Annotated in this window: 103 protein-coding genes, 4 tRNA genes and 2 pseudogenes (2 of these 109 cut by a window edge); 69 read left to right on the top strand and 40 right to left on the bottom strand. The window is 58.2% G+C overall.

From position 1 onward, the window contains the following. Window positions 1–1,273, top strand: the 3' portion of a protein-coding gene (locus tag OKW98_RS23545; protein WP_265386886.1) for a potassium transporter Kup. 626 nt of this gene lie to the left of the window's left edge; 1,273 of the gene's 1,899 nt are visible here — the last part of the coding sequence; the start codon falls outside the window, past its left edge; its stop codon occupies window positions 1,271–1,273. 374 nt (window positions 1,274–1,647) lie between these two features. Here OKW98_RS23545 and OKW98_RS23540 read toward each other — a convergent pair whose 3' ends face one another. The 4 genes from OKW98_RS23540 to OKW98_RS23525 form a co-directional block, all read right to left on the bottom strand. After that, entirely contained in the window at window positions 1,648–2,937 is a 1,290-nt protein-coding gene (locus OKW98_RS23540; protein WP_265386885.1) for a virulence factor family protein, read from the bottom strand. After that, complete coding sequence (gene mprF / locus OKW98_RS23535; protein ID WP_265386884.1) at window positions 2,937–5,579, bottom strand: bifunctional lysylphosphatidylglycerol flippase/synthetase MprF; 2,643 nt, start codon at window positions 5,577–5,579, stop codon at window positions 2,937–2,939. The genes OKW98_RS23540 and mprF overlap by 1 nt, the downstream gene beginning before the upstream one ends. Window positions 5,580–5,909: 330 nt before the next feature. Beyond that, window positions 5,910–5,986, bottom strand: a tRNA-Met gene (locus OKW98_RS23530). A 268-nt stretch (window positions 5,987–6,254) separates the two neighbouring features. Beyond that, window positions 6,255–6,331 (bottom strand) — tRNA-Met (locus tag OKW98_RS23525). 237 nt (window positions 6,332–6,568) lie between these two features. Here OKW98_RS23525 and dinB point away from each other — a divergent pair. Continuing rightward, a complete protein-coding gene (gene dinB / locus OKW98_RS23520; protein WP_265386883.1) occupies window positions 6,569–7,627 on the top strand; it encodes a DNA polymerase IV in 1,059 nt (352 codons plus the stop codon). 17 nt (window positions 7,628–7,644) lie between these two features. Here dinB and OKW98_RS23515 read toward each other — a convergent pair whose 3' ends face one another. The 3 genes from OKW98_RS23515 to OKW98_RS23505 all read right to left on the bottom strand — a co-directional run bounded on the left by OKW98_RS23515 (window position 7,645) and on the right by OKW98_RS23505 (window position 11,920). After that, the gene (locus OKW98_RS23515) at window positions 7,645–8,601 is read right to left on the bottom strand and encodes a hypothetical protein (protein WP_074893290.1); all 957 of its coding nucleotides are present in this window, start codon (window positions 8,599–8,601) and stop codon (window positions 7,645–7,647) included. A gap of 83 nt (window positions 8,602–8,684) precedes the next feature. Further along, window positions 8,685–10,400 carry a proline--tRNA ligase gene (locus tag OKW98_RS23510; protein WP_265386882.1) on the bottom strand — a complete coding sequence of 572 codons (1,716 nt, stop codon included), beginning with the start codon at window positions 10,398–10,400 and terminating at the stop codon, window positions 8,685–8,687. Between the two features lie 173 nt (window positions 10,401–10,573). Beyond that, window positions 10,574–11,920, bottom strand: a complete 1,347-nt coding sequence (locus OKW98_RS23505; RefSeq protein ID WP_265386881.1) for an OprD family porin — start codon at window positions 11,918–11,920, stop codon at window positions 10,574–10,576. Window positions 11,921–12,906: 986 nt separating this feature from the next. Between OKW98_RS23505 and OKW98_RS23500 the strand changes: the two genes are divergently transcribed. Beyond that, window positions 12,907–13,332 (top strand): HIT domain-containing protein, encoded by a 426-nt coding sequence (locus OKW98_RS23500; RefSeq protein WP_265386880.1) that lies wholly within the window; start codon window positions 12,907–12,909, stop codon window positions 13,330–13,332. 2 nt (window positions 13,333–13,334) lie between these two features. Beyond that, the gene (locus tag OKW98_RS23495) at window positions 13,335–13,541 is read left to right on the top strand and encodes a SlyX family protein (RefSeq protein WP_065989748.1); all 207 of its coding nucleotides are present in this window, start codon (window positions 13,335–13,337) and stop codon (window positions 13,539–13,541) included. A gap of 76 nt (window positions 13,542–13,617) precedes the next feature. Here OKW98_RS23495 and OKW98_RS27710 read toward each other — a convergent pair whose 3' ends face one another. Together OKW98_RS27710 and OKW98_RS27705 are read right to left on the bottom strand one after the other, a co-directional pair. Then, complete coding sequence (locus OKW98_RS27710) at window positions 13,618–13,839, bottom strand: cold shock domain-containing protein (protein ID WP_004667445.1); 222 nt, start codon at window positions 13,837–13,839, stop codon at window positions 13,618–13,620. Between the two features lie 108 nt (window positions 13,840–13,947). Continuing rightward, window positions 13,948–14,223 (bottom strand): annotated as a pseudogene (locus OKW98_RS27705) (cold shock domain-containing protein membrane protein); the annotation flags it as partial. Window positions 14,224–14,646: 423 nt separating this feature from the next. Here OKW98_RS27705 and OKW98_RS23485 point away from each other — a divergent pair. The 17 genes from OKW98_RS23485 to OKW98_RS23405 all read left to right on the top strand — a co-directional run bounded on the left by OKW98_RS23485 (window position 14,647) and on the right by OKW98_RS23405 (window position 28,387). Further along, window positions 14,647–15,120 (top strand): Dps family protein, encoded by a 474-nt coding sequence (locus OKW98_RS23485; RefSeq protein WP_074893279.1) that lies wholly within the window; start codon window positions 14,647–14,649, stop codon window positions 15,118–15,120. A 424-nt stretch (window positions 15,121–15,544) separates the two neighbouring features. Beyond that, window positions 15,545–15,892, top strand: coding sequence for a ribbon-helix-helix domain-containing protein (locus tag OKW98_RS23480; RefSeq protein ID WP_265386879.1), 348 nt, complete (start codon window positions 15,545–15,547; stop codon window positions 15,890–15,892). Between the two features lie 261 nt (window positions 15,893–16,153). After that, entirely contained in the window at window positions 16,154–17,929 is a 1,776-nt protein-coding gene (aspS, locus tag OKW98_RS23475; RefSeq protein ID WP_265386878.1) for an aspartate--tRNA ligase, read from the top strand. Window positions 17,930–18,067: 138 nt separating this feature from the next. After that, a complete protein-coding gene (locus OKW98_RS23470) occupies window positions 18,068–18,814 on the top strand; it encodes a YebC/PmpR family DNA-binding transcriptional regulator (protein ID WP_265386877.1) in 747 nt (248 codons plus the stop codon). Window positions 18,815–18,938: 124 nt separating this feature from the next. Beyond that, on the top strand, window positions 18,939–19,463 hold the full coding sequence (gene ruvC / locus OKW98_RS23465) for a crossover junction endodeoxyribonuclease RuvC (protein WP_065989739.1): 525 nt from the start codon (window positions 18,939–18,941) through the stop codon (window positions 19,461–19,463). 61 nt (window positions 19,464–19,524) lie between these two features. Continuing rightward, complete coding sequence (ruvA, locus tag OKW98_RS23460) at window positions 19,525–20,133, top strand: Holliday junction branch migration protein RuvA (RefSeq protein ID WP_265386876.1); 609 nt, start codon at window positions 19,525–19,527, stop codon at window positions 20,131–20,133. Next, entirely contained in the window at window positions 20,134–21,189 is a 1,056-nt protein-coding gene (ruvB, locus tag OKW98_RS23455) for a Holliday junction branch migration DNA helicase RuvB (protein ID WP_265386875.1), read from the top strand. It begins immediately after the preceding gene. Window positions 21,190–21,325: 136 nt separating this feature from the next. Continuing rightward, window positions 21,326–21,796: a tol-pal system-associated acyl-CoA thioesterase gene (gene ybgC / locus OKW98_RS23450; RefSeq protein WP_074893268.1), complete on the top strand. Its 471-nt coding sequence runs from the start codon at window positions 21,326–21,328 to the stop codon at window positions 21,794–21,796. Further along, window positions 21,786–22,481 carry a protein TolQ gene (tolQ, locus tag OKW98_RS23445; protein ID WP_265386874.1) on the top strand — a complete coding sequence of 232 codons (696 nt, stop codon included), beginning with the start codon at window positions 21,786–21,788 and terminating at the stop codon, window positions 22,479–22,481. The genes ybgC and tolQ overlap by 11 nt, the downstream gene beginning before the upstream one ends. Before the next feature lie 14 nt (window positions 22,482–22,495). Then, window positions 22,496–22,960: a protein TolR gene (gene tolR / locus OKW98_RS23440; RefSeq protein WP_404616695.1), complete on the top strand. Its 465-nt coding sequence runs from the start codon at window positions 22,496–22,498 to the stop codon at window positions 22,958–22,960. Further along, window positions 22,960–24,051 carry a cell envelope integrity protein TolA gene (gene tolA / locus OKW98_RS23435; RefSeq protein WP_265386873.1) on the top strand — a complete coding sequence of 364 codons (1,092 nt, stop codon included), beginning with the start codon at window positions 22,960–22,962 and terminating at the stop codon, window positions 24,049–24,051. Before tolR ends, tolA begins: the two co-directional genes overlap by 1 nt. 17 nt (window positions 24,052–24,068) lie before the next feature. Then, on the top strand, window positions 24,069–25,349 hold the full coding sequence (tolB, locus tag OKW98_RS23430; RefSeq protein WP_265389820.1) for a Tol-Pal system beta propeller repeat protein TolB: 1,281 nt from the start codon (window positions 24,069–24,071) through the stop codon (window positions 25,347–25,349). A gap of 53 nt (window positions 25,350–25,402) precedes the next feature. Beyond that, on the top strand, window positions 25,403–25,906 hold the full coding sequence (pal, locus tag OKW98_RS23425; RefSeq protein ID WP_065989719.1) for a peptidoglycan-associated lipoprotein Pal: 504 nt from the start codon (window positions 25,403–25,405) through the stop codon (window positions 25,904–25,906). A 6-nt stretch (window positions 25,907–25,912) separates the two neighbouring features. Beyond that, entirely contained in the window at window positions 25,913–26,731 is an 819-nt protein-coding gene (ybgF, locus tag OKW98_RS23420) for a tol-pal system protein YbgF (protein WP_265386872.1), read from the top strand. Between the two features lie 179 nt (window positions 26,732–26,910). Then, window positions 26,911–27,558, top strand: coding sequence for a 7-carboxy-7-deazaguanine synthase QueE (queE, locus tag OKW98_RS23415; RefSeq protein ID WP_265386871.1), 648 nt, complete (start codon window positions 26,911–26,913; stop codon window positions 27,556–27,558). A 15-nt stretch (window positions 27,559–27,573) separates the two neighbouring features. Next, window positions 27,574–28,248 carry a 7-cyano-7-deazaguanine synthase QueC gene (gene queC / locus OKW98_RS23410; protein WP_265386870.1) on the top strand — a complete coding sequence of 225 codons (675 nt, stop codon included), beginning with the start codon at window positions 27,574–27,576 and terminating at the stop codon, window positions 28,246–28,248. A 63-nt stretch (window positions 28,249–28,311) separates the two neighbouring features. Beyond that, a tRNA-Lys gene (locus OKW98_RS23405) sits at window positions 28,312–28,387 on the top strand. A gap of 192 nt (window positions 28,388–28,579) precedes the next feature. Here the strand turns inward: OKW98_RS23405 and OKW98_RS23400 are convergent. Next, window positions 28,580–29,227: a BON domain-containing protein gene (locus OKW98_RS23400; RefSeq protein WP_265386869.1), complete on the bottom strand. Its 648-nt coding sequence runs from the start codon at window positions 29,225–29,227 to the stop codon at window positions 28,580–28,582. A gap of 115 nt (window positions 29,228–29,342) precedes the next feature. After that, window positions 29,343–29,831 carry a potassium channel family protein gene (locus OKW98_RS23395; RefSeq protein ID WP_265386868.1) on the bottom strand — a complete coding sequence of 163 codons (489 nt, stop codon included), beginning with the start codon at window positions 29,829–29,831 and terminating at the stop codon, window positions 29,343–29,345. Window positions 29,832–30,052: 221 nt separating this feature from the next. On the opposite strand from OKW98_RS23395, the gene OKW98_RS23390 reads away from it, so the two are divergent. Further along, window positions 30,053–30,970: a universal stress protein gene (locus OKW98_RS23390; RefSeq protein ID WP_265386867.1), complete on the top strand. Its 918-nt coding sequence runs from the start codon at window positions 30,053–30,055 to the stop codon at window positions 30,968–30,970. Between the two features lie 13 nt (window positions 30,971–30,983). Here OKW98_RS23390 and OKW98_RS23385 read toward each other — a convergent pair whose 3' ends face one another. After that, window positions 30,984–31,736: a helix-turn-helix domain-containing protein gene (locus OKW98_RS23385; protein WP_265389819.1), complete on the bottom strand. Its 753-nt coding sequence runs from the start codon at window positions 31,734–31,736 to the stop codon at window positions 30,984–30,986. Window positions 31,737–32,034: 298 nt separating this feature from the next. On the opposite strand from OKW98_RS23385, the gene OKW98_RS23380 reads away from it, so the two are divergent. The 6 genes from OKW98_RS23380 to OKW98_RS23355 all read left to right on the top strand — a co-directional run bounded on the left by OKW98_RS23380 (window position 32,035) and on the right by OKW98_RS23355 (window position 41,561). Beyond that, window positions 32,035–32,973, top strand: coding sequence for a universal stress protein (locus OKW98_RS23380; protein ID WP_265389818.1), 939 nt, complete (start codon window positions 32,035–32,037; stop codon window positions 32,971–32,973). Window positions 32,974–33,078: 105 nt separating this feature from the next. Next, complete coding sequence (locus tag OKW98_RS23375; protein ID WP_265386866.1) at window positions 33,079–35,583, top strand: phosphoketolase; 2,505 nt, start codon at window positions 33,079–33,081, stop codon at window positions 35,581–35,583. A 55-nt stretch (window positions 35,584–35,638) separates the two neighbouring features. Then, window positions 35,639–36,673, top strand: coding sequence for an alcohol dehydrogenase AdhP (gene adhP, locus OKW98_RS23370; RefSeq protein WP_265386865.1), 1,035 nt, complete (start codon window positions 35,639–35,641; stop codon window positions 36,671–36,673). A 10-nt stretch (window positions 36,674–36,683) separates the two neighbouring features. Further along, window positions 36,684–37,712: a class I fructose-bisphosphate aldolase gene (locus OKW98_RS23365; protein ID WP_265386864.1), complete on the top strand. Its 1,029-nt coding sequence runs from the start codon at window positions 36,684–36,686 to the stop codon at window positions 37,710–37,712. Window positions 37,713–38,066: 354 nt separating this feature from the next. Further along, a complete protein-coding gene (locus OKW98_RS23360) occupies window positions 38,067–39,272 on the top strand; it encodes an acetate/propionate family kinase (RefSeq protein WP_265386863.1) in 1,206 nt (401 codons plus the stop codon). A 105-nt stretch (window positions 39,273–39,377) separates the two neighbouring features. Continuing rightward, window positions 39,378–41,561: an ornithine decarboxylase gene (locus OKW98_RS23355; protein ID WP_265386862.1), complete on the top strand. Its 2,184-nt coding sequence runs from the start codon at window positions 39,378–39,380 to the stop codon at window positions 41,559–41,561. Between the two features lie 49 nt (window positions 41,562–41,610). On the opposite strand, the gene OKW98_RS23350 is transcribed toward OKW98_RS23355, so the two are convergent. The 6 genes and pseudogenes from OKW98_RS23350 to OKW98_RS23325 form a co-directional block, all read right to left on the bottom strand. Beyond that, window positions 41,611–42,708 (bottom strand): hypothetical protein, encoded by a 1,098-nt coding sequence (locus OKW98_RS23350; protein WP_265386861.1) that lies wholly within the window; start codon window positions 42,706–42,708, stop codon window positions 41,611–41,613. Between the two features lie 379 nt (window positions 42,709–43,087). Next, on the bottom strand, window positions 43,088–43,516 hold the full coding sequence (locus OKW98_RS23345) for a hypothetical protein (RefSeq protein ID WP_265386860.1): 429 nt from the start codon (window positions 43,514–43,516) through the stop codon (window positions 43,088–43,090). A 279-nt stretch (window positions 43,517–43,795) separates the two neighbouring features. Next, window positions 43,796–44,896 (bottom strand): annotated as a pseudogene (locus tag OKW98_RS27700) (methyl-accepting chemotaxis protein); the annotation flags it as partial. Window positions 44,897–46,173: 1,277 nt separating this feature from the next. Further along, complete coding sequence (locus OKW98_RS23335; protein ID WP_265386858.1) at window positions 46,174–47,190, bottom strand: SMP-30/gluconolactonase/LRE family protein; 1,017 nt, start codon at window positions 47,188–47,190, stop codon at window positions 46,174–46,176. 19 nt (window positions 47,191–47,209) lie between these two features. Beyond that, complete coding sequence (locus OKW98_RS23330) at window positions 47,210–47,782, bottom strand: hypothetical protein (protein ID WP_265386857.1); 573 nt, start codon at window positions 47,780–47,782, stop codon at window positions 47,210–47,212. A gap of 58 nt (window positions 47,783–47,840) precedes the next feature. Beyond that, the gene (locus OKW98_RS23325; protein ID WP_265386856.1) at window positions 47,841–48,329 is read right to left on the bottom strand and encodes a YagU family protein; all 489 of its coding nucleotides are present in this window, start codon (window positions 48,327–48,329) and stop codon (window positions 47,841–47,843) included. Window positions 48,330–48,456: 127 nt separating this feature from the next. Between OKW98_RS23325 and OKW98_RS23320 the strand changes: the two genes are divergently transcribed. Together OKW98_RS23320 and OKW98_RS23315 are read left to right on the top strand one after the other, a co-directional pair. Further along, the gene (locus tag OKW98_RS23320; protein ID WP_265386855.1) at window positions 48,457–49,362 is read left to right on the top strand and encodes a LysR family transcriptional regulator; all 906 of its coding nucleotides are present in this window, start codon (window positions 48,457–48,459) and stop codon (window positions 49,360–49,362) included. A gap of 219 nt (window positions 49,363–49,581) precedes the next feature. Next, on the top strand, window positions 49,582–51,609 hold the full coding sequence (locus tag OKW98_RS23315; RefSeq protein ID WP_265386854.1) for an FIST N-terminal domain-containing protein: 2,028 nt from the start codon (window positions 49,582–49,584) through the stop codon (window positions 51,607–51,609). Between the two features lie 56 nt (window positions 51,610–51,665). Here the strand turns inward: OKW98_RS23315 and OKW98_RS23310 are convergent, their stop codons facing one another. After that, window positions 51,666–52,124 (bottom strand): hypothetical protein, encoded by a 459-nt coding sequence (locus OKW98_RS23310; protein ID WP_265386853.1) that lies wholly within the window; start codon window positions 52,122–52,124, stop codon window positions 51,666–51,668. Between the two features lie 531 nt (window positions 52,125–52,655). Between OKW98_RS23310 and OKW98_RS23305 the strand changes: the two genes are divergently transcribed. Further along, window positions 52,656–53,630 carry an AraC family transcriptional regulator gene (locus tag OKW98_RS23305; protein WP_265386852.1) on the top strand — a complete coding sequence of 325 codons (975 nt, stop codon included), beginning with the start codon at window positions 52,656–52,658 and terminating at the stop codon, window positions 53,628–53,630. 275 nt (window positions 53,631–53,905) lie between these two features. On the opposite strand, the gene OKW98_RS23300 is transcribed toward OKW98_RS23305, so the two are convergent. Both OKW98_RS23300 and OKW98_RS23295 read right to left on the bottom strand, forming a co-directional pair. After that, window positions 53,906–55,093: an alginate lyase family protein gene (locus tag OKW98_RS23300; RefSeq protein ID WP_265386851.1), complete on the bottom strand. Its 1,188-nt coding sequence runs from the start codon at window positions 55,091–55,093 to the stop codon at window positions 53,906–53,908. 189 nt (window positions 55,094–55,282) lie between these two features. After that, on the bottom strand, window positions 55,283–55,696 hold the full coding sequence (locus OKW98_RS23295) for a hypothetical protein (RefSeq protein WP_265386850.1): 414 nt from the start codon (window positions 55,694–55,696) through the stop codon (window positions 55,283–55,285). Between the two features lie 670 nt (window positions 55,697–56,366). Here OKW98_RS23295 and OKW98_RS23290 point away from each other — a divergent pair. Then, window positions 56,367–57,176, top strand: coding sequence for a helix-turn-helix transcriptional regulator (locus OKW98_RS23290; RefSeq protein WP_265386849.1), 810 nt, complete (start codon window positions 56,367–56,369; stop codon window positions 57,174–57,176). Between the two features lie 105 nt (window positions 57,177–57,281). Continuing rightward, window positions 57,282–58,679, top strand: a complete 1,398-nt coding sequence (locus tag OKW98_RS23285; protein ID WP_265389817.1) for an NAD-dependent succinate-semialdehyde dehydrogenase — start codon at window positions 57,282–57,284, stop codon at window positions 58,677–58,679. Between the two features lie 116 nt (window positions 58,680–58,795). Here OKW98_RS23285 and OKW98_RS23280 read toward each other — a convergent pair whose 3' ends face one another. The 4 genes from OKW98_RS23280 to OKW98_RS23265 all read right to left on the bottom strand — a co-directional run bounded on the left by OKW98_RS23280 (window position 58,796) and on the right by OKW98_RS23265 (window position 64,110). Beyond that, entirely contained in the window at window positions 58,796–60,295 is a 1,500-nt protein-coding gene (locus OKW98_RS23280) for a M10 family metallopeptidase C-terminal domain-containing protein (RefSeq protein WP_265386848.1), read from the bottom strand. A gap of 281 nt (window positions 60,296–60,576) precedes the next feature. Continuing rightward, window positions 60,577–61,266 (bottom strand): type 1 glutamine amidotransferase domain-containing protein, encoded by a 690-nt coding sequence (locus OKW98_RS23275; RefSeq protein WP_265386847.1) that lies wholly within the window; start codon window positions 61,264–61,266, stop codon window positions 60,577–60,579. A gap of 235 nt (window positions 61,267–61,501) precedes the next feature. After that, window positions 61,502–62,104: a TetR/AcrR family transcriptional regulator gene (locus OKW98_RS23270; RefSeq protein WP_265386846.1), complete on the bottom strand. Its 603-nt coding sequence runs from the start codon at window positions 62,102–62,104 to the stop codon at window positions 61,502–61,504. 146 nt (window positions 62,105–62,250) lie between these two features. Then, the gene (locus tag OKW98_RS23265) at window positions 62,251–64,110 is read right to left on the bottom strand and encodes an ABC transporter ATP-binding protein (RefSeq protein WP_265386845.1); all 1,860 of its coding nucleotides are present in this window, start codon (window positions 64,108–64,110) and stop codon (window positions 62,251–62,253) included. A 254-nt stretch (window positions 64,111–64,364) separates the two neighbouring features. Between OKW98_RS23265 and nadA the strand changes: the two genes are divergently transcribed. Then, the gene (nadA, locus tag OKW98_RS23260; protein WP_265386844.1) at window positions 64,365–65,423 is read left to right on the top strand and encodes a quinolinate synthase NadA; all 1,059 of its coding nucleotides are present in this window, start codon (window positions 64,365–64,367) and stop codon (window positions 65,421–65,423) included. Between the two features lie 105 nt (window positions 65,424–65,528). Here nadA and OKW98_RS23255 read toward each other — a convergent pair whose 3' ends face one another. Then, window positions 65,529–66,965, bottom strand: coding sequence for a M48 family metalloprotease (locus OKW98_RS23255; protein ID WP_265386843.1), 1,437 nt, complete (start codon window positions 66,963–66,965; stop codon window positions 65,529–65,531). A 146-nt stretch (window positions 66,966–67,111) separates the two neighbouring features. Here OKW98_RS23255 and OKW98_RS23250 point away from each other — a divergent pair, with 146 nt between their 5' ends. Both OKW98_RS23250 and OKW98_RS23245 read left to right on the top strand, forming a co-directional pair. Next, window positions 67,112–67,363, top strand: coding sequence for a sulfurtransferase TusA family protein (locus OKW98_RS23250; protein WP_265386842.1), 252 nt, complete (start codon window positions 67,112–67,114; stop codon window positions 67,361–67,363). Window positions 67,364–67,400: 37 nt separating this feature from the next. Continuing rightward, window positions 67,401–68,471 (top strand): AI-2E family transporter, encoded by a 1,071-nt coding sequence (locus tag OKW98_RS23245; protein WP_265386841.1) that lies wholly within the window; start codon window positions 67,401–67,403, stop codon window positions 68,469–68,471. Between the two features lie 108 nt (window positions 68,472–68,579). On the opposite strand, the gene OKW98_RS23240 is transcribed toward OKW98_RS23245, so the two are convergent. Together OKW98_RS23240 and OKW98_RS23235 are read right to left on the bottom strand one after the other, a co-directional pair. After that, on the bottom strand, window positions 68,580–69,053 hold the full coding sequence (locus OKW98_RS23240; protein ID WP_265386840.1) for a peroxiredoxin: 474 nt from the start codon (window positions 69,051–69,053) through the stop codon (window positions 68,580–68,582). Between the two features lie 10 nt (window positions 69,054–69,063). Further along, window positions 69,064–69,627, bottom strand: a complete 564-nt coding sequence (locus tag OKW98_RS23235) for a glycine cleavage system protein R (protein ID WP_037014004.1) — start codon at window positions 69,625–69,627, stop codon at window positions 69,064–69,066. A 312-nt stretch (window positions 69,628–69,939) separates the two neighbouring features. Here OKW98_RS23235 and dapA point away from each other — a divergent pair, with 312 nt between their 5' ends. From dapA to OKW98_RS23210, 5 genes are all read left to right on the top strand, one after another. Next, window positions 69,940–70,818 carry a 4-hydroxy-tetrahydrodipicolinate synthase gene (dapA, locus tag OKW98_RS23230; protein WP_265386839.1) on the top strand — a complete coding sequence of 293 codons (879 nt, stop codon included), beginning with the start codon at window positions 69,940–69,942 and terminating at the stop codon, window positions 70,816–70,818. Between the two features lie 17 nt (window positions 70,819–70,835). Next, window positions 70,836–71,951, top strand: a complete 1,116-nt coding sequence (gene bamC / locus OKW98_RS23225; RefSeq protein ID WP_265386838.1) for an outer membrane protein assembly factor BamC — start codon at window positions 70,836–70,838, stop codon at window positions 71,949–71,951. Continuing rightward, window positions 71,952–72,710, top strand: coding sequence for an MBL fold metallo-hydrolase (locus tag OKW98_RS23220; RefSeq protein WP_265386837.1), 759 nt, complete (start codon window positions 71,952–71,954; stop codon window positions 72,708–72,710). 59 nt (window positions 72,711–72,769) lie between these two features. Then, window positions 72,770–73,483: a phosphoribosylaminoimidazolesuccinocarboxamide synthase gene (gene purC, locus OKW98_RS23215; RefSeq protein ID WP_265386836.1), complete on the top strand. Its 714-nt coding sequence runs from the start codon at window positions 72,770–72,772 to the stop codon at window positions 73,481–73,483. A gap of 104 nt (window positions 73,484–73,587) precedes the next feature. Beyond that, window positions 73,588–73,677, top strand: a tRNA-Ser gene (locus OKW98_RS23210). A gap of 396 nt (window positions 73,678–74,073) precedes the next feature. Here the strand turns inward: OKW98_RS23210 and OKW98_RS23205 are convergent. Further along, entirely contained in the window at window positions 74,074–75,516 is a 1,443-nt protein-coding gene (locus OKW98_RS23205; RefSeq protein WP_265386835.1) for a mannose-1-phosphate guanylyltransferase/mannose-6-phosphate isomerase, read from the bottom strand. A gap of 603 nt (window positions 75,517–76,119) precedes the next feature. Here OKW98_RS23205 and OKW98_RS23200 point away from each other — a divergent pair. From OKW98_RS23200 to OKW98_RS23160, 9 genes are all read left to right on the top strand, one after another. Next, on the top strand, window positions 76,120–78,354 hold the full coding sequence (locus OKW98_RS23200) for a GumC family protein (RefSeq protein WP_265386834.1): 2,235 nt from the start codon (window positions 76,120–76,122) through the stop codon (window positions 78,352–78,354). Window positions 78,355–78,440: 86 nt separating this feature from the next. Then, window positions 78,441–79,676: a hypothetical protein gene (locus tag OKW98_RS23195; RefSeq protein ID WP_265386833.1), complete on the top strand. Its 1,236-nt coding sequence runs from the start codon at window positions 78,441–78,443 to the stop codon at window positions 79,674–79,676. After that, on the top strand, window positions 79,673–80,797 hold the full coding sequence (locus OKW98_RS23190; protein ID WP_265386832.1) for a glycosyltransferase family 4 protein: 1,125 nt from the start codon (window positions 79,673–79,675) through the stop codon (window positions 80,795–80,797). Before OKW98_RS23195 ends, OKW98_RS23190 begins: the two co-directional genes overlap by 4 nt. Further along, window positions 80,794–81,897, top strand: coding sequence for an acyltransferase family protein (locus tag OKW98_RS23185; RefSeq protein ID WP_265386831.1), 1,104 nt, complete (start codon window positions 80,794–80,796; stop codon window positions 81,895–81,897). Before OKW98_RS23190 ends, OKW98_RS23185 begins: the two co-directional genes overlap by 4 nt. Then, window positions 81,894–83,126, top strand: coding sequence for a lipopolysaccharide biosynthesis protein (locus OKW98_RS23180; protein WP_265386830.1), 1,233 nt, complete (start codon window positions 81,894–81,896; stop codon window positions 83,124–83,126). The genes OKW98_RS23185 and OKW98_RS23180 overlap by 4 nt, the downstream gene beginning before the upstream one ends. A 70-nt stretch (window positions 83,127–83,196) precedes the next feature. Further along, window positions 83,197–84,351 (top strand): outer membrane beta-barrel protein, encoded by a 1,155-nt coding sequence (locus OKW98_RS23175; RefSeq protein ID WP_108122107.1) that lies wholly within the window; start codon window positions 83,197–83,199, stop codon window positions 84,349–84,351. A 32-nt stretch (window positions 84,352–84,383) separates the two neighbouring features. After that, window positions 84,384–84,908 carry a polysaccharide biosynthesis/export family protein gene (locus tag OKW98_RS23170; protein ID WP_108122105.1) on the top strand — a complete coding sequence of 175 codons (525 nt, stop codon included), beginning with the start codon at window positions 84,384–84,386 and terminating at the stop codon, window positions 84,906–84,908. Window positions 84,909–85,089: 181 nt separating this feature from the next. Further along, complete coding sequence (locus tag OKW98_RS23165) at window positions 85,090–86,475, top strand: undecaprenyl-phosphate glucose phosphotransferase (protein WP_108122103.1); 1,386 nt, start codon at window positions 85,090–85,092, stop codon at window positions 86,473–86,475. A 19-nt stretch (window positions 86,476–86,494) separates the two neighbouring features. Continuing rightward, window positions 86,495–87,625, top strand: a complete 1,131-nt coding sequence (locus OKW98_RS23160; RefSeq protein ID WP_265386829.1) for an acyltransferase family protein — start codon at window positions 86,495–86,497, stop codon at window positions 87,623–87,625. A 32-nt stretch (window positions 87,626–87,657) separates the two neighbouring features. Here OKW98_RS23160 and OKW98_RS23155 read toward each other — a convergent pair whose 3' ends face one another. Then, window positions 87,658–88,638 (bottom strand): glycoside hydrolase family 5 protein, encoded by a 981-nt coding sequence (locus OKW98_RS23155; RefSeq protein ID WP_265386828.1) that lies wholly within the window; start codon window positions 88,636–88,638, stop codon window positions 87,658–87,660. Between OKW98_RS23155 and OKW98_RS23150 the strand changes: the two genes are divergently transcribed. Beyond that, a complete protein-coding gene (locus tag OKW98_RS23150) occupies window positions 88,625–89,431 on the top strand; it encodes a WecB/TagA/CpsF family glycosyltransferase (RefSeq protein WP_265386827.1) in 807 nt (268 codons plus the stop codon). The genes OKW98_RS23155 and OKW98_RS23150 overlap by 14 nt on opposite strands. A gap of 129 nt (window positions 89,432–89,560) precedes the next feature. On the opposite strand, the gene OKW98_RS23145 is transcribed toward OKW98_RS23150, so the two are convergent. Continuing rightward, on the bottom strand, window positions 89,561–90,538 hold the full coding sequence (locus OKW98_RS23145) for an IS5 family transposase (RefSeq protein ID WP_265385849.1): 978 nt from the start codon (window positions 90,536–90,538) through the stop codon (window positions 89,561–89,563). Window positions 90,539–90,996: 458 nt separating this feature from the next. On the opposite strand from OKW98_RS23145, the gene OKW98_RS23140 reads away from it, so the two are divergent. Both OKW98_RS23140 and OKW98_RS23135 read left to right on the top strand, forming a co-directional pair. Next, a complete protein-coding gene (locus OKW98_RS23140; RefSeq protein ID WP_265386826.1) occupies window positions 90,997–91,827 on the top strand; it encodes an undecaprenyl-diphosphate phosphatase in 831 nt (276 codons plus the stop codon). Window positions 91,828–92,149: 322 nt separating this feature from the next. Next, window positions 92,150–92,827, top strand: a complete 678-nt coding sequence (locus tag OKW98_RS23135) for a class I SAM-dependent methyltransferase (RefSeq protein ID WP_265386825.1) — start codon at window positions 92,150–92,152, stop codon at window positions 92,825–92,827. Window positions 92,828–92,872: 45 nt separating this feature from the next. On the opposite strand, the gene OKW98_RS23130 is transcribed toward OKW98_RS23135, so the two are convergent. Further along, window positions 92,873–93,103, bottom strand: a complete 231-nt coding sequence (locus OKW98_RS23130; RefSeq protein WP_265386824.1) for a DUF6555 family protein — start codon at window positions 93,101–93,103, stop codon at window positions 92,873–92,875. A gap of 395 nt (window positions 93,104–93,498) precedes the next feature. On the opposite strand from OKW98_RS23130, the gene OKW98_RS23125 reads away from it, so the two are divergent. The 7 genes from OKW98_RS23125 (at window position 93,499) to OKW98_RS23095 (ending at window position 102,063) form a co-directional block, all read left to right on the top strand. Next, window positions 93,499–95,187, top strand: a complete 1,689-nt coding sequence (locus OKW98_RS23125; protein WP_265386823.1) for an NAD-dependent malic enzyme — start codon at window positions 93,499–93,501, stop codon at window positions 95,185–95,187. Window positions 95,188–95,317: 130 nt separating this feature from the next. Further along, window positions 95,318–96,943, top strand: a complete 1,626-nt coding sequence (locus tag OKW98_RS23120) for a GMC family oxidoreductase (protein WP_265386822.1) — start codon at window positions 95,318–95,320, stop codon at window positions 96,941–96,943. A gap of 198 nt (window positions 96,944–97,141) precedes the next feature. Further along, complete coding sequence (locus tag OKW98_RS23115; protein WP_265386821.1) at window positions 97,142–98,791, top strand: phosphoethanolamine transferase; 1,650 nt, start codon at window positions 97,142–97,144, stop codon at window positions 98,789–98,791. Then, on the top strand, window positions 98,784–99,443 hold the full coding sequence (locus tag OKW98_RS23110; protein WP_265386820.1) for a class I SAM-dependent methyltransferase: 660 nt from the start codon (window positions 98,784–98,786) through the stop codon (window positions 99,441–99,443). Before OKW98_RS23115 ends, OKW98_RS23110 begins: the two co-directional genes overlap by 8 nt. Window positions 99,444–99,576: 133 nt before the next feature. Further along, complete coding sequence (gene rnd, locus OKW98_RS23105) at window positions 99,577–100,710, top strand: ribonuclease D (RefSeq protein ID WP_265386819.1); 1,134 nt, start codon at window positions 99,577–99,579, stop codon at window positions 100,708–100,710. After that, entirely contained in the window at window positions 100,707–101,000 is a 294-nt protein-coding gene (locus tag OKW98_RS23100) for a YcgL domain-containing protein (RefSeq protein WP_074890664.1), read from the top strand. The genes rnd and OKW98_RS23100 overlap by 4 nt, the downstream gene beginning before the upstream one ends. Before the next feature lie 130 nt (window positions 101,001–101,130). Beyond that, complete coding sequence (locus OKW98_RS23095) at window positions 101,131–102,063, top strand: D-2-hydroxyacid dehydrogenase (protein WP_265386818.1); 933 nt, start codon at window positions 101,131–101,133, stop codon at window positions 102,061–102,063. Window positions 102,064–102,244: 181 nt separating this feature from the next. On the opposite strand, the gene OKW98_RS23090 is transcribed toward OKW98_RS23095, so the two are convergent. Continuing rightward, entirely contained in the window at window positions 102,245–102,838 is a 594-nt protein-coding gene (locus OKW98_RS23090) for a nitroreductase family protein (RefSeq protein ID WP_265386817.1), read from the bottom strand. 304 nt (window positions 102,839–103,142) lie between these two features. Between OKW98_RS23090 and OKW98_RS23085 the strand changes: the two genes are divergently transcribed. Continuing rightward, window positions 103,143–103,592 (top strand): YcgN family cysteine cluster protein, encoded by a 450-nt coding sequence (locus tag OKW98_RS23085; RefSeq protein ID WP_265386816.1) that lies wholly within the window; start codon window positions 103,143–103,145, stop codon window positions 103,590–103,592. Between the two features lie 62 nt (window positions 103,593–103,654). On the opposite strand, the gene OKW98_RS23080 is transcribed toward OKW98_RS23085, so the two are convergent. From OKW98_RS23080 to OKW98_RS23065, 4 genes are all read right to left on the bottom strand, one after another. Next, window positions 103,655–104,026: a DUF2892 domain-containing protein gene (locus tag OKW98_RS23080; RefSeq protein WP_265386815.1), complete on the bottom strand. Its 372-nt coding sequence runs from the start codon at window positions 104,024–104,026 to the stop codon at window positions 103,655–103,657. 85 nt (window positions 104,027–104,111) lie between these two features. Further along, window positions 104,112–104,600 carry an RNA methyltransferase gene (locus OKW98_RS23075; protein WP_065986778.1) on the bottom strand — a complete coding sequence of 163 codons (489 nt, stop codon included), beginning with the start codon at window positions 104,598–104,600 and terminating at the stop codon, window positions 104,112–104,114. A 163-nt stretch (window positions 104,601–104,763) separates the two neighbouring features. Further along, on the bottom strand, window positions 104,764–105,135 hold the full coding sequence (locus OKW98_RS23070) for a YajD family HNH nuclease (RefSeq protein WP_037013952.1): 372 nt from the start codon (window positions 105,133–105,135) through the stop codon (window positions 104,764–104,766). A 70-nt stretch (window positions 105,136–105,205) separates the two neighbouring features. Continuing rightward, on the bottom strand, window positions 105,206–105,892 hold the full coding sequence (locus tag OKW98_RS23065) for a spermidine synthase (RefSeq protein ID WP_265386814.1): 687 nt from the start codon (window positions 105,890–105,892) through the stop codon (window positions 105,206–105,208). Window positions 105,893–106,002: 110 nt separating this feature from the next. Between OKW98_RS23065 and OKW98_RS23060 the strand changes: the two genes are divergently transcribed. Then, complete coding sequence (locus OKW98_RS23060; RefSeq protein WP_265386813.1) at window positions 106,003–106,290, top strand: hypothetical protein; 288 nt, start codon at window positions 106,003–106,005, stop codon at window positions 106,288–106,290. Between the two features lie 16 nt (window positions 106,291–106,306). Here OKW98_RS23060 and OKW98_RS23055 read toward each other — a convergent pair whose 3' ends face one another. Both OKW98_RS23055 and OKW98_RS23050 read right to left on the bottom strand, forming a co-directional pair. Further along, window positions 106,307–106,774 carry a cyclic nucleotide-binding domain-containing protein gene (locus tag OKW98_RS23055; protein WP_265386812.1) on the bottom strand — a complete coding sequence of 156 codons (468 nt, stop codon included), beginning with the start codon at window positions 106,772–106,774 and terminating at the stop codon, window positions 106,307–106,309. Between the two features lie 118 nt (window positions 106,775–106,892). Next, window positions 106,893–108,950 carry a S9 family peptidase gene (locus OKW98_RS23050; protein WP_265386811.1) on the bottom strand — a complete coding sequence of 686 codons (2,058 nt, stop codon included), beginning with the start codon at window positions 108,948–108,950 and terminating at the stop codon, window positions 106,893–106,895. 151 nt (window positions 108,951–109,101) lie between these two features. On the opposite strand from OKW98_RS23050, the gene OKW98_RS23045 reads away from it, so the two are divergent. From OKW98_RS23045 to OKW98_RS23015, 7 genes are all read left to right on the top strand, one after another. Beyond that, window positions 109,102–109,617, top strand: a complete 516-nt coding sequence (locus OKW98_RS23045; RefSeq protein WP_265386810.1) for an MFS transporter — start codon at window positions 109,102–109,104, stop codon at window positions 109,615–109,617. 51 nt (window positions 109,618–109,668) lie between these two features. Beyond that, the gene (locus OKW98_RS23040) at window positions 109,669–110,442 is read left to right on the top strand and encodes a class II glutamine amidotransferase (RefSeq protein WP_265386809.1); all 774 of its coding nucleotides are present in this window, start codon (window positions 109,669–109,671) and stop codon (window positions 110,440–110,442) included. 13 nt (window positions 110,443–110,455) lie between these two features. Next, complete coding sequence (locus tag OKW98_RS23035) at window positions 110,456–110,980, top strand: DUF2937 family protein (protein WP_265386808.1); 525 nt, start codon at window positions 110,456–110,458, stop codon at window positions 110,978–110,980. 358 nt (window positions 110,981–111,338) lie between these two features. Beyond that, window positions 111,339–112,103 carry a 5-oxoprolinase subunit PxpA gene (locus OKW98_RS23030; protein WP_265386807.1) on the top strand — a complete coding sequence of 255 codons (765 nt, stop codon included), beginning with the start codon at window positions 111,339–111,341 and terminating at the stop codon, window positions 112,101–112,103. Beyond that, window positions 112,100–112,804 (top strand): 5-oxoprolinase subunit B family protein, encoded by a 705-nt coding sequence (locus OKW98_RS23025; protein ID WP_265386806.1) that lies wholly within the window; start codon window positions 112,100–112,102, stop codon window positions 112,802–112,804. Before OKW98_RS23030 ends, OKW98_RS23025 begins: the two co-directional genes overlap by 4 nt. After that, entirely contained in the window at window positions 112,801–113,733 is a 933-nt protein-coding gene (locus tag OKW98_RS23020; protein ID WP_265386805.1) for a biotin-dependent carboxyltransferase family protein, read from the top strand. The genes OKW98_RS23025 and OKW98_RS23020 overlap by 4 nt, the downstream gene beginning before the upstream one ends. A 106-nt stretch (window positions 113,734–113,839) precedes the next feature. Beyond that, window positions 113,840–114,439 carry a hypothetical protein gene (locus OKW98_RS23015; RefSeq protein ID WP_265386804.1) on the top strand — a complete coding sequence of 200 codons (600 nt, stop codon included), beginning with the start codon at window positions 113,840–113,842 and terminating at the stop codon, window positions 114,437–114,439. 20 nt (window positions 114,440–114,459) lie between these two features. On the opposite strand, the gene OKW98_RS23010 is transcribed toward OKW98_RS23015, so the two are convergent. After that, window positions 114,460–115,343 carry the 3' portion of a hypothetical protein gene (locus OKW98_RS23010; RefSeq protein ID WP_265386803.1) on the bottom strand. Its footprint extends 49 nt past the window's final position, so 884 of the gene's 933 nt are visible here — the last part of the coding sequence; the start codon falls outside the window, past its right edge; the stop codon is at window positions 114,460–114,462.

Genomic DNA, 115,343 nt, shown 5'->3' with positions numbered 1-115,343 from the left:
CCCGGTGTGGGCAGTTCGCTTCTTTATTGATCATCCCGGCATTGGCGTTTCGGTCCTGGGTGCTGTAGTGCTCGCACTGACCGGTGCCGAGGCGCTGTACGCGGACATGGGCCACTTCGGTCGCAAGCCGATCTCCCGCGCGTGGTTCGCCCTGGTCTTGCCGGCGCTGGTGCTCAATTACTTTGGCCAGGGCGCCCTGGTGATCCAGGACCCTGAAGCGGTGCGCAACCCGTTCTACCTGCTGGCGCCGAGCTGGGCGCTGTTGCCGTTGATCGCCTTGTCGACGCTGGCGACCATTATTGCTTCGCAGGCGGTGATCTCCGGGGCTTTCTCGATGACGCTGCAGGCGATTCAGCTTGGCTACATCCCGCGCATGTACATCCAGCACACCTCCAGCGACGCCCAAGGGCAGATCTACATCGGAGCGGTGAACTGGGCGCTGATGGTCGGGGTGATTTTGCTGGTGCTAGGGTTCGAATCCTCCGGCGCGCTGGCCTCGGCCTACGGCGTGGCGGTGACCGGCACGATGCTTTGCACGACGATTCTGGTGGCGTCGGTCATGCTGCTGGCCTGGAAATGGCCGCCGCTGATCGCAGTGCCGATTTTGGTCGGATGTCTGTTCGTGGACGGTATGTTCTTCGCGGCCAACGTGCCAAAAGTCATTCAGGGTGGGGCGTTCCCGTTCCTGGCGGGCATCGCGCTGTTCATCCTGATGACCACATGGAAGCGCGGCAAGCAGCTGTTGGTGGACCGCATCGACGAAGGCGGTCTGCCGCTGCCGATCTTCATCAGCAGTATTCGCGTGCAGCCGCCCCATCGCGTTCAAGGCACGGCCGTGTTTCTCACGGCGCGTGCGGACGCCGTGCCTCATGCCCTGTTGCATAATCTGCTGCACAACCAGGTGCTGCATGAGCAGGTGGTGTTGCTGACCGTTGTGTACGAAGACACCCCGCGTGTGCCAGCGGCGCAACGATTTGAGGTCGAGGTGTTTGGCGAGGGCTTCTACCGCGTGATCCTGCATTTCGGCTTCATTGACGAGCCGGACGTGCCGGCTGCGCTGAGCCTGTGTCACTTGAAGGAGCTGGACTTCAGCCCGATGCGCACGACCTACTTCCTCAGTCGCGAAACCGTGGTCTCGTCGAAACTGGAGGGCATGGCCCGCTGGCGCGAGGGTCTGTTCGCGTTCATGTTGAAGAACGCCAACGGCAACCTGCGGTTCTTCAAGCTGCCGTTCAACCGGGTGATTGAGCTGGGCACGCAGGTGGAGATGTAAGCGGCCTTTGGCCTTTGTAGGACCGGCTTTAGCCGGGAAGGCGTTTGGTGTCGCGCTGCAAGATGGATGGCGTATGCACCGGCCTCTTCCCGGCTGAAGCCGGTCCTACTGACGGAATGCGTACACCCAGTGGGATTGGCGCCGAGACCCATTGCAGGGCCGCGTGTATCTAGTGGAATTGGCATCACTGGACCATTGTGGGACCGGCTTTAGCCGGGAAGACGTCAGTTGTCACACCGCGAATCTGCTGTGGTATGCACCGACCTCTTCCCGGCTGAAGCCGGTTCTACAAAGGTTGACCTCACGTCACCTGGTACCCAAAACAAAAAATCCCCGCAATCGCAAGAGAGCGGGGATTTTTTTGGGTCGGGTAATTACTCGGCGGCGGGCTCTTTGCCCTTCCACTTGTCGATCACCGCGCTCAGGCGCTTGGCCAGGGCAGGGTAGTCTTCGTCGAAGTGATGGCCACCGGGCAGCTGCATCTTCTCGCCGGGCGCTGTGGATTCTGTACAGCCACTTTCATCTTTTTCTTCCAGACCGTACACACACAGCACCTTGTCGCCGGGCAGCTTGGCCATCTCAGGCCCTGTCGCAGCTTCTTTACCCGCGGCGCCCAGCCAGCCTTCTACGGCGATCTCAAAGCTGCCAGTGCGGGCGAAGGCCAGCAGGATAATGCCGTCGACGCGGGCCTTGTCTTCTTCAGGCAGGCGATTGTAGATCGCGGGTAGCACGTCGGCGCCGAAGGAATAGCCTGCGAGCACGAAATGCTTGGCACCCCATTTCTGCCGGTAATGGGCCATCAGCTCGCTCAGGTCAGCGGCGGTCTGTTCTGGCGATTTGTGCTCCCAGTAGTAACGCAGGGTGTCGATGCCGACCACCGGGTAGCCACCCATCTTAGCCATGTCGCCTGCCACGTCCTTGTCCAGGTCGCGCCAGCCACCGTCGCCGGACAGGAAAAGCGTCACCGTGTCAGAGGGCTGCGATGACGGCACCTCAACCACCGGAATGTTCAGGCCGCCGTTGTCATCACCACCGATCAATCGACGGCGCACTTCGTTGTTCAGTACCTGCGGGTACTTGATGTCGTAGTCGCTGATGCTGGTTTCGGTGTTGGGTGCGTCACGGACCAGTGTGGCGCTTTCGTCATCGGGGCCGTCGTTCCAGGCAACCGTCCACTTGCCGTGGGCGGCGGCTTTCGGCACAGGGTCGGTACAGCCAGGTTGATCGCGGACGAAGCCGACCGAGATGGCCCGGGCGTTGTCGTTGTTCTGGCCGGCCAGCCAGCGCCAGGCCACCGAAGCACCTGGGCCGACACCCGCCACCAGATCAGGCGCGCCGTCGAGCTTTTGCAGCGCGGCATTGAAGGTCTTGGCCTGGAGCTGGCAGTCGTCCTTGGGTAGCGTCACCTGGATCACACGAGCGGAGGCGTCATAGCTCAGGGCGAGCAGCTGCTTCTCGGTCAGTGATTCTTCGGTGGTGACGGCCAGCGCGACCTGGGTTTTCACCTTGGTCGAGGGCACCACACGGATCAGCGCAGAGCCGTCGTCCAGCGTGATGTGTTCAAGAGTCGGTTGCGCGGCGGGGCGGTTCCACAGCCAGAAACCCAATGCCACCACCAGAATTACCAGGGCTGCGAGCAAAAAGCGCCAGTAGCGTTGAATCATCAGCGTTTCACCAATCCAGTCAGGCCGCCCGCGATAAGGGCGGCGGTATCTGCCAGTGCCACGAGCGGATCAAGTCCTGCGGGCACGGCCATATAACGAGGTTCCCAGTCAGGCTGGAATTTGTCTTTGAAACGGCGCAGCCCCTGGAAGTTGTAGAGCTGTTCGCCACGGCTGAACACCATCGAACCCAGACGCTGGGTCAAAGGTGCGCCACGCCGCGGTTGCAGCCCGGACAACGGCACCATGCCGAGGCTGAAGCGGGCATAACCTTCTTTTTTGTAATGCAGGATCAGCCCGACCATCATGAATTCCATGGTCAGCTTTGGCGCTTCCGGGTGCGAGCGCATCAGGTCCAGGCTCGCCAGATCATTGCGCGAGGTCTCCAGCAAATTGGAGAACGCGACCGGCTTGCCCTGGAAATGAACAATGGCAATGCGGAAATGCTTGAGATACTCCAGGCTGAACCGGCCCAGGGAGAAGCCTTTCTCGCGAACGTTCTTGCCCATCAGCCACGCATCGGAAATCACTTTGAGCTCTTCCATGGGCGCTTGACCCACTTCGTAGATTTCCAGCGACAGACCGTCGCGCCCACCCCGGTTCCAGGTGTAGCGCAGGTCCTTCATTTCCTTGCCTTTGGCTTCGATGTCGAACTTGTGCAGATCAACCCGGGCTTCTTCGCCCAGCTTGATCGCGGTCAGGCCGATGTCCATGTAGAACGGCAGGTTCTCTGCGCGCACCTGATAGAACACGGGACGAGCATGGTGAACGTCGCACAGATCGCGGAACTGCCAGATCAGCTCGGCCCGTTGCTGAGTCGGGCCAATCGGATCGTACAGCGCAACCAGGCTGCGGCCGCGATGGGCGTACATCAGGAAGGCGTTGCCATCCGGGTGCATCAGCACGGCTTTGTCGCCGGTCAGCACCAAACCGCCATCGGGCTGGCTGGACGCTTTGATGATCTCCGCCGCTTTGGCCAGTTGTGCCTCGTCGGGCAGCTTGATCACCGGACGCGCGGTGCGCAGCAGCCATGTCAGCGAGACGATCAGCAGCAACACGGCGCTGCCCAGTGCCGAACGCAGACCGCGCGGGGCGTCGGCGTCCAGCGTGAACTGCCACCACAGCTGATGGCTGTAGGGCACGTCCTGATAGGCGAACAGCAGCAACCAGACCGAAGCGCCCAGTACGCAAACACTGGCGACCAGATACAGCGGCGAAAACGGCAGCTCCAGCAAACGACTCGGGCGGTAGAACGAGCGGCGGAAGATCGCCAGCAGGCATGCGGTCAGCAGCAGCAGACTCGCTTCTTCCCAGTCGAAACCCTTGAGAATCGACAGAATGGAGCCCACAAACAACAGGATCGTGGTCAGCATCCACGCAGCCGAAAGGCGACGACGCAGGCCCTGCGCGAGCAACAGGCAGAGCACGCCGATCAGGCTGGCGCCGAAGTGCGAGGCGTCGATCAGACGATGGGGAATGAGAAATCCCAGGCTCTCGATACGGGTGTCGATCTCGGGGGTGGAGCCGGAAAACAGCAGCACCACGCCAGAGAGAAATACCAGCAGCGCCAGAATCGGGGCGCCGAAGCCGGACGCAACGCGCATGGCCTGCTGCGCAAACAGCAATCGCTTGGCCTCGCTGTAAAGCAGCACCAGACACGCGATCAGCAGTGGCATCACCACGTAAATCAGGCGGTACAGCAGCAGCGCGGCGGCCAACGGTGCGGCGCCCAGTTCGTCGGCAAATGCGGCCAGCAGAATGGCCTCGAAGACGCCGACCCCACCGGGCACGTGGCTGAGAACACCGGCGGCCAGGGCCAGCAGGTAAACCAGTAGGAACGCACCAAAGGGCGGGGCAGAGGGCAGCAACAGATAGAGGACGGCAGCAGCGGCGGCGACGTCCAGAGCGGTGATCACCAGTTGCATCAGCGTCAAGCGCACGCCAGGCAGGCGCAATGTGCGGCGTCCGGCGCGCACTAGCAAGTTATGCGGGATCGTCTGTTCCGGCAGGCGCCGACGATAGATGGCATAACCCAGGATTGCGCTGATCGCCAGCACCGCCACCGCAACGGTTGCCAATACCGGCACCGACATATGCAGCGCCAGCGAAGCGGCGGGCAGGTCGCTCAAGGTCGCGAGGGCCGCCAGCGGGGGAAGTGCGCAACCCAGTGACAGGCTGGCAAACAGGGTCATGTGGGCAACTTCGCCCGCGCCCAGTCCCAATCGCGAGTAAAGACGGTAACGAACCGAGCCGCCGGACAGCATCGACAGGCCTACAGCGTTACCGATGGCGAACGCGCAAAACCCGCCCATGATCAGCGACTTCGGCGGCAGATCGACGTTGGCGTAGCGACTGGCGGACCACTCGTAGCCCAGCAGAATCACAAAGCCGATCGCCGTCGCCAGCACTGCACCCGCCAGAGAAGGCAGCGGCACACTGAGCAGCGAATCCTGCAGCGCGTAGATGTCCAGCTCGGTCAGCATGTGCCGACAGGCGATCAGGGCGACGGCGAACAGCAGGATGGTGACGCCCAACCCGATGGGTTGACGGTACTTGCTCACCAGTTCGCGCAGGCGCAGTCGTTTCGGGGGAGCCGGAGGATGCTCCGTCACTGCTTCATTTGTGTCGGACGGGTTGGCGCGCATCAATCACTCCTTGGATCGTGCGCGACAGGATGGAGGTATACAGCCAAGTTACCAATCCCTACGCAAAAAATAATTCAGGATGTTAGCGCTTCAACGTCTAACGGGCGAATACCACGGATACGTATCTGTGACCGTTCAGTCTAGGTTCAGTCGCTGGCCAGCGTATCGGCAGGGGAGAACAAAACTATTGCTCCCGGCAACATACAGTAACAAGACCTCTCGGAAGAACGCATCCCGGTAATGGGATGTGACAAGGATTCCTGCCCGCTGTTCGTGAGCTTTCAGCGAGGCAAAAAAAAGGCCACTCTTTCGAGTAGCCTTTTTAGATGTTGGTTGCGGGAGCCGGATTTGAACCGACGACCTTCGGGTTATGAGCCCGACGAGCTACCAGACTGCTCCATCCCGCGTCTGTGTGGCGGCATTCTACAGTCGAACGGCAGAGTGTCAACCTTTAATGCCAGGCATCGGCAAAATAACTGCTTCTGGAGCGTTGGCGAACCTAAGTGGCGGTTGGACAAGGCTTTTATCGCAATCCGCACCTGACGGCAGGTCGCCATCATCCACGGGCTTTGTTTCATCTATATGAAGATGTGAAGGGAGATACCGATGGTAAGAGACTTGCTCAAATGACGGCCACAAAAAAGGCCACTCTTTCGAGTAGCCTTTTTTGATGTTTGGTTGCGGGAGCCGGATTTGAACCGACGACCTTCGGGTTATGAGCCCGACGAGCTACCAGACTGCTCCATCCCGCGTCTGTGTGGCGGCATTCTACAGAGGATCGCCGGGCTGTCAAGCAATCAGCAGAAAAAAATGCTTTTTCTTCAAGTGGTTAGCGTGGCACGGGGGCGAATAGCTCCAGCGCGCCTCGCTTTAGGGGAGTTTCAGGCAGCTTTGATGGAGCGCACGCTCGGTAGGGGGTGAGGCTTATTCAGTGTCAGAAAGTCGCGTGAATGAGATACTGCGCGACCGTTTTCCTACGACCCCATGTGATGCCGCAGCGCAAAATCATCCATATCGACTGTGATTGCTTCTACGCCGCGATTGAGATGCGCGACGACCCGCGTCTGGCTGGCAAGCCGCTGGCAGTCGGCGGATCGGCTGAACGGCGGGGTGTGATCGCCACCTGCAACTACGAAGCCCGGGCCTACGGCATCCGCTCCGCAATGTCATCCCGGCATGCGCTGACACTGTGCCCTGACCTCACCATCGTTAAACCGAGAATGGATGCCTATAAAGAAGCATCGAAAGAGATCCAGACCATCTTCCGCGACTACACCGACCTGATTGAGCCGCTGTCCCTGGACGAGGCTTACTTGGATGTCACGGAGTGCGAGCACTTTGCCGGCAGCGCGACGCGCATCGCCCAGGACATTCGCCGGCGGGTCTCCAATCAGTTGCACATCACTGTTTCCGCCGGCGTTGCCCCGAACAAGTTTCTGGCCAAGATCGCCAGCGACTGGAAAAAGCCAAACGGGCTGTTCGTGATCACGCCTGATCAGATCGAAGACTTTGTCTCCCAGCTGCCGGTGTCCAAATTGCACGGCGTCGGCAAGGTGACCGCCGACAAGCTTGGCCGCCTCGGCATTGTCACCTGCGCGGATTTGCGCGGCTGGAGCAAGCTGTCGCTGGTGCGGGAGTTCGGCTCATTCGGCGAGCGGCTGTGGAATCTGGCCCACGGTGTGGATGAGCGGCCGGTGCAGAACGACAATCGACGCCAGTCGGTCAGTGTCGAAAACACCTATGACACGGATCTGCCGGACCTCGCCAGTTGCCTATTGATGCTGCCGGCATTGCTGGACACGTTGAACGACCGCATCGCGCGGATCGACAGCCTATACCGCCCTGGCAAGCCGTTCGTGAAGGTCAAGTTCCACGACTTCACCCAGACGACGCTGGAACAGGCGGGGGCAGGGCGGGACTTGAGCAGCTACGAGCAACTGCTGACCCAGGCGTTCGCACGCGGCGGTAAGCCGGTGCGATTGCTGGGGATCGGCGTGCGGCTGCATGATCTCCGGGCCGCCCATGAGCAGCTGGAGTTGTTCAGCTGAGGCCAGTTCAGGCCTGGCTATTCACTGCCTGGCGGCACGGCGACCAGTCGACCCGCGTCTTTCGCCAGTGACCTGAGGAATTCGTGTTGCAGCTGCGGATCGTTGCGGGTCAGCTCGATCAATGACTGTTCCAGCTCACTCGCTTCCTCTTCAAGGCCCAGCTCGGACAGGCGCTTGACGCGATGAACCCACTGGCTGACTTCGTCATCTTCCAGATCGTCGTAGATCAGGTCGTGGGCCTCAATCAGCTTGCCGCGCAGTGACTTGCTCAAAGGCAGCGTGGCGATTGCCTGAACGTTGCTCTGGTCATCCTGCACTTTGATGTTCAGTTGCGTGACATAGCTGAGGTTCTGCTCGGCGAACGGGCTGTCCAGCAGGTTTACGCGCAGCACGCCGTTACGGTCCGTCGTCATCTCGTGGGCTTCTTTGCCTGCGGTGACTTCGACCGGCGCTTCGCTCCAGGGCAGGTTCGAATGCTCGATGCGATGGTCGCGCTGAACCTCGTCGATACCGGCCAGGTTTTGCTGGGCACGACCGTGGGAGGGTGCGTTCATGAACGGGTTGACGCCCGCGACGCCGTACGTGAGCCAGTCTTTGGTGACGCTGTCGGGCAGGCTGCCGAACGTGAGCACGTTGACCACGTTGGCGCCGATGCCCGCTACGATGGCCACGGCGCCCAAGGGGATTTCGTAGACTTCCCGCCACGGCTGGTACGGCGTGTACCGGTCGTAGTGCCGGGTGACTTCGAATTCGGTGATGTCGAAGGTTTTCAGCTCGTGGATGCGTATCCGGCGCTGGGGCAATTCCAGCGTCTTGGGTTCGCCCAGGTCGACCTGAAAACTGTGGTCGAGTAATTTGCGCTCGACACGTTCTTCATGCTCGCTGCGTTGAGACAGATGGTTGGCGCAGCCGCCGAGTAACAGGCTGGTGGACAACACAGCGCCTGCGAGGCGTGAGGGATTTCGCTTGAACATGAGATCTCTAGGTGCAGGTAAGGCGCATCGCAGAGGCGTGGCGGATAAAAGCGCGCCTGCACAATAGCAGGCGCGCCGTCCGGTCAGCGCTTGATCCGGTCCTTGATGAAAGACAACACATCGGCGACAGGCAGGGCCTGGGCTTCGGCTTCGGTGCGGCTCTTGTACTCGAGGTTGCCTTCGGCAAGGCCGCGGTCACTGACCACGATGCGATGCGGAATGCCGATCAGTTCCATGTCGGCGAACTTGATCCCGGGGCTGGTCTTCTTGTCGCGGTCATCCAGCAACACTTCGAAGCCTGCAGCAGTCAGTTCGGCGTACAGCTTGTCGGTTGCCTCTTTGACGGCATCGGTTTCGTAACGCAGCGGCACGAGGGCGATCTGGAAAGGTGCGAGTGCGTCGCTCCAGATGATGCCGTTCGCGTCGTTGTTCTGCTCGATCGCGGCAGCCACGACACGCGACACACCAATCCCGTAGCAGCCCATGGTCAGCGTGACGGGCTTGCCGTTCTCGCCCAGCACCTGGCACTTCATCGCTTCGCTGTACTTGGTGCCCAGCTGGAAGATATGCCCGACTTCGATGCCGCGCTTGATGATCACGTTGCCCTGACCATCCGGGCTCGGGTCGCCGGCGACGACGTTGCGCAGATCCGCGACGGTCGGAACCGGCAGGTCGCGCTCCCAGTTGACGCCGAAGTAGTGCTTGTCATCGATGTTCGCGCCAATGCCGAAGTCGCTCATCAGCTCTACCGAGCGGTCGATGATGCACGGCAGCGGCAGATTCAGCGGGCCGAGAGAGCCCGCGCCGGCGCCAATGGCGTCACGCAGTTCGGCTTCGGAGGCCATGACCAGCGGGCTGGCGACCTGCTCCAGGTTGGACGCCTTGATTTCGTTGAGCTCGTGATCGCCACGGATGATCAGGGCAATCAGTTTGCCCTCTTCAGCGGCATGGACGACCAGCGTCTTGACGGTCTTTTCGATCGGCAGATTGAACTGCTCGACCAGGGCCGCGATGGTCTTGGCGTCAGGGGTGTCGACAAGGCGCAGTTCTTCGGTCGGCGCAGGGCGGCTGGCCTCGCGCGGAATGGCTTCGGCTTTTTCGATATTCGCGGCGTAGTCAGAGGTGTCACTGAATACAATGTCGTCTTCGCCGGACTCGGCCAGCACGTGGAACTCATGGGAGCCCGCGCCGCCGATTGAGCCATTGTCAGCCACCACAGGGCGGAAGTTCAGGCCCAGACGGGTGAACACGTTGCAGTACGCCTGATGCATACGGTCGTAGGTTTCCTGAAGGGAATCCTGGGTCGCATGGAAGGAATAGGCGTCCTTCATGATGAATTCGCGGCCGCGCATCAAGCCGAAGCGCGGACGGATCTCGTCACGGAATTTGGTCTGGATCTGGTACATGTTGATTGGCAGCTGTTTGTAGCTGTTGAGCTCGTTGCGCGCCAGATCGGTGATGACTTCTTCGTGGGTCGGGCCCGCGCAGAACTCACGGTCGTGGCGGTCTTTCAGGCGCAACAGCTCAGGACCGTACTGTTCCCAGCGCCCAGACTCCTGCCAGAGCTCCGCCGGCTGAATGCCCGGCATCAACACTTCCAGCGCGCCCGCTGCGTTCATCTCTTCACGAACCACCGCTTCGACCTTGCGCAATACCCGCAGGCCCATGGGGAGCCAGGTGTAGAGACCGGAGGCAAGTTTGCGAATCATGCCGGCACGAAGCATCAGCTGATGGCTGATCACGACCGCATCGGAGGGCGTTTCTTTCTGTGTGGCGAGCAAATATTGACTGGTACGCATGGTCGGCCGTTGTCGGTTGCGGTGACTGGGAAATGACCCGGCATTGTACGGTGGTGATATCGATGAGTACAGGCCGGGCGGGCGCCGCGAGGGGAGGGATTGTCAACCGCGCGCCCATGAAAAAGCCCGGCGCGAAGGCCGGGCTTTTCGGTAACGAGTGTCAGACAGTGCGATTACAGGACCGAAATCGGGTAGTCGACGATCAGACGGAACTCGTTGATATCGCCTTCGCCTTCGTCAGCATTGGCACGGTGCCATGCTTGACGAATACGGAACGACAGATCTTTAGCCGGGCCAGTTTGAACAACGTACTTGGCCTCGACGTTGGTTTCGTGGTGGCTGCCATCAGCACCGTAAAAGCCGGTGTAAGCGCTGTTGGATGGAGTATGAGTGCCATCAATATTGGTACCGCTGACGTAACGGGCCATGAAGCTCAGGCCGGGCGTGCCGTAGGGGGCCATGTTCAAGTCGTAACGACCTTGCCACGATCTCTCACCTGGAGCGTTAAAGTCGGAGTACTGAATCGAGTTCGCAAGGAAAATCGAGTCGCCGCCTTTATTGTTGTCACCGATACCGATGTAGTCAAACGGCGTATCGCCGTTAACTTTCTGGAACGCCAGTGTCAATGTGTGTGCTGCCAGGAAAGAGTATGCAGCCGAACCCGACCACGCGGTGTTGCTGATGGTGCCAGCTTTGGCGCTGCCGGTATCTTTAGTGTTGTAGATGTTGAAGTCGAAAGCCAGGGCCTGATCGTCAGTCAACGGCAACGCGTAGTTAATGTTGCCGTAGTACTGGTTCCACACGTCTTCCAACTTGGCGTAGTAGAAACCAACACCCAGGTTATCGGTAATGGAGTACTTGCCGCCGCCGAAGTCGGCAGTTTTGGCTTCCACGGCTGCGTAGGTGGCGAAGATGCTGCCATCATGACTGGTGTCGTTCTGGCTGGTACCCGAATAGAAGTGACCGGCTTCAACATCGAGACCTTTGATCTCGCTGCTCTGCAGGCTCAGGCCGCTTGCGGTCTGTGGTAACAGGCGCGAGCCACCCACCGCAAATACTGGGTTCTGAGGCTGCATGTCACCAATTTTCAGTTCGGTTTTCGAAATCCGGAACTTGGCTGCAGCGCCGGCTTTGCCGAAGCTGTCGTGGTTGTCGCGGAAGCCGTCGGAATTTGGTGTCGTGTCCAGCGTCAGGTTGCCGGAACCCGAATGCTTATCGTCGCCGCTGAGTTTGAAGCCTGCATAACCGAAGGCGTCAATACCTACACCGATCAGGCCCTGGGTGTAACCCGAGGTGTAGTTGCCCCAGAAACCTTGGGTCCAGTCGCGTTGGTCTTTCCTGTTATCGTCATGCAGGATGTGGCGGTTGAAGTAGTAGTTACGAGCCTTAACGTCGAGCTTGCTCCCCTCTACAAAACCAGTTGCTTCGGACTGATCGCTTACGAATGCCGCAGCCGATGCCAATTGGGTGCTGGCTGCAGTAACGGCCAGTGCGATTGCGCTCCACTTCATCACTCTCATCGTGACTTTGCTCCTTTGGTTTTTAAGAAGAGTACTGCCGTCCACCTGTTTTTTTATCTGGCCGGCTTCTTTCTTTTTGGTGTCGGCGAAAGTTACAGCACGCTGACATTATTGGCGATAGTGAAGAACCTACCGTTGCAGTTTCTTTACGGCCTTGTCGCCGCCTGCGCTGTCCGTGTCGCTCCTGAACAGCTCCTGATTCTTTAAACCATGCCACTACCGGATCATCCTGAAGGCCGGATTCATTTACACCCTCATCCAATCCAGCCATTCCGGTTGCCGTTTCGAATCGCGTTGCAACCCGTCGGCCCCGGCCTGTCTCTCGACACGCTCGTCTTCAAGCTTGTGTGTGACAAAGCAACAACCGTGCACAAAATTTCGACGAACATGAAAAAAATGTCGAAGGCGCGGTAAAAGCATTCGATGTGGGTTCCAACCTGTTGAATCAAATAGAAAAAAATATTTTCGATAGCCTGCTTGGCAACCGTAGCTATTCTTGAGAATAGCGCGGGCAAATGTCACTGACGTTACCTGTTACCCCCAGAAGTGGGTAAATCGTGGATAGCTGTCACATATTTGCGCGTCATCTGAATCTTTTTGGTGCGTCTTCTAGCAAAATTGCCTGCGTTTGGGTCTTCTGAACGGGATTCGGCGAGGTCTCGGGCATTACGCCTGCAGCACCACTCCCGAGAAGCCTCCGTGAGGCCCGGGTTGACTGGGCTCACGCGGAATTCAGTGTCTGGTTTTTCGTCGCCTCCGCCTGCGGTTAGCTGCTTCATGAAAGGGCGTGATGGTTTTTCCCGCGCTTTCCTGGTGCGAGATGGCGTGTAGTGCTTGCCGAGCAACACCTGATCCGCAAAATGCCTAGAGCCACGGTGCCGGATGAATCATCCGGAATTCACGAGTATCCTTCCCGCTACCCAAGACTTCTTAATCGGGCCAGTCAATCGGCTCAATGAATCCAATCGGCGATCAGGAGTATTTACGTGTTTGTTCTAGATCCGCGCTTGCTGCAAGACACACTGCCGATTGGCGACTTCCCGCTGTGCACGCTGCTGCTGTCCAATGATTGCAATTACCCATGGTTCATCCTGGTGCCCAAGCGTGCGGATATCAGTGAAGTGTTCCAACTGTCCGAAACGGAGCAGGCGCAGTTGTGGAAAGAAACCACCTACCTCTCGGCCGTACTTGGTCGTACGTTTCAGGCAGACAAGATGAACGTTGCTGCGCTGGGTAATGTGGTCAATCAGCTGCATATGCACGTCATTGTTCGCCGTGTTGGCGACGCGGCCTGGCCAGCCCCTGTGTGGGGCAAACATCCCGCCAAGCCTTACTCGCTGGACGAGGTGGCACGGATTACCACGCAACTTAAGCCCGAATTGACCGAAGCATTCACCTTTAAGGAGGACTGACCATGGAGCTCGAATCGCGTGTCATGGAGCTGGAAAGTCGACTGGCCTTTCAGGACGATACGATTCAGGCCCTCAATGACGTGTTGGTCGCCCAGCAGCGCAGTCTTGACCGCCTGGAATTACAGATTGCCGCCCTGATCAAGCGTCAGGAGGAAATGGGCGGGCAGGGCGACGGCTTCGCTGAAGACTCGCGTCCTCCTCACTATTAAGGGAAAGGGCGCTAAGGGCAGGAATTTCAGCCAAAAAAAACCGCGCCTGTGAGCGCGGTTTTTTTATGGGGCGACGTTAACGGCGCGGGAGCGCAGCGATGACGTCTTCCGCTTGCAGGCCTTTGTCGCGGTTCATCACCGAAAACTCGACACGCTGGCCTTCGACCAGAACGCGGTGGCCTTCGCCGCGAATGGCGCGAAAGTGCACGAAGATATCGTCGCCCGAGTCACGGGAAATGAATCCGAAGCCTTTGGAGGTGTTGAACCACTTTACCGTGCCTGTATCGCGGTTTCCCAAGTCCTGGGACTGTGTCGCGGGCGCGGGAGAGGAGCGGTAAAAGCTGACCGCCAGGTGCAAGGCCACGGCAATGACGACAGCGAGCAGGCTGACCAGAACGGCCGGCTGGCCGGCAATGGTTTCAAGTGGAACGACCAGCGTGAGGATCTGAAGCACGACGGCCAGCACGAGCAGGCCGCTGACCAAGTTTTGCAGTTGATGACGTGGACCTTTGTTCCAGTAAGGAATCACTGGCGCGAGCACCAGGTTGATGAGGCCGAAGAGCGCCAGGTACAGCGCATCCGGTTGGGACAGGTAAGAAGACAGCGCTTCACTACGCAGGCTGGGGATGAAAGACAGCAGCAGGGCAGCTGCGCCCGTTAGCAGGTGGACTATTTTCAACATTTCGATGACTCACATTAAGATGGATCACAAGGAAATAGCGGGTGACCTTCGGTACGCTTCGGGAAAAAAAGGAGGCGTGATGCACGAGTGTCGGTCCCGCCTATGCACTGTCGCCGGACGGCACTTTGGCGGCAGCGCGACTGTATTTAACAGCAAAGCCGAGAGCTACTCAAATCAAGCGCTTAGCGCCCGCACCGGCCGGTGATTGGCACCGTGTGTCAGTTTTTTATGATTCCGGTCAAAAGCTCGTTCCAGAGCGCCCCCCATAAACAAACCGTCGAGCCGATCGTTGCTATTAAAGGAAGCAGGTCTGACTGCGGCGTAGTGGCCGAACTAATCCCGACAGATGGCTGCGCAGGGCCGATGGTCTTGGTAGAGTGGTCGGCAGTCGTTTGAAAAAACCATCATAGAAGAGGGCTGAACATGGCAATCGATATCGGCATCAGCGAAGAAGACCGCAAGTCCATCGTGGACGGTCTTTCCCGCCTGCTGGCAGACACCTACGTGTTGTATCTGAAAACCCATAACTTTCACTGGAACGTGACTGGCCCGGCTTTTCGTACGCTGCACCTGATGTTTGAAGAGCAATACAACGAGCTGGCGCTGGCGGTGGATCAGATCGCAGAACGTATCCGCGCACTGGGCTTCCCGGCGCCGGGCACCTACTCGACCTATGCACGCTTGTCGTCGATCAAGGAAGAAGAGGGCGTACCCGCGGCCGAGGACATGATCCGTTCGCTGGTTCAGGGTCAGGAAGCGGTCACCCGCACGGCCCGTGGCATTTTCCCGTTGCTGGACAAAGTGAGCGACGAACCAACGGCGGACTTGCTGACCCAGCGCATGCAAGTGCATGAGAAGACTGCCTGGATGCTGCGCTCGATGCTTGAAGCTCAGTAATCAATACCTGGTCGATGAAATGAAAGGAGCGGGCAGCGCAAATACTGCCCGCTCCGCACTGCTTTTCTTCCGCGCACTCGACAATACCCCTCTGATTTACCTTCTGCGTTAAATCCTCCAGCTCACACAGCCCATCTGTAAGGTTCAGTCGCGACCCCTTTTCAGGTCGTGCTGCCCGCAGTGATCGGGCCCGCTGGGACGAAATAAATCAGCAAAAAATACATATCTAATACCCCGAGGAAGACAGGGGATGGGCCATTCGCTGGCTCTCGAAAATCACCCCTGCGCTGTGGTGATCTCCTACAGATTCAGAGTGCTCCTTCTGCTGGTTGCGTCGTTGGGAATACGGCTTGATAGACACCTCTTTTCAACTGATTGCGAAGGTGCCGATGCCATATCCGTAATCGCAACGTGGGGAACCTGCATGAATCCGAATACTGCCCGAGAGGGATGGGAGCCGACCCAGTGCCTGAACGCACGGGGCGACCCTTTTATCGAAAATTTCAACATGAGTCTGGCCCAGCCGCACTCCAGATCGGTGAGGCTGAACGGGCTGGCCACATGCCTGCGACTTGAGGAGGTGTACTGGAATATTCTGTCCGAAATGGCACGATTCAACGATTGCTCCATCAACGCCGTGCTGTCTTACGTCGATCGCGAGGTTCACCTGCGTTACGGCGGCGTCAAGAACTTCAGCGGCCTGATTCGCGTCGTGTGCGTAGCACACGCGTTGAGTGCCGAGGGGCTGCGCCTGACGCCGTCCCCGACATGACCTGATTCAGCGGGCGCGCTCAGGCGGGCCCGCATTCGCTGGCGGCACTGCGGCATCAGCGCCACGTGCCGACATCTTCTTGCCCGGTATCGGGCTGCGCGGCTGCACAGCGATGATTATCCCTATATAATCCCCCGCCTTACTGTGGAAGGCAGGAACTGACCCTCAGGTCGGACTGCATGCCAAAGCTTGCGCACCCTTGCACCGGCGACGGGCGAAAGCTCCATCGAATTCCGAATTACGAGAAGTGAACACACGATCATGATGCGCAGCCATTATTGCGGCCAACTGAACGAAAGCCTGGAAGGTCAGGAAATTACCCTTTGCGGATGGGTCCATCGCCGTCGCGACCACGGGGGGGTGATTTTCCTCGATATTCGCGATCGTGAAGGTCTGGCCCAAGTGGTTTTCGATCCCGATCGTGCTGACACTTTCGCCATCGCCGACCGTGTTCGCAGCGAATACGTGGTCAAGCTGACCGGTAAGGTGCGTGCGCGTCCTGCCGGCGCCGTCAACCCGAACATGGCGTCGGGCGCGATCGAGGTGTTGGGCTACGAGCTGGAAGTGCTCAACGAGTCGGAAACCCCGCCGTTCCCGCTGAACGAATACTCTGACGTCGGCGAAGAAACCCGCCTGCGTTATCGGTTCATCGACCTGCGTCGTCCGGAGATGGCTGAAAAGCTGCGTCTGCGCTCGCGCATCACCTCCAGCATCCGTGGCTTTCTGGACGGCAACGGCTTCCTTGATGTCGAGACGCCGATCCTCACTCGCGCAACGCCCGAAGGCGCCCGTGATTACCTGGTCCCAAGCCGTACCCACCCAGGCAGCTTCTTTGCTCTGCCGCAATCGCCTCAGCTGTTCAAACAGCTGCTGATGGTTGCCGGTTTCGACCGTTACTACCAGATCGCCAAGTGCTTCCGCGACGAAGACCTGCGTGCCGACCGTCAGCCTGAATTCACTCAGATCGACATCGAGACCAGCTTCCTCAACGAAGCCGACATCATGGGCATCACCGAGACCATGATTCGCAAGCTCTTCAAGGAAGTGCTGGATGTGGAGTTCGATGACTTCCCCCACATGACCTTTGAAGAAGCCATGCGCCGCTACGGTTCCGACAAGCCAGACCTGCGTAACCCGCTGGAGCTGGTTGACGTTGCCGATCAGCTTCAGGCAGTGGACTTCAAGGTGTTCAGCGGTCCTGCGAACGATCCGAAGTGCCGTGTCACGGCGCTGCGCGTTCCCGGCGGCGCGAGCATGCCGCGCAGCAAGATCGACGACTACACCAAGTTCGTCGGCATCTACGGCGCCAAAGGCCTGGCCTACATCAAGGTCAACGAGCGCGCCAAAGGCGTCGAAGGCCTGCAGTCGCCAATCGTCAAGAACATCCCGGAAGCCAACCTCAACGTGATCCTTGATCGCGTGGGTGCAGTGGACGGCGACATCGTGTTCTTCGGCGCCGACAAATTCAAAATTGTCAGCGAAGCACTGGGCGCTCTGCGCATCAAGCTGGGCCACGACCTGAACCTGCTCACCTGCGAGTGGGCACCGATGTGGGTCGTCGACTTCCCGATGTTCGAAGAAAACGACGATGGCAGCTTCTCTGCGCTGCACCACCCGTTCACCGCGCCGAAATGCTCGCCTGAAGAGCTCGAAGCCAACCCTGCCACCGCGCTGTCCCGCGCGTACGACATGGTGCTGAACGGCACTGAGCTGGGCGGCGGTTCGATCCGTATCCATCGCAAGGAAATGCAGCAGGCCGTGTTCCGTCTGCTGGGTATTTCCGAAGACGAACAGCAAGAGAAGTTCGGCTTCCTGCTCGATGCGCTGAAGTACGGCGCGCCGCCCCACGGTGGTCTGGCGTTCGGTCTGGATCGTCTGGTCATGCTGATGACCGGCGCTCAGTCGATTCGTGAAGTCATTGCCTTCCCGAAAACCCAGAGTGCTGCGGACGTCATGACCCAGGCGCCGGGCGTGGTTGATGCCAAGGCACTGCGCGAGCTGCACATCCGCCTGCGCGAGACGCCGAAGGCCGAGTAAGCCGTGTAGCCAAGGGCTCGGCGGACCGACCATTCGGTCCGCCCTGATCCCCGCCCATTCCGGGCACAGATTCGAGTGAAGCGTCTGCGTTTGAGTGATCGAGCGCGGGCGTGCGTGTTTCAAGGTTTGGAGCGTGTTATGGCTGGTCATTCCAAGTGGGCGAACATCAAGCACCGCAAAGAGCGTCAGGATGCCAAGAAAGGCAAGATCTTCACCAAGTGGATCCGCGAACTGACCGTCGCTGCCCGTCAGGGCGGTGCTGACCCGGCGTCGAACCCGCGTCTGCGTCTGGCGCAGGACAAGGCCCTGGGCGCGAACATGAGTCGCGACATCATCGACCGCGCCATCGCTCGTGGTGCCGGCGCCGCCGATGCCGATGACATGGTCGAACTGGGTTACGAAGGCTACGGCCCCGGCGGCGTTGCGGTCATGGTCGAAACCATGACCGATAACCGTAACCGGACTGCGGCTGCCGTGCGTCATGCCTTCAGCAAATGCGGTGGCAACCTGGGGACTGACGGTTCGGTGTCCTATCTGTTCGAGCGCAAGGGGCAGGTTTCCTTTGCACCGGGCGTTGATGAAGACGCGCTGATCGAAGCCGCCATGGAAGCGGACGCTGACGACGTGGTCACCCACGAAGACGGCTCCATTGACGTCTTTACCTCGTTCTCCAGTTTCTATGCCGTGCGCAACGCGCTGGAAGCCGCTGGTTTCACGCCCGCCGATGCGGAAATCGTGATGCAGCCGACCACCAGTGCGGTGCTCGATCTGGACATGGCGGAAAAGGTCCTCAAGCTGATCGATATGCTGGAAGACCTGGACGACGTGCAGAATGTCTATTCCAACGCAGAAATCCCGGACGAGGTGCTGGAGCAGCTTGGCTGATCGTTTACCCGCTCGGACTTGAGGCCGGAGCGCACGAAGCGTTGATGATCAACGCTATCGGCCTCCGGCTTCTGCCTTTATGCTGCGTCCAATTGTTCGCGTTACCTCTCAAGCTGCAGGCGTTATGACTCTTATTTTAGGTATTGACCCCGGTTCACGAATTACCGGCTTCGGCGTGGTGCGTGACACCGGACGCGGCTGCGAGTACGTGGCCTCGGGCTGCATTCGCACGGGCACCGGCTTGCTTCATGAGCGGCTGCAGATCGTGTATCGCGGCGTGCGCGAGGTCATTCAGACATACGGCCCAGTGACGATGGGCATTGAGAAAGTGTTTATGGCGCGTAACCCGGACTCGGCCTTGAAGCTGGGCCAGGCCCGTGGTGCCGCGATCGTTGCAGGCGCCGAAGAGGGACTGGAGATCGCCGAGTACACCGCGACTCAGGTCAAGCAGGCCGTCGCAGGAACAGGCGGCGCCAACAAGGATCAGGTGATGATGATGGTCATGCACCTGCTCAAGCTGACCACCAAGCCCCAAGTGGATGCGTCGGACGCACTGGCAATCGCCATGTGTCACGCGCATACCCGATCCAGTCTCATCCCTCACGGCCTTAATACCGCGCGCAGTCGTGGCGGTCGCTTGCGGCTCTGATGGCATTATTTGTGTTAGCACGGCCCGTCCCAGCGGCGGGCATCTGGAAAGGATTTGATTCGTGATTGGACGTCTACGCGGTACGTTGGTCGAGAAGCAGCCGCCGCATCTGGTACTGGATGTCAACGGCGTGGGTTACGAAGTCGAAGTGCCCATGACCACGCTTTATCGGCTGCCTCATCTGGGCGAAACCGTGACGCTGCATATCCATCTGGTGGTCCGCGAAGACGCACACCTGCTGTTCGGGTTCTACGAAAAGCGTGACCGCGAGATGTTCCGAGAGCTGATTCGCCTGAACGGTGTCGGGCCGAAGCTGGCGCTGGCCCTGATGTCGACGCTGGAAGTGGACGAGTTGGTGCGCTGTGTCCAGGCGCAGGACACCTCCGCGCTGACCCGCGTCCCGGGCGTTGGCAAGAAGACCGCCGAGCGTCTGCTGGTCGAACTGAAGGATCGCTTCAAGGCGTGGGATTCGTTGCCGGGCACCTTCGCGCTGGTATCGGACGGGCCGGGCGCGCCGGTTGCGGTGGCGACGGCCGAGTCGGATGCTGTCAGCGCGTTGATTTCCCTGGGCTACAAACCCCAGGAAGCGAGCAAGGCAGTGACCGCGATCAAGGACAAGAATCTCAGCAGCGAAGACCTCATTCGCCGCGCACTGAAGGGGATGCTGTAAGTGATAGATGCCGACCGTCTGATCGCCGCCACCGGGCGTGACCGTGACGAGCAACTGGACCGTGCGATCCGTCCGCTGAGCCTGGCCGACTACATCGGTCAGCCCACCGTGCGTGAGCAAATGGAGCTGTTCATCCAGGCGGCGCGCGGGCGCAATGAAGCGCTGGACCACACGCTGATCTTCGGTCCGCCGGGTCTGGGTAAAACCACGCTGGCGCATATCATCGCCCAGGAAATGGGCGTGTCGATCAAGAGCACCTCGGGCCCCGTGCTCGAACGGCCGGGTGATCTTGCGGCGATTCTCACCAATCTTGAGCCGCACGACGTGCTGTTCATCGATGAAATCCACCGTCTGTCACCCATTGTCGAGGAAGTGCTGTACCCGGCAATGGAAGATTTCCAGCTGGACATCATGATCGGTGAAGGCCCTGCGGCGCGCTCCATCAAGCTCGATCTGCCGCCGTTCACGCTGGTGGGTGCAACTACCCGCGCGGGCATGCTGACCAATCCGCTGCGTGACCGTTTCGGTATCGTGCAGCGTCTTGAGTTCTATAGCACCGCGGATCTTGCAACGATCGTGTCGCGTTCAGCGAAAATTCTCGGGCTGTACATCGAGGACGAAGGCGCATTCGAGATTGCCCGTCGTGCGCGGGGAACGCCACGGATCGCCAACCGGTTGCTGCGTCGGGTGCGGGACTTCGCCGAGGTACGCGCCAAGGGGGAGATCACCAAGGCCATTGCTGACCTTGCGCTGAACCTGCTGGACGTCGACGAGCGCGGTTTCGATCATCAGGACCGGCGCTTGCTGCTGACGATGATCGAGAAGTTCGATGGCGGGCCGGTCGGGGTGGATAACCTTGCCGCGGCCATCAGCGAAGAACGTCACACAATTGAGGACGTGCTGGAGCCCTATTTGATACAGCAAGGCTATATGATGCGCACACCTCGCGGCCGCATGGTCACGCGGCATGCGTATCTGCACTTCGGTCTGAACATTCCCTCGCGGATGGGCGACCGGGTGGTGATTGATGAGCCGGTCGAAGACCCTGACGAATAAATGCACGATCAACCGATTTATTCGGGTGTTTGATGGTCAGACGGGCAGTCACCGCAACGTGATGTGCTGCTGGCAGAAAAAACAGTGAAAACAGTTGCCTGGCCGGATTGGCAACCTGAGGAGTAAGCACTAGAGTATGCGCGCGCAAAACGGGGCTCAGTCGTTCGCACATCGTTGTCGCGTTTATTACGAGGACACCGATGCCGGCGGCATCGTTTACTACGTCAATTACCTGAAATTCATGGAGCGGGCTCGAACCGAGCGACTGCGGGAACTGGGCTTTGCCCAATCCGCAATGGCGGGTATCGAGAACCTGTTGTTTGTCGTGCATTCAAGCGAGGCTCGCTATCACAAGCCCGCGCGGCTGGATGACGAACTGCTGATCAGCGCCGAAGTAATCGAATTGAACCGCGCCAGCCTGCGCTTTCAGCAACAGGTCAGGCGGGCTGCGGATGATGTGCTGCTCTGTGAAGGGCAGTTTTTGGTGGCGTGTGTGCGCGCCGACAGTTTGAAACCCCGGGCCATTCCCGAAGCTCTGCGCACGGCCTTTGCCGGGCAGGGCGGCGCGGGTACACATTCAGAGCAGGAGATACAGCGTGGAAGCTAACGTCGTCGACCATTCCTCCATGTGGAGTTTGGTCAGCAATGCCAGCGTGGTTGTGCAGTTGGTGATGCTGATCCTGGTGGCCGCCTCGGTCACCTCGTGGGTCATGATTTTTCAGCGCAGCGCCATGCTGCGCGCCGGACGTCGGGCACTGGAGAGCTTTGAGGAGCGCTTCTGGTCAGGCATCGATTTGTCCAAGCTCTACCGTCAGGCTGGCAGCAACCCGGATCCGGACTCAGGCGTTGAGCAGATCTTCCGCGCGGGCTTCAAGGAATTTTCCCGTCTGCGTCAGCAGGCGGGCGTTGATCCAGACGCCGTCATGGAAGGTGTTGCACGCGCCATGCGCGTCGCGATCTCCCGTGAAGAAGAAAAACTCGAGCAGAGCCTGCCATTTCTGGCAACCGTGGGTTCTACCAGCCCATACGTCGGTCTGTTCGGTACCGTCTGGGGGATCATGAACTCCTTCCGCGGTCTGGCCACTGCGCAGCAGGCCACCCTGGCCACCGTTGCACCGGGTATCGCCGAAGCGTTGATTGCCACCGCCATCGGCCTGTTCGCAGCGATCCCTGCGGTCATCGCTTACAACCGTTTCGCCGCTCGTGGCGAGAACCTGATCGGTCGTTACTACACATTCGCCGACGAGTTCCAGGCGATCCTGCACCGTAAAGTGCACACCAGCGAAGAATAAGCAGGTATTTCCCAATGGCTTTAATCGCTCGCGGCCGACGCAACAAGCGCAAGCCGGTCGCCGAAATGAACGTGGTGCCGTACATCGACGTGATGCTGGTGCTGCTGGTCATCTTCATGGTGACGGCTCCGATGATCAACCAGGGCGTGAAAGTTGATCTGCCCAAGGTCTCCAGCGAGGCTTTGCCGCAGGACAACAACAATCAGGTCCTGACGATCTCGATCAAGGCTGACAAGACCTACTACTGGAACCTTGGCAGCGAAGTCGACACCGACAAGCAAATGGACAAGGCGATGACCTTGCCGCAACTGACCAGCGCAGTGACCAAAATCATTGCGGCCGGTCGTGAGGCCGGCAAGCAGACTCAAGTGTTCATCCGTGGCGACAAGACGGTCGACTACGGCGCCGTCATGGGCACGATGGGCGGGTTGCAGAAGGCCGGGGTCGGGAACGTTGGTTTGATTACCGAGGCCCCCTGATGCAGCCGATTCGAGAGCCGTCCGCCTCGGAAAGCTACTTCTGGCCGTCCGTCTGGGCGGTGGGACTGCACGTCCTGATTTTTGGTTTGTTGTTCGTCAGCTTTGCAATGACGCCCGAGCTTCCTGAAGCCAGGCCGATTGTTCAGGCCACGCTCTATCAGTTGAAATCAAAAAGTCAGGCAACCACCCAGACCAACCAGAAGCTGGCCGGTGAGGCGAAGAAATCCGCTGCGCGACAAACCGAAGTCGAGCAGATGGAGCAGAAAAAAGTTGAGCAAGAGGCGGTAAAGGCGGCGGAACAAAAGAAAGCCGATAGCGCTCAAAAAGCCGAAGAGCAAAAGGCCGAGGAAGCAAAGAAAGCTGACGACGCCAAAAAAGCCGATGACGCAAAAAAAGCTGCGGACGACGCCAAGAAAGCCGAAGCCAAAAAAGCGGATGACGCGAAGAAAACCGCTGAAGAGAAACAATTGGCTGATATAGCCAAGAAGAAAGCCGAAGACGACGCGAAGAAAAAAGCCGAGGAAGACGCCAAGCGCGCGGCCGCCGAGGAAGCCAAGAAACAGGCTGCCGAGGACGCGAAGAAGCAGGCTGCGGACGACGCCAAGAAAAAGGCTGCCGAAGACGCGAAGAAGAAAGCGGCTGAGGATGCCAAGAAGAAGTCGACCGAGGACGCGAAGAAGAAAGCCCAGGATGCGGCTCGCAAATCAGCGGAAGACAAGAAGGCGCAAGCACTGGCCGACCTGCTTTCCGACAAGCCGGAACGCCAACAGGCACTGGCCGATGAGCGTGGCGACGAAGTGGCCGGCAGCTTCGATGACTTGATTCGCTCTCGGGCGGCTGAAGGCTGGGCACGTCCACCTTCCGCGCGCAAGGGCATGACAGTCGTCCTGCAGATCAACATGTTGCCGGACGGCACCTTGACTTCGGTCAACGTGAGCAAGTCCAGCGGCGATGGTCCTTTCGACAGTTCAGCAGTAGCGGCGGTCAAGAATATTGGTCGTTTGACAGAGATGCAGGGGATGAAGCCTTCGGACTTCGCACCTTACCGTTCATTCAAGATGACATTCACACCTGAGGACCTAGCCTTGTGATTAACCTTCTTCGAGGAATGCTTGTCGTTCTGTGTTGCGCAGCGGGTTTCGCCGCTGCCGACGAAAAGAACATTCTGGTAACCAGCGGCAGCGACCGCGCCACGCCTATTGCAGTCGTGCCGTTTGGCCTGCAAGGCGGCAGCGTGCTGCCGGAAGACATGGCCAAGATCATTGGCAACGACCTGCAGAACTCGGGCTACTACTCGCCGATTCCAAAGGAAAACATGATCAGCCAGCCGAGCCAGGCCAGCGAAGTCATCTTCCGTGACTGGAAAGCGCTGGGCGCCCAGTACGTCATGGTCGGTAGCATCGTGCCTTCGGGCGGTCGCCTTCAGGTTCAATACGCGCTGTTCAACGTGGCCACCGAGCAACAGGTTCTGACCGGCAACGTTTCGGGCACCGCCGACCAGCTGCGTGACATGTCGCACTACATTGCTGACCAGTCGTTCGAGAAACTGACTGGCATCAAGGGCGCGTTTTCCACCCGCATGCTGTACGTGACTGCAGAACGTTTCTCGACTGACAACACGCGTTACACGCTCCAGCGTTCTGACTACGATGGCGCCCGCGCGGTGACGCTGCTGCAATCCCGTGAGCCGATCCTGTCGCCGCGCTTTGCGCCAGACGGCAAGCGTATTGCCTATGTGTCTTTTGAACAGAAGCGTCCGCGCATCTTCGTTCAGCACATCGACACCGGTCGTCGCGAGCAGATCACCAACTTCGAAGGCCTGAACGGCGCGCCTGCGTGGTCCCCGGATGGCACCAAGCTGGCGATGGTGCTGTCGAAAGATGGCAACCCGGAAATCTATGTGATGAATCTCGCGTCGCGTCAGCTGTCACGCGTGACCAACGATTCCTCCATCGATACAGAACCGTTCTTCGGTAAAGACGGCTCCACGATTTATTTCACGTCTGACCGTGGCGGCAAGCCACAAATCTATAAAACCAATATTAATGGCGGAGGGGCAGAGCGCGTTACTTTCATCGGTAACTACAATGCCAACCCTAAGTTATCGGCGGATGAAAAGACTCTGGTGATGATCCATCGTCAAGATGGCTTCACTAACTTCAAGGTCGCAGCTCAGGATTTGCAGCGCGGTAGCGTAAAAATCCTCACAGACAGCAACCTTGATGAGTCGCCTACTGTTGCGCCTAACGGCACCATGGTAATCTACGCCACCCGCCAGCAGGGCCGGGGAGTCTTGATGCTCGTGTCCATCAACGGACGCGTAAGGCTCCCGCTTCCTACCGCTCAAGGCGAAGTCAGAGAACCTTCCTGGTCCCCTTACCTGAACTGACGCGGCGCTTTACGTTGTACTTAACACACTTGGGGTTCATTAGGAGTTTTACGATGGAAATGCTGAAGTTTGGTAAATTTGCTGCGCTGGCTCTGGCCATGGCTGTAGCTGTAGGTTGCTCGTCCAAAGGCGGCGACAATGCCGGTGCTGGCGGCGCTGCTGTAGATCCTAACGCTGGTTACGGCGCTAACTCTGGCGCTGTTGACGGCAGCCTGAGCGAAGAAGCTGCTCTGCGCGCTATCACCACTTTCTACTTCGAATACGACAGTTCTGACCTGAAACCAGAAGCCATGCGCGCTCTGGACGTTCACGCCAAAGACCTGAAAGCCAACGGCGCTCGCGTAGTTCTGGAAGGCAACACCGACGAACGCGGTACTCGCGAATACAACCTGGCACTGGGCGAGCGTCGTGCGAAAGCCGTTCAACGCTACCTGGTTCTGCAAGGCGTTTCGCCAGCTCAGCTGGAACTCGTTTCCTACGGTGAAGAGCGTCCAGTTGCTACCGGTAACGACGAGCAATCGTGGGCTCAAAACCGTCGCGTCGAACTGCGTAAGTAATTTGACATGCGAACGTGCCGACGTGCTCTAACCGTTTTGGCTCTCACCCTTCCTCTTGCAGCGATGGGTGCGGTTCCTGTGGTCGATGACAACTCTGGCTCTGCTGGTAGCAGTTATCCGCCATCGGGTTATGGTACGTCTGGCGCCTACGCCGGAGGTGCGGCTACGGCCGCGCCTTCGGCGCAAGGTCAGCTGTTCATGCAATTGCAGCAAATGCAGGACGAAATTTCGCGTTTGCGCGGAATAGTGGAAGTCCAGCAGAACGATATCCAGCAGATGAAGCAAGAAGCGCTGGATCGCTACAAAGATCTCGACTCCCGTATCGGAGCTGGCGGCGCATCTGCCCCATCAGCTGCCAACAATTCTGCTTCCGACGGCGGCGCCAATGCCGGCGGAGCACCCGTGTCACCCGCCGCTCAAGCGCCTCAGGCGAGCAGCGAGCCCGGTGACCCAGCGAAAGAAAAGCTCTATTACGACGCTGCTTTCGACTTGATCAAGGCGAAGGATTTCGACAAGGCCAGTCAGGCGTTTGCGGCATTCCTGCGCAAATACCCGAACAGCCAGTACGCGGGCAACGCCCAATACTGGCTGGGCGAAGTGAATCTGGCCAAGGGCGACCTTCAAGGTGCCGGTCAGGCCTTTGCAAAGGTCAGTCAGCTTTACCCAAAGCACGCCAAAGTGCCTGACTCCTTGTACAAGCTGGCGGATGTCGAACGTCGCCTGGGTCACACCGACAAAGTGAAGGGCATCCTTCAGCAAGTCGTTGCTCAGTATCCGGGCACTTCGGCCGCTCAGTTGGCTCAGCGGGACCTGCAGCGTCTCTGATTGCCAGTCAATCTGACCGCTGATTCAAGAAAGCCGCGCATTGCGCGGCTTTCTTCGTTAGAATTCCGCCCCCGAAATTCCGGTATTGATTACGCTTCTGTGGATTCTGCGTGTGCAGGGTGTACAGAAGTGCCTGACGGAGGCGGATGGCCTGTTTAGCCGTTACGCCCGTGGCCCCTATGCAAGACACACTACGCATCACCGAAGTTTTCTACTCTCTGCAGGGTGAAACGCGCACGGCAGGCTTGCCTACCGTTTTCGTGCGGCTCACCGGCTGCCCGTTGCGTTGCGGTTATTGCGACAGCGAATACGCCTTCACTGGCGGAACCATCCAGACCCTCGACTCGTTGATGGAGCAAGTTGCCAGCTATCGCCCGCGCTATGTCTGCGTCACAGGTGGTGAGCCCCTGGCTCAGCCGAACGCCATTCCTTTGCTTCAGCGGCTGTGTGACGCGGGCTACGAGGTTTCTCTGGAGACCAGCGGCGCGCTGGACATCTCGAAAGTCGATTCCCGTGTGAGCCGTGTCGTCGACCTGAAAACCCCAGGTTCAAAAGAAGTGGCGCGCAACCGATACGAAAATATCGAGCTGCTCACGGCCAACGACCAGATCAAATTTGTCATTTGTTCGCGTGAAGACTACGACTGGGCCGTCTCGAAGATCATTCAGTACGGTCTCGACCGTCGCGCCGGCGAAGTGCTGTTTTCACCTGTCCATCGCGATCTGAACGTCAGAGACCTGGCCGACTGGATCGTTGCCGACAACCTCCCGGTGCGCCTGCAATTGCAGTTGCATAAAATCCTCTGGAACGACGAGCCGGGGCGCTGAATGAGTGAGCAATCGATGACTGAGAAAAGAGCGGTAATCCTGCTGTCCGGCGGGCTGGATTCGGCCACTGTGGTGGCGATGGCCAAGGCCGACGGCTTCCTCTGCTACACCATGAGCTTCGACTACGGCCAACGGCATCGCGCCGAGCTGCAGGCGGCGGAGCGTGTAGCGGCGGACATGGGCGTGGTCGAACACAAGGTTATCGGCCTTAACCTCAACGGCATCGGCGGGTCCGCACTGACTGACAGCAGCATCGCGGTGCCGGAAGCGCCGGGCGAGGGCATTCCGGTGACCTACGTGCCGGCGCGCAATACCGTTTTCCTCTCTCTCGCACTTGGCTGGGCCGAAGTGCTTGGTGCCCGCGACATCTTCATTGGTGTTAACGCCGTAGATTATTCCGGCTATCCGGATTGCCGTCCGGAATTTGTCGAGTCGTTCGAGCGCATGGCCAATCTCGCCACCAAGGCTGGCGTTGAAGGGCAGGGCTTCACGATTCAGGCGCCGCTGCAGATGCTGAGCAAGGCCGATATCGTCAAAGCCGGTACGCGTCTTGGTGTGGATTACGGGTTGACGGTTTCCTGCTATCAGGCCGACGAGCAGGGACGTGCGTGCGGAAAATGCGACAGCTGCCGCTTGCGCGCTGAGGGCTTCGCTGCAGCGGGTGTGACGGATCCGACGCGTTATTTTTAAATTATTTTCGCTTGGGTGTTGAATTACTGTGAAATATCAGTAATATACGCGCCACAACGAAGCGGGTCGTTAGCTCAGTTGGTAGAGCAGTTGGCTTTTAACCAATTGGTCGTAGGTTCGAATCCCACACGACCCACCATTTCGAAAATCTGGAAGGCCCATGAAAATGCGGATTTCCAGATTTTTTTTTGCCTGAAGAAAGCCCTTGTCTCCGGGGTGGCTTTGCGCAGGATGCACGTTGGCCTGGGCACGGCGACGTTCTGACAGCGCTGCTGCGACGCCCGCCTCTGCGCAGCATCCACACCAGCAGGCAACGGCATGCATCACCCCTTCAGGTGATGAGCAGATGGTTTTCTACGTTCTTGACGCCAGGTACGGCCCAGGCAGCATGCTCGACCGCTTTACGTTCAAGCCATCGGTGAACGGAGCCCTCAAGCTTGACTTGATTACCGTCTGCGGAGACACGGATTTTGGTCAAGTCCAGGTCCGAGCTTCTTCCCAGCGCTTCTTCGATCAGCCGCTTGATGTCTTGCACGTCGGCTTTGGGTTTTATGACCAGCAGGTTGTTAAGGCCCACGACGCCGTCCAGTTTCTGTATTGCGTTTTGCGCAGCCTCTTTCTGATATTGCCACTCCACATCGCCCTCAAGCGTCACCCAACCCTGCTGCACCTTGACCTGTATTTGTTCGTCCGGGACCACGGTATTCCAGCGCAGCAGGTCCAGGCACCGCGAAGCCGTCACCTCGTCACCAAAACCCCCTGCCGTTGTCGCGCGTACTTTCAGTTCTTCGGCGACAGCCCGCACCCCCTTGACGCGCTTGACGGCCCGCTCTGCGGCGATCTTTTCAGCGTAGGTCCCTACATGACCACTCAGGATCACGACGCCGTTTTCGATGGACACACCAATGGCGGCGGCATCGATGTGGGGTAAAAACTCAAGCTCGTCCAGGATGGTTCGGCGTAACGTCAAATCGCTCATGGTCAATCCTCTTGGCTGCAGGCACTGGCGCGCGGCTCGATTGCTCAAAGTCACGCTGTGATCATTGAGCGCTCGCCGGAAAATCAAACATTGAGTTTTGTCAGCTAATGGCGCTTTAGGCGCCATCCGATAGGGAGGGTTTCGCTGGAGCATCGCTTGACTGGGCTTTAGGGAGCGATGATGTGGCGCCGAAGTATTTCTGCATCTCGATGAATAAAAACGAGGCCGTCCATGTGATCAGCACCAGCCCCGTCAGCGCCTCCAGCCCGGTCAAAAACTTGAGGGGACCACTGGGGGTGATGTCGCCAAAACCGACGGTAGTGAAGGTCGTGAACGAGAAATACACAGAGTCCATCAAGCTGCCGTCGAAGTTGCCGCTCAGCCGGCCCAATGTTTCCGAGCGGTTCATCAAGTAGTAGCCCAACGCAAATATCCAGACTTCAACGGCATGGGCGATCAGGGCGCCCAACACGCCGAACACCATTCTGAAGCGATGCCAGAGGATGAGCCTGGGCATCAGCAGATTCAGGCTCAGCAGGCATTCGTAATGAACGATGACCGCCGTGGTAATGATCAGGATGTTAATAAACGTGATGGTGATCATCAGGGCTCTCCGCAGACGCCTTACTGTGCTGCCACGCCCTGATGCGGCGCTTGATAAATGTCACTGCATACGCCTGCCAGACGGCAATTTCTGATCTACGTCAGACCTGCGTTGTCGTGCACGTTCACACTCGACTCAAGGCGCAACGCCGCTGACAGGCCGCTCATCGCTGATGAGCGACCGCCTCTGTCCCGCGCAAAGAGATGATGAGTGAGGTCCACGTGAAAGACACTCCCTGCCTTTTATTAATCGCCTCGTCAAAACCTGAGCGTACGCCCGCGTTCGAACGCGCCGTGGCAATGGCCCGGGGAAGCGGCGCTCGATTGCGCATCGTTGCGTTGGACCACGTGAAGCTGTTGGAAATAATGGGGCTTTTCAACCCTGAGGCACTGACGAACCTGCGCGACTCGCACCTGCAGCCGCTTCGGCGCTGGCTCGAATCGCAAGTGCAAAAAGAGCGTGACAAGGGCCTTGATGTCGATCTGCGGGTGCTGTGGACGGGGCATGTGTTCGAGGAAATACAGCACTGCATCAAAAATGTCCGGCCCAGTATGCTGATCAAGGACGTTCACCATGAGCCCTCGCTCCAGCGGCTCTTTTCGACGCCTCTGGACTGGGAGCTGTTGCGTCACTGTGCTTGCCCGGTCCAGCTGGTTACCCGCTCCACGCATCCCTTGCCGGTCAAGATGCTGGCTGCAGTCAATCTCTACCGTTCCCGTGACGCCGATCTGCGCCTGAATGACCAGATACTCAAGGTCGCGACACAGTTGGCCGCCCAATGCGGTGCTGTTCTGCACGTGGTGTATGTCTACGATCGGGCCGCGATTTATGCCTCGGGCACGACCATCATGGGCGCCATGCCTGTCGAGCCGGGGTTCCAGGAAGCCCTGAGTGACGCACACGAAGAGTCGTTTTCATTGTTATGTGCCCAGCATGGAATCGCGCAGCGGCGTCGTCACTTCATGACCGGCGCCCCACAGCCCACGATTGAAGCGTTCGCCCGGCTGAACGACTTTGATCTTCTGGTGATGGGAACGATGCCGCGCCCCGGTCTGGAAAGGGTCATGGGTGACACGGCAGAAGTCATGCTGACTCACGCCCCTTGCAGCGTACTGGTGGTCAAGGCCGACTCGCTGTAAATGGCATGCTGATTCAGAGCGTTTTTGGTCCGCAGCCACAGCCGTGTATCAACGCCTCCAGGCGCTTGAGGTCTAGGATCTCAACAGCCCGTCCGGAAATTCTGACCATGCTGTGGTCGCGCAGATAAGCGATGGCACGACAGATCGTTTCCAGGCGTAATCCAAGGTATGAACCGATGTCTTCCCGCGTCATGCGCAGCACGAAGGCAGTGGGCGAGTAGCCCCGGTTGGCCATGCGACCCGAGAGGTTGAGCAGAAACGCCGCCATTCGCTCCTCGGCGTTGAGATTGCCCATCAGCAGCAACATCTCATGATCACGGACGATCTCTCTGCTCAGAACGCGGTTGAGGTTGTGCTGCAACGAAGGCAGTTCACGTGATAACTGCTCAAGGTGCGTAAAGCGAATAGGGCACACCTCACTGTCTTCCAGCGCGATGGCATCGCACACGTGACGGTTATCGCTGATCGCGTCGCATCCCAGCATCTCTCCTGACATCTGAAAGCCGGTCAGTTGATCGCGACCGTCCTGGGAGGAAATCGTCGTCTTGAAAAAACCATAGCGCACCGCGTAAAGCGATCGCAGGGGATCGCCTGCGTGATAGAGCGCCTCACCTTTTTTGATCTTCATAGGCTGGGGGATGATGGCGGACAAGCGATCGGTATCAATGACACTCATGCCCATCGACAGGCACAGCTCTCGAACACCGCAATTTGCGCACTCAGCCTTGAGGAACAAATCGGGGACAGCGGCCAGATGGGCGCTCATAGGAATCTCCTTATTCAACGCAGCATAGGCGCGGCCTGATACCAGTAACAGCGGGCATTTCAAATGTGGATAAACGGGGCGTATTTAGTCCTAAAAGTCATCCGATTCACGTCTATTCAATGCGAAAAGATAGATGTATTTCGCCAGTGGACTGCGCATTTCCGGCGGCTGCGATCTCTGCACCATCCTTGATGTAGATCAAGTCGGCTTCTGATCGGCCGCCGAGAATCGAACGTTATCGCCCACGCCACATTTGTGCAGTCCTGTGGCCGTCTTTCTTGCTGATTGGAGGTGCGCCATGTTCGAACCCGAACGTTTGATGCTCATCGCTTCGCCGCTGATGAAAAGAACGCCCGCCTTTGATCGCGCGGGAGCGCTGGCCCAGGCAAAGGACGCGGCCCTGCATATCGTCGCCTTTGATTACGTCGATGGCCTTGCCACGGCCGGCCTGGTCAATGACAGGGCGCTGAAAGAAATGCGTGAGGGATATGTGGTGCGCCACCGTGAATGGCTTGAAGCGCAAGCCCATTCCATACGCAATCTGGGCGTACAGGTCACCACGGAGGTGGTGTGGGTGATGCAGTCCCTTGGCGAAATCATGATGCACATCCGCGAGATGCATCCGTCGCTGGTGATCAAGGACGTAGAGCATGAATCGTGGGTAGCGCGCATGCTGTTTACCTCGCTGGATCTGCGGTTACTGCATGATTGCCCGGTGCCTTTGCACCTGGTCTCGAAAGTGGAACATGCCCTGCCGCGCAAGATCCTGGCGGCGGTGGACACCTTTGGTCCCGATGATCAGTTCCCCGGCATCAACGAAACCATCATCACCCAGGCCGAGAAGCTTGCTGCCCAGTGTGATGCGCAGTTGCATCTGATCTACGCCTACGACCTGACCGCTGTTTTCGCCTCGCAGGATGCCATGGGATTTAGCTCAAACCTGGCACAGACCCTTTACGAGGCAGAGGAGGATGCGTTCAACAAACTGGCCGAACAGTTCGGGGTGCCCGATGAATGCAAGCACCTGGTGATGGGCTACCCGGCGAAGGTGATTCGCACGTTTGCCGAGGCGCAAAACATTGATGTCATCGTGATGGGAACGGTTCATCGCAATCGCTTGAGCGCGTTCCTGGGCAGTACCACAGAGCAGGTTGCCCATCACATGCCCAGCAGTCTGCTGGCGGTTGATCCGCGCAATCCCGGGTACGCGGCAGGGCTGCCGTCGCAGGGCACCTGATTGCGCTGCCTCCTCCCTGGCGCCGACCGCAGGAATTCTCACCAGGCGCTGGTCCGTGGCACTTAAGCCGGGCACCCCGTTTCGGCGACATTCAATGGAGTCACCATGTATCGTTTCAATGCAGAACTTTCCAGCGCAGAACGTGCAAGCGGACCCTCAGTTGAGGTGGCTGCGCAGGCTGACCAGATCGGGCCACTGAGCGCAGAACTGCTGTCACGTCTGCATCGATACTGGGGCGCGGCGAATTATCTCTGCGTCGGGCAGATTTACCTGCAGGCCAATGCCTTGCTGCGCGAACCGTTGCTGCCCGAGCACATAAAACCCAGATTGCTGGGGCATTGGGGCACGTCGGTCGGGCAGAACTTCATCTACGTGCACCTGAACCGGCTGATCAGCCAGCGCAACGCGCAGGTGGTGTTTATTTCCGGGCCGGGGCACGGGGGGCCGACCATGAATGCCTGCGCCTGGCTTGAGGGCACTTACACCGAGGTTCACCCGGAGATCGGTTGCGATGAGGTCGGAATGCTGCGCTTGTTTCGCAGCTTTTCCACACCGGGCGGCATACCCAGCCATTGTGGACCGCACACGCCCAACTCACTGCACGAAGGCGGCGAACTGGGTTACTCGCTGCTGCACGCGTTCGGCGCGGTGTTCGACAATCCGGATCTGCTGGTGGCCTGCGTCATCGGTGACGGCGAGGCAGAAACCTGCCCATTGGAAGGCAGCTGGAAAAGCATTCACTTTCTCAATCCGCGTCGCGACGGCGCGGTGCTGCCGATCCTGCACCTCAATGGCTACAAGATTTCCGGGCCGACGGTAGAAGCCCGATTCGCTGATGAGGACTTGATCAGCCTGTATCGAGGACGCGGCTACGAGCCGTTGATCGTGGCCGGCGATGACTTGCCCGGCATGCACCAGCGATTTGCGGCAGCACTGGACACCTGTCACGACGAGATTCTGCGCATACAGGCTCAGGCCAGAAACGCTGCAGGCGCGGTTCGTACCCGCTGGCCGATGATCATCCTGCGCAGCCCCAAAGGTTGGACAGGGCCTAAAGTGGTTGACGGTCTGCCGGTAGAGGGTACGTTCCGGGCACATCAGGTTCCCTTGGCGAACGTCAGAAACAACGCGGAGCATCTTCAGCAGCTTGAAGCCTGGATGCGCAGTTACGGGGTGGATTCGCTGTTCAGCGAGGCAGGGTCGCTATTGCCTGAACTACAGGCCCTGACGCCACCTTCGGATTTGCGCATGGGCGCGGTTTCGTATGTGAACGGCGGACGAAGGCTGGTGGCGCTGGATCTTCCGAACTTTGCCGAGTATGGGCTGGAGGTGCCGGCTCCCGGTCAAGTCGTGGCCGAAGCGCCCCGCAAGCTGGGCGAATACCTGCGTGACGTAATGCGCTACAACCCCCATGACTTCCGCGTGTTCGGTCCCGACGAAACCAACTCCAACCGCCTCAATGCAGTATTCGAGGCGGGCGATCGCCTGGCCCCCGGACCCTGCCTGTCGATCGACGATCATCTGTCCGCTGAAGGGCGAGTCATGGAAGTGCTCAGCGAACATCTGTGTGAAGGTTGGCTGGAAGGCTATCTGTTGACCGGCCGACATGGCATGTGGTCCACCTATGAGGCGTTCGCTCAGGTGGTTGACTCCATGGTGACCCAACACGCCAAGTGGCTGCAGCAAAGCAAGGAATTTGCGTGGCGTCGCCCGCTGGCGTCGCTGAATATCCTGATCACCAGCCATGCCTGGCGCAACGACCACAACGGCTTCAGTCACCAGTCCACCGGCTTTGTCGATAACGTCCTGCAACGCCGCTCGGACGTGGTTCGCGTGTATTACCCGCCGGATTCCAACTGCCTGGTCAATGTTTTCGACCACTGTCTGCGCAGCCGCAACTACATCAACGTCGTGACCTGCGGCAAACAGCCGGAATTTCAATGGCTGGATTTCGATGCCGCGCTCAAGCATTGCTCCCAGGGCGCATCGATCTGGCCTTTCGCGAGCAACGACCACGCACAGAAACCTGACGTGGTGTTGGCCTGCGCAGGCGATGTGCCGACCACAGAAGCGGTCGCGGCCAGCTGGCTGTTACAGAAGCACGTTCCCGGGATTCGAGTCAGGCTGGTCAACGTCGTGGACCTGGGCATTCTCAGTGCGCCGCAAGATCGGCCTCACGGCATGGACACACTTTCGTTCGAAGCGCTGTTCACTCACGACGTGCCGGTGATGTTCGCCTTTCATGGCTCAAGGTGGGTGATCCACTCCATGGTCCACGGGCGTGCCAACGAAGCGCGCTTTCACGTGCGCGGCTTCAGTGACCGAGGCACCACGACGACGCCGTTCGACATGGTGGTGCTCAACAACATGAGTCGTTATCAACTGGCGATCGATGCATTGGGTCACGTGCCACGCCTGCGCGAGCAAAGTCAGGAGGCGATTCGCTTTTTCGAGAGCCAGTTGCACCGGCATCACGTCTGGATTCGCGAGCACTTTGAAGACTTGCCGGAAATTCGCAACTGGCACTGGACAACCGACTTCACCGACCCAGAAACGCCGCCGCCCCTGGCGCAGGGGCACGTCAGAGATCAGACCTTCACCGACGCCTGATGGCCGTTATCTACCCAGATGACGCCCTGGTTTCAATCTAACAAGGAGCATCCCCATGAAAGGTAAAATGCAGGCCGCCGTGGTTGAAGCCTTCGGCAAGCCTTTGGTACTGCGTCAAATGGACATCCCCGAGCCCGGGCCTGGCCAGATATTGATCAAGACGGAGGCCTGTGGTGTGTGTCATACCGACCTGCACGCCGCGCGAGGCGACTGGCCGGTCAAGCCTTCGCCACCCTTCATCCCCGGCCACGAAGGCATCGGCGTGGTGGTCGCCATTGGGGCAGGGGTGACCAGCGTGCAAGAGGGCGAGCGTGTCGGTGTGCCATGGCTCTACTCGGCGTGTGGACACTGCGAATACTGCTTGAGCGCGTGGGAGACAGTCTGTGCCAGTGCGCAGTTTGGCGGGTACACCCAGAACGGCGGATTCGCCGAGTACATCCTGGCCGACCCGGACTACGTCGCTCACATCCCGCCGGGCCTGGACCCACGTGATGCCGCGCCGATCATTTGCGCCGGGCTCACGTCCTACAAAGGCATCAAGGAAGCCTCCGTCAGGCCGGGCCAATGGATTGCCATTTCGGGTGTAGGCGGGCTTGGGCATCTTGCGGTGCAGTACGCCAAGGCCATGGGGCTGCGGGTGTGTGCGGTTGATATCGACGACGGCAAACTGGCTCACGCCACCCGGCTGGGCGCCGACGCTGTGGTCAATGCCCTGAAGGGTAATGCGGTCGAATCGGTGAAAGAGGCCACCGGTGGGGGCGCCCATGGTGTGTTGATCACTGCGCCGTCACTCAGCGCTTTCACGCAAGGTGTCGGCATGACGCGCAAGCATGGGACCTGCGTGCTGGTGGGGCTGCCGCCGGGAGAGTTCCCGATACCGCTGTTTGATGTGGTTGCCAACTGCATCACCGTGCGTGGCTCGTTCGTCGGCAATCGACAGGACATGGCTGAAGCGCTGGCGTTCGCCGCTCAAGGCAAGGTCCGGGCTGATATCGAATTACAGCCGCTGTCGGCGATCAATCAGGTGTTCGAACGACTTGAACACGGCGATGTGCCGTCGCGCGTCGTGATCGATTTCAGCACGCGCTGAAGGAGTGAGCATGAACACCCAAGCCCTGAAAGAAACCGCCAAGGCGTTGGTCAAGGGAGGCAAGGGATTGCTGGCCATGGATGAAAGCACCCCGACCTGTAACCGACGTTTCGCTTCGTTGGGTATACCTCAGACGGATGATGCCCGGCGTGCCTATCGAGAGCTTCTTGTGACCACGCCGACCCTTGGCGAGTACATCAACGGTGCGATTCTCTACGATGAAACCATTCGTCAGGTGACCCATGACGGTATCCCGTTCACCCAGGCCCTGAATGACGCGGGTGTGATGCCCGGCATCAAGGTGGACATGGGCGCAACAGAGTTGGCGGGGCATCCTGGCGAGAAAATCACCGAGGGTCTGGACGGGTTGCGCAGTCGGCTTCAGGCGTACGTAAAACAGGGCGCGCGGTTTGCCAAGTGGCGTGCGGTGATGACGCCAGGCCCCGATATTCCCAGCCATGGCTGCATCCAGGCCAATGCCCATGCGTTGGCCCGGTATGCGGCGTTATGTCAGGAGGCAGGGCTGGTCCCGATCATCGAGCCAGAAGTGTTGATGGACGGTGACCAGACGCTGACGCAGTGCGCCGCCGTGACGCAGGAGGTTCTACGTTCAGTCTTTGAACAGCTGCATGTCCAGCGGGTGCTTCTGGAAGGGATGTTGCTCAAACCTAACATGGTACTTCCCGGCCTTGCCTGCACCACACCGGCAAGCGTGAGCGACGTCAGTGAAGCCACCGTCAGTTGTCTCCTGCGAACCGTACCCGCGGCAGTACCGGGGATCGTTTTCTTGTCAGGGGGGCAGACGGCAGAGCTGGCTTCTGCCCGATTGAATGACATGAATGCGAGGTTCACGTCACAGCTGCCTTGGGCGCTGGCGTTTTCGTTTGCCAGGGCTATTCAGCAACCGGCGATGGAGATATGGAAGGGTGATCCCGACAATGTGAAGAAAGCCCAACAGGCCTTGCTGCACCGGCTCAGGTGCAACCACGCCGCGTGCCGCGGTGAATACGATGCCGATCTTGAAGCGCTGAGGGGATGAACGCGACTCCGCGCCTGGCTTTGAGCCTTTATCTGATCAGGCAGGGTGAGACGCCATGGACGAAATCTCGACAGCACACCGGCCACACGGATATTGCGATTCAGCCGTCAGATGGCGCGTCGCGTCGCCCGCCACTGTGGCCCCAGCGGCTATTGGGAGACTGAGACGATCACCGTTGATATCAGAACCTGAGCCTGCCAATGCTCGGGGACCCCACTCCAAATGCGCCAGGCCGTTGCGGCTTTCTGATCCAGATCAATACCGCCTCTGCGGGGCGGATCAGACTGACGCCACTTGATTCGTCTTGATCGGAACCACGCTCAAACGGATTTCGAGTCATTACCGGAGCGCAAAATGAACGATCAACCGTTGGCTTTGCTCCTGGTCCTCAACGCGGGGTCCTCCAGCATCAAGTTCTCGTTGTACGACGCAGCCGAAACTGCGGTGGGCCTGCAGTGCGTTGGCAATGGCACCTTCGAGGTGCGTGAAGACACCGAGCGTTTGATCTTCTGTCACAGCAGCCACGACGCGCAAAAACGCGAAGAATGGCCGCGTAACGATTCTTCACCCGACAGCGGAACACTGTTCAATCTGATGGACTGGATCGAACGTCACATGGGCGGCGAGATTTGCGCCGCCGCGCACCGGATCGTTCACGGCGGGAACCGCCGCGAAGTGGCCATGCGCATCAATGCCTCGATAATGGATGAGATGAACGCGCTTATCCCGGTTGCTCCCTTGCATCAGCCGATATGCCTGGCACCGATCAGGTACCTGACGCGCGAACATCCAGACATTCCACAGTTCGCCTGTTTCGATACGGCGTTTCACCAGAGCCTGGACCCTCTTGAAACGCGCTTCGGACTGCCTTTGGCGCTGACCGAACAAGGCCTTCGCCGCTACGGCTTTCACGGCTTGTCGTACGAGTACATCGCCAGCGTACTCCCTGAGTACGATCAGCGAGCAGCCAATGGACGGACGATCGTCGCTCACCTGGGTAACGGCGCAAGCCTTTGCGCCATGCAGGACCGGGTCAGCCGCGCTACGACGATGGGCTTTAGCACGCTGGACGGCGTGCTGATGGGGACGCGCCCTGGACGACTTGATCCCGGGCTTTTGCTTTACCTGCTGCGCGAGCGCGGCATGACCGCGCAGGCGTTGGAACACATGCTGTATCACCAGTGCGGATTGCTCGGTGTGTCCGGTGGAATCGGCAGTGACATGCGCGCACTTTCTGCCAGTCAGGCCCCGGAGGCTAAAGACGCCATCAGGTTGTTCGTGCGCAGCGTGGTTCGTGAAATAGGCAGCCTGGCCGCTGTACTGGGCGGCGTGGATGCACTGGTCTTCACCGGCGGCATCGGCGAGCACTCGGTGCAGGTGCGCAACGCCATTATTGAGGGCTGCGCCTGGCTTGGCCTGGAGCACAACGGGTCTGATCCGGCTGAGCCTATAGCACGACTGTCTTCAGTTGGCAGCCGTGTCTCGGCATGGGTAATCCCCACGGACGAGAACGCTGTCATCGCCCGCCATGCCTTGGGGTTACTGCACGGCGGCGCTTGAAATCATCGTTCACGGAACCTGCGAAGGGCACGACTTGCGCATTCAACGATGCCTGGGCCGAGCGCTTTCCTGGCCGCTGTATTGTCTACCGAAAGGATCAACGCCATGAACAGACTGAAAATCGCCGCAAGCCCTGGCGCTCGAACCAGCTTTCTCACGGACCGCGAAGTCGTGGCCTTTAGTGCCACCGACTTGACCGACATCGCTGCGGTGGTGGTCACGGCGGCTGACTGGCGGGAGGGTCGGGTGGACGATATCAGTCGATCAGGTTTCGACATCCCGGTCTTTTTTGCGGTAGAGCAGCACGATGAGTTAACGCGCGAAGCCATCGCCGACATCGAAAAGGTACTGCTGCAGATCAGCGGAGTATTTGATCTGGGGGCCGATAATGCCGAGTTTTATGGCCACAAGCTGGAGCGAGCGGCGTCGTTGTACGAAGAGGCCTTGTTGCCCCCGTTTTTCGGCGCGCTCAAACACTATGTCGAACGCGGTAATTCAACCTTCGCCTGCCCGGGCCACCAGGGCGGTCAGTTCTTTCGCAAGCATCCGGCGGGTCGGCAGTTTTTTGATTTCTTTGGAGAAGCGCTGTTTCGAGCCGACCGCTGTAATGCGGACGTTGAAATGGGCGATCTGCTGATCCATGAGGGCGCGGCACTGGAAGCGCAAAAACATGCCGCAAGGGTCTTCAATGCCGACAAGACTTACTTCGTCCTCAACGGCACGTCGACCTCCAACAAGGTGGTCACTCAAGCGCTGCTCACCCCTGGCGACGTCGTCCTGTTCGATCGAAACAACCATAAGTCTATTCACCAGGGCGCGTTGTTTCAGGCAGGGGCGACACCGCTTTATCTGGAAACCGCCCGTAACCCCTATGGCCTCATCGGAGGGATTGATTCGCATTGTTTCGAAGAAGCTTACCTGCGTGAGCAACTGCGACTGGTCGCCCCCGCCAAGGCCGATGATGAACGGCCGTTCCGACTCGCAATCATTCAATTGGGCACCTACGACGGTACGGTCTACAACGCCCGACAAGTCATCGACCGCATTGGTCATTTGTGTGACTACATTCTGTTCGACTCAGCCTGGTTGGGCTACGAGCAGTTCATTCCGATGATGAGAGATTGCTCGCCGTTGCTGTTGGAGTTGGGCGCGGACGATCCCGGAATTTTTGTTACCCAGTCCATTCATAAGCAGCAGGCAGGCTTCTCTCAAGCCTCGCAGATTCATAAGAAGGATCGCCACATCAAGGGGCAGGCGCGGTACTGCAATCACTTGCGCCTGAACAACGCCTTCATGGCCCAGGCATCGACTAGCCCGTTCTACCCGTTGTTCGCTTGCCTGGATGTCAACGCCCGCATGCACAGTGGTCGTAGTGGTCATCGATTGTGGGACGAATGTGTTCGAGCCGGCATCGAGGCGCGCAAGCTGATGCTGGACAACTGCACTCTGGTCAAGCCATTCGTTCCTCCCACGATCGATGGCCGCTACTGGCAGGATTACCCCACCGACGAAATCGCCAAAGACCTGAAGTTTTTCCGCTACCACCCTGGGGAGCGTTGGCACGCATTCGAAGGCTATACCGAGAATCAATATTTCATTGATCCCTGCAAGTTGCTGTTCACAACGCCCGGTATTGATGCAGAGACAGGCCAGTACATGGACTTCGGCATTCACGCCGGGGTCCTGGCGACTTTCCTGCGCCAGTACGAAATCATCCCGGAGAAGAACGACCTCAACACCATTCTGTTTCTGCTTACGCCTGCCGAAGGCAAGGCAAAAATGGAGCATCTGGTGGCGCAGATCGGCCGTTTCGAACGCTTCATCAAGGACGACGCACCCTTGGCAGTGGTGCTTCCGGGCGTCTACAACGCGCACTTGGCGCGCTACCACGATTACAGTATTCGTCAGTTGTGCCAGGAAATGCATTCGCTGTACGCACACCACGACGTCAAGCAGTTACAGAAAGACATGTTCCGTAAGGCCGGTATGCCCGTCGTCGCCATGGACCCGCGGGAAGCCAACCTTGAGTTCGTGCGGGGCAGGGTAGAGCTGATCCCTCTGGAAGAGGCGCGTGGACGCGTGGCTGCAGAAGGCGCACTGCCTTATCCCCCAGGGGTGCTGTGTGTCGTGCCGGGCGAAATCTGGGGCGGCGCAGTGCTCGACTATTTCCTGGCGCTCCAGGATGTGATCAACCGTTTTCCGGGATTCAACCCCGAGCTTCAGGGGGTTTACCTGCGCACCGAGGAAGACGGCCGCATCCGGGCCTACGGCCATGTCATCAGGCCATAAGCATCACCCGGCGAACAGGCGGCATCCCGCATAGCCCCTTGATAACACCTCACGCCTTGCCGAACACCACGTCCAGGGACATCGAGTCAGTGTGCCGCATAGGGTTGCTGCCTTGGCCCAGGGTGTCGTCATTCGGATGCTGATAGGTCATTCCAGTGCCCAGCTCGTTGGTCAGGAACTCGCCCCCCTGCTTCATCTTGTCCGTGGACCCGTCGTACCATCCGGCGATGGTCTTGTTCCCGGCGGAGTCGAGCGTAGTGATGCTGTCAGGGGCTTTGTCAGCAATACTTTGCTTGTCGCCCACTTCAAAACCTTTGCCATCGGTGGCATGAATCGCAGCGTTGCGGCCATCAATGTCGCTGGTATTGATGAAGCCGTTGTAGAACTCAAGGCGGCTCGCATCAGGCTTGTAGTTGCCCTGCGCGTCAGCCTGTTTGAGCAGGCCCGTCGTGTCTGCCTCGTACTTCATGGTCCCTTTTTGCCCAGGCTCCAGTGACAATTCACCTACCAGCTTTTCATTTTTGTCGAACTGACCAATCTTTATCGCATGGTCTTGAGTATTGGTGATATTGAGCGAGTAAGGGCCACTGCCAGCGGTGGCGGCGTCGCCTACCGCGCTATTCTTGCCTACGGGCTCAGGCGCGGCTGCGGGCTTGGATGCAGCCAGAGTGTCTGTCGCAGATGTGGATGCCTGAGGCCCCGCTGATGATGCTTGGGCCACGCCTGGCGCAGCTGCCTGTTGAGACGCAGCGTTTTCAGTCATCGGCTGGCCAGGCTGGGAGACTGCCGCCGACTTGCCTTGGGGCGAGCTGCCGTTACCTTGGGAGGACGCGCCCGTATCGCTCCGGTTTTGCTGCATGAATTGTGCGAGCGCCTGCATTATCTGCTCGACCAGGTTACGTACCGATGCAGCAAGGTCTTGATCGGTGGAGTTGGCCCCGCGCTCGCCTGAGGTCACACGGCTGTCACTGATCTGCGCCGAAGTCCCCCCAAAGTTCACCGATTGCGCACCGGCACCGGGCGAACTACCGAAATCGATTCCTCCGCCCGCTTGCCGTTGATCAGCGAAACGCCTTTGCGGCGAGCCAAAATCATTGCTTTGCAAGCCAACGCCCTGATCAACAGGTCCTGCCACTTTCATCGACATACGTCACCCGCTCTGGATTCTATAGGGCTTGTGTGGCCCCTGAGCCGCTTTGGTTCCGTCGTCCCAACCCATTGGTCCGAGGCACCTTCCTTCTTTTTTGCAGAAAGAGGAACTGGGCTACCGCCTTGGCATCCTCTAACTGCAGTTGTTACCAGTTAAGAGAATCGTATGGGCCATCGAAAACTCCCAACTCCCTCGCTCTCACATTCCAGAGGGGGAGGCAATGGAAAAACCAGTACCACTTAAGTCTAGACGTCGAGCTGGGCAGCGGCAGTAGGATGGCGGGGCTTGCTCACCCGGTAGCGGCTAATGGCTGAGAAAGCCTCCTGTGTATAGGGGTTCTACAGGTAAAGAACGGCACTTTGCGGACCTGTCCCTCTCAGGCTGTCGTACTGACCATCGAACCTGAAGTGCTTCCACCGGAATTTTGTACCAGTTGAAGCAAAGAGGCCGTTGCTGTCTCTAGAGCAGAAGAGGTCGCCGCCACCTGTGATTGAGCTGCTCCCACGGACGCAGCGTTAGCTTGCTCGTCTTGCCGACTTGCTTGCGCCTTAGCCAAGGCTTGCCGTTGCTGCTGAAGTTGCTTTTGCAGCTCGGCAATTTGCTTCTTCAACTGCTCGATGGCACTTGATGAATTGCTGCTACTCCCAGTATCTCCGGTACTGCCGGAAGCCGAGGCTTTCGTCTGATTGGTTTCGCTGCTCTCCACTGCGGTTTCGCTATCATTCTTGGACGAAACCGTGCCAATGGCCGTCGATTCAGAGGTACGAATATTAAGGGTTTTGGACATGCTTGATAGGCTATTCATATAAGTTCTTTTTGATGTTGGAAAAATCTGTCGACGCCGTTACTTCAGGTTCAGACAGGATCGATGGGTCGGTTCGTTTCAATTGATCTGTCCATGGGTAACTTTCCAGGTCAAAAGATGTTAATGACTATTACGGGCAGCGGTCCCTTGCTTAGGCTGCGGCTGGGGACCCCTGTACCATTAGCGCGGGTAGGTTTCTGACGATATAATCTGGAAAAATAGCGATTTTCTGTGATAAGCAGCAGGCGGCGTAGACTTCATGTCTTATATAAAAATTTCCTATAGCTTGAATCGTGAAACCAGTGTTTGCAAGTGAACGCCTAGCCTAGCCAGTTCGGCGCTGGACGCCGCTGTTTCGTGACTGGCTTCAGCCGTCTGGTCCGAGATGGCGCGGACATTGACGATGCTACGGTTAATATCCTCTGCCACTGTTGCCTGTTGCTCTGCTGCTGCGGCAATCTGCTGGTTCATTTCTTCTATAGAACTGACCGAGTGACTGATATGGTTCAGCGATACGCCCGCCTGGTGAGTGAGCTCCACGCTATTGTGACTGAGCGTTCTGGTGGTATACAGAATGGTGGCTACGTCCTCAGTGCTTTGATGTAATTGCGTAATAAGTTGCTCTATCTCTTCTGTAGAAGTGTGGGTGCGCTGAGCCAGGCCTCTAACTTCTTCCGCCACTACGGCAAATCCTCGCCCCAACTCTCCTGCGCGAGCTGCTTCAATCGCTGCGTTCAAAGCGAGTAGGTTCGTCTGTTGAGCGACAGACTTTATGACTACCAAAACTCCGCCGATTTGGTTGCTTTGGTGTTTTAGATGTTCCATGGCGCCTGTGCAGTCCGTCATCTTTTCTGCCAACTGTGCCATCGTCTCAACAACGTCTTTCACAATCTGATCCCCCTCCCTCGATTCTTTAGCCGCACTGATCGCTGCGGTCGAGCCCGCTTGCGCATTGCGGGCAACCTCGTCCACCGTCGACGTCATCTCGTGCATGGCAGCCGCAACCATGTCCGTTTCAACTTTCTGTCCAGTGACACCAGCGCTGGTCTGGTCTGTTACCACAGACAACTCCTCGGCAGCGCTGGCGATTTGGGTCACGCCGTCGCGCAACTCAGCCACCAGAGCGTGCAAATTGACTGTCATTTCTTGCAGGCCGACCTGCACTTGACCAAACTCATCACGGCGCGTTATATCCACCCGCTCTGTCAAGTCACCCGCCGCCACGCGTCGCACTGAAGCAATAAGTCTAAACAAGGGCGTTGTAATGAGCTTATATAGGATGAGCGCTGCAGCGACACCCATGATAAAAGCCAGAAGCGTAGAAAAAATTAGCGACTGTTCAACCCAAGCCACATCGGCCATGCGGAAGTTATTTTGGTTGATGTACAGGGTGGCGCAGACTTTCGAGACCTTTTCCAAGTCGCTTTCGAGGGTCTGCCGAATCGGGGCCAATGAATCCAGGCTGTCCGACATTTTCAGTAATTGCGTCTCCAGCCCTGCGATAGCTGGATTGATCACAGAAGGGATATGCGATGCTGCTCCCGCATCATTTGTCTGCCCCAGCCCCGCTTGCACAGTTCTCATTGACTCACGAAGACGGCGCTCATCGGCTGCGCTGGCGGTCGTTATATAAGCTCTCAAATCAGAGAGCATCTCGGCATAGCGCAGCGGAAAGGCATTTACGCTATTGCCAGAGCTTTTGTCGACCGGCGCGGTCGGCGCAGCAGCTGAAATCTGCACTGGAGGGACCATACCTTCATATAGCGAACGCAGCGTTGCTCGCTCCGCCTCGAGGACCTTGGCGGTGCTCAGATAACGGGCAAGGCTGTCTGTATAATCACTGGCAGCTTCTTTTGCTTTTATGACCAAGGGTGCGTTTATTGCTGAGATGAATACTGAAGGTAAATAAGCGGTGTGAGCCCTCAGTTTTTCTGCCGTCTCTTGCCAGTTATTAGCGTCTGGAAACTGTTGCTGACGGTTGGCTACCGCATAGGCGATTTTTAAGTCACGAGTCAACTCGTTGAGTTTGGCTATGTCAGCGAGCCTGTCGTATCGACGGCTCAACGACTGGTTGCCTTGCCACCCTACATAGGCTATCGCCAGCGAAAGCACAATAAGCAGGCCAAAGCCGGTAATCAGCTTGGGCTTGATCTTGGCATTGTAAAAAAAACTATCGAAAAGCCTTATCATTCTGCTGCCTTAATTAATACTTGGGCATCACGATGTGTGCCCGGACAGTGTATACATCGGTCGGTATTAAGTTAGCTAGATCGCTTTACGCTACAAGTAGATGAGCGGTATCTGCTCCAGCATCTATGCATTAATGTTCTTTCTTTTTTTAACACTGGCGGCAGGCAGCATTGGTCAGCCTTTATTATTCTACGTTTCCAGTGGGAATTGCTTTCACTTATCGCGGCCGGCATTGCGAGTTTCACAATGCCGACATCGCACGCTGCCCAGTGCCCCGCAACCGTAATGTTCCTATATTCCAGTCCTATAAACGTGACGCGTATGCTTTATGTAGCTTGCCGTTGATTTCATAAAGACTTTGCATTGCCCTTGCTGCGAGATTTAAAGTTTTTTGGGCCGAGGCGGCCTGGCGTTGAAATGGCTGCAGCTGCTGAACGCTCGGGATCAACGTGTCGGACACACAGTCATTAGTGTCCGATAACCCGCTTCGCCACCTCTACCCTGAGCACATTGTTGGCAGCCGTAACATAAATCCAGCTTCCCTGTGCACTTGAGCAGAACGTCAGGTTACTCGTGTCCTTGGCATCCACCAGCAGTTTGCCCAGCAGCTTCCCCGCAGACGAAAACACCTGAATCCCTTCTTTACTGCTGCTCCACACGTTCCCGAGTGCGTCCACTTTGATACCGTCAGGAATGCCGGACTCGATGTTGGCGAACAACTTGCCGTTGATCAGGTGGCGATCGCGGACCTGATACACCATGATGCGGTGCGCGAGGTTCTTGTTGGTGAAATCATGCGCCAACTGAGAGTCAGCCACATACAGCAGTTGCTGATCTGGGGAGAAGGCCAAGCCATTGGGCGAATGGACTTCGGGCGTGTCGAGACGGGTGATCTGGCCGGTGTCCGGGCCGTAGCGATATAGAAACTCACCGCCTTGCTCCGGTGTGCCGCCGTTACCTTCACTCTTGCTTAGCACCCCAAAGGTGGGATCCGAAAACCACAAATTGCCGTTTTTATCCGCCACCACATCGTTCGGGCTGTTCAAGCGCTTACCTTGGTAGGTATCTACCAGCGTACGCCACTCACCGTTACTTTCCTGTCGCACAATGCCGCGCTTGCCATGAGAGGCTGCGACCACAAGACCTTGACCGTCAAGTGTATGTCCATTTTGATAGTCAGCCGGTTCCAGCCAAGTGGACACGCCGGTCCTCACCTGCCAGTTGTTGACCTTGTTGGATTTGATGTCGCTCCATATGACATGGCCATCGGCTAGGCAAAGCGGGCCTTCGGCCCACTTCGCTTGATCGGTCAGCAGCTCGACGCGAGCCCCGGCGGCAACCAGTTGGCTGAACTCCGGGTCGGAGACGACTTGCTGGACAGGTGCGACAGCGCCGGTTGCCCCTGCATGGGGTGCGGTCAGAAGCGCACTGCTCAGTAGCCACGAAGATGGGCGCATAAAAAGTTTTCGCAAGGTCGGGCTCATGGCATGGGTCTGTATGAAATTAGTAGGAACAGCTGCCGTTGGTGCGTTTGTCAGCCGCACCCGGTTTCAACTTGATAATTAGTTGCACATTGGGCTCATCACCCACCGTACGGGTGAGGTGGCCGACACGCTCGTCATCAGGACGAGGTCGAGACCGGGTGTCGGCATTGAATTGCATCTCCCCAGGACCTTGGACAAGCACGGTGCCGTCGGTGGTTTCAACAGACCATTTGCCCTGCAGGGTAATTACCCACTGTGGCCCAGGCGCGTGGTGCCAGCTGCCGACATAACCGGGGGGTAACACGGCGTAGGCGATGCTCTCAATATCATCAGGTGAGACGCCGATCCATTGCGGCGCGGCCGGAGGTGCATAGCTCTTGAATTCCAGGCCCTCAATGCGGCAGTGGCCCACATGTGTAGCGCCTTTCTCGTCGGCCCACAGCGTGGCATATGAAATAGGCGGTTGAAGTTGACCATTGCTGTTCGTTGTTTGCGAAGACTCTTTGGATACCGACCCTACAGTGGCATTGGCGCTGCCTGTACCAGCGCATACGGCTGCGCATGCCAACGCTAGTGGATACAGAGGTTTCATCAAAATACTCCATCTATGTAAACGTTCCGAATTAACCGGGGCACAGCGCATCTCACTCTCACTTTAGATGGGGCGACCAGCGTTGCAGCAAATCCCGTCGTATGACTTCGATCACCCACATCCACAGCAGGTGCCCGAACGTTTCAGACATCCACTCTTCTGGAGGAAGGTCCCAGAGCGGTGGCGCCCAGTGAAACACCGGGAGGATCACTCCGTGAAAGCCAACGGTGACCAACAGACCGAAGCCAACGCCTTGCCACAAGGCGGCACGCGGATACCTGATTACGAGCAGGCAATAGAGCATGGCAAAGACGATGGAAAATCCATGATGAATTAGGCCGCTTCCGTAATTGATGACGTGCTGGGAATATTCGTAAGTGAGCTGTTGAGCATCGATACCGATGGAGTTAAGCATTTCCAGCGGAGGGAGAGATCGACCTGGGGCGCGAGGGGGCATAGGAATTTCTGTACCCCACTTGATGAAGCTGGAAACGTTGCCGCCAATGAAACCGGCCAGTGCAGCTGCACCATAGTCACGAGCGTTCAAGACAGAATCCTTTATTCAGGGACCAGACCGAAACGAATCTTTTGGTCTTCACTGACCAATTATGTCCAAGTCAAATAAGTATGTAACATACTATTTTGATGGCTTATTGATACTAAGAAGGTATCGGATGATTGATTTGAGGTTGATGCGCCAGTACGTAGCGGTTGCCGAAACTCTGAATTTCCGCAAGGCCGCGCAGCGCTTGAACATGTCACAGCCACCCCTGAGTGTGGCGATTCGCCGCTTGGAAGAATGCCTTGGCGTACAGCTGTTGCAGCGTAGTACGCGTGCCACTCAGTTAACCCCGGCAGGTGTTGTATTTTTGGTTGAGGCCCGTCAGACCTTGTTGCAAGCCGAGCGTGCGTGTGAGATGGCGCGTCGTTCTGCTGCGGGGATGATCGGAACCATTCGCTTGGGCTTCGTCGACAGTATCGTCGACGGCTTGCTGCCAGAGCTGCTGCGGCGTTACCACGCTGAGAACCCGAACGTCGACATCCAGCTGCAAGAGGCCACTCCGCCAGAACAACTGGACGGCCTGCGCGATGACCGGCTTGATGTGGGTATTCTGGTGCTGCCGGTCATGGAACCGAGGAATATCCACATCGAGCCACTATTCGAAGACCGGATGGTGGCGGTATTGCCGCAGGACCATCCTTTGGCACACGACCCGTGCATAGCGCTGACGGCGTTGGCCGATCAACCATGGATACTGTTCGCTGCGCACCATGGCCCTGGCATGCATTCGCGCATTTTGTCGGCTTGCGCGACCGCAGGTTTCACTCCCCGGGTAGTACAAAAGCCTCGTCAAATGCAGACCACCGCCGGACTAGTAGCCGGCGGGGTCGGTGTGGCGCTCATGCCGAACAGCTATGCCCGCCGTCAACCTGGCCGGCTCGCGGTTCGAGAACTCATAGGGCCAGGGACTCCTGTTCCTTATGTGCTGGCGCTGGCCTATCGCGAGTTGTCTCCGTGTGGGAAGTCCCTGCGCGATGAAGCAATGAAATTGGTTCAGTCTCCAGAATTCCACTTATAACTCGTGTGCTGCTGCTCTACAGCAGGAAAAGCGGGTTGGCCGCCAAATTCAAAACAAATGTTGATGAGGCCATCCGTGACGTGCCCGATGCGCCAGCCACTGCCCTTACCGACCGACGCCTACCCCCCGCGCTTCAGTCTCCTCGACCACAGCCGATACAGAGAAAAGCTGCAGCGTATGCACGCATGTGCCCAGCGACCCTTTCCAGTGAGCCAAATGATGAACCCATTGAACCTCTTCAATCGATCCCGTGCCCATCGCCATGAAGCGATCAGCATCAATTGCACCGGTGGCGAACTGGAAGGTGCCTTGGCAGGCGTGCGTTCAGTTCCCGTTCTGGTGACGGGTTTCGTTTCTCCGCATCTGGACATCGACCAAATTGCCGCGCGCATCAAGCAGCGCTTCCCTGACAGTGCGCTCAGCCTGTGCACCACGTCTGGTGAGCTGTGCAACAGTGCGACTGGTTTGTACTGCGCGACCGGGGATCGTTGGGACCGCATCGTCCTGCAACTCTTCGAGCACAGCGTGATTGCATCAGCCGAAGTGGTGATGGTGCCGCTGGAGTGCGAAGACATCCGCAGCGGCGGCAAGCGCATGGAGATGCGTGAGCGCATTGAAAAACTGATCAACAACATCAAGCGTGTGCAGGTCAGCACGGCCATCGACCACCGCGACACCCTGGCCTACGTGGTGTTCGACGGCTTGTCGGCGTCCGAATCGTTTTTCATGGAAGCGCTCTACGAGTCCGGGCGTTTTCCCTGCCTCTTTGTAGGAGGCTCGGCCGGCGGCAAGTCGGATTTCAAGAAGACGCTGATTCACGACGGCAAGCGCAGCTATCAGAATCATGCACAAATTGTCTTCATCAAGACGGCCGCCGACATACGGTTCGGCGTGTTCAAAAGTCAGAACTTCCAACCGGCCGGGCTGACCTTCAGTGTGCTGACGGCTTCGGTCGAAGACCGCACTATCGACCAGGTGATCGACAGCAAGGGCAACATCATGAGCATGGTGCAGGCGCTGTGTAACGCCTTCAATTGTGATGCTCAAGCCCTGGAGAAGAACCTCGCGGATTATTCCTTCGCCATCCGGGTAGGCAGCGAGTTGTTTGTGCGTTCTATCGCGCGCATCGACCATGCGCAGCAGATCATTCAGCTGTTCTGCGACGTGGCCCCCGGCGAAGAGCTGGTGATGGTCAAGCGTACCCCTTTGCGCGAAGCCACCCGCGTGGATTACGAGCAATTCCTGCGCGGCAAAGGCGGGCAGCCCGTCGCGGCGATCCTCAACGACTGCATCTTGCGTCGGGCCAACAACAGCAAGGACCTGGGCAGCATGACCGGATTGTTCGGTGACGTGCCCCTGGTGGGGTTCTCGACCTTCGGCGAAATCCTCGGCCTGAACCTGAACCAGACGCTTACGGCGATCTTTTTCTTCCGGGTGGCGAAGGGCGCGTCGTTCACCGATGAGTATGTGGATAATTTCATTGCTCACTATGGCGAATTCAAAGCGTTTTTCCTGCGCCGCCAGCTCAAGAAGATGGTGGGTTTGAATCATGTCATCGTGAAGCAGATCGAGGCGTTCAAGCTCAACGATTTCAACAACGCGCTGGACACCCGTGGGCTGGATACCAAAGTTCTGCCTGTGTTCGAGGGCCTCGCCGCACTGGGTCAGGTCCTTGCCCACGCCGGCCAGCAGCAGGAAGAGATGTCCACGCAAATCAAGCACTACTCCGGCGAGTTGCACCTGTCGATGGACGATCTGGCCGGCACGATTGACCAGCAGAACACCGTGTCGACGAACGCCGGCAACACCGTCGTAGCACTGGTCAGCCAGGCGGACGAAGCGGTGGTCGGCGCACGAGCCCTCGCGGAATCGAGCCTGCGCATCCAGTCCATCGTGCAGGTGATTCAACAGATCGCCGGCCAGACCAATCTGCTGGCGCTCAACGCTGCGATAGAGGCCGCGCGGGCAGGGGATCTGGGCCGAGGATTCGCCGTGGTCGCCGACGAGGTGCGTAAACTGGCGGAAATCACCCGCAAGAACGCGGCAGAAATTGGCGTGGACATCGACCTGCTCTCCAGCGAGATCCAGCGGGTGGCGCAGCAGATCGAGGACCAGTCAACCGGCGTCGGCGCACTGCGCGAAATGCTCGACTCTCTGGAACACTCGAACCAGGCCACCGAAGGCACGGCGCGGCGCACTAAAGCCATCGCCGATACCTTGACCGGCTTGACCCACGCCAGGTCTTGATCCCCAAAGTGTGTCCAGCCGTCCGGAGCGCCTTGAGAGTGATTCCATTGGAGCCGTCAGGCCATTATCCCCATCGCGCGCAGCGTGGCGGGATCAATGATCGAGCAGGCGACTAATTTTTCACAGACTTGATCCAGGTCTCTCCGGCAGGCGGCCAGCGCCGGCATCATACTTTCCAATTCGTCTGGCATGAGTCGTTCGAGTTCTTCGTTCGCTGACCTCAGTTCATCCAATGAACAACCCAGGCGGCCCAGCGCGTATTGGTAGTGCGCCTCAACGGCATCATTTAATTTCTGGGTTGATTGTTCCAGTTCGAATATCTCGTTGGCGATGAAGAGGTTTTGATGTTTCCATGAAATGTCCAGCGCCGTGGCCTTGATGCTGGATATATTTTCATTATGTTCCAGAAGTTTCGTATCGATTCCAGTGCGGATGGCTAAGATGTTATTCGCGATCTTGATGCATTTTGAGACATTGAACTGATACGCTATAAACACAAGACTGCCTGCGCTCATGAATGACTTACCCCCAAGCTTGATTAACGCTAAATCAACACTATCACGCCGTCTGGGAGATCAGTTGCAACGCACAAGACACTCTTCGTTTTTTACAGGTTCTGTTCGTTTTCATGAGGTGGCGACACACATCCAGTGAACGTGACGGATGAACGCCACAGGTTCTTCGTTTGAGAAGACTGCGGTCTGGGCTTGGACTGCTTGGACTGCTTGGACTGTTTGGATGGTGGACGCTGTCATACACCCAGGCGCGGGCAGAGTGGGCAGACGAAGGCTCTCTAAGCCTCCCGATCGCCTCCAGGCCAAGTAAGTTTCGTGTCAAAAGCGTTACACATGAATCCAGCAACGTCTGTCTGGGCTGGAACGCGTAGCCATGAAGCGATTACTCGTTGACGCACGTACGTTCCCTTTACAATAATGCCATAGTGGCGTTATAGAATTGCAGTGTTTCGCATCGAAGGACTCGATAGCGGTAAAGAAGTCCTTGGCTCACGTCGCAGTACGTCATAGGCCGAGATGATAGGTTTAGTTATGACTGAATTTTCCTTGTCTAAAGTTCATTTCGAAGATGAAGAAGAGCTGTGGTCCTACTACGACAAGTGCGGATTATCGCCTGCGTTAAATTTTTCAGGCGGCGGGCGATTGGACTATCGAAAGATTACCTACTCCCTGGGAGACATGTTTGTATGCTCGACGTCTAGCCGGTCCGGTTGGGGCTTTGAAAAGCAGCAGAGTACGGACGTGTACTTCGTCTCCTTCACGCACCAAGGTCAATCGACATGGGAAATGAACAAGCAGGGACGTGTTCATGCATCAGGGCAACTCTGCATCATCGATAGCTCACGGCTGGTTGAAGGCCAGTTTTCTCCAGGCACGTATACAGACACCGTCATGATAGAAGCAGACCTGGTCTCTCGCCAACTGGAAGGCGCGCGAGGCTTTGGGGAGTTTGACAGAGTAGAGTTCAAACCATTACTGCCCTCCACCGCATCACCCTGGAATGGATTGAACGCGATTATCAACTGTATCCGAAGCAGCGTGAATAGTGAGGGAGGGGTGGATTCGCCGCTCGCCGTTTCTTACTTGAAGCAGGCGCTGATCGCAACGATCATAGACACGATACCTCATAATTTTACGAGTAAGATTGAAGCCCAGAAAAAATCATTTGTTCCTCGGCATGTATCAAAAGCAATTGACTATATCCACGCCCACGCCAAGGAAGACGTACTGATTGCCGATCTTGCAAAGTACGCATCCACCAGCGTACGGAATATCCAGCTTGGGTTCAGAGCTTACAAGAACACCACGCCCATGCAATACCTCAGGCGAGTAAGGTTGGAGTGCGCTCGAAACGAGTTGATGAATGAGAACATTCGTCTGTCTTGGCAAGGCATCGCTCTGAATTGGGGGTTTTCGGATGCCGGGCTGTTTTCAAAGTATTACAAAGACCACTATGGAGAAAGTCCCTTCCAGACGCAAAGTAAGATAAAAGGGCCTCTTCGTTAGGTTTCTGAATAACTATCGCCGTAATTAATAAAGCACACGCAGGTGCAAGTTGACTCTTCAGTCTGACCAGAAATTAATGGCGGGGCCGCGTGCACCGGCCACACCATGCGCCCTCGATGTGGTCATCAGGCGAAGTACGCTTTCATAACGCGATGACTTCCGGCGTGGGAGTCATTGTTCATTGCACCCTGTTGGAGGCGGGGGTTTCTTTTTTCAGCAGATTCCGGCGAATTACCGGCTAGCACTGAGCGAAGCCAGCCGCTAATTGCAGTTTCTTACTGCTTGCGCACGGCCGTTTCCAGGTAGTTTGAAAATAAGAGTGACCCGTACCCCAGCTGATCAAATCCCCCACTGTTGGCTCCGTAAGCACCCGCCTCAGGACCGAACTTATCCATCATTTTTTTGGTGTACGGTAACGACAGCCCTCGAATACCGACATAGTGGTTGTACATCAGCGTCCACATGGGTCGGGTGCTCCCCCTGCTGGCGGGTGAAATTTCGGTTTGCACAGATCCGTCGGCGGTGGTGTAGTTTGTCCACGGCACATTGTTCCAGAGGTTATACTTGGCGACATACTCGCTGGCCTTGGCAGCCAGATTGTTATCAAAACCAAATACATCATCATGCTGATTCCACGCCATCTGGCAAATCACGCCAATCAACGCAATATCGAGTGTCGAATGGCCCTGGTCTCGACCACTTTCCTGCACTTGCGCGAGTCCAACTGCGCCGTATGTCCCGGGGTAGACTTTCCACATTGCATTTGGGAAAGCCCCATTCCCACTGCCTTGCACCACATAGGTCATGGCTTCTTTGTAGATATCATGCCGGTCCACTAAAACTCCAATCGCCATCATTGAGGCAAGGTTGGCTAAATCCCAATTCGCCCAATAGTGCAACCCCGCCGCGCCCAACGTATTATGATTAGTAATGAAGTCATGGTTCATCTGATAAAAGACTTTGACCATCATCGTCTGGAATTGTGGAAGGTTTTTCCAGCCTGGGTAAGTTCTCATAATCTCTGCGGCATTGGCTAACTCGTAGCCATAGAGGCCAGAGGCCAAGTAGCGATCGCTGGTGCCTATGACGTCGGTCAGATGACCTGACCAGTCATCCAGGATTTTTATTGCTGCATTCGCGTAGTCGACGTTGCCAGATATTTTCCAACGTACCGCCAACTGGTAGGCAGCCGCCGCATCGCGATAGAGCAGGCCATAATTGTCCTTGGCCCAAGACGGGTTTCCACGAACAACTTTTTGCACTGCATTAGGTGTATAGGTTGCAGCGGCATACTGACTCTTCTCGAGAAGACGCCAGCTGTCGGCGGCAGGCGATACATTGGCAGCCACAAGCCGCCTGGCTCGGGAAAAATCCTCTTCCGTACTCAGCATCCCGGGGTGCACAAAGCTTTTGCCTTCGGCACGCACGTCACCAACACAAAACAGCCCTGCGAGCAGAGCCATCGTATGAACCAGACTAATTCGCATATATCGCCCCTGCCAAAATGTTCATGTTTTTTCTGATCGTGTTTCCATAAGCAAACGCGGGAACTGTACGTGTTGATACTTTGAAAAGCCGGGCATGGGTTTGCAAGTGTTAGGCATTGAGGCTTGTGCAGCGCTGACGATTGCAGCATGTCCTCTCAAGCGCCGCTACTCTTTGGCAACCAACCCCGCGAGGACCTCTATCCGTTGTTTTAGAGCAAGCTGGGATTCCACTAAGGGCCGAGTCTCGTTATCTGGCTCTATTTTGGAGGGCTGAGCTGAGAGGGATTCGACTACACGTTCAGCTTCAGGAATAAATACTTTTATCTCAGCGCTCACCAAACTGAGCGAGTTTTGCAGTTGCCTCGCAAGCGCATCGGATTCAGCAGGGGTTAGCGGTTTTATTCTCAGCCCCTTCAGACTCTGTTCCTTGGTTGATGGAGCTGAGCCAGCGTTCATAGCCATTATTCCCATGATCATACGAGCTGAAAACAGCAAGGAGTGGGCCCTGTTGATCAAATCGTCCGCCGCTATTTTCTTTTCATCGACCGCGCTGAGCCAGCAGGTATGCCGATCATTCATGCGATTACCGTTTGTATGCAAAACCGTTAGTTGATAGGGCGAGGTTCATGACGCCAGTCCGCCCCAGGGCTCGTGAAGTCGCAACACTTACTGTGTTGCCGGTAAGATGACGGGGTGATTGGAACCTTCACGACATTACCATTTCAACCTGACGTCGGTAAGCCTCGACGGATGATTGTTCGTTTTCGTCGGCTCTCTTTCGTTTTTACCCTGTCCATGAGTGACGGGCCTCTCAACTGAACAGGAGCCATGCAGGTCATCGAGCGAGCTCACACTACCGGTACCATGCCCAGACTGCATTGGTCATATTGGCTCTCGATAACAAACGGCGGCAGAATAACAGCGCCACGCACTGCACCCAGGGTTGAAGAACGGATGCTAATGTTGTTGCTCGACAGCTTCACTGTCTCTGACGAAGACCAAGTATATTTATTTAAACGTAAGGTTGGGCGTGGCGTGCACTGCTACCGGCTTAATATGGCGGTATTTGCGCAATAGCTATATTTCGCCAGAGACTGTCGGCTCGACAACGCGCTGGATGCCAACGGACTGGACACCAGACTCCAGCCCAAAGCCATCGTCGATACCTTGACCGGCTTGACCCACGCCAGGCCTTGACCCACGATGCCGGTTTTCCGCGATCAACCAAAACGCGGACCACGAGCGAGTTATGGCTAAAAGACCTTCGATAGAGCAGCGGCGTGAGTTCGGCAATTTTCTGTCCAGCCGACGGGCGCGCCTTGATCCGAAAGATTTCGGCCTGCCAGAAGGGCCGCGGCGCACGCCGGGATTGCGTCGAGAGGAAGTAGCGGCGCTCGCCGGGGTCAGCGTCAGTTGGTACACCTGGCTTGAGCAGGGCCGTGACATTCAGCCCTCGCCGGACGCGCTGCAACGGATATCCAAAGTCCTCAAGCTCGATCGTGTGGAGTCCGCGCACCTGTATGCCCTTTCCGCCCTGGAGGTGCCGGTGGCTGCGACCGGCGGCGGGGTAACGGACGGCCTGGAGATGCTGGTGCGCGCGATCAACCCCATTCCGGCGTATGTGCGCAATGCCCGACTCGACATTCTGGCGTGGAACGACGCCATCGCCGAGCTGTTCGTCGACTACGGTTCATTGCAGCCCCATGAGCGCAACACGTTGCGTCTGCTGTTTCTGTACATCCCCTATCGAACCATCATCCTCGACTGGGAGCAGATGGCGCGGGGCATGATCAGTGCGTTTCGGGCATCGCGCGCGCTGGCCCAGGACAAGGCACCGTTCGACAGCCTGATCGAAGAACTGTCGACCCTGAGCCCTGAGTTCAAAGAGTGGTGGCAGGACACCGAGGTCAAAGGTTTCGAAGAGGGTCGCAAGCGTCTGCTGCATCCCATTAGCGGCCATATCGATTTCACCTACGTCGCGCTGACGCCTGAAGGGCGGCCGGACCTGTCGCTTGTGACCTACATTCCTCGCCACACTGCCTATGACTCACGGTCATAGGATAACAACACGCCTTCCTGGCTTTTTCGGGCATACCTAGAGTGACGGTCATCGCAGCGCACCTGTGCTGCACCGACCGCCAACGAGGTAATCACGATGCCTGACTTGAGCCCGATCTCCACCGCAAACGTCGCCACATCACGCAACCCGGCCACCGGTGAGCTGATCGCCACTTACCCCTTCCAGACGCAAACCGACGTCGAGCAGTTGCTGGATGTGAACGCGGCGGCCTTTCGTCTGTGGCGCGCCACGCCGATGCGCGAACGCGTGGCGGCCTATCGCCGTCTGGCAGACACCCTGCGTGAGCGGTCGGAATCCTTCGCTGCACTGATCACCGCAGAAATGGGCAAGACCCTGGCGGCGTCCCGTGGTGAAGTGGAGAAGTGCGCGGCCACGATCGAGTGGATTGCCGACAACGGCCCGGCGATTCTTGCCGATGAGCCGGTCAATGTAGACGGCAACGATGAAGTCCACGTGTCCTTCCTGCCGATCGGCACCGTGCTGGCGGTGATGCCCTGGAACTTCCCGCTGTGGCAGGTCATTCGCGCGTCCGGGCCGATCATGCTGTCCGGCAATGGCTTTATGCTCAAGCACGCGCCGAACGTCATGGGTTCGGCGTACGCGCTGCAAGAAGCCTATGAAGCGGCAGGCTTTCCCACAGGGCTGTTCACCAACCTCATCGCCGACAACGACACCGTGGCCAGCACCATTGAAGACCCGCGCATTGCTGCCGTCACTCTGACGGGCAGCATGCGTGCGGGTTCTGCCGTGGCAGCCACCGCAGGCAAGGCACTCAAGAAGAGCCTGCTGGAGCTGGGCGGCTCGGACGCCTTTATTGTGTTGGCCGACGCCAATATCGACCTTGCCGTGAAAGCTGCCGTCGAAGCGCGATTCCAGAACGCCGGCCAAGTCTGCCTCGCGGCCAAGCGATTCATTCTTGAGGCGCCGATCGCCGAGCAATTCACCCGTCAATTCGTTGCAGCGGTCGAGCAACTGAAAGTCGGTAATCCGCTGGACAGCGCCATCAATGTCGGCCCGATGGCCCGCGCTGATCTGCGCGATGAGCTGGATGGTCAGGTTCAACGCACCCTTGCAGCCGGCGCGACGTTGCTGCTGGGCGGGAAGAAGATCGACGGCCCCGGCAATTTCTACGCGCCCACCGTGCTGGCCGATGTGAAGCCAGGCATGGCCGCATTCGACGAAGAAACCTTCGGCCCGGTGGCAGCGATCACCATTGCCGCCAACGCCGAAGACGCGATCGTGCTGGCCAACACCAGTGACTATGGATTGGGCGGCAGCCTGTGGACCCAGGACATCCCGCGCGCGCAACGCATCGCCCGGCGTCTGGAAACCGGCGGCGTGTTCATCAATGGTTTCCCGGCCACCAATGCGCGGATTCCGGTGGGGGGCGTCAAAAAGAGTGGCTACGGCCGCGAACTGTCCCACTTCGGGCTGCGCGAATTCACCAACGCCCAGGCGGTGTGGGCCAAAAGCGTGGACTGAGATTCAGTGAGCAGTATCAGCATGTGAGAGTGTCTGTAGCCGCCCATGCTGCAAAAAAGCCGTCGCACTTGCGACGGCTTTTCTATACCTGCCATTTTGAAGTGGCGCGCCTGGATTCAGCCGATCGGGTGCAGGTCAGCGGGTGCCAGACCCACAAGGTCGATGTGCGGAGCGTTCGCGTCGGCGACGATCAGGTTATCGGCGGTGAAAGTCTTGGCGACGTTCTTGTCGATACTGATCTCGAATCGGTTACCGTCAGCGTCCGCTTCGTAATCCTTGAGATAGGTGCGGTGCAGGGCGGTGTCGTAGATCAACTTAAGCGTACCGTCGGTGCCGTCCCCAAGGCCTGTGTAGCCCAGCGCTGAGACATCGATGCGGTCCTGCGTGGCGTCGAAATTCTGAATGAAGTCCGAGTTGCTCCTGAAGCTGTCGCTCTTCTCGACGTATCGGAAGGTATCGACGCCAGTATTGCCCACCAACAGGTCATCATCACCGCCTCCGACAAGAATGCCGCCTGCGCTCGAGTTGGTGAAGGTGTCACGGTAGTTGTCGCCGGTCAGCGTCTGGTTGGCGCGGTCTGCTGCATCTTCACCGGCAAAGGTGAAGCGATCCATATCCTGCAGGCCTGTGAGCGGATCCCGGTCGTATTGCGTCAGGTGCACGGCGAATCGGTTGCCGTCTTCATCGGCCTCGAAGGATTGGGCAATCGCGTAACCCGCTTCGCTGTCGTAGCTGTAATTGAGCGTGCCGTTGTAGCCATTCCCAAGGCCGGTAAACCCCAGTGCCGAAACGTCCAGCAGATCACCGTCACCGAGGCTGAAGCTGTGGATGAGGTCAACGCTGGACTGGCCTGTGCCGTCGTTCACGAAGCTATCGGTGAGATGCTCGAAGACAAAAGTGTTACGGGAACCGCCGCCATACATCTCGTCCGCGCCGCCTCCACCGGTCACGATGTTGCCGGATCGGGGAACGACCAGAAAGTCATCGCCATCGGTCCCGGTGATGACGTATTGCTTGTCGCTTAGCCCATGTTCGCGGCCATTGCTATCTGCAGTCAGGTCGTAACGGAGGGCGAAATTTTGCGTGCCAAGCTGAGCGGCGTGATCACCTTCCAGCCGGACTTCGAACGCCTGGCCCTGAGCGTTTTTGTCCAGCGAGCGGACATAAGTGATGTTTTCGTCGGCGTTGTAGGTCACCGCCAGATCACCGTTGTGGCCATCGCCCACGCGCTCCAGCCCGAGCGCTGTCAGGTCAAGTACGTCACTGGATTGGAAGTTTTTGATCAGGTCAGAGTGGGAGCCTTGTGCGTCAAAGTAACTGTCCGTCACTGAGGTGTAGACGAACGTGCTCCCGTAGTAATAAGCGGAGTGGCTGATGATCGTATCGACGCCGGCGCCGCCGTTGTAGCGATCCTGCAGGTTGTTGAAAGGGGGCTCACCTGCCTGGCCGGTGAGGATGTCGTCGCCATCGCCGCCAAAGATGAAATCCCGCTTTGCGGTGCCCGTGATGGTGTCGTCATCGGCTGTGCCGGTGTAGCTGTCATACGTGCCATGAGGGGTCATGACAACCGCGTCATCCGCTTCACTCTGCAGTGCTGTTTTCTTCACCTGAGCCATGTGATTTCTCGCGATAAAAGGATTTGTGCTGCGGCCGCCGTCAGCAGAAGGCCTAGTCACAACGGGCGTCGTGCGTGTTCATCAATGCCCGCCATTGGCGTGGTAGACCCGGCAAAGCAGTGTTTGTTTGATTATTCGCATCGGTTCAGAAACGACAAAGCCCGACATAGAGTCGGGCCTGGGGTCGGGTTGAATCCGTTCATTACCAGTTCATGGTGGTTATCTCAGTGAAAAGGAGAATGGCAGGGAGGGGTGCGAACACCCCTCGCGTTGGGCGGTGATCAGGCCGATTTGTTTTGCAGTGCCTTGATCAGCACGTCTGCCGCAGGGCCGGAGGAAGCAGGGTTCTGGCCAGTGATCAACAGACCGTCGGTGAGGACATACGAGCCCCAGTCCGGACCTTTGGAGTAGACGCCGCCCAGTGATTTCAGCTCGTCTTCCACCAGGAAAGGCACCACGTTGGTCAGGCCGACCGCTTCTTCTTCGCTGTTGGTAAAGCCGGTGACCTTCTTGCCTTTCACCAGCGGGGTGCCGTCGGCGTTCTTGACGTGGCGCAGCACGCCGGGGGCGTGACAGACAACAGCGACGGGCTTGCCGGCGGCGATGAACGATTCGATGAGCTGGACGGAGTTTTTGTCTTCAGCCAGATCCCACAGAGGACCATGGCCGCCTGGGTAGAACACAGCGTCGAAATCTGCCTGGGACACGCTGTCCAGGCGGACGGTGTTGGCGAGCTGAGCGGTGGCCTTTTCGTCTTTTTCGAAACGACGGGTCAGGTCGGTCTGGGCGTCAGGCTCGTTGCTCTTCGGGTCCAGCGGAGGTTGACCGCCTTGAGGCGAAGCCAGGACGATGTCGGCGTTGATGTCGCTGAACGCGTAGTAGGGCGCGGCCAGTTCTTCCAGCCAGAAGCCGGTAGGACGGCCGGTGTTGCCGAGGGTGTCGTGGGAAGTCAGAACCATAAGCACTTTCATCGGGCGTATTCCTTGGGACGGGTTAAAGTAAGTACACCTTAGTCTTGAGTAGACCAGTCGTCTAGAGTTATTTTCAGATTTCTTCAGCCTGCTCTTGAGCGATGCTCAGCTGTGCAGAATGACGTGAGAAGGGAGTGGACGCAGGATACCGGTGAGCAAGCCGGCAAGTGTTACGACCGAGGAGGCGAAGGATTACAGACAGCACATGCAGCGGCGCACAGTGGCCGTACGCTGCTCAGACAAGCCGCAAGATTACGCGTGTTGTCGCCATGGCCGTTTCAAAAGGGGCAAGGCTTCTTTCGATCTTGACCATCACGCTGGCGCCGACCCACAACTGGTACAGGCTTTGTGCAACGGCATAGGGGTTCTCGCAGGCGGGCAGCGAGCCGTCAGCAACGGCAGCCTCGATCGCGCTGCCGAGCCGGTCGGTAATCCCGGCCGTGCCGCGCTTGAGAACGGCGCGCATCGCTTCCGAAAGATCAGCCACTTCCACGCCAAGCTTCACGGCGAGGCATTTACCCTGACATTCCTGGAACGACTGCGTGTCTTGCCAGACGCGCCAGTAGTTCATCAGGCGCTCGCCCATGGGCAGGCCGGGCTCGCCGAGAATGCGGTCGATGTCAGCGAGATAGTTGTCGAAGTAGTGCTCAAGCAACGCCTCCCCGAAGGCATCCTTGGAGCCGAAGTAATGGTAGAAGGAGCCTTTCGGCACGCCAGCAGCGGCCAGAATTTCATTAAGGCCTACGCCGGAATACCCCTTGGCGGCCATGATGCGTTGGCCGACGTCGAGGATTCCTTGACGAACATCAGATGAACCACGTGTCTGGGGAGTATTCATAGCGTCGGAGAATACATCCTAGTAAGTCGGTCTACTAGCGGATTCTGATGAACGATGGTGTTGTGGGTCGGCACGGCTGTCCCGCTCGAACGACGGCTTCTACCGCAAGCCGTCGTTTTGCTCCAGGTAATCGACCAGATTGCCCGCTAGACCTGATCCACCGCTTCAGGCACTCCCTGATCCTCGCCCAGAAACCCGCCGCTCTGGTGATGCCACAACCGCGCGTACGTGCCGTTCTTGCTGAGCAGTTCAGCGTGGGTGCCTTGTTCGATGATGCGCCCGTCGTCCATCACGATAAGCCGGTCCATGGCTGCAATGGTCGACAGCCGGTGGGCGATGGCGATGACGGTTTTGCCTTTCATCATTTCGTCGAGGCTTTCCTGGATCGCCACTTCGACTTCCGAATCCAGGGCGCTGGTGGCTTCGTCCAGCAGCAGGATCGGCGCGTTCTTCAGCATCACGCGGGCAATCGCAACCCGTTGGCGCTGGCCGCCCGACAGCTTGATGCCGCGTTCACCGACCAGCGTGTCGTAGCCGCTGTGGCCATGTTTGTCGCTGAGCTGATTGATGAAGCCGTCTGCCTGAGCATTGGCAGCAGCCGTGCGGATTTCCTCATCGGTGGCATCGGGTCGACCATACGCAATGTTGTCGCGAATGGACCGATGCAGCAGCGACGTGTCCTGAGTCACCATGCCGATCGCGCTGCGCAGGCTGTCTTGCGTGACTTGCCTGATGTTCTGTCCATCAATGCGAATCTCGCCGCTGTCCACGTCATAGAAGCGCAGCAGCAGATTGATGAGCGTGGATTTGCCGGCGCCTGAGCGGCCGACCAGCCCGATCTTCTCGCCCGGGCGGATGGCCAGGTTCAAGCCATCCAGCACCTGGCGCTCACCGTTGTAGTTGAAGCTGACGTTGTCGAAGGTCACCGCGCCGCCGGTGGTCTTCAGCGCCGTCGCATCCGGGGTGTCCTGCACTTTAGGGCCCTGAGTCAGGGTCGCCATGCCGTCCTGCACCGTGCCGATGTTCTCGAACAGCGAGGTCATCTGCCACATGATCCAGTGGGACATGCCATTGATCCGCAGCGCCATCGCGGTAATCGCCGCCACCGCGCCGGTGCCGACGTCACCCTGATGCCACAGCCACAGGGCATACCCGCCCGCGCCCAGAATCAACGCGACGACCAGCGTCTGATTGACGATCTCGAACTGGCTCACCAGACGCATCTGGCGAAACCCCGTCTGCTTGAAATCCTCCATCGCCGCGCGTGCAAACTGCGCTTCACGTTTGGAGTGGGAGAACAGCTTCACCGTGGTGATGTTGGTGTAGGCGTCGGAGATCCGCCCGGTCATCGACGACCGGGCGTTGGCCTGCTCCTGACCAACTTTGCCCAGGCGTGGTACGAAGTACAGCATGGCCAGCCCGAACAACACGATCCATGCAATGAACGGCAGCATCAGCTTCAAAGCGAAGCCGCCGGCCAGCGCGATGATCGCGATGAAATAAACGCCGATGCCGGGCGCGATTTCGATCAGGGTGAACAGCACGTCCCTTACCGACAGCGCGGTCTGCATGACCTTAGTGGTGACCCGACCGGAGAATTCATCGGAAAAGAACGACAGGCTTTGCCGCAGCATCAGGCGGTGAAAGTCCCAGCGCAGCCGCAACGGCAGGTTGATCGCCAGCACCTGGTGCTGAACCATCGTGCGCAGGGCCACCAACCCGATACTGACCAAGAGCACAATACCGATGCCCCACAGCGCCCGACTTTCCTCGCCAGCAGTGGCGCCGCCGTCCTTCCAGGTCGACAGCAGATCGACCACTTGCCCGAGGAACGAAAAAAGCCAGGCTTCGTAGATCGACACGCAGGCGCTGAGCACCGCAAGGGCGAGGATATAGCCACGCGCTCCCCGGGTGCAGGCCCACAGAAACCGCGCCAGGCCCACGGGCGGCGGCGGTGCTTCGTCAGGAGGGAAGGGGTCGAGTCGTCGTTCAAACACGCTCAGCATAAGGGGCTCCAAAACTGTCCAGTGACGCAGATTCTGCCATTGAATGGCCGGCTTGAGGGTTTCGGCGCTGTTTTGGATGACGCGTTCCAACCATTACGGACGTGTTTTTGCGATGTCCTGCGCTTGAGGCGATGGTGCTTACATTCATAATGCGGACTCCCCGGTAAGTGATCGCTCACCAGATCCCGTGCTAGCTTCGCGGCCGTTTCTATCACGCTGACTTCCCGTCCGTACGCGCATTCAGGTCCATCGACATGACCCACATTTCCGAACGCCTCCTGGTCCAAGCGCACCTGGACGCCAAACAGCCCAAACCCCTGAGCCCGGACGAGGAAGCGGAATACCGCCGCCTGATCGCCGCCGAGCTCAAGGCCCAGGACGCCGTGCTGGTGGCTCACTACTACTGCGATCCGGTGATTCAGGCACTGGCGGAAGAAACCGGCGGGTGCGTTTCGGATTCGCTGGAGATGGCGCGATTCGGCAAGAACCATCCGGCGAAAACCGTGCTGGTGGCCGGGGTGCGCTTCATGGGGGAAACCGCAAAAATCCTCACCCCCGAAAAACGCATCCTGATGCCGACCCTCGAAGCGACCTGCTCGCTGGATCTCGGTTGCCCGGTCGACGAGTTTGCTGCGTTCTGCGATCAGCATCCCGAGCGCACCGTGGTGGTTTACGCCAATACGTCAGCCGCCGTAAAAGCCCGTGCTGACTGGGTGGTGACGTCCAGTTGTGCGCTGGAGATCGTCGAAAGCCTGATGGACAACGGCGAGAAAATCATCTGGGCGCCCGACAAGCATCTGGGCCGTTACATCCAGCGCGAGACCGGGGCCGACATGCTGCTGTGGGACGGCGCCTGCATCGTGCATGAAGAGTTCAAGTCCCGGCAGCTGGAGGACATGAAGGCGCTGTACCCGGACGCAGCCATTCTGGTGCACCCGGAATCCCCTGAGTCGGTCATTGACCTGGCGGACGCAGTGGGCTCGACCAGCCAGTTGATCAAGGCGGCGCAAACACTGCCGAACACCACCTTCATCGTCGCCACCGACCGAGGCATCTTCTACAAGATGCAGCAGCTGTGCCCGGACAAGGTCTTCATTGAAGCGCCCACTGCAGGCAACGGCGCCGCATGCCGCAGTTGTGCCCATTGTCCGTGGATGGCGATGAACACGCTGGCGCGCACGCTTCAGTGTTTGCGCGAAGGCACCAACGAGATATTCGTCGACCCGGCGGTTATCCCCCACGCCGTCCGGCCGTTGCAGCGGATGCTCGACTTTACCCAGGCGGCACGCATGAAGAGCTCGGGTAATGCTTAAGTAATAGCGGTTAGCTGCGAGCCTCAAGCCTCAAGCGAAAAGCCGATTTGCTGCATTCCATCTTGCAGCTAATGGCTTGCTGCTTGGAGCTGACCCCGGCTCACCTCAATTCATCATGTCCTTGACCGCCCGTTCCTGGGCGATGATTTCCTGCTGCCGTGCATCGATGCGCGAGGCCAGCTGGAAGTTGTTGTTCGCCCGGCGCTTGGCGAATTCGAGCTGCTGAATAGCCTGCTTGAAGTCGCCCATCAGCGCGAAGTATTCAGCACGGGCCTGATGCAGGCCGATGGTATTGCCGGACAGGCCGCGGGTGTCAGCCACCTGATTCCAGATGTCCGGATCGTCCGGACGGCTCTTCAGCAGAATCTCCAGCGACTTCAACGCCTCGGGCGCCTTGGACTGCTTGAGCAAAACGTCGACTTTCGCTTGATTCAGCGGGTAGTTGTCCGGATACAGGTTCAGCATTCGGTCCACCCGCTGTTGAGCATCGGGCAGACGATTGTTGGAGATGTCCAGATTCACGGCGGCGAGGTTGTAGGGAATGTTGTCCGGTGCCTTGTCGAGCAGGGGCTTCAGCGTCTCGCGACCTTCGTTAAGTTGCCCGGCCTTGGTCTGGGCGAGCGCCAGACCGTAGCGAGCGGCGTCGTTTTTCGGGTTCTCCGCCAACTGCGCTCGGAAACGCTTCGCCGCCATGCCCGGGGTTTCTTCGTAGATCAGCACAGTTCGCGCGCGCATCAGTTGATACGTGGGGCTGTCTTCCTTTCCACCGGGCTTGGCCTGCTCGGCACGGTTGCGCGTGTCGGCGATGCGGGACTCGGTCACCGGGTGGCTCATCAGGAATTCCGGCGGCTTGGCGTCATAGCGATACTGGCGCGCCAGTCGCTCGAACATGGTGGGCATGTTGCGCGGGTCGTAGCCGGCCTTTTCAAGGTTGAGAATGCCGATGCGGTCGGCTTCTGCTTCGTTCTGGCGGGAGAACCGCGCCTGCTCCTGAATCGCAGCGGCCTGAGTGCCGGCAATCGCCGCAATCCCCGCATCGCCTGCGCCCGCTGCGGCCATGACGATGCCCGCAAGCATCGCTGCCATCACCGGCACTTGCATGCGCTGCTGCGCCTGCACGCCTCTGGCGAAGTGCCGTTGCGACAAGTGAGCCAGTTCGTGGGCGAGGACCGCGGCGTACTCGCCTTCGGTTTCAGCGTGGAGGAACAGCCCGCCGTTGACCCCGATGATCCCGCCGGGCGCTGCGAAGGCGTTGATCTCCGGCGTGTTGATCAGAATGAACTCGAGACGGCGGTCCTGCACCTGGCTGGTTTCGGCGAGGCGGTAGACCGACGATTCGACGAAGTCCTTTAGCAGCGGGTCGGACAGCTGCGCCACTTCAGAGCGCAGCAGCCCGAGCCAGGCACGCCCCAGATCATGCTCTTGCTGCGGAGAAACGATGGATGAACTCGCGTCGCCGAGGGAGGGCAGGTCATCTTCTGCGAAACTCGGTGCTGCCAGCAGGCATGCGAGGGTCAGCAGCGTGGGGCGCAAAAAATTCATGCACGAAACTCTGGGGCAGAAAGACGTCACTGTAGCTGGCTCAATGGCTTGCTGACCAGAGTGGGGTATTCTGGAAAACTTGTAAGAATGTTCTTCCGCCCGATGGCTTTTATGCGAGGGCGGATGTGTCTATCCGGAGAGAAACGATGTCTGACGCTGTAGGACACCCCGCAGCCTGCGATGCAGAGCTTGACGCCAGCGGTCTCAATTGCCCGCTTCCCTTGCTCAAGGCCAAGATGGAACTCAACCGTCTGGCCAGCGGCGCGGTCCTCAAAGTGACGGCCACGGATGCCGGCTCGCAGCGCGACTTCCGCACCTTTGCAAAACTTGCCGGCCATGTGCTGCTGCACGAAGAAAATGCTGACGGCGTTTATCGGTATTGGTTACGCAAGGCCTGAGCGTTTCTGACCCCTCGCAACCTCCTTAGGATTCTTGATGTTCAAAGTGCTTCGCGACTGGATACAGCGCTACTTTTCCGACGAGGAAGCGGTAGTGCTGGCGGTGCTGTTGGTTCTCGGATTTACCGTTGTTCTCACCCTTGGCGGCATGCTTGCGCCGGTGCTGGCCGGGCTGGTACTCGCGTTTCTGATGCAAGGGTTGGTCAACCTGCTCGAGCGCCTGCGGGTGCCGGAAGGTGGCGCAGTGGGGCTGGTCTTCGCCTTGTTCATGGGAGCGCTGGCGCTGTTTCTGCTGGTGCTCGTGCCTTTGCTGTGGCGCCAGCTCATTACCTTGTTCAACGAATTGCCCGGCATGCTCGCAAAGTGGCAGTCATTGCTGTTGCTGCTGCCGGAGCGTTATCCGCATCTGGTGTCGGACGAGCAGGTCTTGCAGGCCATCGAAGTGGCTCGCGGCGAGGTCGGAAAGTTCGGCCAATGGGCGCTGACGTTTTCCCTGTCCAGCTTGCCGCTGTTGGTCAACATGATGATCTACCTGGTGCTGGTGCCGATCCTGGTGTTCTTCTTCCTCAAGGATCGTCAGATGATCAGCCGCTGGGCAAGGGGTTATCTGCCCCGCGAACTTACGCTGATTACCCATGTGGCCGAGGAAATGAACCGGCAGATCGCCAACTACATTCGCGGCAAAGTCATCGAGATCTTCATCTGTGGCGGGGTGACTTACATCGCTTTCGTGACCATGGGCCTGAATTACTCGGCGTTGCTGGCGATGCTGGTGGGGATTTCGGTGGTCGTGCCGTACGTGGGCGCTGTGGTGGTGACGGTGCCCGTGGCGCTCATCGCGCTGTTCCAGTGGGGCTGGAGCGATCAGTTCATTTATCTGATGGCGGTCCACGGCATTATCCAGACCCTGGACGGCAACGTGCTGGTGCCGCTGCTGTTCTCCCAGACCGTGAGCCTGCACCCGGTGGCAATCATCTGCGCCGTGCTGTTGTTCGGCGGCCTGTGGGGGTTCTGGGGGATTTTCTTTGCGATCCCGCTGGCGACCCTGTTCAAGGCCGTACTGGATGCGTGGCCACGTAACGAACCGACGGTGGCGCCGTTGTTGTAGCGACGTGTAGGAGCGCGCTTGCCCGCGAATGCGTTCGACGGGTGCCAGACAAAGTGTCTGGCACACCGCGTATCGCGGGCAAGCGCGCTCCTACAGAGGGTCATTTCGTTAGGCCTTGTTGAGCGCCTGAGCTGCTTCAAGCACCGCCGCCACATGGCCCGGCACTTTCACGCCGCGCCACTCTTTACGCAGCACACCGTCCTTGTCGATCAGGAAGGTGCTGCGGTCGACGCCCAGGTATTCCTTGCCGTACAGCTTCTTCAGCTTGATCACATCGAACAACTGGCACAGCGATTCATCCTTGTCCGATATCAGCTCGAACGGGAATTCCTGCTTGCCCTTGAAGTTCTCGTGTGATTTCAGACTGTCCCGCGACACACCGAACACTGCCGTATTGGCGGCCTTGAAGTCGGCGTGATGATCACGAAAGCCCTGGCCCTGGGTTGTGCAGCCAGGGGTGCTGTCCTTCGGGTAGAAATAAAGGACGATTTGCTGACCTTTGAGCGCCGACAGGCTGACGGCCTGATCGCTGGTGGCCTGCACCTGGAAATCGGCAACGGGTTGGTCGAGTTCTACAGCCATTCGAGACTCCTTACATCGGTGCTTGAGGGCGCCATGGTTCGATCAGCGCATCGAGATTGAGTGCGTCGGCGAAATCCAGGAACTGGTCGCGCAACCAGCTGATCTGGGTGCCGGCTGGCAATGTCACGGTGAACGTCGCGTTGAGCATGGTGCCGCCGGTCTGCGGTGCCTGATAGGTGTCGCAGATCAGGTTTTCCAGCTCGACGTTGTGGTCGATGAAGAACTGGCACAGCTCGTTGATGATGTCCGGGCGATACGCTGAACTGACGTAGGCCACGTAGGGCAGGGCTTCCGGACGGTTTTCCAGCGAAGCACTGCGCACCACATTGACGGTGAAGGCGTGTTTCTTCGCCAGATTCGGCAGGCCGGTTTCCAGACGCGCCAGGGCGTCCCAGCTGCCGGAGATCTGCAGGATCAGGGCGCTGCACTCACCGTGGCGAGTGAGGCGTGAGCTGACGACCGAGCAACGGCTTTCGTTACTGGCGCGGCACAGGACGTTGGTCAGCTCCATTGGGTTGGCGCCAAGGGCACTGATGACAAGGAATTGTTCGCGAACTGTGGGGATGGATGACATGCAGCATTCCTAAACGATGAGCGGTCGGTACGCAGCAGGCCTGTGGCGGCGGGCTCGACGAACGAAGGCATCGCGACGTCGCCCCGGCCAAAGACCTCAATCGCGTCCATGAGCCTGTCATGGCGCGCGATAGAGACGCAGGGCGGGGTAAGTGACGACAAAATCGAGCAGTCGAACGAGCCGGGCAGATGACCCGTACCGATCAAAGACCGAAGGGTAGCGAAAACCGGCGCCGAGGGGAATGCTCGCCTTGTGCAAGGATCATGGCGCCAGTACCATTACCGCTCTCTTTTTCCGGCAGGAGCGGTTTGCATGATTGCGGGCAGTATGGTGGCACTGGTCACACCCATGGATGCACAAGGTCGTCTCGATTGGGACAGCCTGAGCAAACTGGTGGACTTTCACCTGCAAGAGGGCACCAACGCCATTGTTGCCGTCGGCACCACCGGTGAATCCGCGACGCTCGACGTCAACGAGCACATCGAAGTCATCCGTCGCGTGGTTCAGCAGGTCGCTGGCCGCATTCCGGTCATCGCCGGCACCGGCGCCAACTCCACCCGAGAGGCGGTCGAACTGACCACCAACGCCAAGAACGCCGGTGCCGATGCCTGCCTGCTGGTCACCCCGTACTACAACAAGCCGACTCAGGAAGGCTTGTACCAGCACTTCAAGTACATCGCCGAAGCCGTCGACATCCCGCAGATTCTGTATAACGTGCCGGGCCGTACCGCCTGCGACATGTCAGCCGAGACCGTTATCCGCCTGTCGACAGTCAAAAACATCATCGCCATCAAGGAAGCCACCGGAGACCTGCAGCGCGCCAAGGATATTCTTGCCGGCGTAAGCAGCGACTTCCTGGTCTATTCCGGCGATGACGCTACCGCCGTCGAGCTGATGTTGCTCGGTGGCAAAGGCAACATTTCGGTTACTGCCAACGTCGCGCCGCGCGCCATGGCCGACCTGTGCAAGGCCGCGATGGCCGGTGACGCCGACACCGCCCGCGCCATCCACGAAAAACTGATGCCGCTGAACAAGACCTTGTTCATCGAATCGAACCCTATTCCCGTGAAATGGGCCCTGCATGAGATGGGTTTGATGCCAGACGGTATTCGTCTGCCACTTACCTGGCTCAGCGAGTCCTGCCACGAGCCGCTGCGTCAGGCCCTGCGCCAGTCCGGTGTATTGGTCTAATGAGGAAGCATTACGCAATGAAGCGACTGGCCGGACTTTCCGCACTAGCCTTGATTATCTCCAGCACCAGCGGTTGCAGCTGGCTTTTTGGCCAGGACGGTTACTTCCGCGATCGCAGCAGCGATTACCTGGAAGCCACCCAGAAGCCGCCGATGCAAATGCCCGAGGGCGTTCAGGAAGCCAAACGCCTGGACCCGCTGCTGCCGATCCCGCGCAACGTCGCCGACGACACCCAGAAGGGTGAATTCACCGTGCCGCGTCCGCAACCGCTGGCCACTGCTCAGGACTCCGGCGACTACACGCTGCAGAAGAGCGGCGACAACCGCTGGATCCTCGCCCAGCGCGCACCGGCTGAAGTCTGGCCTGTGGCGCACCAGTACTTTGAAGACAACGGCTTCCGCATCGCTGAAGATCGTCCGCAAACCGGTGAATTCAACACCACCTGGCAGCGCATGGACGAATTGTCGGCATCGGTTGCCAAGCGCATGGGTTCGAGTGGCGATGCCGCCAACACCGAAACCCGCGTCCGCGTTCGTATCGAGCCAGGCGTGCAGCGCAACACCAGTGAAATCTATGTGGTCAGCGTGCAACGCCCTGCTGGCAGCAAAGACGACCCTGCATTCCCGTCGCGCAGCACCAACGTCGGCCTCGACTCCGTGCTGACCGACGACATGCTGGCGAGCCTGACCCGTACGGCCGAGAAGGGCGGTTCGGTGTCCTTGCTGGCGGCGCGTGATTTCGACACCCCAAGCCGAGTTTCCCTCAGCGAAGACGGCAGCGGCAACCCGGTGCTGAACCTGGGCGCCGACCTGGATCGCGCGTGGTCGAGCGTCGGTCGTGCGCTTAACCAGGGCGACTGGCGCGTTGAAGACATCAACCGCAGCCTGGGCCTGTACTACATCAACTTGGCGGAAAAAGCCGACAAGCCTGAAAACAAGCCTGGCTTCCTCAGCCGCGTGTTCGGCAGTGAAGACTCCAAGGAAGAGAAAGAAGCCCGCGCCGAGCGTTATCAGGTTCGCCTGAGCAAGGTCGGCGAGAACGTTCAGGTCACGGTCGAGAAGAACATCAACACCGTGGCGCCGACCGAAGTCGCTCGCCGTGTGTTGAGCGTCATTCAAGACAACCTGGGTTAAGTGCGCTTCGCGGTTCTGGGCAGCGGCAGTCGTGGCAATGCCACGCTGGTTGCGAGCAACGACACGTACGTGCTGGTCGATTGCGGTTTCTCCCTGCGGGAAACTGAACGTCGGCTCGACAGGCTGGGCGTCAGCGGTAAACAGCTCAGCACCATTCTAGTGACCCACGAACATGCCGATCACGTGCATGGCGTGGGTTTGCTGTCTCAGCGCTACGATGTCCCGGTGTACCTCAGCGACGGTACGCTGCGCGGGATGCGCAAGCCGGTCGAAGCAGGACTTCAGCTGGTGGGCGGGCAAGGTCTGCGCATTGGCGGTCTGGATATCGACGTAGTGTCGGTGGCTCACGACGCGCTGGAGCCGACGCAGTTCGTCTTCAACGACGGGCGCCGGCGCTTCGGCCTGTTGACCGACCTTGGCTCGTATTGCCCGATGGTCCTCGACAGCTACCGCGGGCTCGACGCGCTCATGGTCGAGTCCAATCACTGCCGCGATCTGCTCGCCCGGGGTCAGTACCCGTACTTTCTCAAGCAGCGGGTGGGTGGTGACCACGGTCATTTGAACAATCATCAGGCCGCCAGTCTGGTGAACGAGTTGGGATGGCAGGATCTGCAGCACCTGGTGCTGGCCCATCTGAGCAGCAAGAACAATCTGCCGCATCTGGCCCGGCAATGTTTCGTCGACACCCTTGGGTGCGATGCAGACTGGCTACAATTGGCCGATCAGGATTCAGGGCTCGACTGGCGCGAAATCGCCTAGCGTCCCAAACGGGCGACTCGCCCCCACTATTCAGCAAGATTCAGCAAGCGGAGCCCATCATGGAAAAACGTGAAGAACTCTACCGCGGCAAAGCCAAGTCGGTTTACAAGACCGATGACGCTGACCGCTTGATCCTGGTGTTCCGCAACGACACCTCGGCGTTCGACGGCAAGCGCATCGAACAGCTCGACCGCAAAGGCATGGTGAACAACAAGTTCAACGCCTTCATCATGCAGAAGCTGGAAGCCGCAGGCATTCCGACCCAGTTCGACAAACTGCTGGGCGACAACGAAGTGCTGGTCAAGAAGCTCGACATGATCCCGGTCGAATGCGTCGTGCGTAACTACGCCGCCGGCAGCCTGGTCAAGCGCCTGGGCGTGGAAGAGGGCATGAAGCTCAACCCTTACACGTTCGAGCTGTTCCTGAAGGATGACGCCAAAGGCGACCCGTTCATCAACGACTCCCACGTCGTCGCGTTCGGTTGGGGCACCGCCGAGCAACTGGTTCGCATGAAAGAACTGTCGCTGAAGGTCAACGAAGTTTTGACCAAGCTGTTCGACGACGCCGGCCTGCTGCTGGTCGACTTCAAGCTGGAATTCGGCGTGTTCAGCGACGGCTCGATCGTCCTGGGTGACGAGTTCAGCCCGGACGGCTGTCGCCTGTGGGACAAAGAGACTCGCAAGAAAATGGACAAGGACCGCTTCCGTCAGGGCCTCGGCGATGTCATCGAAGCCTACGAAGAAGTCGCCCAGCGTCTCGGCGTACCGCTCTGATCCGATGCTTCAAGCGGAAAACGCTGCAAGCATCTGAAAGAACGCGAAAAAATCCGTAAAAAGGGTTCGCGTTCTTTGAGCGAGCTGTTATGATGCGCGCCGTTGGAGAGATGCCGGAGTGGCCGAACGGGACGGATTCGAAATCCGTTGTACTGGCGACAGTACCTAGGGTTCAAATCCCTATCTCTCCGCCATTATTCGAAAAGCCCCAGAAGATATGCTTCTGGGGCTTTTTTGTTTCTGCTTCGCGTCAAGTCACTGCGCGATGTCCTATGCCGCCTTTGCTTCGTCACGGCTTGTTGCTCTTGGATAACGGCGGTCCAAAAACAGGCATGACCACTTGAGCCGCGCAGCAGGCGAAAGGGGGCTCCGCAATCGGGTTTTCAGCAGCGCGAAGAGCGACACCGCTGCATGACAGGGTCATGCAGCGTCAGAGGCTGGATCACTTGGCTGGAAGGGCCACGGTTCACTCGGTTTCAGGAGTATCCACCCGAGACCGTGGTGGCATGCGACGGCGTATGTCGGCCGTTACGCCGATGGGGCAAGTCCGTTATCGGTAAGTGTTCTGACCCGCAACGAGGCAGGTTCGCTCATGCCTCTACCCGTCCATACACATCTTCGATGCGGACAATGTCGTCCTCGCCCACGTAGTCGCCACTTTGCACTTCGATCATCACCAGATCGATGACGCCGGGGTTTTGAAGACGGTGCTGGTGGCCTGCCCGGATGTAGGTTGACTCGTTGGTTGCCAGCATCATCGTCTGATCGTCATTGACGACCACCGCCATGCCGCTCACGACGATCCAGTGCTCGCTGCGGTGGTGATGCATCTGCAGCGACAGAGAAGCCTTGGGCTTGACGACGATGCGCTTGATCTTGTAACGCTCGCCTTCTTCAAGGGTTGTGAAAGTTCCCCAGGGGCGGTGGACTGTCCTGTGGAATTTGTGCAGCGGATGGCCGGTCGCCTTTAGCGTTTGAGCGATGTGCTTCACATCTTGGGCGCAAGATTTGTGGGCAATGAGCAGCGCATCTGGCGTATCGACGATGAGCAGGTCCTCTACCCCCGTCAGCGCTACCAATCTGTTCTCGCTCTGAATAAAGTTATTCCTGGCGTTATGTGTCAGTAACTCGCCGTTAGAGCGATTCCCTGCGTCATCAGGAGCGGTCAACTCACTGATACTGTTCCATGACCCGACGTCGCTCCAGCCTATGCTGCAGGGAATAGTGGCCACGCGTTCAGAGTGTTCCATCACGGCGTAATCAAAGGAGATGTCGTTTACTTCATCAAACGACGGTGCATCCAGGGTCAGGCAGCGGTGGCCGGCTGCTTCAACCAACCTTGAAGCTGCGATTGTTTTGGCTACTGCGGCGAGCAGGTCAGGGGTATGTCGTTCCAATTCGTCGAGAACGGTACCAACCTGAAAACAGAACATGCCCGAGTTCCAGAAATAATTGCCGGCTTCGAGATAGCCGGCGGCCGTCTGCAGGTCTGGTTTTTCGACAAATCGGGCCACTCGCAGGCCATCACCCTTGTCCAGGGCCTGGCCCGCTTCGAGATAGCCGAAGCCGGTCTCGGCATGGGAGGGCTGGATGCCGAAGGTAACCATCCAGCTATTGTCCGAAAGCTCTACTGCCTTAAGTACTGCCTGTTCGAAAGCTGTCTGATCCTGGATCAAATGATCAGCTGCAAGCACCAACATGTGTGCGTCTGTACCGTGTACGTCGCGTAAGTGCAGCGCCGCTATGGCAATTGCCGCTGCGGTATTACGGCCAAACGGTTCCAGTATAAAACTTTGCAGTATGTGAGCGCTGTCGAGGGTTCGGTAATCGTCCTCTGTCTTGAACAAGAGGTCCCTGTTGGTGACAGTGATTATCTCGGTGACGTCGGGAAGTGCAGCGGCACGAAGAAAAGTCTTCTGAAGTAACGTCTGGCCATCTGCAAGTTTCATGAAGGGTTTTGGGTGTGCTTCGCGGGAGGTGGGCCATAGGCGACTTCCTACCCCGCCAGATAGTATTACCGGAATTAAATTCAAAACGAGTCCTTATAACCTAGCGGGGAGGTGACACTTAAAGATAGGCAGTTAACTATCTGTTACCCCTCTGTCGGGGCATAAACTAAGCCGAGGACGCACGATAGTGGCCGTGTGCCAGATAGGCAATATTTTTCCGACAGGCTGCAGGCCCGTTTCTCGAAAGCACCGTAAAACCTACGGCAAAAGGGCTCCCCGGAAAAGTTCCATTAAAATCCATGTCGTAATATTGGCGCCGTAATAGCGCCAGTACTTTTTAAAATTCTTCAAGAAATTTTTTCCGGGCCTCTTGAAATCTTCTGTGACAGCATTATAGTGGCACCCCTCTGGAGATGACTTCCAGGCGCCGCTTCGCCAAAATAAAAAAACACCACAGCAATAACTTCCTTTTTGGTTTGCCTGTTATACGGCAGGTAACTTCATATCTGTGCTGTCACAACACTTATTCGTCCGGCGCCCTTATAAGGGTGCCGGTCAGCTAGCGCCTGCGCACACTTTCTGGTGGCAGGCGGAATGAAGCTCGGTACTGTCCTCGATTTTCGTGCATGTCATAAGCGCGAGTACCGCACGTGATGATATCGACCTCCTCAATTTTGAGACCGAACCATGCCCGGCAATACTTTCGAATTGAGAACCACTCCTACAGGTGCTCATAGGCTGCAGACCCAGTCAAACATTGATTTGCTGCAATTGCTGCGCACCCTGTGGCGCAATAAATACAGCATTCTCGCACTGACTGCCGCAGTGGCCGGCATCGCCTCGGTCGTGGCCATTAACCTCACGCCGATCTATCGCGCAACAGCTGTGTTGCAGATCAGCGATAAGAACGCAAAGGTGGTGTCCTTCGATCAGTCCAAGACCACCGCAGATGCCGGCGCGGCCAACCAATACCTGGAAACGCAGTTCGAGTTGCTGAAGTCGCGCGCCATCGCAAGTCGCGTTGTGACCACGCTTGACCTTAGCCATCACCCCGAATTCGACCCGACGCATAATTTTGGTTTGATTGCCCGAATGCAGGCCAGGCTCGCAGCGGTCGGTATTGGCAGTCCGGCAACGCCTAAGGTTCCACCGACTGAAGCACAGGTTCAGGATCTGGTCGCCAGTCGCTTCCTCGACAGGGTGCAGGTTGAGCAACTGGGTAAAAGTCAGCTGGTTCAGATTCAGGTCGACATGGCTGATGCCCAAGCGGCTGCACAGGCCGCGAACACGCTGACAGCTGCCTACATGGAAGGGCAGTTGAGAGCGACCGTGGGTGTGTCAAATACCGCCACGGCCTGGATGAACAGTCGTTTGGGCGAGTTGGCCGAAGTACTGAAAGAGTCGGAAGACCGGCTCCAGGCTTATCGCGAAGCAGAAAAACTGGTAGACGTTCAAGGCGTCAGCACGATCAGTGCAAGCGAGCTGTCCCTCACCGGCGAACGCATGATCGATGCGCGGCGCCAGCGCGCCGAAGCCGAAAGTCAGTATCGCCAGGTGCAGAAAATGAGCGCAGGCGGATGGGAGAAGCTGGCCAGTGTCCCCGCCGTCCTGGCGGACCCGGTCGTGCAGAAGTTCAAGGCCGAGAAAGCCAAGGCGCAAGCCAAGGTCGATGAGCTGTCGAGCCGTTACGGCGATCGGCACCCCGCCATGGAAGCCGCCCGCTCGGATTTGACCGCCGCGTCAGCCAGCCTGCGTTCTCAGGTCGAGCAGGTGGTTGCCGGTATCGAGCGTGCGTATCAATTGGCCGTGGCCAACGAAGGCTCCCTGCAGAGCTCGTTCGACGCCAACAAGTCGCAAATTCAGGACATTTCTCGCAAGGAGTTCAAACTCCGCGAACTGCAACGCGAGGTGGATGGCAACCGCGCGCTGTACGACACATTCATGACGCGTTTGCGTGAAACCACGGCCACTTCCGACCTTGACACTGCCTATATCCGGGTCGTGGACCAGGCGGTTGCCCCGACTGCACCCATCAAACCAAAGAAATCGCTCCTGGTGGCACTCGCGGCCCTCATCGGACTGTTGATTGGCTGTGTGTTGACACTGATTCGTGAGGCATTGAACCCGACGTTCCGTAGTGTCGAGCAGGTAGAAAGCATTCTCGAGGTACCGTTGTTAGGCGTGGTTCCAAAGGTCAAGGGGAGCACGACCGAGCTCGCGCGCATGTTCAGCAATGACAAGCGGCGCACATTCGCAGAGGCCATTCGCACGATCAGGACCGGCGTCTTGATGAACGATATCCAGCGTGCTCAAAAGGTCGTCCTGGTGACGTCTACCGTGCCTGGCGAGGGCAGGACGACTGTAGCGGTGAACCTGGCGGTTGCATTCGGCCAGCTGGAACGAGTGTTGTTGATAGATGCTGACTTCAGGCGCTCCAGGCTGACCGCCACCTTTGGCCTGCCGGTGACCACGCCTGGGTTGGGCAATCTTCTGGAAGGTAACGCGCCGCTGCCGAGTTGCGTACACCGGATCAACGACATCGATGTCTTGTGTATCGGTACTGCCGGCGCGCGTCCGCTGGAGTTGCTGGCATCGGGCCGTTTCAGAGCGTTGCTCAAGGACCTGGGCGAGCAATATGACCGGATCATTATCGATTCGCCGCCTCTGCATGCAGTAAGCGACGCCATCATGCTTTCCGGCAGCGCGGATGCAGTGATCTACGTGGTTCGTGCCGACGCCACCTCCCGTACCCAAGCAACCAAGGCCTTGCAGCGTTTGCAGCATAACCACGCCAACATCTCGGGTGTTGTGCTTAATCAGGTCGATATTCGTAAAGCGGCCAGTGGCGGTTACAGCTACGACGGTTTTTACGATTACTTTGATTACAGCGCCCCTGGCAGCCCTAAGCTGTCGGGCAAGTAAGGCTGCCCATGCGCGCTTATCCGCTCAACCCCACATGGCAGCGCCCACTGGCGCAGGACGGGCAGTCATTCGGCACGTCCGCCTTCGTGCCGGCCGAACAGATCGATTACCGAATCGTCTGGCTGACGCTGCTGGCCGTGGGATACAACGCGTTGCTGGCGATATTCAATGCGCATGTCGCCGGTATTGGTTTCAGTGCCGTCGCGGCCAGCGAAATTGTTATCCTGGCAGCCTGCGTACTGGTGTTGCTGCGTAGCGGTTTGACGCCCGATAGCGCCAATACGCTCTGGTTTTGTTGCGGATTTCTCGGCCTGGCGCTGTTAGTCAGTCTGTTGAATGAAAAGATCTTTGTGGATGCATTCCGCAATGCGCTGATTATCACCATCTTTGTCTGTCTGGGACGGCGCATAAACTTCAAGACGCTCGATCGCACGGTGCTGGTGTGCAGCATCGTCGTGTTGGGCTTCCTGATTCTCGAATTGAGCTCACTGACGACCTATGCAGGCTTTTTCAGACCGGCGCAATATTTCTTCGCGACTCGCGGCACCGAAGAGTTCGAGCTGGACGACAGCGGTCTGTTCCGTAATGCGCTGGGCTTTGCGGGTCGATTCTCTTTCGGGATCTTCGACGGGCCGCGTACGTCGTCGATTTTCCTCGAACAGGTGTCGGCGGCGAACTATGCCGGGGTGTTATGCGTATTCCTGCTTGCGCTGTGGCCGCACCTTGGCAAGTGGTCGCGGCTGATCCATGCCTCCACCGCGATACTCATTATCGTGTCGAACAACACCCGTACCACGTCGATTCTATTTTTGGTCTCGGTGATGGGCTACTGGATCTATCCGCGTTTGCCGAAGTACCTGAACGTGTTGCTGGCGCCAGCGATCATCTGCATGGGCGTGGTCGTTTATCTGGCCAACCCCTACGCGGCCGGTGACGATCTGGTCGGCCGTATAGCCCACACAGGCCAAATCATCGTGAAGATGGGGTTTGCCGAGTACGCGGGTATGCGGATCAGCGAACTGGGCAAGCTGATGGATAGCGGCTATCCGTACGTTATTTACTCAAGCACGGTGCTGGGGTTGATCCTGCATTGGCTTTATGTGTGTTTCATCGTTCCGCAACACACGCCTGAACAACGGCGCTGCGCCTATGGACTGGCCGTATATACCTTCATGAATCTGTTGATTGGCGGCACGGCGATCTTTTCGATCAAGGTGTCTGCGGTGCTCTGGCTGCTGGTGGGTTTCATGTCTGCCCCGCAACGCAACTCTGTGTTGAGCACTCACTCTTTCGCACCTGTATCAGGGACGGTAAAACCGTGAAAATCATCCATATCGTCCGCCAATTCCGCCCCAGCGTAGGGGGCCTGGAAGATTACGTCGAGAACCTTGCCCGCGAGCAACTGGCTGCCGGCCACAGAGTGCTGGTGATAACGCTTGATACTGACTTCCAGACGGACGAAACCTTACCGGCGCGGGCTAACTACGACGGGCTAGAGGTTCAACGGGTGAGCTGGCGCTTTTCCCGGCGTTATTCGCTGTGCCGGCTCGACATGGCAACGTTGAATGCAGTCGATATTGTGCATGTCCACGCCATCGACTTCTTCGTGGACTACCTGGCTGCCATGAAGCGGCTGGGCGCCTTCACCGCACCGCTTTTGGTGTCGACGCATGGCGGATTTTTTCATACCGCCAAGAACCAGCGCCTGAAGCAATTGTTCTTCCGCACCGTCACGCGGGCCACGCTGTCCATGGCGGATGCCGTACTGAGTTGCTCCACCAACGATCAGGCCCTGTTCAGCAGCATCAGCGAGCAGGCGCAGTTGATCAACAATGGTATCCGCTTGCGTAAGTTCGGTGCGTTGGCAGAAGTAGAGCGCGGCAATGACATCGTCTACCTGGGCCGCTTCAGCTCGAACAAACGCATGCCCTGGCTTATCCAGGCGTACGCAGCGTTGAGCAACCCGCGCGGCAAATTGAAAATTATTGGCCGCAGCAAAACCGGCGACACGTCGACGTTAGTGGCGCTGATTGAGCAACTTGGTTGCGCTGACCGCGTTGAACTGGTGCTCGATGTGGGTGATGACGTGATCGCTCATCATCTGGCCACGGCTCGATTCACGGTAAGCGCGTCCGAGTACGAAGGTTTTGGACTGGGCGTTGTAGAACTGATGTCCTACGGACTGGTGCCATTACTGTGCTCGGCCCCGCCGTCCTTTAATGACTTCGTACGCGATTCGCAAAGCGGTCAGCTCTTTGACTATCAGTTCCAGGACTTCGAGCGGGCCTACGAGCGCCTGATCGGTCAATGGAATCCCTCTGCTGCCAATGCTGCGGTTTTATACGCCGAGCAGTTCTCCTGGGTGTCTGTCGCTCAAGACATCTTCTCGGTGTATGAGCGCGTTCTGGCCAGCGCCTCCTCCAGGAAAGGGCGTGCGGCATGAGCGGGTCGGATACCTTGCAACCGCATGTCTGGAACGGTCAAACACCGCGTGCGGCTGCATCTGCACACCTGACGTTGACCTCGTTGCAATACCTGCGCGGCGTGGCTGCCTTGATGGTGGTGTATTTCCATGGCGTGCTGCAGCTGCAAAATTTCGCCTCTGTCGCGGGAAGCTTTCCGTTGTTTGGTGAATCGGGAGTCGACCTGTTCTTCGTGCTCAGTGGCCTGCTGATGTGGATAACCACGGCTCGCAGCCAAACCACCCCTTGGGCCTTCATGCGCAAGCGGCTGCTCCGTATTGCTCCGCTCTATTGGGCGCTAACGATTGCCGCAGGCGTCGCTGCGCTGTTAGCGCCGACGTTGCTCAAAAGTACCGTCTTTGTAACGTCGCATTTCGTGTCGTCGCTGCTCTTTATTCCGGCGCAAAATCCTGCATTCGCAGAGACTGCGCCGGATAACCTGCTCTACACGCCGGTGCTGGTCCCCGGCTGGACACTCAACTATGAGATGTTTTTTTACCTGATATTTGCGCTGTGTATTCTGCTCAAGCCCTCGATGCGATTGGTGCTTATCCCTTGCGCGTTCGCGCTGCTGGTGTGGGCAGGCGTCGCAGATCTGATCGGCAACGGGCCTTTGAACTACTACAGCAATCCGATTATTTTCGAATTCATACTAGGGATGGGCGTCGGGGTGCTCTTGCAGCGCCGCTGGTTTCTGGCTCCACTGTTTGCTGTCCTTGCCGCTGTCAGCGCCGCTGCGCTGCTGCTGTATGCCGACCTTCATCATGCGCCATTGCGTCCGCTGACTTTCGGATTGCCTGCGGCCGTCATCATCTATTGCATCTGCAGCCTGGAAGCAAAGAATCGCACCTTGAACATGCCACTGCTCCGTTTGCTGGGAGACGCTTCTTACAGCATCTATCTCACGCACGTGTTTTCTCTGGCCGCTTTGCGCATCATCTTCCTGCATTTCTCAGCAGACGCCGGGCCATCGGCACTCCTGTTTTTGCTAGCCGCACTCATCCTTTCGGCAGTGGTCGGTATCGTCACATACCGCTTGTATGAGAAGCCGGCCATGCAGCTACTGGAGCGGTTTAAATGAGCCGACTCTTGGGAACGCTGTTCCTCCTCGGGCTGCGCGCCAGCGGATTACTGTCGAAGTTTCTACTGACGTTATTCATAGCGCGGGAGATGACGCTCGCTGACCTCGGCTTTTATGGCCTCATCGCCGTCGGGGCGACCCTGGTGCCGGCGTTGTTCGGGCTTGGCCTCAATGGGCCGACAGGTCGCGCCTTGGTCGACCTCAATACCGAGGCCGCCCTGAAGCTGGGCACGACGCGCGTCGGCGTGACGGCACTGTTGCATTTGCTGCTGACGCCCGTGATCGTCGCCGTGCTCGCATTTGCCTTGCCTGCTGATCAACTTCCACTGATAGCTCTGGTGGCGATCACGCTGTTTTTGGAAAACCTGGGATCGGACCTTAACGCCATTTTGCTTTCCCGGTTTCGCGCGAACACGGCGGCGATCTTTCTCTTCATTCGTTCGGGTGCCTGGCCGATCGTGTTTATTGCTTGGGCATGGTTCGAGCCTGCTTGTCGCACTATCCCGGCAATGATGACCTTCTGGCTGGCCAGTCTTCTGCTGATCGGCTTGCTGGTCGCCGTCATCATCGCGACTCAAGGCTATCTCAAGTCCATGGGGTTCGATGCTGCTCAGGCGCGGGAAATGATTGCCAAGGGCAGACATTTCTACTTGGCGGACATCGGCAATAACGGTGCGCTTTACCTTGATCGTTTCTTGGTCACCACCTTCCTGGGGCTCGAGGCGACAGGCATCTATACGTTCTTCTGGGCACTGACCAATGCAATCAACAATGTGATTTTGTTCGGCGTGACCAGTCCCAAGGCGCCTTCGATCATCGCCGCCGTCAATCAGGGCGACAAGAGTGTGATTCTGCGTGTGTGCAAAAGCATGCTCAAAGAGATCTGGCTTTGGTGCCTGGGCTTGTCAATCCTGCTGATCGCGGTGATGCCTGCGCTGCTTGCACAGCTGGGCAACGACAAGTTCGATCAACACAAAGCCGTGTTCCTGATCATGCTGCTGGCCACCGTGCTGCGTACCGTTTCGGAGGGTATGGGCAACATACTCTATGCGCATCATCAAGACGCCCGGATTGCGCGAATTTCAATGGTCGCCATGGCGTTGTCTGCCGTACTTATCCTGGCGCTGGCGCCTGCCTTTGAACTGCCAGGTGTCGCCGTTGCCATGTTGCTGGCCGCAGTGTTCGTCTTCGTATGGCGGCAGCGTATCAGCGGAGCGCTGCTGGCATGAGCCTACCTTTCCTTTTAGCAACTGATACCCAGCCCGCATTCCACGGCTGGCAACTTGCGGTAATGCCCTTATGAAACTTATCACCACCAGCGGGGTTATCGCGCTCGGTTGCATGTCCTTCAACGCCTATGCGGATAAACCTGCCAGCATTGACGTGGCCGGCTTTGATTTCACGCCGACCCTCAAACTCAGCGAGCGTTACGACGATAACTTCCGGGCGCTGCAGGACAGCCAGCGAGTGTCTTCGTGGATTACTTCGGTAAATCCGACACTGCTCCTGGAGGCGAACACCAGGAACACCGGCTATCAGCTGGAATATGCAATCGATGACCAGGTCTACCATGACGTCAGCTCCGCGAGTCACACCGACCAAAGCCTGGCATTTCGAAGTGTGCTGCAGCTCAGTTCCATCAGCCGCGTGCACTATGACTTCAGCTACAAAAAACTGGAGCTGACCTCCGATACCGCCGACAACGTCGATAACGACCGTCTTACGCTGAAGCACGCCGGACTCGGGTACACCCTGGGAACAACTGAAGGCATGAACCAGTTGGATACCTCGGCCAACTACGAGCAGCGTCGTTACCAGAATGCCGACGGCATCAACGATGACAAGGAACGTAACACCACAGCGCTGGTAGGTACGTGGTACCACCGTCTTACCGGGAAAACACGATCGATTGCCGAAATACGTTACACGGACTTCGACTATCTGCAGACCCGAAGCGGACGCAGCTCGGTAGGTACCGCCGCTCTGGTGGGCCTGACTTGGGACGCGACCGCGCAAACCACTGGCAACTTGCGCATCGGCGAAGAGCGCAAGGATTTTACGGACAACGACAGGGACGATAAGAGCCCCACGTGGGAAGTGGGTGTGGACTGGAAACCGCTTACGTATTCGACCTTTTCGTTGAAAACCCGCAAGGCTTATGACGAAGGCGATGATGATGCGACGTCCATTCATCAAGTCAGTACAACGCTGGGTTGGAAGCACGAATGGTCTTCCCGGATCAAAACGGGCTTCGATATTGCCCACGCTGACCGTCAATACGAAGGGCTTGCCCGCGACGACCGTCGAAATATCTATGGCGGGGAAGTGACGTACGCCTTGCGGCGTTGGGTCGGCATCACCGCGCGCGTTCAGCACACCAACAATGATTCGAACGACAGCAGCGAATCCTACACACGCAACCTTTATCTGCTGAGCCTTGAATTCAGCCTCTGAAGCAGAACACCGCAGTACAGGAGATTTGAAACATGATCATTAGATACGCGTTGATGGCGCTGTTGTTTGTTACCGGTCTGGTGACCGCGGCCGAGGCGCCTTACCGTCTTAGCTCCGGTGACGTCTTGAAAGTGAGCGTGTTCGGCGAGCCGGACCTGAGCTTTGAGGAAATTCGCCTGAATGACTCCGGTACGTTCAGTTATCCATTTATTGGCACCGTGGATGCACGCGCAAAAACACCATCGGAAGTGGAACAAGCGATCAGTAACAAACTGCGTGACGGTTACCTCGTTTCCCCTCGCGTGTCGGTGAGTGTTGTTACCTACCGCGATTTTTTCATCAGTGGTGAAGTCAAGAACCCGGGAGGGTATCCCTATGAACCTGGTTTGACACTTGACCGTGCCATTGCGCGGGCGGGCGGTCTTACTGAACGAGGTTCTGATAAGCGTGTGAGTATTATTCGTGGCAACGATGCCAGGCGCGGTGTTGAAAAGGCTACGTTGGGGACGGACATTCACCCGGGAGATGCAATCACTGTCGACCAGGGTTTCTTCTAATTAGCCGCTGACAAAACCGACTGGAAACAACCGGTCGGCGGACGGCCATTTTCGCAAAGTACGGGTGACTGAAAGTTGCCCTGACGCTGGAGTGTTGCCTTTAGCTTCGTAGTTAACATTGGCGCGGTGCGTCGTGCGTAACGGTTGGCAGGCAATGTAATGAGACTAGTGAGGGTTTTAGATGATCGCTCAACGTACTAATCCTGCTGCCAATCGTCGCGGACTGACCTTCTGGGCACACTGGGCCGCCGCGCTCAGTGCTGTTTGCATGTTTTTGTTTGTGATGGTCATTCACCGTGTGGGCACTTTCAGCCCCGAATACCGCGCGCTCGCAACCATCACCGTCCTTGGGTCCGTGCCGGCGTACAGTTTTGTGCGGGTCTATCACAAACGATTTGGATACATCGCCGGCTTGCTCAGGCTTCTGGTCGGCTGGACCATCCTGCTGTGTGGCGTTTTAGCTTTTGTATGGGTGGGCGGTTTTGAATCACTGGATAAAGAGATTCTCCGAGACTGGGCGGTGTGTGGCTTTGTCGTCCAGGCGTTGGCTTTTATCCCTCTGCGCTACCTGGCCGTGCGCCATGCGCGCCAACTGCGCGAAAATCGTACGTCGGTGATCATCGGCCAAGGCCCGATCGCTCAGGACCTTGCCCAGCGTCTGCGCCCGCGTGTACCGCTGCTTGGTATGCTCACCCTGGGACCTGACGAGCCCGTTGTGCAGGGCCCTTCAAAGGTGATCGGCCACTTGGGTGATCTTCGTGGAATGATTGAAGCGGGTACCGTTAGGCGCGTCTATATCGCTTTGCCGCTGGAACAAAACGCGCTGACCACCCAAATTTACATTGATCTGCTGGACATGAGTGTTGACGTTGTCTGGGTCCCGGACCTGAGTTCGATGCCTCTGCTTAACCAGTCCATCGCGCAAATCGAACAGCTGCCTGCGATCTACCTTAACGAAACCACGCGCAGTTCTCACCCGGCTGCGGCATTTGCAAAAGAGTTGTTCGACCGCAGTCTGGCGTTGCTGGGCTTGCTGGCCCTGAGTCCGCTGCTGGTGGTTGTGGCGATTGCTGTCAAGGCGTCATCACCAGGCCCCGTGTTTTTCCGTCAGCCTCGCCATGGCTGGAACGGCGGCATCATTCGGGTCTGGAAATTCCGCTCCATGCGTGTGCATGCCGATACACCCGTTACCACCCAGGCCACACGCAGTGATCCTCGCATCACACGAGTCGGCGCGCTGCTTCGCAAATCGTCAGTAGATGAACTCCCGCAATTGATAAACGTGCTGATGGGTGAAATGGCGCTGGTAGGCCCTCGGCCCCATGCGGTCTCTCATAATCATTATTACAGCGACAAGATCCGGGCTTATATGGCGCGTCATCGCATCAAACCGGGGATTACCGGTCTGGCGCAAATCAGCGGCTTGCGCGGTGAAACTGAGACCATTGAAAAAATGCAACTGCGGGTCGCGAAAGATCTGGAATACATCAATCACTGGTCCCTGTGGCTTGATTTGAAGATCCTCGTCAAAACGCCCTTTACTTTGTTCTCCCGAAATATTTACTGATTAAGATAGGGTTCTCGCCATGGACGTTGTAAAACAAACCGGCAGTAAACTGCTGGGCCTGGAGATCATTCGGTTCGCGGCGGCGTTTGCTGTGCTGGTATGGCATTACCAGCATTTCTTCTACGTCGCCGATGCGCCCGTTGGCTTTATCAGAGAGCAACAGCCGTTTTATGGATTGCTGAAACTTTTCTATGAATATGGTTACTACGGCGTCCAGGTATTCTGGTGCATCAGTGGGTTCATCTTCTTTTGGAAGTATCGGGATGTTCTGGCGGCACGTCTGATGTCGCCTGCAAAGTTTTTTGTGTTGCGCTTTTCCCGGTTGTACCCGCTGCACATCGTGACGCTGTTCATTGTCGCCGGACTTCAGGTGGTGTATTTCAGTGGCCATGGGCACTACATGGTCTTTATGTTCAATGACCTCAAGCATTTTGCATTGCAACTGTTTATGGCCAGCAATTGGGGCTTCCAGGATGGCGAAAGTTTTAACGGCCCCATCTGGTCAGTGTCCATTGAGGTACTTGTCTACCTGGGTTTCTTCCTCGGCCTGAGGGTGTTGGGAAAGTCAGCACTGATCAATATTGCCGTGGTGGGGGGCTGCGCGGCGCTAAAGGTTGCGGGCCTGCACACGCCCATCCTTGACTGCTTCGCTGTCTTTTACATCGGCGGATTGTCGGCCATCGCACTGCGTTATTTCAAAGGCACCCGATTCCACAAGCTTCTTACCATCGTCGCCTGCTTCCTGCTCGTCATCGTACCCGTCGCCGCAGGTATCACCGGTCTTGCAAGCCGCGGCTCTTTTGCGCCTCTGTTCTTGATGTTTTATGTACCCATACTGCTTTACGTCGCGGCAACGGATTTCAAGGTCTCGCCGCCATTGCAGCGAATGATCGAAGTGTTGGGGAATCTGACCTATGCCAGCTACCTGATCCATTTTCCGATTCAGCTCTGCGTCGCCATTGCGTTTAGTGCTCTGGGGATGGCTATCCCTGGATACAGTCCGCTGCTGTTTTGCTGCTTCGTCGGGATCACGCTGCTGCTTTCCTATTTCGTATTCAAACATTTCGAAATGCCGGCGCAGCGGTTCATCCGTGATGCTTACAAGGGCCGACAACCACTGCCTGAAATAACTCGCGGTGGTCGTATCTGATGACTGAAGGTCGGGTAGTGCAGCACGCTGCGTCAGAACCGGCCTTTGCACTCGCCGGAGTTCACAAACGGCGCAAGCGTTTTCCATTGCGGGCGGTCCACACCGTTGGCGGGTTCAATGGACAGCGGGTAGCTGCCCCACATGGAGCCCGCGGCCCAATAGGCGACGGGAATGCAATGCGCCTTCAGGTATTGGAGGAGCAATTTGCCAGCTTCGTGCCAGCGCGCATCATCCCCGGGGAAGCCAAACTCGCCGATATGGCCCTGTTTACCGTTCCGCTCGAGCCATTCAACAAACGGCTTGGCGCGGTTGACGCCCACCATCGGGTCGAACAGCAATCCCGGGCCGCTCTGGTAAGTCCCGCTTCCATTGCTATCCAGGTAAAGGTGCGCCGAGAAGATCAACTGATCGGAAGGGTCTTTGAGGTCAAGAAGATCATCGTTGAGCGCGGGCCAAAGCGCTGCGCTGGACCACGCACGTCCTTCGACGTAGATAGGGCGGGTCGTGTCAACGGAGCGCACGCCATCAATGCCCGCCTGAGCGGCGGCAGGCCAGCCGGCATCAGCCTCATCGTGCGGCTCATTCATCAAGTCGTAGCCATGAAGCCCGGTTCTGCTGTGCCATCGTCCGGCGATCCGGCTCCAGAGATCGCGGTACGCGGCCAAAGGCACTTCTCTCGAACCTATGGCCTTGCCACGGTAAGCCCCGTAGTTGTGAACATCCAGAATGGCAGTCATGCCTTTCTGGCTCACTTGGGTCAGGAACGTGTCGATCAACGCCGCGTAGGCGGGATCGAAATCGCCGTTGAGGCGCGGCTGCAATCGTTCCCACAGTATCGGGAAACGTATCACCTTCAAATGCCTGACACGCCACTGTTCAAGGTCATTGAACGTAGGAAAAAAATAGTTGTAGCCCAGGGTGCCGGGCAATTTCTGTTCTCCAAACGCGGCACCCGCAAGGTTGATTTGCACCAAAGGAAGATTCGCCGACTGGACCGCGTTGATCACCATCATGGGGCTCAGCAGCAGACCGCATGAAAAGAGAAACCTGTTTCCGAATATTTTCAAGGCATCTAATCCTTCAATGGGTGTTGGGCCATTATCTACAATCGAGAAATATATGACACAGGTAAATAGTACCGAGAGCGCGTTGGATTGGCTGTCGCTCCTCGATGCAGTAGGTTATGACTCGCTGCTCACGCAAATTGCCCACACCGATAAGCCATTGGTCGTGGGGTTCTTGAATCAGCATGCCTATAATCTGATTGAACAGCGTGCCGATGTTAGAGACAGCTTTGAAAAAATAGACTGTCTGCTTCGTGATGGCATAGGCATCAAGATGGCCTGCAAGTTGAACGGTCTCTATCCGGGTTTGAATCTCAATGGTACTGATTTTATTCCCAGTCTTATTGCGAGACTGGGCGAAGGCACACCTCGCCCGATTCAATACTTTGCTTTTGGTACTCAGGAGCCTTGGCTGACCCTCGGCGCCGAAGCACTGACCGGGTCCAGAGACATTGTCTCGCTTGACGGATTTCAGTCCCCGGGAATCTATGTAGATATGTTTAAAGCCCGGCATATCGCCTCGAGTCTCGCTGTGATTATTCTTGCCATGGGCATGCCCAAGCAGGAACAGGTTGCGCAGCTGTTGAAGGCACAAATAACGGGGCCTGCAATCATCGTTTGTGGGGGTGCGATCCTTGATTTTGCGTCAGGCCGTGTGGACCGAGCTCCAGAGATCATGCGCCTTACGGGAACGGAGTGGCTCTACAGACTGTGCAAGGAACCTAAGGAAGGTCTGAAGTAGGCACGCGTTTTTAACAGCCCCGTTGCTTGAGGCTCAAAAAATGTCGACTCAATCGAAAATTAGACCTTTTGCTCTCTCAATCCCCGCTTTTTTCTGCGTACAAGCGCTTTTCAGCACTCATTTTCCGCATTAAAGGCGTACCTCTCCTGCATTGAGTAATCGTTTTCGCATCATCCACAGGTTCGACAGAGCAAACAGCGTGGTCTGCTGCGCAGTGTTTTTCAGCAGGCCTCGGAAGCGTACTTTCGTATAACCAAACTGGCGCTTGATTACTCGAAACGGATGCTCAACCTTGGCGCGCAGTTGAGCTTTCGCGTATTCGATTTTGCGACGCATGCGCCCGATCAGACTCTTCTTTGCATGCTTTTTATAGCTGCTGGGCCGCGCAGCAATCGACCAGATCATTTGGCGATCTTGATGCTCGGGGCGCTTTTCGACGCCGGTGTAACCGGCATCGCCAGAGACGTAAGTTTCTTCTCCGTGCAGTAACTGATCGACCTGGGTTACGTCCGCCACATTCGCCGCAGTGCCCACTACGCTATGCACCAAACCGGATTCGGCATCGACACCGATGTGCGATTTCATCCCGAAATAGTATTGATTTCCCTTCTTGGTTTGATGCATTTCAGGGTCGCGTTTGCCGTCCTTGTTCTTGGTCGAACTCGGCGCATGAATGATCGTCGCATCGACCACGGTGCCTTGGCGCAACAACAAACCACGGTCGCCCAAATAGCCATTGATGACCTGCAAAATCCCACCGGCCAGCTCATGTTTTTCGAGCAATCTGCGGAAGTTGAGGATCGTGGTTTCGTCTGGAATCCGATCCAGATGCAGCCCGGCAAACTGGCGCAGAATCGTAGTTTCGTACAGCGATTCTTCCATAGCTGGGTCGCTATAACCGAACCAGTTCTGCATCAGATGAACCCGCAACATCGCCATCAACGGGTATGCCGGACGACCACCTTCTCCCGTTGGATAGTGCGGCTCGATCAGTTTGACCAAGCCATTCCAGGGCACGACCTGATCCATCTCGATCAGGAAGCGTTCACGGCGGGTTTGTTTGCGTTTGCCAGCGTATTCGGCGTCAGCGAAGGACATCTGCTTCATCGGGACTCAACCGTTCAGTGCTTGGGACTGGCGTATTTCACCAGATTTGGAAGTCTTTTTCAGAGTTTCCCTAAGCGTCTGTGCCAACGCTATGTCATCGGGATTCCGATGTTTTTCATGTATGTGCTTCGCAACATTATGAGAGGCGAAGCCACACAATCCGCAACAAAAGCCGGCGCAACCACAACGGTCAATCCGCCCGGGCGCAGTGAACAACCGGTACTCGCTTCCCAGGCCAGACCCGAAGCTCCCCCGACGGGTAGCCCAGTTAAACCTGTGGAACAGGTGTCGGTGGTCGAAGTGGAAACTCCGAGTAAAGTTTCTACGAGAGGGCAGTAAATGATAGCCCGGCCTAACCCGGCAGTAGCGAATATTCGAACGGGCTGTCATGGAACTTGGCGAACGCTGATTCCATGTCCAGGATCACTAAAGTGCGGCGGCGTTAGCAAGGATAAATGATGGACATTACGGCAAATGCTTCGGCAGTTATATTGGGTGTGGTGGAGGGTCTCACAGAGTTTTTGCCTGTCTCCAGCACCGGTCACCAGATTATCGTGGCGGATCTTTTGAACTTTGGTGGTGAGCGCGCAATGGCGTTCAATATCATTATCCAGTTAGGCGCCATTCTTGCGGTGGTGTGGGCCTTTCGACGCAAGATCTTTACCACCGTCGGCGGTTTGAGGACTCAGCCCGCGTCCCGGCGCTTCACGGCCAATCTTGTTATTGCCTTTCTTCCTGCTGTTGTACTGGGTGTCTTGTTCGCCGATATCATTCATGAGTACTTGTTCAACCCGATCACCGTTGCGGTCGCTCTGATTGTTGGTGGATGTGTGATGCTGTGGGCGGAGAAGCGTAATCATGCCGTTCGCGTGGAGGAGGTGGATGACATGCGCTGGAGTGATGCCCTGAAGATAGGGTTCGCTCAATGCCTTGCAATGATCCCCGGAACCTCGCGCTCCGGGTCGACGATAATCGGTGGATTATTGTTCGGAATGTCGCGGACGGCGGCGACCGAATTTTCATTCTTTCTGGCGATGCCCACCATGGTCGGTGCAGCCGTGTATTCCGGCTATAAATACCGCCACCTGTTTGTCGCCGCGGACTTGCCAGTGTTTGCCCTTGGCTTTGTGGTGTCGTTTGTCTTCGCGATGATTGCTGTTCGCGGTTTGTTGAAGTTCATCGCAAGCCACAGTTACGCCGTGTTTGCCTACTACAGAATTGCGTTCGGTTTGCTGATTCTCATGACCTGGCACTTCCATTGGGTTGACTGGTCCACAGCCCAGGGATGAGTCCCTGCTGCTGCCACTCAGTGCCGGCCGGGACTTCTGAGTGTTGAACAAAACAGTCCGCCGTCGCAGACAGGCTAAACGCTGAAGTCAAAAGCCCCCCTGACAGCGTGGTATGAGGGCCGCGGGTTGCCGGATCCGGGATCATGTACTGAAAATGAGCCCGGGTTTGGGGCACATCGATAATCGAGCATCCAGGATGGTGTGCTCGGGCCTTTACTTTTCCCAACCCCCGCCTACTCTCGATCTCACGCCCTTCACGGGACGAGATCGCTCCACGCCCCATCCCCCAATCCCTCCACCCTTCCAGCCAGTCAGAGAAGCCATGACTACGATCCAAGAGCTCAACGATTTCATCAGCAACCCGGAACTCAATGACTCGATCGCGCAGATCTGGACGCTGATCGGCAAGCATTTCGAGCAGGCGCAGAGCACGTTGCCTGCCGAGCGGGCGATGCCGCGCAAGGAGTTGTCGTTTCACGATCATGTGCGGTTACTGGGTTACCTGGCGCTTCTGGTCGAAGGCATTCCCGGCGACGTGGTCGAGATTGGTGTCTGGAAGGGCAAGTCGCTGGTGCTGATGAATGAGGTCTGCAACCGCGAGCGCCGCATCATCGGGATTGATCCCTTTGAGCTGCCCAATCAGTTTGAAGAGTTCAGTTACTACCAGGAGAAACTGTTCTCGAACGCTCTGGTGCTGAGGGGGTATTCGGAGTTGTGTGCCGAGCGCTTCTACAACCTGTCGCCGAAGGTGGCGCTCTTGCACATCGATGGCGGCCACGCCGGGCGTAATGTGCTGCTGGACTTCCTGCTGTATTCGCCCAGCGTCGTACCGGGCGGGTTTATCGTGTTCGACGACTACGGCGACTTCCAGCATTCACCTGAAGTCGGTCCGGCTGTGGACCTGCTTCGCGCGACGGGCTATTTCAAGGGATTCAACGTGATTGGGTGTGTGCATGGGTTTGAGGTGAGTTATGTGATTCAGCGCGTTGGACAGGCCTGATCACGGCATCAAAAAAGTGGGTAGATCGGCTTGTATATCAACCAATCATACCCACTCCGCCCAGCGTACGTCCGTCAAACCATACCGGCGACCATGGGCCATCAACGCTGTCAGCTCCTCCCGTGTCTTGGACAGGTTGTGCAGCACACCAATGCCTGCGTGCAGACAGGCGTAGTACCAGGCGTCTGCTTCTTCCAGCACTGTGTCGGGTTGTAGGAATACTCGCTGCTCGTCCAGAAAGCGGTAGTGGATACGAAAGATGCGCTGGTCTGACATTGATATCTCCGGTTTGATATCAATGTGACTGCAATGGCCTATCGCCAGTTCAATGTGTAAGACCTTTAACGATGGCGAGTGTGTGACCACAAATCCAATGTCTCCTTGCGAAAGGAGCAGCACGTCGCACGTTCGTTTTACCTGTGACCGTAGTCGGGCGCGCTGTTCGCGATGTCAGGCGAATTCCTGACCGGTCCGACGACTTCCGGCCATCATTTCGCAATCGATGAGCGACAAAATGTCGCAATCGTTTTCAGGCGAGTAAGATAGGCACCCTGTTTTTACCCCCTATTTCTTCGGACGGATCCTGCGTTGAGCGTCGCGTACACCGACCTCCGGGGCATCGTTTCGACTACATATTGATAGAGCAAACAGAGAAAAGGCGATCACTGCAAATGACCAAGACCTCGCGACCTTTATATATTTCCTATGCCGGCCCTTCGTTGCTGGAAATGCCGCTGCTCAACAAGGGCAGTGCGTTCACACCGCAAGAGCGCATCGATTTCAACCTGGTCGGCCTGCTGCCCCAGAACGTCGAAACCATCGAAGAGCAGGTCACCCGCGTTTACAACCAGTACCAGCAATGCGCGAGCGACCTGGATAAACACATTTATCTGCGCTCGATTCAGGACAACAACGAAACCCTGTTCTTCCGCCTGCTGGATTCGCATCTCGACGAGATGCTGCCGATCATCTACACCCCGACCGTGGGTCAGGCGTGTCAGGAATTCTCGAAGATCTACCGCACCCACCGCGGGCTGTTCATCTCCTACCCCGAGCGCGATCGCATCGACGATATCCTGCGAAGCGCGACGAAAGATCGCATCAAAATCATCGTGGTGACTGACAGCGAGCGCATCCTCGGCCTGGGCGATCAGGGCATCGGCGGCATGGGCATCCCAATCGGCAAGCTGTCGCTCTACACCGCGTGCGGCGGTATCAGCCCGGCGTATACCTTGCCGATCGTGCTCGACGTGGGCACCAACAACAAAGAGCTGCTGGACGACCCGATGTACATGGGCTGGCGCCACGAGCGCGTCACCGGCAAGGAATACGAGGACTTCATCGCGCTGTTCATCGAGGCGGTGCAGAGCCGCTGGCCGGACGTGTTGCTGCAATTCGAAGACTTCGCCCAGACCAACGCCATGCCGTTGCTGGAAAAATATCGCGATGAGTTGTGCTGCTTCAACGACGACATTCAGGGCACCGCGTCGGTTGCCGTGGGCACCTTGTTGGCGGCGTGCAAAGCCAAGCATGAAACCCTGGGCCAGCAGCGCGTGGTGTTCCTGGGCGCGGGTTCGGCAGGTTGCGGGATTGCCGAGCACATCATTGCGGCCATGGTCATCGAAGGCCTGAGCGAAGCCGAAGCGCGCAAACGCGTGATGATGGTCGACCGCTTCGGGTTGCTGACCGACAGCATGGACAACTTGCTGGACTTCCAGAAGAACCTCGCGCAGAAGTCCGGCGATGTGGCGGGCTGGTCGAGCGGCGAGGGCTCGCCCGAGTTGCTGGACGTGGTCGCCAATGGCAAGCCGACTGTCCTGATTGGCGTGTCCGGCCAGCGCGGCCTGTTCACCGAGCAGGTCATCCGCGAGATGCACAAGCACTGCGCCAAACCGCTGGTCATGCCGCTGTCCAACCCGACCTCGAAGGTCGAAGTCACGCCGCAGGAAGTCCTGACCTGGACCAACGGCGACGCGCTGGTCGCCACCGGCAGTCCTTTTGCCCCTGTCACCGTAGGCGATCGCACGTTCCACATCGCGCAGTGCAACAACTCCTACATCTTCCCGGGCATCGGCCTGGGTGTTGTGGCGTCGAAAGCCACGCGCATCACCGACAAAATGCTGATGGCGGCTTCCAATGCGCTGGCGGAATGCTCGCCGATGGTGACGGGCAAAGGTGACGCTGTCCTGCCGCCGCTGAAGGAGATTCAACAGGTGAGCAAGAAGATTGCGTTGGCCGTGGCCAAGCAGGCTCAGGCTGAAGGCGTGGCCCTGGAGACCACCGAGGAAATGCTCGTCGAAGCCATCGAGCGTAACTTCTGGATGCCGAACTACCGCAGCTACCGTCGCAGCGCGGTGTAATCGCGCCCGTCACTGACGGCAAACGCTTCAACCGGACCGCCCCATGGAAACATGCGGCGGTCTTTTGTTTTGTGGCGAAAAACTTCAGGATGGGCCCTGCATAAAAACAAAAAATATCAGCGAGGGACGCATGCAAACGGACGTCGGTCTCCATGACTACATCATCGTCGGCGCAGGGCCGGCAGGCTGCCTGCTGGCCAATCGGCTTTCACAGAACCCTGCCCACCGGGTCCTGTTACTGGAAGCCGGCGGCCAGGACAACTACGCCTGGATTCACGTGCCGGTGGGGTACCTCTACTGCATCGGCAATCCGCGCACCGACTGGTGCTTCAAAACCGAAGCGGAGCCCGGCCTCGGCGGGCGGGCCCTCAACTACCCTCGCGGCAAAGTACTGGGCGGGTGCTCGTCGATCAACGGCATGATCTACATGCGCGGCCAGGCCCGGGACTACGACGGGTGGGCGGAGCAGGGCAACACGGGCTGGGGCTGGAAGGACGTCCTGCCGATCTTCAAACGCTCGGAAAACCACTACGCCGGCGACTCAGAACTTCACAGTGCGAGAGGCGAATGGCGCGTCGAGCAGCAGCGTCTGTCATGGACCTTGCTGGATGCGTTCCGTGAGGCAGCGGCGCAAACCGGCATCCCGTCGATCCCCGACTTCAACGGCGGCGATAACGAAGGGTGCAGCTATTTTCAGGTGAATCAGCGTCGCGGTGTGCGCTGGAACGCGTCCAAGGCATTTCTGCGGCCAGCGTTGAAGCGACCGAACCTGACGGTGATCACAGGTGCGGAGGTGTCGCGGGTGGTGTTCGAAAACAGTCGCGCCAGCGGGGTCATTGCGCGCGTCAACGGGCAGGAACAGACCCTTCGCGCTCGGCGAGAAGTCATCCTCTGCTGCGGAGCCATCGGGTCGCCCATGGTCCTGCAACGCTCCGGCATCGGGCCGCGGCCATTGCTCGAAAAGCTCGGTATCGGCGTTCGGCATGAGCTGCCCGGCGTTGGCGCGAATTTGCAGGATCACCTGCAGTTGCGCCTGATCTACAAGATCAGCAACGGCCAGACGCTGAACCAGATGGCCGGCAGCCTGTGGGGCAAGATGAACATGGGCCTGCGCTACGCCTTCAATCGCAGCGGTCCGTTGGCGATGGCGCCGAGCCAGCTGGGCGCTTTTGCGCGCTCGGGTCCGGAGCAGGCAAGCGCCAATCTCGAATATCACGTGCAGCCCTTGTCCCTCGAGCGCTTCGGCGAGCCGCTTCACGGGTTTCCCGCATTCACTGCGTCAGTGTGCGATTTGCGCCCGCAGAGCCGTGGCACGGTGGAGATCCGTTCGGCGTTGGCCGATGCCGCACCGATCATTCAGCCGAATTATTTGAGTCACGAGACCGACCTCAAGGTAGCTGCCGACGCGATTCGCCTGACCCGTCGCATCGCCGCCGCGCCTGCGCTGGCCCGCTTCGAGCCGGTGGAGTACCTGCCCGGTGCGAGCCTGCAAACCGAGGAAGAACTGCGTGAGGCGGCCAGCGTCGTCGGCACGACGATCTTTCACCCGGTCGGCACCTGCAAGATGGGGCAGGGCCGCGACGCCGTGGTTGACGAACGCCTGCGCGTGCACGGCATCACCGGCCTGCGCGTGGTGGATGCGTCGATCATGCCCAATATTACCTCCGGCAATACGTGCTCGCCGACCGTGATGATCGCCGAGAAGGCAGCGCAGATGATTATTGAGGATGCAGCGGCGCAGACCTGCTCGGCATAAAGCTTGTTCGGCTAGTGAAGGCCCTGACTGGGTTCCTGCGGCTCGTACCACAGGATCCTTCTTTGAAAAGCAACGATCCCACCCCACCAATCGTTCTCATCCTTTTCACAAAAAATTGATGGCCCGATGCCTAAAGTTCGCGGCATCGGCGGGGTTCCTTCCGCGTTTGATTTCTCATTTCCAGCCAAGCAGAGTTTTATGCTGAACGTCAAAGCAGTTCGTCCCGAGCTTGTGACATTGCTTGCCAGTGCCTTTCTGTTGATCGGGTTTAACCTGACCCTCTGGCAGCATTTATTTGCAATTACCGATTCTGACGGTAAGGGCCTGTTGTTGCGTGGTGCGTTCGCGCTCATGGTGTTCTGTGTCTTTAATATCTTCTTCACGCTCTTAGCGTTCAAACGCGTATTGAAACCGGTGTTGATCGTTATCTTTTTCATCAGTGCCGGCGTGGCTTACTTCATGAGCCAATACGGCGTGATGATTGACGCGGGAATGTTCAGAAACTTTGCTGAAACCAATATCACCGAAGTGCGCGATCTGCTCTCGTTGAAGTTGCTCGGTTATTTGTTCTTTTTGGGTGTTGTGCCTTCGTTCATTCTTTTCAAAACGCCGATTGCCTATCGTCGCTGGCCCCGTGAGTTGCTGAGCAAGGCGTTGGTGTCCGTGGTGTGCGCAGTTGCAATCGGTGGGGTAGCGCTGTTGAACTACCAAGGCCTGTCGTCGCTGTTTCGCAATCACCATGAGCTGCGCCTGATGGTTGTGCCCAGCAACTACCTCGCGGCGTCCGCGGGTTACTTGAGCGAACAGGTAAAATCCGCGCAACGGCCTTTCGTGAGCATCGGTCAAGATGCCAAACTGGCCAGCGACTGGCAGCAGCACAAGCGCAAGTCACTGACCGTGCTGGTCGTGGGCGAAAGTGCCCGGGCCGAGAATTTCGGCATCTTGGGTTACAACCGCGATACCACTCCACAGCTGAGCAAGGAGCGCGGCCTGCTTACCTTTACTGATGTGCATTCGTGCGGCACGGAGACGGCGGTGTCGGTGCCGTGCATGTTTTCCAACATGGGCCGCAAGGATTACAACGCGACGACCGCGCGCAATGAAGAAGGCATGCTCGATGTGCTGAAACGCGCAGGGCTCGATGTGATCTGGCGCGACAACCAGTCGGGCTGCAAGGGCACCTGCGACCGTGTGACATTGCAGGATGTCAGCAACCTCAAGGATCCGGGGCTGTGTGCCAACAACGAGTGCCGCGATGAAATTCTCTTGCAAGGCCTGCAGCACTTCATCGACACGCTGGACAAGGACACGGTGCTGGTCCTTCATCAGATGGGCAGCCATGGTCCTGAGTACTTCAAGCGTTATCCAAAAGAATTCGAGAAGTTCACCCCGGTGTGCGAAAGCAATGCGCTGAATAATTGTTCCCGGGAAAGTATTGTCAACGGTTACGACAACACATTGCTTTACACCGACCATGTACTGGCGTCGCTGATTGATATCCTGCGCAACAACCAGGGCAAAGTGGACACGGCCATGGTGTATCTCTCCGATCACGGCGAGTCGCTGGGTGAATACAACCTGTTCCTTCACGGCACGCCTTACATGCTGGCGCCCGACCAACAGAAACATGTCCCGATGATTGCCTGGTTCTCCGAGAACTATCAGCAGTCATTTGCCGTGGATACCCATTGCCTGCAAAAAGAACGGAATGCGCCGCTCAGTCAGGACAACCTGTTCCATTCGATGCTGGGCCTGCTGCAAGTGCGGACAAACGTCTACAACCCTGCGCTGGACATGTTCGCGGGTTGTCGGGGGATTTATACGGACGGGGTACTGGCCAATGAGTGAGCCCCTCAGCCAAAAGAGCCCATTGGAGCAGTACGTGCGTCAGCATGAACACTCGCTTGGTCGACGTCTGAGTCTCTGGCGCGATGCGCAGCTGGCGCGCAAGGCGTTGCGGGATGCGGGCGAGCCCGGACTGGTGCTGGACTTGCCGTCGGGCGCCGGGCGTTTCTGGCCGGTGCTGGCCGAACATGCCAATCGGGTGATCCTTGCGGCCGATCCTTCCACCGACATGCTCGCGTTCGCCGAGGCGCAGTCGTCAAGCGAGGTGCGCAAGCGCATTCGCACGTTCCAGAGCTCGGCGTATTCCATCGGGCTGTCCGCCAACGCGGTGGACTGCATCTTCTGCATGCGGCTGTTCCATCATCTGGCCGACAGCGAAAAGCGCGGCGCGATTCTCGACGAGTTTCATCGAGTGACCCGCGACACGGCCATCGTCGGGCTGTGGGTGGATGGCAACGTGAAATCGTGGCGTCGCAAACGTCAGCAGGGTCGACTGGACGTTGAACTGTCTGCGGCCCGCAATCGATTCGTGGTGTGCCGCAGCGACATCGAGTCCGAGTTCTCGCGGGCGGGTTTCAGGATCGTCGATCACCACGACTTTCTCCCCGGCTACGCCATGTGGCGGGTGTACGTGCTGCGCAAGGCCGGTCAGTGATCGGATGGACGGTCGTCGCCGCGGCGGCTATTTGGGCGCTTCAAAGATGAAGTTGTTCGAGACTTGCAGGACGGATGCCCGGTAACCGCTTGTAGCGATATATACTGCGCGCCATTCTTCGAGGGAGAGCCGTGTGGCCATCGATATTCACTGGATTCGCGACGACCATAGCCTCGCCGAACATTGCGCACAGTGGCAGACGCTGCCCTACGTCGCGCTCGACACCGAATTCATGCGGGTCGACACCTTCTATCCCATCGCCGCTCTGTTGCAGATCGGCGATGGTTCACGCGCTTACCTGATCGACCCGTTGCTGATAAGCGACTGGAAACCTCTGGCCGCGCTGCTGGAAAACCCTGACGTCATCAAAGTCGTTCACGCCTGCAGCGAGGACCTTGAGGTGCTGTTGCGCCTGACCGGCAGCCTCCCAGCGCCGCTGTTCGACACGCAACTGGCTGCCGCCTATCTGAACCTCGGGTTCTCGATGGGTTATTCGCGTCTGGTCCAGGAAGTCCTGAACATCGATCTGCCGAAAGGCGAGACGCGTTCCGACTGGCTACAGCGTCCGCTTTCGGAAACCCAGATCAGCTACGCCGCCGAAGACGCCGTGCACCTGGCCGAGGTGTACAACCTGCTGCGTCCGCGCTTGTCCGAAGAAAAGTACGCGTGGGTGCTGGACGACGGTGCCGAACTGGTCGCCAATCTGCGCCGTGAAACCGATCCTTATGACGCCTACCGTGACGCCAAGCTGGCGTGGAAGCTGTCCCGCGCGCAACTCGCCGTGCTGCGTGAGCTTTGCGCCTGGCGCGAGCAACAGGCGCGCCTGCGCAATCAGCCACGCAACCGTATCCTGCGCGAACATTCGCTCTGGCCGCTGGCAAAGTCCCAGCCGGACAACCTCGCCGCACTGGCGAAAATCGATGATATGCACCCCAAGACCGTGCGTCAGGACGGCGAGTTTCTGCTCGACCTGATCAAGAAAGCCGGCAGCGTGTCGCCGGATCTGTGGCCGCCCGCGTTGCCGGAGCCGCTGCCGATCGAGGCCTCTAACGTGCTCAAGAGCTTGCGCGTCATTGGCCAGCAGCAAGCCGAGCGCCTCGACATGGCGCCGGAATTGATGCTGCGCAAAAAGACCCTCGAAGCTCTGCTCAAGACCGGTTACCCAGACGGTCCCTATAAACTGCCCGATTCGTTGCGTGGCTGGCGCCGCGAATTGATGGGCCAGATGCTGCTCGACAGCCTGGCCAACGCCGGAGAACAGCCTTGAAACGTATTTGTTCCATTTACCGCAGCCCGCGCAGGAACGAAATGTACCTGTATGTCCTCAAGAGCGACGCCCTGGAGCGTGTGCCCGAGGAATTGCTGACCGCGTTCGGCAAGCCGCAGCACGCCTTCAATCTGGTCCTGTCGCCGGAACGCGCCCTGGCCCGTGAAGACATTCACGCGGTGCTCGCCAATCTGGAAAAGCAGGGCTACCACCTGCAGATGCCACCGGCCGAAGACGATTACATCGAGCACTTGCCCGAAGAGCTGCTGCGCCGCAACGATCCGATGTGATCGATTTCTGACCCTGCAATCCACCGCAGGGGTACACCGGACCGCTGCATGCGCCAGACCTGACCTCTCAACCGAGCACGGTCCGGAACGCTGCGCGGTCGCATGCCCCGATTATTCGAGTTTTGAATCCATGCGCGTTCTGATCGCCGAACACGATTACCCCGTTTACACCGAACTGCTCCGCCAGACGGCTCCCGAGATCGAAGTGCTGAGCAGCGGCAACTCCGCCGAACTGTCGAAAATGGCCGCCGAGGCACCGATCTGGCTTGGCCAGCCTGACCTGCTGGCGAATCTGCTGCGCCAGGGCCATAAACCCAAGTGGCTGCAATCGACCTGGGCCGGCATCACGCCGCTGCTGGCTGACGGGCTGTACCGCGACTATCAACTGACCCGCGCCGTCGGCATTTTCGGTCAGGTGATGGCCGAGTTCGTGCTGACCTACATGTTCGTACACGAGCGTGAAGTGCTGGCCCGGTTGGTCAGTCAGGTCGAGCGCAAGTGGGACAATCGCATGGGCCGCAGCCTGTCCGGGCGCAAGGCGTTGATCGTCGGGACGGGCGACATTGGCCGGCACGTTGCGCAGTTCCTCGTGCCGTTTGGCGTCGAGTTGTATGGCATTGCGTCGAGCGCGCGGACTGAAGCGCCGTTCGTTGAAGTCGCTGCGCTGGAGGACTTGCCGCGTCTGGTGGCCGAGGTCGATTTCGTCATCAACCTGCTGCCCAACACGGCGCAGACCCACGACCTCTACGACGCTAAACTGTTTGCCTGCTTCAAGCCTTCGGCGTTGTTCATCAATGTCGGCCGGGGCACGTCGGTGGTGGATGCGGATCTGGTCGAAGCGCTGAAAGAAGGGCATCTGGCGGGGGCGGTCATTGACGTCTGCCGGCAGGAGCCATTGCCCCAGCGTCATCCGTTCTGGACGGCGTGGGGCCTGTTGCTCACCGGTCACAGCTCGGCGCCGACTTCGCCGCCGGCGATGACCCAGCTGTTCGTGGACAACCTCAAGGCCTATGCGGCCGGTGAGGCGTTGCGCGGAGAAGTGGATTTCGCGAAGGGGTATTGAGCACTTCCCGGCTGAAACCGGTCCTGCTGACAGCGCTTAGTGGGACCGGCTTCAGCCGGGAAGAGGCCGTTTTGTACGCCATGCATTTTGCGGCGTGGCTTCTGACGCCTTCCCGGCTAAAGCCGGTCCTACAATTAGGGGCCTCGCCGGTCCCACTCAAACATCGCGCTTATTCCCGCTCTTACAAACTGAAATCCCCCTCAGCCGTCAGCTCAGCCAGCGGTCGACGCGGGCTCGGCGTTTCCCGAGCCTGAAGGTACTCGGCCAAGGTTGATTTATCCCCCAGCTTGCCGATCGCCACCGCCGCATGCACTGCGTAATCCTCTGGAATCTTCAACTCCTTGCGAGTCAATTCCTGATCAAAACCCGCCATGCCGTGGGTGTGCCAGCCGCTGATGCTCGCCTGCAGCGCCAGATATCCCCACGCCGAGCCCGTGTCGAAGGTGTGCCACAGTGCCGGCGTTTCTTCGGTCGCGCCGGGGGCGGTGAAGGTGGTTTTGGAAATGACGATCACCAGCGCCGAGGCATGCTGCGCCCAGCCGCGATTGAATTCATTCAGCAGGCCGAGGAAGCGCTCCCAGTTTGGCGTGTCACGACGGGCGTAGAGAAAACGCCATGGTTGTGAGTTGTACGCCGAAGGCGCCCAGCGCGCGGCTTCAAAAAAGCTCAGCAGGGTTTCCTGGGGAATGCTTTCGCCGCTGAATGCGCGCGGCGACCAGCGTTCGATGAATTGCGGGTCGATGGCGTACTCGGCAACACGTGGATTGGCGCTCATGGATTCGATCCTGAAAGAGAGATAAATCGTCCGCCTGCAGCGGGCGGCGTGATCATTCAGATGGGCCGTTGACGGCAGGTATCGTCGCAAAGGGGGTTTTATCGGCGCGAGCAATGGCAGACCTGTCCGCGAGGGCCTAAAGCTACTGCCCCGCCTCCCTGCTGACAAGCCTGCGGCGTTACCCCGCCAAAGCAGGTCCGGCTTGATGCACGCGTCATACCGACAGTCGCCCGTGCTTGGCCCAAGTGGCTTGTGCCTCTAGACTGGCGGCCTTTCATTGCCCACAGCTGTTTGCGCGAGAACCATGGCCGCCATCGTAGAACCCTTCTGGATACGCAAAACCCTCGAGCAGCTCGATGCAGTCGAGTGGGAGTCGCTGTGTGACGGCTGCGGTTTGTGCTGCCTGCAAAAGCTTGAGGACGAGGACGACGGCAGCGTTTACTACACGCGCATCGCCTGCAAGCTGCTGGACCTGAGCACCTGCGCCTGCACTGATTACCCGAATCGCCGGGCCCAGGTCCCGGACTGCATTCAGCTGACGCCCGGGCAGGCTGACGAATTCAAATGGTTGCCGCCCACCTGCGGCTATCGGCTGGTCAGCGAGGGCAAGGACCTGCCGCTCTGGCACCCTCTGGTGTGCGGGGACCGGGAACAGGTGCACAAGCAGCGTATTTCTCAGTCCGGCCGCATGCTCAGCGAAGGCAGCGTGCCCGAGGACGACTGGGAGGATTACCTCATTTTTCGTGCGGGCTAAAGCAAAAAGCTCGTGAGGCTGTCGGTTCAGCCGTCACGAGCTTGCGTGCGATGCAGCGTGGATCAGACGCCTTTCGGACCTTTCAACGCGTCAACGCCAGTGTCGACAGCGTCTTCTACAGCGACTTCAGCCTTGGTTTTCAGCTTGCTCAGTTCGGCGCCGGCTTCTTGGATGCGCGAACGGGCCACGTCCATTTCGCTGCGGCTCTTGTCGATCAACGCTTTGGCCGAGCAGTGGCCAGTGATGCCGCGGGCCAGTACGGCGCCGCCGATTGCCAGCTCCACCAGACCAAAGATCCCGCCGCGGCGCAGGCCTTTGCCCATCATCAGGACACCACCTGCCAGCGAGCCGATGCGCTCCCAGCCCTGTACGTTCTGCTCCGGGTAATCGTGCAAAGGTCGTTCGATGCGTTCAATGATCGGTGTGTCGCTCATGATGCGTTCTCCATGAAGGGTAGGGTCCTTAAAGCTGACTGTCACATGAACAAACTGTTCAATTCGTTTTGTCAGCGCGCGGACGTCAGGTGCGATCGGTTTCCCGTCCGAACTGCGGGCCAGAGCGGGTGTTGATGCCTTTGGCCATGCGGTCGTAAAGCACGACGTTGACCGTCGCCGCGAGGTTCATGCAGCCCGTCGTGGGGATGTACACCACGTCTTCGCACCAATCGCGAATCTCTTTATCCAGCGAGCCGTCTTCCGGCCCGAAGATATAGATCGCCCGGTCAGGGTGGGTGTACTCCGGCAGCGCACGTGCGCCCTCGACCAGCTCCACTGCCACCGGCACGCAGCCCAGCGGGATGATCTTGCGCAGGTCATCAATGCCGATCAGCGGAATGTCCTGGTGGATCTTCTTGGTGTCAGTGACGAAATCACGCGCACGCTCGTAGCGCTTGCCGGTGTAGAACACCGACGCTACGCCATAGCAGCCTGCTGCGCGCATCACCGAACCGACGTTTTCCGGGGATTTGGGATTGAACAAGCCGATGCAGGCATAGCGTTTATTGGCCACGGGGGAGGGTGCTCATCAGAGAAAGCGCAGGAGTATAGGGGAAAGAGTCAGCTGCAAGCTCCAAGCTCCAAGCTTTAAGCTGCAAGAGGCGGTGAACGGCGGCCCGACAAACGCCGCTGTGCTTTTACTTGCCGCTTGCAGCTCAAAACTTGCAGCTCGTCTACTAGTCCTTCTTCATCAACCCCGCCAGCGCGGCGAACGGGTTGTGGGTCGCCTTGGCAGTCTTGGGGCTGCTGGTCGAGCTTTCCGAGAAGTATTGCTGATCGGTGTAACGCGAGTGTTCGTTGTCGTGGCAGTACAGGCACAGCAGTTCCCAGTTGGAGCCGTCCTGGGGGTTGTTGTCGTGATTGTGGTCACGGTGGTGAACGGTCAACTCGCTGAGGCGTTTGCCGGCGAATTCCCGGGCGCAGCGGCCGCAGACATGCGGGTACATGCGCAGGGCCTTGTCGCGGTAACCCATTTCGCGATCACGCTGGGCGTCGGCGAGGATGCGATCCAGTTTGGAAGTGTTGGTTGGCGTGTTGGCCGAACTCATGGCGTCACCTGTTTCGTGTTCTGTTGGCGATGGAGAGCAATGCAGGCAAGTCTAGCGCTTTGCCCGTCGATCAGCCCTTCAGTTTTTCAGCGATCCAGATGGTATGCCGTGTGCCTTTGTTGCCGTGGGCGTAGACCTTGACCTCTTCGGCCTTGAAACCGGCCTTGCGCAGTTTGTCGCTGAAGGCCGCGTCGGCGCTGGCGGACCACACCGCCAACACGCCTTTGGGGCGTAGCGCGCTGGCACAGGCCGCAAGGCCGCCGGCCGAATACAGCCAGCTGTTGGATTTTTGCGTCAGGCCTTCCGGGCCGTTGTCGACGTCCAGCATGATCGCGTCAAAGCCCTGAGGCTCGGCTTTCAGCACTTGGGCGACGTCCTGCACCACCACCTTGGCCCGCGGGTCCTGCAACGGGTTGCCGGATTTCTCGCCCAGCGCGCCGCGATTCCACTCGACGACGCCGGGCACCAGTTCGGCGACCACCACTTCGCCGTTCTTGCCCAGGTGCTTGAGTGCCGACGCCAAGGTAAAGCCCATGCCCAGTCCGCCGATCAATACACGCGGGCTTAGGCGCGAGGCGACCTTCTTGCACGGTATTTCAGCCAGGGCGTCTTCGGAGCCGTGCATGCGCGTGTTCATCAACTGGCCGCCGTCGCCGCCCTGAATCTTGATGACAAAATCTTCGCCGTACTCGAACAGGCACAGGGCGCCGCCGTTATCGGGGATCGGAGTGGTGTCGAGCAGAACAAAACGTTTCATGGATAACTCGTCAAAGGGTCGGGCCGCAGGCCGCGCAATTTGTCAGAGCGCGATGCGTTGCGCAGGAGTAGCCTGAGCGATAAGCGAAAGATTGGCAGGGGAGGCCAACGATGAAGTGCTCCATTCTACTGACGATTGTCATCACTGTGCTCGGCGTGTCGCAAGCGTCTGCCGAGAGCCTGCAACCTGCTCTGAATACACCCGAGCCCATCGCGGCTTCCGAGGGTTCGCCCGGCACCGCCACACCAACGCCGTATCCGCAGGTCGCACCTCCGGCCACTCCCCACTCTGGCGGGCAGGGCAATCCGCCGCTGCTGCCGAAGATTCCCCAGCCAGGTCCGCCAAAGGACGATGAGCCATTGCCCGGCTTGCAGCCGTCGGCCAAGCCCAGTCCCTGACTCACGCTCGACGCTCTCAATCCTGCTGCGCCACCACCTGACCGTCCATCATGCGCAACCGCTTTGACATCGCCACCGCAATCGCGCGGATGATTTTTGCCGCCGCTTTCGGCGCCTCGTTGAGCATTTTGTCCAGCGAGTCTTTGCCCAGGTTCAGCAGATAGCACGACGAAGCGGCGACGCACGTGGCCGAGCGTCGTTCGCCGTCCAGAACCGCCATTTCGCCAAACGCGCGGCCGCTGCGCAGAATGGCGGTCTCCACCGGATGGCCCTCGCCGTTGAGCTTCTGCACCGAGACCGTGCCCGAATGAATGATGCACATGAATGTGCCTGCGTCGCCTTCGTTGAAGATCGCGTCGCCCTTTTCAATGCTGCTGATGCTGAAGTACCCCGCAGCGGCGGCAAATTCAGCCGGCGTCAGGGCGATGAACAGACCGCAGTCCATCAGCATGTCGCGAATTTCTTTGTTGAGTAGTGTAGACATGGCGAGTTCTTGTTGAGTGTTCCGGGAGATTGCGTGAAGCACTGGCTGGCGTGAGAGCAGCCCCGAACTTTACAGCGTCCGGGGCTTGCCATGTGACACACCGCCCGCGCAGATTTCGTCAGGCCATGTTCAGCACTTTCAGAATAAATCCGTATTCGAGTGCTACGTCACGTAATCCCTGATAACGCCCGCTCATGCCACCATGGCCTGCGCCCAGTTCGGTCTTGAGCAACAGCAGATTGTCATCGGTTTTGCGATCACGCAGTTTCGCCACCCACTTGGCCGCTTCCCAGTACTGCACGCGACTGTCGTTATAGCCCGCGATCACCAGCATGGCCGGATAATCCTGGGCCGTGACATTTTCATAAGGCGCATAGGCCTTGATCCGCGCGTGAACATCCGGCTCTTGCGGGTTGCCCCATTCGTCGTACTCGGTGACGGTCAGCGGCAGATCAGGGTCCAGCATGGTGTTCAGCACATCGACGAACGGCACTTCAGCAATGGCCGCCTTGAACAGCTCCGGACGCTGATTGACCACCGCGCCAATCAACAGGCCGCCAGCACTGCCGCCGCTGATCACCAATTGTTCGGCAGTGGTGATGTTCTCCGCGATCAAGTGTTCGGCGCAGGCGATGAAGTCGCTGAAGGTGTTCTGCTTGTGCTCCTGCTTGCCGTTGCGGTACCAAGCTTCGCCCAGCTCACCGCCGCCGCGCACATGGGCGATGGCGAAAGCGATGCCGCGATCAAGCAGACTCAGCCGGGCATGGGAAAACCAAGGGTCCAGGCTTTCGCCGTACGCGCCATAGCCGTACAGATACAGCGGAACGGTCTGACCGGCCAACTCGCGTTTGACGACCAGGCTGATCGGCACTTGCGTACCGTCGGCTGCCGTCGCCCACAACCGCTGGCTGACGTAGGCATCGGCGTCGAACACACCCAGTACGGGCGTTTCCTTGAGTGCGATTTTTTCCCCGGTGGCCAGCGACAATTGCCACACCTGCGGCGGACGATTCAGTGACTGATAGCGCAGGCGAATCTTGTCGCTCTCGAATTCAAGGGTGTCCTGCACGTACAGGTTGTACGCGGCATCCGGCAGTTGCACGCGATACGCCGGCAGACCTTGGGGGTGCACTTCGACGATCGGCAATCCGCCTTCGCGCAGGCTCAAGGTCAGGCCTTTGGCGTTGAGGCTGAAGCCGTCGAGCATGACCGTCTCGCTGTGGGCAATCAGGTTCTGCCAGTCGTCACGTTTCGGGATGCCATCGGTTTTTTCAGGCGCGTGGTACAGCGCAAAGTTGATGCCGTCCTGATTGCTGCGGATCACCCAGCTCCATTCGCCGTCGATCAGCCCGTGGTCCACCGAATACTCGTGGCCTTCGCTGCGCGGTGCCATGCACACGAATGCTTGCTCGGGCGTGCCAGCGTCCAGCACCCAGGCCTCGCTGGTGGTTTTACTGTCCAGCCCCACGATCAACTGCCGCTCCGAACTGCTGCGATAGCAGTGCAAGAAGAAGCGCCCGTCCGGCTCGCTGAACACCAGTTCGGCGGATTCCTCGCCCAGTGTGTGGCGATACAGCTTGTGCGGACGGTGGGTGTCGTCCAGTTCGCCGAAGAACAGCGTCTGGCTGTCGTTGGCCCAGGTCATGCTGCCGTCGCAGTCCTCGAACGGCAGGCTGCTGACCGCGCCGCTGCTCAGTTCCTTGACGTACAGCTGATAAACCTCCTCGCCGCTGGTGTCGAGGCTGTAAGCCAGGCGCTGATGGTCGGGGCTGACGCTGAAGGCACCGAGGGAGAAGAAGCCACCGCCGGCCAGTTCGTTAGGGTCCAGCAGCAACTCTTCAGCGCTGTCGTCGAGGGTTTGGGAGTCATCGGCCGGACGCGGGCAGCGGTAGTGACGGGCGTATTCGTCGCCCTCGGTGGTGCGGGTGTAATAAAGATACGGGCCCCACGGGGAGGGCAGTGACAGGTCGGTTTCGAGGATGCGGCCCTTGATTTCCTGAAACAGTGTTTCGCGCAACGGCTGCAGGTCGGCGAGCTGCTGGTCCTGCCAGGCGTTTTCGGCCTTGAGGTAATCGAGCACTTCATCGGTGTCGCGGTTTTGCAGCCAGGCGTACGGGTCGGCGCCGTCAGCCTTGCGGGCGACGGGGGCGGTTGAAGTGTGTGGGGCGGAAGGCATGCTGGGCTCTCTCACGTGGGCTCATCTGAAAGGGATCGGTTGCGCTGCCCGGTGCTGGACACACGGCAGACCGATAACTGAAGCCGGGGAAGCCGGGCTGGTGAAAAGTCGTTATCATAAGCGCCTCTTTACCTGCCTTACCACGGACGTCATGACCGACAACGACTATCTGATTGCCTGGGGCCTTTACGCGTTCGCTGCGTTGGGCTGTCTGTTGGTGTGGTTCAAGCTGACCGGCTGGATGTGGCGCTACCTGCGCGAACCCTTGCGCGTGATCGGCGCCGTGCTGTTGTTCTGCCCGACGATCGTTGATCCGGCCAAGGATCAATACGCCCCGGCGCTGGCGATCAGCGTGCTGGATCTGGCGCTTAAAGTCGGCAACAACGTCTGGCGCGCCGTGCTCGACCTCGCCACTTACGGCGCCATCGCTCTGGGGCTCTACCTCATTTACGCCCTGATCCGCTTGCCGTTCCTGCGCAAGAAAAAAGCCCGTCTGGCCCATGCAGAAGCCGCTGCTGCACAGGCCGCCGCCGAGCAGAAGGAACATGACGAGCCTTATGCAGACCAAGCCCCCGGGCGCTTCGCCAGTCAGTCGCCCGCGACAACGCCAGTGGCTGCCTCAACGCCGGGGCCGAGCGGCCGCCATCGCGTCGAACCCAAACTGTGATCGTGACCGGCATCTTCCCAGACGGGTGCTTCAACGCACCGAGACCTGAGCATGTGTGAACTTCTGGGCATGAGTGCCAACATACCCACGGACATCGTGTTCAGCTTTACCGGGCTGATGCAGCGCGGTGGTCGCACCGGTCCGCACCGCGACGGTTGGGGCATCGGTTTCTACGAAGGCCGTGGCCTGCGCCTGTTTCAGGACCCTGCCGCGAGCAGCGAGTCGGAAGTCGCGCAGCTGGTCCAGCGTTATCCCATCAAGAGCGAAGTGGTCATCGGCCACATCCGTCAGGCCAACGTCGGCAAGGTCTGCCTCTCCAACACCCATCCTTTCGTGCGCGAACTGTGGGGGCGCAACTGGTGTTTCGCCCATAACGGCCAACTCGCGGATTTTCATCCCGGCGCGACCTTCTATCGACCAGTGGGCGACACGGACAGCGAAGCGGCATTCTGCGATCTGCTCAACCGGGTCCGTGAAGCGTTCCCTGAGCCGGTCGAGATCGAGCAGTTGCTGCCGACCCTTGTCGAAGCCTGCAACGAATACCGCAGCAAAGGCGTGTTCAATGCGCTGCTCAGTGATGGCGACTGGCTGTTTTGCTACTGTTCGACCAAGCTGGTGCACATCACCCGCCGCGCCCCATTTGGGCCGGCGCGCCTCAAAGACGTCGACGTCATCGTCGATTTCCAGGCGGAAACCACGCCCAACGATGTGGTGACGGTGATTGCTACCGAGCCCCTGACCGAAAACGAGACCTGGAATCGCTACGAGCCGGGTCACTGGAGTCTTTGGCGCCGCGGCGAATGCGTTGCCGAAGGCACAGCCTGAAAGAGAGGGATCTATGCTGCGAAGCTACCTGCGACTGGTGTTGTTCACGGCGGGCCTGTTGATAGGCGTGCAGATTCCGGGCTTCATCAGCGACTACACCAAGCGCGTCGAAGCGCACATGCTGGAAGCGCAACAAAGCCTGCGCGGCTATAACGAGACTGCCCAGCGGTTCTTCAATGGCGACGTGCAGGCGCTGATCCAGCATTACACCAGCAGCGATGACCCGGTGTTCCGCGCCGACGCTAATAACATCAGCAACCTGCTCACCCGCAATCAGACCCTTGACCGCGAATGGCTGGCCCTGCAAGGCCCGTGGTACACCCGCGCCTGGCATGTGCTGACGGCCGCCGACACCGATATCCGCAACGAAACCTGGAATGGCTACACCTGGCAGGTGCTGCTGTCGCCGGAAGTCATCGGCTGGGGCCTGCTGTGTGCGCTGCTGTTCTCGCTGGTCATCGAAAGTGTTGTGGTGTTCATCGACTGGTTGTTCGTCGGTCGGCACCACGTGCGACCGGTGGGTCGCGACTGGCGTTGAGGCGGATTGCCCGGCCTCGCCTGACTGGGTGGTGATCTTGCTGACGCCTTCCCGGCTAAAGCCGGTCCTACTGAGCGCAATATTCCGTAGGACCGGCTTTAGCCGGGAAGGCGATTAGCAGAGCACCCCGCGCGCCCCTAGGACCGGCTTCAGCCCGGAAGGGGCCCCAGTCAGTAAAGATCCCTCGCGCTGTTCACTTTTTCTTATCCTCCCCCCGCGCTTTTATTAGTTGGACGCTTCGGCCACTCGCGCCGAAGAATGCCCCCAACGCACAGCCCCGTGTCCCGCGCTGCCAACCTGACAACCCCGCGGGTACACTCGAGCCTCTCCCCGTTTCGTTCGCACAGGAGTCACGCCTTTGAGCCGCCTGTTATTGAATTGTGATATCGGCGAAAGCTACGGAGCCTGGACCATGGGTCTGGACGCCGAGGTCATGCCCTACATCGATTGCGCCAACATTGCCTGCGGCTTCCACGCCGGCGACCCGAGCGTCATGCGCAAGACCGTCGCGCTGGCCCTGGCCAACAACGTCACCATTGGCGCGCACCCGGCTTATCAGGATCTGGTCGGTTTCGGCCGCCGCTCGATGGCCTGTTCCCCGCAAGAAATCCAAGACCTGCTGCATTACCAGATCGGCGCGCTCGACGGCGTTTGCCGCGCCCAAGGCAGCCACGTCAGCTACGTCAAACCCCACGGCGCGATGTACAACGACATGATGGCCAACCCCACGCAACTGCGCGCCGTCATCGAAGCCATCGCCCTCTACAACCCGGCACTGCCGCTGATGCTGCTGGCCATGCGCGACAACGCGGCGGCGCAAGCCATTGCCGATGAATTCGGCGTCACACTGTGGTTCGAGGCCTTTGCCGACCGCGCCTACGACAGCGTGGGGCGTCTGGTCTCGCGCAGCCTTCCCGGCGCCGTGCATCACGACGCGGAAGTCATCATCGCCCAGGCCATGACCTTGTCCCGAGGCGAAGCCTTGATCGCCAGCGATGGCAGCGAGCTGCGGCTGCACCCCCACACCTTGTGCGTGCATGGCGATAACGCCAGTTCCATCGACGCCGTCCAGCGTATTCGTCAGGCGTTGAACAGCGCTGATGCCGGACCGTCCGCCCTGTGAACCTGCGCATCGAAGTCGTCGCCATCGATTGCCTGATGGTCCGCCTGTTCGACGCCATCGACGAGGCCAACATGCCGTGGATGCTCGCCGCGACGTTGCGGCTGCGCGAAGGTTTCGCTGCGCATTTGATTGATCTGGTGCCGTCCTACACCACGTTGATGGTGCATTACGAACTGTTGGCGCTGAGTCCCACCCAGGCTCGGGCAATCATTACCGAAGCACTGACCGATCTCGCACCCGATGCCACCCAAAGCGGTCGGCAGCATGTATTGCCGGTCTGGTACGACCTCAGTGTCGGGCCCGAGTTAAGCCTGTTATCGAAGCGCAGCGGGTTGTCGGTGGAGGAGGTGATTCGCCGCCACAGCCAGCGCGAGTATCAAGTCTTCGCGCTGGGCTTTGCGCCGGGGTTCGCGTTCATGGGGCTGGTGGAAGAAGTTCTCGCCGCGCCGCGCATCAAGACCCCGCGCAAACGCGTGGCGGCGGGAAGTGTCGGCATCGCTGAACGGCAAACGGCGGCCTATCCGCTAGAGTCGCCCGGCGGCTGGAACATCCTCGGGCGCACCCCGGCCAGACTGTTTGATCGCGAAATCGACGGTTACAGCCTGATGCAGCCCGGCGATACCGTGCGGTTTGCCGCCATTGATCACGCCGAGTTTATTCGCCTGGGCGGCGACGACACGCCGCTGGAGGGCTTGGCATGAGCATGTTGACGGTTAAAGGCAGCACGCCGCTGTGCCTGTTGCAGGACGCGGGACGGTTTGGCGTGCGGCATCTTGGCGTCACCCAGGGCGGGGCACTGGACTGGGTGTCGATGTCGTGGGCCAACAAACTGCTGAACAACGCGCTGGACGCTGCCGTTATCGAAGTGACCCTGGGCGGTCTGACGCTGCTGGCCGAATCCGACTGCTGCCTGGCGCTTGCCGGTGCGGATCTGGGCGCCATGCTTGACGATCGCTCGATTGCGCCGTGGCGCAGCTTCTTCGTGCGAAAAGGCCAGCAGCTACGTTTTACCCGGCCTATCACCGGTGCCCGTGCCTACCTCGCGGCGCCCGGCGGATTTGCGGCGCTCGATGTGCTCGGCAGCTGCGCCACCGTCACACGCGAAGGGCTGGGCGGGCTCGAAGGAAGCGGCAAAGCGCTGGCTGAAGGCGATCAACTGACTTATTCAGGGGCGTCGTTTGAGCTTCACGCGTTGCCCGATCACCTCGTTCCCGACTTTTCCGACCAGCGTCCCCTGGACGTGGTGCTGGGTGCGCAGATCGGCCAGTTCAGCGGCTTGAGCCTGTTCGATGCGTTCAACAGCGACTGGACCCTGGACAGCCGCGCCGACCGCATGGGCATACGCCTGCTGGGGCCGGAGCTGGTTTACCAGGGCAAACCGATGATCTCCGAAGGCATCCCGCTCGGCGGCATTCAAGTCCCGCCAGACGGCCAGCCGATCGTCCTGCTCAACGACCGACAGACCATCGGTGGCTATCCAAGACTCGGTGCGCTGACGCCGTTGTCACTGGCCAGGCTGGCGCAGAAACTGCCGGGGAGTGTGGTGCGAATGAAAGCCGTGGTGCAGGACGTGGCGCACAGGGAACAGGTAGTGTTCAAGCAATCGCTTGCGGGCAGTTTGGCGTTGTAGCTTATGTCCTACGTACTTGTCAGAAATTCTGGTCAGCATTAAGAGGTCATTATTTTCGAGCGGGGGTCGCTAAGCACTTCATGAGTTCTTGATATGAGGTGTGTAGATGAACCTGACATCAGTCGTCGATCAAAATCTCTCTTACCCGCAGGCTGTTGGGGCAACTGGCGACGAGGTAAAAAGAGAGGCACCACTCGGCTCCGGAGCTGAGCATACGCAGGCCGCAGAGGTTGAGGCCCCTGCGCCGGACGTTGAATATCATGAGGTCAAGCTTGATGGGACATTGAGACCGTCAGGTGATGGCGGTGTTTTTTTTAGGTCCCTGAGTCCTTGGGAGTTTTGTGAACAGGTAAAGCTGGATGCTCGCAGCCGGGCAGCTGAATTGCTGGCGACGGACATGGAAGGCATGCGAGACGCTTTAAAAGCAAAGCTTGAGCATAACAACCCAGAGTTGGCAAGAAAGGCCTTTACCTTTTCCATTGATGAGGCAGGTTTAATTAAACCGGTTGGGTTAGGTTTTGAGCTGGCGCAGCAGGAAGAGAGCGTTCTCTACAGCTTGATGAATGAGGATAAAGCACTCAGTGGAGCGGCACGGGAATACATATTCATTTTGGCAGGAATCGTTCATCGAACGTTGGAGGGGTTGGACGCAAAGTATGCGAGGTTTTTCTCGCCAGCAGTTTGTAAACCCGGCAGCACCGATTGATCCTACTGGGTTTGGGGGAGTTATTGGACAGTGTCGGCAGAGCACATTTGTGTTAGGGGTGATGGTTCTGTACCACCGATATCATTCCCTCTGACTGAGAGACTCCAGTAGCCCGTATTGTAGGTGGCCCTCCATTTTAGGCGGTTGTTGAGAACTCCAGTGAAAGGTTGGGTTGTGTTTCTACCGATGCAGTCATCGAACCTCATGGTGCCATAGATAAAGCCTGAAGAATCTGTGATGTATTCTTTTATTATCAAGCTGGCAGGTTTGTGCTCATCAGGGTTTAAGACAAGATGGACCATTGCACCCTCAACCGGGTGACCTGTTGAATCGATTACCGATGTTCTCCAGGTCAAGTTGTGTCTAAAGAAATGATCATGGAAATAGACTAGAAACCACTCGTAATCTCCTGACATGTCAGTTCTTTGTCTGTTGATATAAGGCGCTGAACCGAACTCCACCGAATAACTGTCGCCCTTGTACACAGTCATGCCAGGAGACCTGGAAATTCTCATTAGAACTTTCTGGTTGGGTGGCAGCTCCGAGGATATGAAGCTCTGCTTGGCGGGAACCTGAATCCAATCTTCGTCAATTTTATATTCGACGTTCCAGTCCGGTCCCTGGGACCTCGATGGTAGATTGTAGATCATAACCCGCTGTCCGCGAGTGGACGTGAAGCTGTAGTATGCTTTGTCTTCCTCGTTGTTTGTTCTGCCGTACACACGCGTTAGTTTATCGGGTAGCTCCGTGATTTCAGATTCGGCGGTGTTGATGATTTCAGCGGATGGTGCCACTTCTGTTGCAGTAATGGGATTGTTCATCTCAAGATTGAGCGACTTATTTTGTTCAGCATCAAAAAATTCCATGGCACTTACTGCCCCGCTAATAAATCCGCAGAATGTCA

Origin of the sequence: Pseudomonas sp. KU26590 (genome assembly GCF_026153515.1) — a bacterium.
In the GTDB taxonomy this organism is placed as follows: domain Bacteria; phylum Pseudomonadota; class Gammaproteobacteria; order Pseudomonadales; family Pseudomonadaceae; genus Aquipseudomonas.
This window is presented reverse-complemented; position numbering and strand designations above follow the sequence as displayed.

Excerpts from the sequence above, each read along its gene's own strand:
- OKW98_RS23330 (WP_265386857.1), bottom strand. The coding sequence starts at position 47,782 with ATGAAACCTCTGTATCCACTAGCGTTGGCATGCGCAGCCGTATGCGCT.
- purC (WP_265386836.1), top strand. The coding sequence starts at position 72,770 with ATGGAAAAACGTGAAGAACTCTACCGCGGCAAAGCCAAGTCGGTTTAC.
- OKW98_RS23040 (WP_265386809.1), top strand. The coding sequence starts at position 109,669 with ATGTGTGAACTTCTGGGCATGAGTGCCAACATACCCACGGACATCGTG.
- OKW98_RS23400 (WP_265386869.1), bottom strand. The coding sequence starts at position 29,227 with ATGAGCGATTTGACGTTACGCCGAACCATCCTGGACGAGCTTGAGTTT.
- OKW98_RS23125 (WP_265386823.1), top strand. The coding sequence starts at position 93,499 with ATGACCAAGACCTCGCGACCTTTATATATTTCCTATGCCGGCCCTTCG.
- OKW98_RS23270 (WP_265386846.1), bottom strand. The coding sequence starts at position 62,104 with ATGAATACTCCCCAGACACGTGGTTCATCTGATGTTCGTCAAGGAATC.
- OKW98_RS23055 (WP_265386812.1), bottom strand. The coding sequence starts at position 106,774 with ATGTCTACACTACTCAACAAAGAAATTCGCGACATGCTGATGGACTGC.
- OKW98_RS23360 (WP_265386863.1), top strand. The coding sequence starts at position 38,067 with ATGAACGATCAACCGTTGGCTTTGCTCCTGGTCCTCAACGCGGGGTCC.
- aspS (WP_265386878.1), top strand. The coding sequence starts at position 16,154 with ATGATGCGCAGCCATTATTGCGGCCAACTGAACGAAAGCCTGGAAGGT.
- OKW98_RS23090 (WP_265386817.1), bottom strand. The coding sequence starts at position 102,838 with ATGAGCGCCAATCCACGTGTTGCCGAGTACGCCATCGACCCGCAATTC.
- OKW98_RS23145 (WP_265385849.1), bottom strand. The coding sequence starts at position 90,538 with ATGAAGCAGATGTCCTTCGCTGACGCCGAATACGCTGGCAAACGCAAA.
- OKW98_RS23165 (WP_108122103.1), top strand. The coding sequence starts at position 85,090 with ATGATCGCTCAACGTACTAATCCTGCTGCCAATCGTCGCGGACTGACC.
- OKW98_RS23315 (WP_265386854.1), top strand. The coding sequence starts at position 49,582 with ATGAACCCATTGAACCTCTTCAATCGATCCCGTGCCCATCGCCATGAA.
- OKW98_RS23395 (WP_265386868.1), bottom strand. The coding sequence starts at position 29,831 with ATGATCACCATCACGTTTATTAACATCCTGATCATTACCACGGCGGTC.
- OKW98_RS23015 (WP_265386804.1), top strand. The coding sequence starts at position 113,840 with ATGAACCTGACATCAGTCGTCGATCAAAATCTCTCTTACCCGCAGGCT.
- OKW98_RS23080 (WP_265386815.1), bottom strand. The coding sequence starts at position 104,026 with ATGAGCGACACACCGATCATTGAACGCATCGAACGACCTTTGCACGAT.
- tolB (WP_265389820.1), top strand. The coding sequence starts at position 24,069 with ATGCTTGTCGTTCTGTGTTGCGCAGCGGGTTTCGCCGCTGCCGACGAA.
- OKW98_RS23480 (WP_265386879.1), top strand. The coding sequence starts at position 15,545 with ATGAATCCGAATACTGCCCGAGAGGGATGGGAGCCGACCCAGTGCCTG.
- tolA (WP_265386873.1), top strand. The coding sequence starts at position 22,960 with ATGCAGCCGATTCGAGAGCCGTCCGCCTCGGAAAGCTACTTCTGGCCG.
- OKW98_RS23130 (WP_265386824.1), bottom strand. The coding sequence starts at position 93,103 with ATGTCAGACCAGCGCATCTTTCGTATCCACTACCGCTTTCTGGACGAG.
- OKW98_RS23385 (WP_265389819.1), bottom strand. The coding sequence starts at position 31,736 with ATGAGCGCCCATCTGGCCGCTGTCCCCGATTTGTTCCTCAAGGCTGAG.
- OKW98_RS23505 (WP_265386881.1), bottom strand. The coding sequence starts at position 11,920 with ATGAGAGTGATGAAGTGGAGCGCAATCGCACTGGCCGTTACTGCAGCC.
- OKW98_RS23310 (WP_265386853.1), bottom strand. The coding sequence starts at position 52,124 with ATGAGCGCAGGCAGTCTTGTGTTTATAGCGTATCAGTTCAATGTCTCA.
- queE (WP_265386871.1), top strand. The coding sequence starts at position 26,911 with ATGCAAGACACACTACGCATCACCGAAGTTTTCTACTCTCTGCAGGGT.
- OKW98_RS23135 (WP_265386825.1), top strand. The coding sequence starts at position 92,150 with ATGACTACGATCCAAGAGCTCAACGATTTCATCAGCAACCCGGAACTC.
- OKW98_RS23065 (WP_265386814.1), bottom strand. The coding sequence starts at position 105,892 with ATGAAACGTTTTGTTCTGCTCGACACCACTCCGATCCCCGATAACGGC.
- OKW98_RS23175 (WP_108122107.1), top strand. The coding sequence starts at position 83,197 with ATGAAACTTATCACCACCAGCGGGGTTATCGCGCTCGGTTGCATGTCC.
- ybgC (WP_074893268.1), top strand. The coding sequence starts at position 21,326 with ATGCGCGCGCAAAACGGGGCTCAGTCGTTCGCACATCGTTGTCGCGTT.
- OKW98_RS23255 (WP_265386843.1), bottom strand. The coding sequence starts at position 66,965 with ATGAATTTTTTGCGCCCCACGCTGCTGACCCTCGCATGCCTGCTGGCA.
- OKW98_RS23290 (WP_265386849.1), top strand. The coding sequence starts at position 56,367 with ATGGCTAAAAGACCTTCGATAGAGCAGCGGCGTGAGTTCGGCAATTTT.
- dinB (WP_265386883.1), top strand. The coding sequence starts at position 6,569 with ATGCCGCAGCGCAAAATCATCCATATCGACTGTGATTGCTTCTACGCC.
- OKW98_RS23070 (WP_037013952.1), bottom strand. The coding sequence starts at position 105,135 with ATGAGTTCGGCCAACACGCCAACCAACACTTCCAAACTGGATCGCATC.
- OKW98_RS23085 (WP_265386816.1), top strand. The coding sequence starts at position 103,143 with ATGGCCGCCATCGTAGAACCCTTCTGGATACGCAAAACCCTCGAGCAG.
- OKW98_RS23155 (WP_265386828.1), bottom strand. The coding sequence starts at position 88,638 with ATGATGGTGATCAACGCGGTCCAGTCGGCGAATCTTCCTTTGGTGCAA.
- OKW98_RS23495 (WP_065989748.1), top strand. The coding sequence starts at position 13,335 with ATGGAGCTCGAATCGCGTGTCATGGAGCTGGAAAGTCGACTGGCCTTT.
- tolR (WP_404616695.1), top strand. The coding sequence starts at position 22,496 with ATGGCTTTAATCGCTCGCGGCCGACGCAACAAGCGCAAGCCGGTCGCC.
- OKW98_RS23305 (WP_265386852.1), top strand. The coding sequence starts at position 52,656 with ATGACTGAATTTTCCTTGTCTAAAGTTCATTTCGAAGATGAAGAAGAG.
- OKW98_RS23515 (WP_074893290.1), bottom strand. The coding sequence starts at position 8,601 with ATGTTCAAGCGAAATCCCTCACGCCTCGCAGGCGCTGTGTTGTCCACC.
- OKW98_RS23245 (WP_265386841.1), top strand. The coding sequence starts at position 67,401 with ATGTTCAAAGTGCTTCGCGACTGGATACAGCGCTACTTTTCCGACGAG.
- OKW98_RS23170 (WP_108122105.1), top strand. The coding sequence starts at position 84,384 with ATGATCATTAGATACGCGTTGATGGCGCTGTTGTTTGTTACCGGTCTG.
- OKW98_RS23235 (WP_037014004.1), bottom strand. The coding sequence starts at position 69,627 with ATGTCATCCATCCCCACAGTTCGCGAACAATTCCTTGTCATCAGTGCC.
- OKW98_RS23115 (WP_265386821.1), top strand. The coding sequence starts at position 97,142 with ATGCTGAACGTCAAAGCAGTTCGTCCCGAGCTTGTGACATTGCTTGCC.
- OKW98_RS23485 (WP_074893279.1), top strand. The coding sequence starts at position 14,647 with ATGGCAATCGATATCGGCATCAGCGAAGAAGACCGCAAGTCCATCGTG.
- adhP (WP_265386865.1), top strand. The coding sequence starts at position 35,639 with ATGAAAGGTAAAATGCAGGCCGCCGTGGTTGAAGCCTTCGGCAAGCCT.
- pal (WP_065989719.1), top strand. The coding sequence starts at position 25,403 with ATGGAAATGCTGAAGTTTGGTAAATTTGCTGCGCTGGCTCTGGCCATG.
- ruvC (WP_065989739.1), top strand. The coding sequence starts at position 18,939 with ATGACTCTTATTTTAGGTATTGACCCCGGTTCACGAATTACCGGCTTC.
- OKW98_RS23380 (WP_265389818.1), top strand. The coding sequence starts at position 32,035 with ATGTTCGAACCCGAACGTTTGATGCTCATCGCTTCGCCGCTGATGAAA.
- OKW98_RS23345 (WP_265386860.1), bottom strand. The coding sequence starts at position 43,516 with ATGAATAGCCTATCAAGCATGTCCAAAACCCTTAATATTCGTACCTCT.
- queC (WP_265386870.1), top strand. The coding sequence starts at position 27,574 with ATGACTGAGAAAAGAGCGGTAATCCTGCTGTCCGGCGGGCTGGATTCG.
- mprF (WP_265386884.1), bottom strand. The coding sequence starts at position 5,579 with ATGCGCGCCAACCCGTCCGACACAAATGAAGCAGTGACGGAGCATCCT.
- OKW98_RS23300 (WP_265386851.1), bottom strand. The coding sequence starts at position 55,093 with ATGGCTCTGCTCGCAGGGCTGTTTTGTGTTGGTGACGTGCGTGCCGAA.
- OKW98_RS23265 (WP_265386845.1), bottom strand. The coding sequence starts at position 64,110 with ATGCTGAGCGTGTTTGAACGACGACTCGACCCCTTCCCTCCTGACGAA.
- OKW98_RS23510 (WP_265386882.1), bottom strand. The coding sequence starts at position 10,400 with ATGCGTACCAGTCAATATTTGCTCGCCACACAGAAAGAAACGCCCTCC.
- ybgF (WP_265386872.1), top strand. The coding sequence starts at position 25,913 with ATGCGAACGTGCCGACGTGCTCTAACCGTTTTGGCTCTCACCCTTCCT.
- OKW98_RS23110 (WP_265386820.1), top strand. The coding sequence starts at position 98,784 with ATGAGTGAGCCCCTCAGCCAAAAGAGCCCATTGGAGCAGTACGTGCGT.
- OKW98_RS23375 (WP_265386866.1), top strand. The coding sequence starts at position 33,079 with ATGTATCGTTTCAATGCAGAACTTTCCAGCGCAGAACGTGCAAGCGGA.
- OKW98_RS23035 (WP_265386808.1), top strand. The coding sequence starts at position 110,456 with ATGCTGCGAAGCTACCTGCGACTGGTGTTGTTCACGGCGGGCCTGTTG.
- OKW98_RS23350 (WP_265386861.1), bottom strand. The coding sequence starts at position 42,708 with ATGTCGATGAAAGTGGCAGGACCTGTTGATCAGGGCGTTGGCTTGCAA.
- OKW98_RS23470 (WP_265386877.1), top strand. The coding sequence starts at position 18,068 with ATGGCTGGTCATTCCAAGTGGGCGAACATCAAGCACCGCAAAGAGCGT.
- bamC (WP_265386838.1), top strand. The coding sequence starts at position 70,836 with ATGAAGCGACTGGCCGGACTTTCCGCACTAGCCTTGATTATCTCCAGC.
- OKW98_RS23275 (WP_265386847.1), bottom strand. The coding sequence starts at position 61,266 with ATGAAAGTGCTTATGGTTCTGACTTCCCACGACACCCTCGGCAACACC.
- OKW98_RS23060 (WP_265386813.1), top strand. The coding sequence starts at position 106,003 with ATGAAGTGCTCCATTCTACTGACGATTGTCATCACTGTGCTCGGCGTG.
- OKW98_RS23120 (WP_265386822.1), top strand. The coding sequence starts at position 95,318 with ATGCAAACGGACGTCGGTCTCCATGACTACATCATCGTCGGCGCAGGG.
- dapA (WP_265386839.1), top strand. The coding sequence starts at position 69,940 with ATGATTGCGGGCAGTATGGTGGCACTGGTCACACCCATGGATGCACAA.
- OKW98_RS23050 (WP_265386811.1), bottom strand. The coding sequence starts at position 108,950 with ATGCCTTCCGCCCCACACACTTCAACCGCCCCCGTCGCCCGCAAGGCT.
- OKW98_RS23240 (WP_265386840.1), bottom strand. The coding sequence starts at position 69,053 with ATGGCTGTAGAACTCGACCAACCCGTTGCCGATTTCCAGGTGCAGGCC.
- OKW98_RS23095 (WP_265386818.1), top strand. The coding sequence starts at position 101,131 with ATGCGCGTTCTGATCGCCGAACACGATTACCCCGTTTACACCGAACTG.
- OKW98_RS23180 (WP_265386830.1), top strand. The coding sequence starts at position 81,894 with ATGAGCCGACTCTTGGGAACGCTGTTCCTCCTCGGGCTGCGCGCCAGC.
- OKW98_RS23335 (WP_265386858.1), bottom strand. The coding sequence starts at position 47,190 with ATGAGCCCGACCTTGCGAAAACTTTTTATGCGCCCATCTTCGTGGCTA.
- OKW98_RS23355 (WP_265386862.1), top strand. The coding sequence starts at position 39,378 with ATGAACAGACTGAAAATCGCCGCAAGCCCTGGCGCTCGAACCAGCTTT.
- OKW98_RS23185 (WP_265386831.1), top strand. The coding sequence starts at position 80,794 with ATGAGCGGGTCGGATACCTTGCAACCGCATGTCTGGAACGGTCAAACA.
- OKW98_RS23140 (WP_265386826.1), top strand. The coding sequence starts at position 90,997 with ATGGACATTACGGCAAATGCTTCGGCAGTTATATTGGGTGTGGTGGAG.
- OKW98_RS23250 (WP_265386842.1), top strand. The coding sequence starts at position 67,112 with ATGTCTGACGCTGTAGGACACCCCGCAGCCTGCGATGCAGAGCTTGAC.
- OKW98_RS23295 (WP_265386850.1), bottom strand. The coding sequence starts at position 55,696 with ATGAATGATCGGCATACCTGCTGGCTCAGCGCGGTCGATGAAAAGAAA.
- OKW98_RS23045 (WP_265386810.1), top strand. The coding sequence starts at position 109,102 with ATGACCGACAACGACTATCTGATTGCCTGGGGCCTTTACGCGTTCGCT.
- OKW98_RS23020 (WP_265386805.1), top strand. The coding sequence starts at position 112,801 with ATGAGCATGTTGACGGTTAAAGGCAGCACGCCGCTGTGCCTGTTGCAG.
- OKW98_RS23365 (WP_265386864.1), top strand. The coding sequence starts at position 36,684 with ATGAACACCCAAGCCCTGAAAGAAACCGCCAAGGCGTTGGTCAAGGGA.
- nadA (WP_265386844.1), top strand. The coding sequence starts at position 64,365 with ATGACCCACATTTCCGAACGCCTCCTGGTCCAAGCGCACCTGGACGCC.
- OKW98_RS23540 (WP_265386885.1), bottom strand. The coding sequence starts at position 2,937 with ATGATTCAACGCTACTGGCGCTTTTTGCTCGCAGCCCTGGTAATTCTG.
- OKW98_RS23160 (WP_265386829.1), top strand. The coding sequence starts at position 86,495 with ATGGACGTTGTAAAACAAACCGGCAGTAAACTGCTGGGCCTGGAGATC.
- OKW98_RS23200 (WP_265386834.1), top strand. The coding sequence starts at position 76,120 with ATGCCCGGCAATACTTTCGAATTGAGAACCACTCCTACAGGTGCTCAT.
- OKW98_RS23320 (WP_265386855.1), top strand. The coding sequence starts at position 48,457 with ATGATTGATTTGAGGTTGATGCGCCAGTACGTAGCGGTTGCCGAAACT.
- OKW98_RS23280 (WP_265386848.1), bottom strand. The coding sequence starts at position 60,295 with ATGGCTCAGGTGAAGAAAACAGCACTGCAGAGTGAAGCGGATGACGCG.